General features: G+C 65.7%; 102 protein-coding genes and 1 pseudogene (2 of these 103 cut by a window edge). 68 read left to right on the top strand and 35 right to left on the bottom strand.

All coding sequences use genetic code 11. The features are described 5' to 3' along the window. The 6 genes from HL671_RS15185 to HL671_RS15160 all read left to right on the top strand — a co-directional run. Nucleotides 1–310, top strand: the 3' portion of a protein-coding gene (locus HL671_RS15185) for an SDR family oxidoreductase (protein WP_012042831.1). The gene continues 539 nt to the left of window position 1, outside the view; only the last 310 of its 849 coding nucleotides appear in the window; its start codon lies off the left edge, out of view; its stop codon occupies nt 308–310. A 424-nt stretch (nt 311–734) separates the two neighbouring features. Beyond that, nucleotides 735–1883, top strand: a complete 1149-nt coding sequence (locus HL671_RS15180) for a PepSY-associated TM helix domain-containing protein (RefSeq protein ID WP_172236856.1) — start codon at nt 735–737, stop codon at nt 1881–1883. Then, nucleotides 1880–2110, top strand: coding sequence for a hypothetical protein (locus HL671_RS15175; protein WP_049795350.1), 231 nt, complete (start codon nt 1880–1882; stop codon nt 2108–2110). Before HL671_RS15180 ends, HL671_RS15175 begins: the two co-directional genes overlap by 4 nt. A 409-nt stretch (nt 2111–2519) precedes the next feature. Beyond that, complete coding sequence (locus HL671_RS15170) at nt 2520–4880, top strand: TonB-dependent receptor (protein WP_041750595.1); 2361 nt, start codon at nt 2520–2522, stop codon at nt 4878–4880. 375 nt (nt 4881–5255) lie between these two features. After that, nucleotides 5256–5600: a hypothetical protein gene (locus HL671_RS15165; protein WP_012042835.1), complete on the top strand. Its 345-nt coding sequence runs from the start codon at nt 5256–5258 to the stop codon at nt 5598–5600. Nucleotides 5601–5820: 220 nt separating this feature from the next. After that, a complete protein-coding gene (locus tag HL671_RS15160) occupies nt 5821–6057 on the top strand; it encodes a hypothetical protein (protein ID WP_172236855.1) in 237 nt (78 codons plus the stop codon). A gap of 21 nt (nt 6058–6078) precedes the next feature. Here the strand turns inward: HL671_RS15160 and HL671_RS15155 are convergent, their stop codons facing one another. Then, nucleotides 6079–6429 carry a RidA family protein gene (locus HL671_RS15155; protein ID WP_012042837.1) on the bottom strand — a complete coding sequence of 117 codons (351 nt, stop codon included), beginning with the start codon at nt 6427–6429 and terminating at the stop codon, nt 6079–6081. A 301-nt stretch (nt 6430–6730) separates the two neighbouring features. Here HL671_RS15155 and HL671_RS15150 point away from each other — a divergent pair, with 301 nt between their 5' ends. The 5 genes from HL671_RS15150 (at nt 6731) to HL671_RS15130 (ending at nt 11933) form a co-directional block, all read left to right on the top strand. Beyond that, complete coding sequence (locus HL671_RS15150) at nt 6731–7708, top strand: ABC transporter substrate-binding protein (protein ID WP_172236854.1); 978 nt, start codon at nt 6731–6733, stop codon at nt 7706–7708. A gap of 32 nt (nt 7709–7740) precedes the next feature. Further along, nucleotides 7741–9447 (top strand): dihydroxy-acid dehydratase, encoded by a 1707-nt coding sequence (ilvD, locus tag HL671_RS15145; RefSeq protein ID WP_172236853.1) that lies wholly within the window; start codon nt 7741–7743, stop codon nt 9445–9447. Nucleotides 9448–9550: 103 nt separating this feature from the next. Next, nucleotides 9551–10396 carry an ABC transporter ATP-binding protein gene (locus HL671_RS15140; protein WP_012042840.1) on the top strand — a complete coding sequence of 282 codons (846 nt, stop codon included), beginning with the start codon at nt 9551–9553 and terminating at the stop codon, nt 10394–10396. Then, nucleotides 10393–11169: an ABC transporter permease gene (locus HL671_RS15135; protein ID WP_012042841.1), complete on the top strand. Its 777-nt coding sequence runs from the start codon at nt 10393–10395 to the stop codon at nt 11167–11169. The genes HL671_RS15140 and HL671_RS15135 overlap by 4 nt, the downstream gene beginning before the upstream one ends. Further along, entirely contained in the window at nt 11166–11933 is a 768-nt protein-coding gene (locus HL671_RS15130; protein WP_012042842.1) for an ABC transporter permease, read from the top strand. Before HL671_RS15135 ends, HL671_RS15130 begins: the two co-directional genes overlap by 4 nt. A 13-nt stretch (nt 11934–11946) precedes the next feature. Here HL671_RS15130 and HL671_RS15125 read toward each other — a convergent pair whose 3' ends face one another. Both HL671_RS15125 and HL671_RS15120 read right to left on the bottom strand, forming a co-directional pair. After that, the gene (locus HL671_RS15125) at nt 11947–12891 is read right to left on the bottom strand and encodes a 3-hydroxybutyryl-CoA dehydrogenase (protein ID WP_012042843.1); all 945 of its coding nucleotides are present in this window, start codon (nt 12889–12891) and stop codon (nt 11947–11949) included. A 38-nt stretch (nt 12892–12929) separates the two neighbouring features. After that, complete coding sequence (locus HL671_RS15120) at nt 12930–14024, bottom strand: NAD/NADP-dependent octopine/nopaline dehydrogenase family protein (RefSeq protein WP_172236852.1); 1095 nt, start codon at nt 14022–14024, stop codon at nt 12930–12932. Nucleotides 14025–14309: 285 nt separating this feature from the next. On the opposite strand from HL671_RS15120, the gene HL671_RS15115 reads away from it, so the two are divergent. From HL671_RS15115 to HL671_RS15100, 4 genes are all read left to right on the top strand, one after another. Then, nucleotides 14310–15071: an SDR family NAD(P)-dependent oxidoreductase gene (locus HL671_RS15115; protein WP_172236851.1), complete on the top strand. Its 762-nt coding sequence runs from the start codon at nt 14310–14312 to the stop codon at nt 15069–15071. 36 nt (nt 15072–15107) lie between these two features. Then, nucleotides 15108–15944 (top strand): enoyl-CoA hydratase family protein, encoded by an 837-nt coding sequence (locus tag HL671_RS15110; protein WP_172236850.1) that lies wholly within the window; start codon nt 15108–15110, stop codon nt 15942–15944. A gap of 85 nt (nt 15945–16029) precedes the next feature. Continuing rightward, nucleotides 16030–18378: a bifunctional salicylyl-CoA 5-hydroxylase/oxidoreductase gene (locus HL671_RS15105; protein WP_172236849.1), complete on the top strand. Its 2349-nt coding sequence runs from the start codon at nt 16030–16032 to the stop codon at nt 18376–18378. A gap of 54 nt (nt 18379–18432) precedes the next feature. Then, entirely contained in the window at nt 18433–19680 is a 1248-nt protein-coding gene (locus tag HL671_RS15100; RefSeq protein ID WP_012042848.1) for a flavin-dependent oxidoreductase, read from the top strand. A gap of 123 nt (nt 19681–19803) precedes the next feature. On the opposite strand, the gene HL671_RS15095 is transcribed toward HL671_RS15100, so the two are convergent. Beyond that, entirely contained in the window at nt 19804–20262 is a 459-nt protein-coding gene (locus HL671_RS15095; RefSeq protein ID WP_012042849.1) for a cupin domain-containing protein, read from the bottom strand. A 20-nt stretch (nt 20263–20282) separates the two neighbouring features. Beyond that, nucleotides 20283–21455 (bottom strand): ABC transporter substrate-binding protein, encoded by a 1173-nt coding sequence (locus tag HL671_RS15090; RefSeq protein ID WP_172236848.1) that lies wholly within the window; start codon nt 21453–21455, stop codon nt 20283–20285. Between the two features lie 293 nt (nt 21456–21748). On the opposite strand from HL671_RS15090, the gene HL671_RS15085 reads away from it, so the two are divergent. The 4 genes from HL671_RS15085 (at nt 21749) to HL671_RS15070 (ending at nt 25559) form a co-directional block, all read left to right on the top strand. Further along, nucleotides 21749–22243, top strand: a complete 495-nt coding sequence (locus HL671_RS15085) for a MarR family winged helix-turn-helix transcriptional regulator (protein WP_012042851.1) — start codon at nt 21749–21751, stop codon at nt 22241–22243. Between the two features lie 177 nt (nt 22244–22420). Beyond that, nucleotides 22421–24124 carry a benzoate-CoA ligase family protein gene (locus HL671_RS15080; protein ID WP_172236847.1) on the top strand — a complete coding sequence of 568 codons (1704 nt, stop codon included), beginning with the start codon at nt 22421–22423 and terminating at the stop codon, nt 24122–24124. A 21-nt stretch (nt 24125–24145) separates the two neighbouring features. Next, the gene (locus HL671_RS15075) at nt 24146–24592 is read left to right on the top strand and encodes a RidA family protein (protein WP_012042853.1); all 447 of its coding nucleotides are present in this window, start codon (nt 24146–24148) and stop codon (nt 24590–24592) included. Nucleotides 24593–25283: 691 nt separating this feature from the next. Further along, nucleotides 25284–25559, top strand: coding sequence for a hypothetical protein (locus HL671_RS15070; RefSeq protein ID WP_172236846.1), 276 nt, complete (start codon nt 25284–25286; stop codon nt 25557–25559). A 149-nt stretch (nt 25560–25708) separates the two neighbouring features. On the opposite strand, the gene HL671_RS15065 is transcribed toward HL671_RS15070, so the two are convergent. Continuing rightward, entirely contained in the window at nt 25709–27085 is a 1377-nt protein-coding gene (locus tag HL671_RS15065; RefSeq protein WP_172236845.1) for a vWA domain-containing protein, read from the bottom strand. A gap of 5 nt (nt 27086–27090) precedes the next feature. Further along, entirely contained in the window at nt 27091–28050 is a 960-nt protein-coding gene (locus HL671_RS15060) for an AAA family ATPase (protein ID WP_172236844.1), read from the bottom strand. 262 nt (nt 28051–28312) lie between these two features. Between HL671_RS15060 and HL671_RS15055 the strand changes: the two genes are divergently transcribed. The 12 genes from HL671_RS15055 to HL671_RS15000 all read left to right on the top strand — a co-directional run bounded on the left by HL671_RS15055 (nt 28313) and on the right by HL671_RS15000 (nt 40099). Beyond that, the gene (locus HL671_RS15055; protein WP_012042857.1) at nt 28313–28726 is read left to right on the top strand and encodes a TspO/MBR family protein; all 414 of its coding nucleotides are present in this window, start codon (nt 28313–28315) and stop codon (nt 28724–28726) included. 248 nt (nt 28727–28974) lie between these two features. Then, on the top strand, nt 28975–29874 hold the full coding sequence (locus tag HL671_RS15050) for a LysR family transcriptional regulator (RefSeq protein WP_172236843.1): 900 nt from the start codon (nt 28975–28977) through the stop codon (nt 29872–29874). A 307-nt stretch (nt 29875–30181) separates the two neighbouring features. Next, entirely contained in the window at nt 30182–31558 is a 1377-nt protein-coding gene (locus tag HL671_RS15045) for an MFS transporter (RefSeq protein WP_012042859.1), read from the top strand. 60 nt (nt 31559–31618) lie between these two features. After that, nucleotides 31619–32644 carry an amidohydrolase family protein gene (locus HL671_RS15040; RefSeq protein WP_172236842.1) on the top strand — a complete coding sequence of 342 codons (1026 nt, stop codon included), beginning with the start codon at nt 31619–31621 and terminating at the stop codon, nt 32642–32644. 15 nt (nt 32645–32659) lie between these two features. Then, complete coding sequence (gene ligK / locus HL671_RS15035) at nt 32660–33355, top strand: 4-carboxy-4-hydroxy-2-oxoadipate aldolase/oxaloacetate decarboxylase (RefSeq protein WP_172236841.1); 696 nt, start codon at nt 32660–32662, stop codon at nt 33353–33355. A gap of 6 nt (nt 33356–33361) precedes the next feature. Next, nucleotides 33362–34300 carry an NAD(P)-dependent oxidoreductase gene (locus HL671_RS15030; protein ID WP_012042862.1) on the top strand — a complete coding sequence of 313 codons (939 nt, stop codon included), beginning with the start codon at nt 33362–33364 and terminating at the stop codon, nt 34298–34300. An 8-nt stretch (nt 34301–34308) separates the two neighbouring features. Then, complete coding sequence (locus tag HL671_RS15025) at nt 34309–35223, top strand: amidohydrolase family protein (RefSeq protein WP_172236840.1); 915 nt, start codon at nt 34309–34311, stop codon at nt 35221–35223. Between the two features lie 12 nt (nt 35224–35235). Beyond that, complete coding sequence (gene ligA / locus HL671_RS15020) at nt 35236–35625, top strand: protocatechuate 4,5-dioxygenase subunit alpha (protein WP_012042864.1); 390 nt, start codon at nt 35236–35238, stop codon at nt 35623–35625. Further along, nucleotides 35626–36489, top strand: coding sequence for a class III extradiol dioxygenase subunit beta (locus HL671_RS15015; RefSeq protein ID WP_012042865.1), 864 nt, complete (start codon nt 35626–35628; stop codon nt 36487–36489). A 1-nt stretch (nt 36490) separates the two neighbouring features. Continuing rightward, the gene (locus tag HL671_RS15010; protein WP_012042866.1) at nt 36491–37450 is read left to right on the top strand and encodes a Gfo/Idh/MocA family oxidoreductase; all 960 of its coding nucleotides are present in this window, start codon (nt 36491–36493) and stop codon (nt 37448–37450) included. Between the two features lie 116 nt (nt 37451–37566). Continuing rightward, nucleotides 37567–39063, top strand: coding sequence for an AMP nucleosidase (locus HL671_RS15005; RefSeq protein ID WP_085972604.1), 1497 nt, complete (start codon nt 37567–37569; stop codon nt 39061–39063). 58 nt (nt 39064–39121) lie between these two features. Beyond that, entirely contained in the window at nt 39122–40099 is a 978-nt protein-coding gene (locus HL671_RS15000; protein ID WP_246579511.1) for an MBL fold metallo-hydrolase, read from the top strand. An 89-nt stretch (nt 40100–40188) separates the two neighbouring features. Here HL671_RS15000 and HL671_RS14995 read toward each other — a convergent pair whose 3' ends face one another. After that, nucleotides 40189–40512 (bottom strand): winged helix-turn-helix transcriptional regulator, encoded by a 324-nt coding sequence (locus HL671_RS14995; protein ID WP_041751412.1) that lies wholly within the window; start codon nt 40510–40512, stop codon nt 40189–40191. Nucleotides 40513–40693: 181 nt separating this feature from the next. Here HL671_RS14995 and HL671_RS14990 point away from each other — a divergent pair, with 181 nt between their 5' ends. Further along, nucleotides 40694–41812, top strand: a complete 1119-nt coding sequence (locus HL671_RS14990; protein ID WP_172236839.1) for an NADH:flavin oxidoreductase — start codon at nt 40694–40696, stop codon at nt 41810–41812. A 402-nt stretch (nt 41813–42214) separates the two neighbouring features. On the opposite strand, the gene HL671_RS14985 is transcribed toward HL671_RS14990, so the two are convergent. Next, nucleotides 42215–43378 (bottom strand): cytochrome P450, encoded by a 1164-nt coding sequence (locus tag HL671_RS14985; protein WP_172236838.1) that lies wholly within the window; start codon nt 43376–43378, stop codon nt 42215–42217. Between the two features lie 134 nt (nt 43379–43512). Between HL671_RS14985 and HL671_RS14980 the strand changes: the two genes are divergently transcribed. The 10 genes from HL671_RS14980 (at nt 43513) to HL671_RS14935 (ending at nt 55689) form a co-directional block, all read left to right on the top strand. Continuing rightward, on the top strand, nt 43513–44430 hold the full coding sequence (locus HL671_RS14980) for a helix-turn-helix domain-containing protein (RefSeq protein ID WP_012042872.1): 918 nt from the start codon (nt 43513–43515) through the stop codon (nt 44428–44430). Nucleotides 44431–44592: 162 nt separating this feature from the next. After that, on the top strand, nt 44593–45765 hold the full coding sequence (gene pobA / locus HL671_RS14975) for a 4-hydroxybenzoate 3-monooxygenase (RefSeq protein WP_172236837.1): 1173 nt from the start codon (nt 44593–44595) through the stop codon (nt 45763–45765). Between the two features lie 95 nt (nt 45766–45860). Next, nucleotides 45861–47528 carry a tannase/feruloyl esterase family alpha/beta hydrolase gene (locus tag HL671_RS14970; protein WP_172236836.1) on the top strand — a complete coding sequence of 556 codons (1668 nt, stop codon included), beginning with the start codon at nt 45861–45863 and terminating at the stop codon, nt 47526–47528. Nucleotides 47529–47826: 298 nt separating this feature from the next. After that, nucleotides 47827–48855, top strand: a complete 1029-nt coding sequence (locus HL671_RS14965; protein ID WP_012042875.1) for a LacI family DNA-binding transcriptional regulator — start codon at nt 47827–47829, stop codon at nt 48853–48855. A 121-nt stretch (nt 48856–48976) separates the two neighbouring features. Continuing rightward, nucleotides 48977–50434, top strand: coding sequence for a xylulokinase (xylB, locus tag HL671_RS14960; RefSeq protein ID WP_012042876.1), 1458 nt, complete (start codon nt 48977–48979; stop codon nt 50432–50434). Beyond that, complete coding sequence (gene xylA / locus HL671_RS14955; RefSeq protein ID WP_012042877.1) at nt 50431–51753, top strand: xylose isomerase; 1323 nt, start codon at nt 50431–50433, stop codon at nt 51751–51753. Before xylB ends, xylA begins: the two co-directional genes overlap by 4 nt. A gap of 16 nt (nt 51754–51769) precedes the next feature. Further along, nucleotides 51770–52555, top strand: coding sequence for an ATP-binding cassette domain-containing protein (locus HL671_RS14950; protein ID WP_012042878.1), 786 nt, complete (start codon nt 51770–51772; stop codon nt 52553–52555). Continuing rightward, entirely contained in the window at nt 52555–53652 is a 1098-nt protein-coding gene (locus HL671_RS14945; RefSeq protein ID WP_012042879.1) for an ABC transporter permease, read from the top strand. The genes HL671_RS14950 and HL671_RS14945 overlap by 1 nt, the downstream gene beginning before the upstream one ends. A gap of 87 nt (nt 53653–53739) precedes the next feature. Continuing rightward, on the top strand, nt 53740–54675 hold the full coding sequence (locus tag HL671_RS14940; RefSeq protein WP_012042880.1) for a sugar-binding protein: 936 nt from the start codon (nt 53740–53742) through the stop codon (nt 54673–54675). A 141-nt stretch (nt 54676–54816) separates the two neighbouring features. Then, nucleotides 54817–55689: a bifunctional helix-turn-helix transcriptional regulator/GNAT family N-acetyltransferase gene (locus HL671_RS14935; protein ID WP_012042881.1), complete on the top strand. Its 873-nt coding sequence runs from the start codon at nt 54817–54819 to the stop codon at nt 55687–55689. Between the two features lie 42 nt (nt 55690–55731). On the opposite strand, the gene fabA is transcribed toward HL671_RS14935, so the two are convergent. Then, the gene (gene fabA / locus HL671_RS14930; RefSeq protein ID WP_172236835.1) at nt 55732–56262 is read right to left on the bottom strand and encodes a bifunctional 3-hydroxydecanoyl-ACP dehydratase/trans-2-decenoyl-ACP isomerase; all 531 of its coding nucleotides are present in this window, start codon (nt 56260–56262) and stop codon (nt 55732–55734) included. Between the two features lie 841 nt (nt 56263–57103). Here fabA and HL671_RS14925 point away from each other — a divergent pair. Continuing rightward, a complete protein-coding gene (locus HL671_RS14925) occupies nt 57104–58651 on the top strand; it encodes a L,D-transpeptidase (RefSeq protein WP_172236834.1) in 1548 nt (515 codons plus the stop codon). 171 nt (nt 58652–58822) lie between these two features. On the opposite strand, the gene HL671_RS14920 is transcribed toward HL671_RS14925, so the two are convergent. Further along, nucleotides 58823–59500, bottom strand: coding sequence for a kinetochore Spc7 family protein (locus tag HL671_RS14920; RefSeq protein ID WP_172236833.1), 678 nt, complete (start codon nt 59498–59500; stop codon nt 58823–58825). Between the two features lie 286 nt (nt 59501–59786). Between HL671_RS14920 and HL671_RS14915 the strand changes: the two genes are divergently transcribed. Next, nucleotides 59787–60692, top strand: a complete 906-nt coding sequence (locus tag HL671_RS14915) for a PaaI family thioesterase (protein ID WP_172236832.1) — start codon at nt 59787–59789, stop codon at nt 60690–60692. A gap of 36 nt (nt 60693–60728) precedes the next feature. Here the strand turns inward: HL671_RS14915 and HL671_RS14910 are convergent, their stop codons facing one another. Next, nucleotides 60729–62261: an alpha/beta hydrolase gene (locus tag HL671_RS14910; RefSeq protein WP_172236831.1), complete on the bottom strand. Its 1533-nt coding sequence runs from the start codon at nt 62259–62261 to the stop codon at nt 60729–60731. A gap of 173 nt (nt 62262–62434) precedes the next feature. On the opposite strand from HL671_RS14910, the gene HL671_RS14905 reads away from it, so the two are divergent. From HL671_RS14905 to HL671_RS14890, 4 genes are all read left to right on the top strand, one after another. Further along, complete coding sequence (locus tag HL671_RS14905) at nt 62435–63154, top strand: RibD family protein (protein ID WP_012042889.1); 720 nt, start codon at nt 62435–62437, stop codon at nt 63152–63154. After that, a complete protein-coding gene (locus HL671_RS14900; protein WP_172236830.1) occupies nt 63147–64430 on the top strand; it encodes a flavin monoamine oxidase family protein in 1284 nt (427 codons plus the stop codon). Before HL671_RS14905 ends, HL671_RS14900 begins: the two co-directional genes overlap by 8 nt. Nucleotides 64431–64753: 323 nt before the next feature. Further along, nucleotides 64754–66799, top strand: coding sequence for an alkaline phosphatase family protein (locus HL671_RS14895; RefSeq protein WP_244424414.1), 2046 nt, complete (start codon nt 64754–64756; stop codon nt 66797–66799). Nucleotides 66800–66944: 145 nt separating this feature from the next. After that, complete coding sequence (locus HL671_RS14890) at nt 66945–67331, top strand: VOC family protein (RefSeq protein ID WP_012042892.1); 387 nt, start codon at nt 66945–66947, stop codon at nt 67329–67331. A 25-nt stretch (nt 67332–67356) separates the two neighbouring features. Here HL671_RS14890 and HL671_RS14885 read toward each other — a convergent pair whose 3' ends face one another. Further along, nucleotides 67357–68289 carry a LysR family transcriptional regulator gene (locus HL671_RS14885; RefSeq protein ID WP_012042893.1) on the bottom strand — a complete coding sequence of 311 codons (933 nt, stop codon included), beginning with the start codon at nt 68287–68289 and terminating at the stop codon, nt 67357–67359. 121 nt (nt 68290–68410) lie between these two features. Here HL671_RS14885 and HL671_RS14880 point away from each other — a divergent pair, with 121 nt between their 5' ends. Then, nucleotides 68411–68764, top strand: a complete 354-nt coding sequence (locus tag HL671_RS14880; protein ID WP_012042894.1) for a protocatechuate 4,5-dioxygenase subunit alpha — start codon at nt 68411–68413, stop codon at nt 68762–68764. 5 nt (nt 68765–68769) lie between these two features. After that, a complete protein-coding gene (locus HL671_RS14875) occupies nt 68770–69606 on the top strand; it encodes a class III extradiol dioxygenase family protein (protein ID WP_012042895.1) in 837 nt (278 codons plus the stop codon). Between the two features lie 255 nt (nt 69607–69861). Here the strand turns inward: HL671_RS14875 and HL671_RS14870 are convergent, their stop codons facing one another. The 5 genes from HL671_RS14870 to HL671_RS14850 all read right to left on the bottom strand — a co-directional run bounded on the left by HL671_RS14870 (nt 69862) and on the right by HL671_RS14850 (nt 76837). Beyond that, the gene (locus HL671_RS14870) at nt 69862–70188 is read right to left on the bottom strand and encodes a DUF3861 domain-containing protein (protein WP_172236829.1); all 327 of its coding nucleotides are present in this window, start codon (nt 70186–70188) and stop codon (nt 69862–69864) included. Nucleotides 70189–70222: 34 nt separating this feature from the next. Then, nucleotides 70223–70933: a PadR family transcriptional regulator gene (locus tag HL671_RS14865; protein ID WP_172236828.1), complete on the bottom strand. Its 711-nt coding sequence runs from the start codon at nt 70931–70933 to the stop codon at nt 70223–70225. Nucleotides 70934–71050: 117 nt separating this feature from the next. Further along, nucleotides 71051–74131, bottom strand: a complete 3081-nt coding sequence (locus tag HL671_RS14860; protein WP_172236827.1) for an efflux RND transporter permease subunit — start codon at nt 74129–74131, stop codon at nt 71051–71053. A gap of 28 nt (nt 74132–74159) precedes the next feature. Further along, a complete protein-coding gene (locus HL671_RS14855) occupies nt 74160–75275 on the bottom strand; it encodes an efflux RND transporter periplasmic adaptor subunit (protein WP_012042899.1) in 1116 nt (371 codons plus the stop codon). Next, complete coding sequence (locus HL671_RS14850; RefSeq protein ID WP_012042900.1) at nt 75275–76837, bottom strand: efflux transporter outer membrane subunit; 1563 nt, start codon at nt 76835–76837, stop codon at nt 75275–75277. The genes HL671_RS14855 and HL671_RS14850 overlap by 1 nt, the downstream gene beginning before the upstream one ends. 51 nt (nt 76838–76888) lie before the next feature. On the opposite strand from HL671_RS14850, the gene HL671_RS14845 reads away from it, so the two are divergent. Continuing rightward, on the top strand, nt 76889–77662 hold the full coding sequence (locus tag HL671_RS14845; RefSeq protein WP_172236826.1) for a TetR/AcrR family transcriptional regulator: 774 nt from the start codon (nt 76889–76891) through the stop codon (nt 77660–77662). A gap of 3 nt (nt 77663–77665) precedes the next feature. Here the strand turns inward: HL671_RS14845 and HL671_RS14840 are convergent, their stop codons facing one another. The 4 genes and pseudogenes from HL671_RS14840 to HL671_RS14820 form a co-directional block, all read right to left on the bottom strand. Beyond that, entirely contained in the window at nt 77666–78586 is a 921-nt protein-coding gene (locus HL671_RS14840; RefSeq protein WP_172236825.1) for a PepSY-associated TM helix domain-containing protein, read from the bottom strand. Nucleotides 78587–78914: 328 nt separating this feature from the next. Next, the gene (dctA, locus tag HL671_RS14830) at nt 78915–80300 is read right to left on the bottom strand and encodes a C4-dicarboxylate transporter DctA (RefSeq protein ID WP_012042903.1); all 1386 of its coding nucleotides are present in this window, start codon (nt 80298–80300) and stop codon (nt 78915–78917) included. Nucleotides 80301–80340: 40 nt separating this feature from the next. After that, on the bottom strand, nt 80341–81312 hold the full coding sequence (locus HL671_RS14825; protein WP_172236823.1) for an amidohydrolase family protein: 972 nt from the start codon (nt 81310–81312) through the stop codon (nt 80341–80343). Between the two features lie 94 nt (nt 81313–81406). Next, nucleotides 81407–82855 (bottom strand): annotated as a pseudogene (locus HL671_RS14820) (MmgE/PrpD family protein). A 471-nt stretch (nt 82856–83326) separates the two neighbouring features. On the opposite strand from HL671_RS14820, the gene HL671_RS14815 reads away from it, so the two are divergent. The 6 genes from HL671_RS14815 (at nt 83327) to cyoD (ending at nt 90033) form a co-directional block, all read left to right on the top strand. Continuing rightward, a complete protein-coding gene (locus HL671_RS14815; protein ID WP_172236822.1) occupies nt 83327–84559 on the top strand; it encodes an acetyl-CoA C-acetyltransferase in 1233 nt (410 codons plus the stop codon). A gap of 295 nt (nt 84560–84854) precedes the next feature. Then, the gene (locus HL671_RS14810; RefSeq protein WP_210263904.1) at nt 84855–86651 is read left to right on the top strand and encodes a chloride channel protein; all 1797 of its coding nucleotides are present in this window, start codon (nt 84855–84857) and stop codon (nt 86649–86651) included. A gap of 90 nt (nt 86652–86741) precedes the next feature. Next, nucleotides 86742–88073, top strand: a complete 1332-nt coding sequence (locus HL671_RS14805) for a PQQ-dependent sugar dehydrogenase (RefSeq protein WP_246579510.1) — start codon at nt 86742–86744, stop codon at nt 88071–88073. Nucleotides 88074–88144: 71 nt separating this feature from the next. After that, nucleotides 88145–88978, top strand: coding sequence for a COX aromatic rich motif-containing protein (locus HL671_RS14800; protein ID WP_172236821.1), 834 nt, complete (start codon nt 88145–88147; stop codon nt 88976–88978). 24 nt (nt 88979–89002) lie between these two features. Further along, nucleotides 89003–89644: a cytochrome (ubi)quinol oxidase subunit III gene (locus HL671_RS14795; RefSeq protein WP_012042910.1), complete on the top strand. Its 642-nt coding sequence runs from the start codon at nt 89003–89005 to the stop codon at nt 89642–89644. Continuing rightward, a complete protein-coding gene (cyoD, locus tag HL671_RS14790; protein WP_172236820.1) occupies nt 89641–90033 on the top strand; it encodes a cytochrome o ubiquinol oxidase subunit IV in 393 nt (130 codons plus the stop codon). The genes HL671_RS14795 and cyoD overlap by 4 nt, the downstream gene beginning before the upstream one ends. A 175-nt stretch (nt 90034–90208) precedes the next feature. Here cyoD and HL671_RS14785 read toward each other — a convergent pair whose 3' ends face one another. Further along, nucleotides 90209–90976, bottom strand: a complete 768-nt coding sequence (locus HL671_RS14785) for a thermonuclease family protein (RefSeq protein ID WP_374050104.1) — start codon at nt 90974–90976, stop codon at nt 90209–90211. Between the two features lie 153 nt (nt 90977–91129). On the opposite strand from HL671_RS14785, the gene HL671_RS14780 reads away from it, so the two are divergent. From HL671_RS14780 to HL671_RS14770, 3 genes are all read left to right on the top strand, one after another. Further along, nucleotides 91130–92167 (top strand): S1C family serine protease, encoded by a 1038-nt coding sequence (locus HL671_RS14780; protein WP_172236818.1) that lies wholly within the window; start codon nt 91130–91132, stop codon nt 92165–92167. Between the two features lie 362 nt (nt 92168–92529). After that, on the top strand, nt 92530–93216 hold the full coding sequence (locus HL671_RS14775; protein ID WP_172236817.1) for a cysteine hydrolase family protein: 687 nt from the start codon (nt 92530–92532) through the stop codon (nt 93214–93216). Nucleotides 93217–93299: 83 nt separating this feature from the next. Then, nucleotides 93300–94955 carry a hypothetical protein gene (locus tag HL671_RS14770; protein WP_012042915.1) on the top strand — a complete coding sequence of 552 codons (1656 nt, stop codon included), beginning with the start codon at nt 93300–93302 and terminating at the stop codon, nt 94953–94955. A gap of 53 nt (nt 94956–95008) precedes the next feature. Here the strand turns inward: HL671_RS14770 and HL671_RS14765 are convergent, their stop codons facing one another. The 3 genes from HL671_RS14765 to HL671_RS14755 form a co-directional block, all read right to left on the bottom strand. Next, a complete protein-coding gene (locus tag HL671_RS14765; RefSeq protein ID WP_172236896.1) occupies nt 95009–95500 on the bottom strand; it encodes a TlpA disulfide reductase family protein in 492 nt (163 codons plus the stop codon). 103 nt (nt 95501–95603) lie between these two features. Beyond that, entirely contained in the window at nt 95604–96068 is a 465-nt protein-coding gene (locus tag HL671_RS14760; RefSeq protein WP_012042917.1) for a DsrE family protein, read from the bottom strand. Between the two features lie 63 nt (nt 96069–96131). Further along, nucleotides 96132–96569, bottom strand: coding sequence for a DoxX family protein (locus HL671_RS14755; protein ID WP_012042918.1), 438 nt, complete (start codon nt 96567–96569; stop codon nt 96132–96134). Between the two features lie 101 nt (nt 96570–96670). Here HL671_RS14755 and HL671_RS14750 point away from each other — a divergent pair, with 101 nt between their 5' ends. Further along, nucleotides 96671–97630 carry a LysR family transcriptional regulator gene (locus HL671_RS14750; RefSeq protein ID WP_172236816.1) on the top strand — a complete coding sequence of 320 codons (960 nt, stop codon included), beginning with the start codon at nt 96671–96673 and terminating at the stop codon, nt 97628–97630. 224 nt (nt 97631–97854) lie between these two features. Here HL671_RS14750 and soxA read toward each other — a convergent pair whose 3' ends face one another. The 8 genes from soxA to HL671_RS14710 form a co-directional block, all read right to left on the bottom strand. Then, nucleotides 97855–98631: a sulfur oxidation c-type cytochrome SoxA gene (gene soxA, locus HL671_RS14745; protein ID WP_374050105.1), complete on the bottom strand. Its 777-nt coding sequence runs from the start codon at nt 98629–98631 to the stop codon at nt 97855–97857. Further along, nucleotides 98631–98951 carry a thiosulfate oxidation carrier complex protein SoxZ gene (soxZ, locus tag HL671_RS14740; protein ID WP_172236814.1) on the bottom strand — a complete coding sequence of 107 codons (321 nt, stop codon included), beginning with the start codon at nt 98949–98951 and terminating at the stop codon, nt 98631–98633. The genes soxA and soxZ overlap by 1 nt, the downstream gene beginning before the upstream one ends. After that, entirely contained in the window at nt 98951–99439 is a 489-nt protein-coding gene (locus HL671_RS14735) for a SoxY-related AACIE arm protein (RefSeq protein ID WP_172236813.1), read from the bottom strand. The genes soxZ and HL671_RS14735 overlap by 1 nt, the downstream gene beginning before the upstream one ends. A 6-nt stretch (nt 99440–99445) precedes the next feature. Continuing rightward, on the bottom strand, nt 99446–99892 hold the full coding sequence (soxX, locus tag HL671_RS14730; protein ID WP_172236812.1) for a sulfur oxidation c-type cytochrome SoxX: 447 nt from the start codon (nt 99890–99892) through the stop codon (nt 99446–99448). Beyond that, on the bottom strand, nt 99876–101153 hold the full coding sequence (locus HL671_RS14725; RefSeq protein WP_172236811.1) for an NAD(P)/FAD-dependent oxidoreductase: 1278 nt from the start codon (nt 101151–101153) through the stop codon (nt 99876–99878). The genes soxX and HL671_RS14725 overlap by 17 nt, the downstream gene beginning before the upstream one ends. 55 nt (nt 101154–101208) lie before the next feature. Further along, entirely contained in the window at nt 101209–103392 is a 2184-nt protein-coding gene (locus HL671_RS14720) for a xanthine dehydrogenase family protein molybdopterin-binding subunit (protein ID WP_041751418.1), read from the bottom strand. 10 nt (nt 103393–103402) lie between these two features. Next, entirely contained in the window at nt 103403–103852 is a 450-nt protein-coding gene (locus HL671_RS14715) for a (2Fe-2S)-binding protein (protein ID WP_012042926.1), read from the bottom strand. Between the two features lie 140 nt (nt 103853–103992). After that, nucleotides 103993–105387: an MFS transporter gene (locus HL671_RS14710; RefSeq protein ID WP_012042927.1), complete on the bottom strand. Its 1395-nt coding sequence runs from the start codon at nt 105385–105387 to the stop codon at nt 103993–103995. A gap of 514 nt (nt 105388–105901) precedes the next feature. Here HL671_RS14710 and HL671_RS14705 point away from each other — a divergent pair. Both HL671_RS14705 and HL671_RS14700 read left to right on the top strand, forming a co-directional pair. Beyond that, complete coding sequence (locus HL671_RS14705; protein WP_172236810.1) at nt 105902–106345, top strand: CBS domain-containing protein; 444 nt, start codon at nt 105902–105904, stop codon at nt 106343–106345. 795 nt (nt 106346–107140) lie between these two features. Beyond that, nucleotides 107141–108271 carry a sterol desaturase family protein gene (locus HL671_RS14700; protein ID WP_172236809.1) on the top strand — a complete coding sequence of 377 codons (1131 nt, stop codon included), beginning with the start codon at nt 107141–107143 and terminating at the stop codon, nt 108269–108271. A gap of 45 nt (nt 108272–108316) precedes the next feature. Here the strand turns inward: HL671_RS14700 and HL671_RS14695 are convergent, their stop codons facing one another. After that, complete coding sequence (locus tag HL671_RS14695) at nt 108317–108952, bottom strand: GntR family transcriptional regulator (protein WP_172236808.1); 636 nt, start codon at nt 108950–108952, stop codon at nt 108317–108319. A 122-nt stretch (nt 108953–109074) separates the two neighbouring features. Between HL671_RS14695 and bioB the strand changes: the two genes are divergently transcribed. From bioB to HL671_RS14670, 5 genes are all read left to right on the top strand, one after another. Beyond that, complete coding sequence (gene bioB / locus HL671_RS14690; RefSeq protein ID WP_172236807.1) at nt 109075–110127, top strand: biotin synthase BioB; 1053 nt, start codon at nt 109075–109077, stop codon at nt 110125–110127. Nucleotides 110128–110218: 91 nt separating this feature from the next. After that, a complete protein-coding gene (locus HL671_RS14685; RefSeq protein WP_172236806.1) occupies nt 110219–111385 on the top strand; it encodes an 8-amino-7-oxononanoate synthase in 1167 nt (388 codons plus the stop codon). Beyond that, nucleotides 111367–111999: a dethiobiotin synthase gene (gene bioD, locus HL671_RS14680; protein WP_172236805.1), complete on the top strand. Its 633-nt coding sequence runs from the start codon at nt 111367–111369 to the stop codon at nt 111997–111999. Before HL671_RS14685 ends, bioD begins: the two co-directional genes overlap by 19 nt. Further along, nucleotides 111996–113261, top strand: coding sequence for an adenosylmethionine--8-amino-7-oxononanoate transaminase (locus HL671_RS14675; RefSeq protein ID WP_172236804.1), 1266 nt, complete (start codon nt 111996–111998; stop codon nt 113259–113261). Before bioD ends, HL671_RS14675 begins: the two co-directional genes overlap by 4 nt. Nucleotides 113262–113424: 163 nt before the next feature. Beyond that, nucleotides 113425–114527, top strand: partial view of an alkyl/aryl-sulfatase gene (locus tag HL671_RS14670; protein WP_172236895.1) — the 5' portion only. Its footprint extends 763 nt past the window's final position; only the first 1103 of its 1866 coding nucleotides appear in the window; it begins with the start codon at nt 113425–113427; the stop codon falls past the right edge of the window.

Here is a 114527-nt window from a genome sequence, read left to right as displayed (position 1 = left end):
CGGAAAGGGTCATGAAGGCAAAGTCTACGAATTGGCCGGCGACACAGCTCACACCCTGGGAGATATCGCCGCAGAGGCCGCAAGCCAAAGCGGACAGCCTCTGGTCTATCGAAATCTGACCCAGGCCGAGCACGCCAGCTTCTACGAGAGCGTCGGATTGCCGCCTCCGGTGGCTGCCATGCTCGCTGAGGTGGAGGCGAAGGGCGTCGCCGCCGGTGTCCTGCACGACGACAGCCGAACGCTCTCGCGCCTGATCGGACGGCCGACATTGTCGTTGCAGCAGGCTGTGATCGAGGCCTTCGGAAGCTGAGCTGCAGCGCCTGGCAATATTCGGCCGCATCGCCGCCACGTCGACGCTCGATCTGCGGCTGCGCGACGATCCGACATGCCGCGGGCCGTGCTCTACCTTAAAGATATTCCAGCATCGGCCCCGTCGAATTCGTTTGATGCAGGGAGGACGATCGGCAAGATACGGATCTCGTTGCCGCGCGCGATAGATGTCGCCGCTACCGCTGCTTTTGCCCGACGGGTCATTGGGACTCGATGTCATGGTACGCCGGAGCGTGGTGAAGCTCACGCGCTCATCAGGGGACCGCTCGCATTGTATTTGGCTCTTTCCGGCTCGATTGTATTTGAGCGAAGTCGAGATCGAAGCAGCGAGATGTGGTTGCGACAGCGGCAGCGAGGAGTGGCTGTCGGGTGCAGGTCGCGACGTTGGAAGGTGGTGGTGAAGCATGGTGAGTGCGCGAGCGACCCGGGTATGGCTGCAGATTCATACGTGGACTTCGCTGATCAGCATGGTCTTTCTGCTCATGCTTTGCCTGACCGGGCTGCCGCTGATCTTCCATCATGAGATCGACGAATTGCTGGAACACCCGATCGCGGCGCCGCCGATGCCGGCGGATACGCCCGCGTTGTCTCTCGACCGCTTGATCGAATCGGCGCGCAACCAATTGCCCAGCCAGCATGCGCTTTTTGTCACGCTCAAGGAGGCGGAGCCGCTGGTCACGGTCGCGATGTCAGCCACCGCGATTCCCGTTCCCGGCCAGTTTCATCGCATCACCGTCGATGCGCGCACGGGCGCCGTGCTCGGCGAAGAACCGCCGCACCAGGGCGTGATGGATATCATCCTGCAGATCCATCGCGACATGTTCGCAGGGCTGCCGGGCGAGTTGTTCCTCGGCTTGATGGGGCTCGTGTTCGTCGCCTCCATCGTGTCGGGGATTGTCGTGTATTGGCCCTTCATGCGTCGTCTTGAGTTTGGCACGATCCGCGACCGCTCGTCGCGCGTCAAATGGCTCGACATGCACAATCTGCTCGGCATCGTCACGGTTAGCTGGGCACTCGCGGTCGGGCTGACCGGAACGATCAATACGCTTGCCGTGCCGCTGTCAGATCTGTGGCGAGCGCAGACCATGCCGGCGCTGCTTGCTCCTTATCAGGGTAAGCCGATCGCGGCGTCGGCTGCGGTCGATGCCGCCGTGACGGCGGTCCGTCAGGCGTTTCCGGATCGGCGGGTCAGTTCCGTGACGATGCCCACGACGGCGCGTTTCGGCAGTCCACAGCATCTGATCGTCTGGACCAAGGGCAAGACGGCGCTCACGGCGCGCATGTTCCAGCCCGTCATGGTCGACGCGCAGGATCCGACCAAGCTGACGGCGCCGCCGGTCGCCTGGTATCTTTACGCGCTGCAGCTGTCGCGTCCGCTGCATTTCGGTGATTACGGCGGCCTGCCGCTGAAGATCATCTGGGCTCTGCTCGATATCATCACCATCATCGTGCTGAGTAGCGGCCTGTATCTGTGGATCGCCAAACGATGGGGCAGCAGGAAGAAGTCTGCTGTCGTTGTTGGTTCGACAGCCCCGGTCGTGGTTTCGCCATGAAAGGTCCGATCAGCAGTGCGATCGCGTCGGATCGTGACGAGCGGCGCTCGGCGTGGCAGGTCTTCCGGGCGCCGCTGATGATCGGCCTTGTCAGCGCGGCCGGGTTGGCATTCGGGCTGTTCGGTGACGGTCTCTGGGACAGCCTGTGTTGGCTGGGCCTGTCAGTCCCGATTCTGCTGTCGTTGATCCATGGTGTGCCGTGGAAGCGGAGCGCCAAGCAGGCCTGACGCGCGCGGGAGACGGCGACGTTCGGAGGTCACGCGCGACTGTGAACCACTCCGAAGGCTTCAAATATGAGGTCTGGTTGACATCGGAGCCGATGCCGCTGTGGCGGGATCGTGGTCGTGTCGTTGCCGTTTGTAAAAAGGCGCGCAAACTGACCAAATGCTGTTAGTTAAAGTCGGACAACGCGGTGCGTTGGCCTCGACGAAACGTAGGAGATGTTGCGCTTCTTTAGAAAGCTTCAACGAAAATCGGGCGCCGAATTTCTGCTGCGCTGGCAAAAACTTGATGCCTGGATCTTGTCAAACCTGTCGTTCGTTAGATGGGTTCTATGATCGGCGACGCCATCCCCGAATACCCGTGTGTTAGGAGCGCCAAGGACCAGTGTGGAACTTGGTAGTACGGGGTGTCAAAATGGCTTGTCGCGATACGGGCGCAAATGCCCGACGTTTGATCTTGTTGGCTGCTGTAAGCACAATTGCGTTGACGTTAGATCCGGGCGGAGTACGGCCGCTCTTTGCTCAAACCCAATTGCCGGACGTGACGGTGGACGCGCCCAAGCAGAAGCCGCGACAATCTGTCCAGCGCGCGCAAGCATCGCCGAGCCGGGCCGTCCAGCGCCGCGCCGAGACCCGTAATCGCCCGCCGCCGACGACGGCTCCGGTCCCTTATGTCACCCCCTCGACCGGAACGATCGGCGCGCCGCCGGCGCCTTATGCCGGCGGGCAGGTGGCGAGCGGAGGCGGACTTGGGCTGCTCGGCAATCGCGGGGTGATGAACACGCCGTTCAATCAGACGAGCTTCACCGCGCAGTTGATGCAGAACCAGCAGGCGCGCACGATCCGCGACGTCCTGATCAACGATCCGTCGGTGCGGGTGACCCAGGCGGCCGGTGGCGGGGCCGACGGTCTCTTCATCCGCGGCTTCTTCTACGACAGCGGCGACTATGCGCTGAACGGCCTCGCTGGCATCGCGCCCTATTATTCGACAGGGGCGAACTTCATCGAACGCGTCGAGCTGTTGAAGGGGCCGAGCGCGCTTCTCAACGGTATGACGGTGGGCGGAACCGGCGCGTCCAGCGGCGGCGCGGTCGGCGGCAGCGTCAACCTGATCACCAAGCACGCGCCCGATGTCGATATCACGCAGCTGACGGGAACCTATGCCTCCAAGTCGCAATTCGGCGAGCAGATCGACGTCAGCCGCCGTTATGGCGAGCACAAGGAGTGGGGCGTCAGGCTGAACAGCTCCTATTCGAACGGCAACACGCCCTGGAACCGGCAGACTGACGAGCTGGGCAACGTGGCGCTTGGGCTCGACTACCGCGGCGAGAACGCGCGTCTGGCTGTCGACATCGGATACCAGGCCGACAATCTGAAGCCACCGCTTCGCTTCTTTGGCGTTGGTGCCGTCACCCAGATCCCAGACCCGCCAAAGGCCGGGCTGAATTTCCAGGTGCCATGGGCGTATTACGCGCCGACCGATTTCTTCACCACCGTGAAGGGCGAGGTCGATCTCAGCGATCGCATCACGGCCTACGCCTCGTTCGGGTACCACGATAGCAATATCAACTATTCCTATCCGTCGCCGACCCTCAACTCCAACGCCGGCGCCTTATCGGCGGTCCCAGGGCAGGGCAAGGAGACCTACGAGACATTTGCTGGCGAAGCCGGCGTTCGGGTCAAGGTCGATACCGGACCGGTCAACCACGCCATCAATGTTGGCTATTCGATTGTTGATCGCACCTATAATCAGCGCGTCCTCTGGCCGGTCAGCAGGCCGGGCGCGGCGACAGCCGCGGCGGCGGGGGCGATCTCGACCAGCTGGAATCTCTACACTGAGCCGGTAAACGCACCTGCGCCAAATTACAATTACGTGCGTCTCAACCAGATGACCGGGGTCGATCTGTGGAGCGTCGGCGTATCTGACACCATGTCGCTGTTCAACGACCGTCTTCAGTTCGTCGTAGGCGCTCGGCGTCAGACGGCAGGCACGGAGGTGACGGATTATGTGGCGGCGGCAAACAGCAGGCCCTTCAAGGATGCGTCGGTCTGGACGCCGGCCTATGCCGTGATCGTCAAGCCGGTCGATCGCGTCTCGCTTTATGCCAATTACGTCGAGGGATTGCAGACACCGGTCATCGTTCCCGGAACGTTTGCCAACGGCGGAACTGTATTCCCGCCGACGTCGACCAAGCAGACCGAGACCGGCATCAAGGTCGACTTCGGTCGCATTACGACGACCGCCAGTCTGTTTGACATCAGTCAACGTAACGCCATCACGGTCGTCAGCGGGAGCAGCTCGACGCAACAACTCGATGGCATGCAGCGAAATCGGGGCGCAGAGTTCAACATATTTGGCGAGATCACGCCGGAGTTCCGCGTGCTGGGCGGCGTGACCTATATCCACGCGGTTCAGGAGAAGACGACCAACGGGACCTATGACGGAAAGCGCGCCATCGGTGTTCCGCAACTGGCGGTGAATCTCGGGGCCGAATGGGATACGCCGTTCGTGCGCGACCTGACTTTGACGGGGCGGGTGATCTACACAAGTGCGCAATACGTCAATCAGGCGAATACGTTGTCGCTGCCGGACTGGACCCGGGTCGATCTGGGCGCCCGCTATACGTTCACCTCGCCGTGGAACGGCAAGCCGATCGTGGTGCGGGCCAGCGTCGAGAACGTATTCAACAAGGCCTATTGGGCGTCTGCCTATAGCGGCGTGATCACACTGGGGGCACCACGGACATATCTCGTCTCCACGACCTTCAACTTCTGAGGGATCGATCCGGCGAAAGAGCAATGATCCGCCGCGCGCCGGATGCGCGGCGGGGTCTTGCTTGTTGGGCATCATGCGAACTGAGTTTTTGTGGCGTGATGTCAAGTCGTGAACGATGCGGCTCGGCTGTGCCGACGTGAATTCAGCTTGATGTTGGTCTCTCGCGATTGCGGCCCGCTGGCGCCCCCTGACTGATGCGCAGGGGCGGCCGGACAAGCCGAACGTCGGCCTGCAACCTTCATCCAAGCGGAGTTCGTCATCGGCGTTCGCCGAGGAGAGGCGGTCGCATGATCATCGGTGAACGTCGTGATGGCTCATGCCGGCGGCCCACAGGCCTGTCTCGGCGGGCACGCACGGCGGGTTTGGGAATGGAAGATGGGTAAGCCGGAGCTGCCTGAGAAGATTATAGATTTATTGCTTGCTAGCGATTACGCACAGCTCGTCGGCCGTACTCCGTCGGAGCGGCTCGACTACATCGTCGACATTGCATCGCTTCACACGCGTGATGAGCTGTCGCGCCGATTCGAGCTTGCTCGGGTCCATGTTCGACAGGTCGAGAGGTGGCTTGGGTTCCATGGTCGACGACTGCGGCTGCCGCATGAGAGCATCGATGTCGTGATGTGCGGCTTGGAGTTTCGAAAGCGCCGCATCCGCGGGTCACGGGTTGCGTCGAAGCGGCGTCGGACCGCTGTCAAGGCGTTTCCGAAGAAGGCTGATTGAAGAGTCGTTGGCCTCCGTATCTGCTGCGGCGAGGTGTCGCGATGATCTGTCACAGGGCTAAGGCCGCGCCGGCGCTCGCGTGGCTCCTCATACGAGGTTGGCCGCGATGTCCGGAGCGGAGCTTGCCACGCCGAACCCAGATTATGCGGTCTTGACTTTGGAGTGGTTTTGGTGGGCCGGCGACCAGGAACGAATGCGCGACCATGCTTGTTGAGAGGGCATGACAGGCAGAGACACGCGCGACCTGCGCTCCGGCGCCTACGACTCCGTCAGCAAGGACGGTCTGCCGCAGCCGCAACAGGTCAAGGGCGACACGACGCCCCGCCAACGGGAGCAGTGGGGCGCCGATGTGCGCGCCGAGCCGCTTCCGGGCACCGAGCCGGTGCTGCCGGAAGGGCTCACGCGCGAGCGGCGCGATCCGCTCAATCGCAACACCGGCCGCCGCGGCACCGACTGATGCCGTGGCCGCCGCAGCGGCTTACTTGGCCGCGATCACCATGATCTCGACCGTGTATTGCGGCGCCGCGAGCTTGGCCTCGACGGTGGCGCGCGCCGGGGTGTTGCCGGCCGACACCCAGCCATCCCAGACCGCGTTCATCTCGCCGAACGTCTTGATGTCGGTGAGGTAGATGGTCGCGGACAGCAATTTCGACTTGTCGGTGCCGGCCTTGGCGAGATGACCGTCGATGATCGAGAGGATCTCCTCGGTCTGTTTGGTGACGCTCTCGCCGGCCGTCTTCTGCGCCACGACACCCGCGAGATAGACGGTATTGCCGTGAACGACCACCTGGCTCATGCGCGGGCCGGTTTCAAAACGCTGGATCGACATCGAGAGAACTCCTGGAAGGATCAATTCGGGGGCCTCTCCCTAGCGCGTGCGGCGCGGCAGCGCCAGTCGGCTGAACGGCCGGAATCGCCGGCCTTGTTCGTTCGGCGGCGCGCGACCTTGCGTTGCCGGAGCCGGCGCGGCACACGGAGCGCGGCAGTCCTGACGGTGCGGCCTTGTCGCGCTGCGAAGCAGATCTTGCTCACGGGGCAGGCAAGGCAAGGGCGTTTTCCGCGCTTGCACCGATATTTGAGACATGAAACATTCTCCGCGAGGTTCCTTGATGGATTGGCGGAGGGGCGTGATGCGGAAACAGGTGATGCTGGCGGTGCTGGCAAGTTTGGCGCTGGCGACGAGTGCGGGGCCGGCATTTGCTCAACAGACGATCCGCGTCGGCTGGACCATTCCGGCGGAGGAATCGAAGTATTGGATGATGAAGCGTCCCACCGAGTTTCCCGACCTCGGCAAGACCTACACCATCGAGTGGACCCAGTTCCAGGGAACGGCACCGATGACCCAGGCGCTGGCTGCCGGTGCGCTCGACTGCGCGACACAGGCGCCGCTGTCGCTGTCGAATGGTGTGGTCGGTGGCGGCCTCAAGGCCTACATCGTCGCCCAGCATGTCTACGAGAAGCCGGGCGGCTTCTCGGTGTATTGGGCGGTCAAGGATGATTCGCCGATCAAGACCATCGCCGACCTCAAAGGTAAGACGGTCGGCATCTCCGTGATCGGCGGCGGCACGCAGGGGCCGTTCAATCTGCTGTTGAAGCAGGCCGGGCTCGATCCCGCCAAGGACATCAAGCTGGTCGAGGTCGGCTTCGCCGTGGCCGAGGATGCGCTGCGCCAGGGCCGTGTCGATGCGGTCAACATGAACCAGCCGTTCGCGGCGCGCGCCGAGGCCAAGGGGGGCACGCGGAAGCTGTTCCAGCTCTCGGAGGCGATGCCGAACATCGTCCATATCCTCGAAGCCTGCCGCGCCGACTTTGTCGACAAGAACCCGGATCTGGTGAAGGCCTATGTCCGCGACATCACCGCAGGCATGAAGAAGGCGCTCGCCAATCGCGACGAGACCTTGAAGGTCGTCTCCGAAGTGATGAAGGTGCCGGTGCCGGTGATCGAGACCTACCTCCTGAAGGACAATGATTTCGGCCGTGATCCCGTGGCCGCGCCGAACTTCCCTGCGATCCAGAAGATGCTCGACATTTACGCCGAGACCGGCATGCTGCCGAAACTCGACGTCGCCCAGTTCAAACATCCCACGATCGTCGCGCCGATCCAGTAAGGAGCGAGCGCTTTGGGCGGAGGTCGTCGTCGATGAGGAAGCTGCGCTCGCGCGTCACGGTGGAGGGGCTCGATCGTGCCCCGCACCGCGCCTTCATGCGCGCGATGGGGCTGGATGATGCCGACATCGCCAAGCCGATGATCGGCATCGTCAGCCAGAAGGGCGAGCAGACGCCCTGCAACATGACGCACGACTTCCAGGTCGACGCCGCCAAGACGGGCGTCTCCGAAGCCGGTGGGACGCCGCGCGAATTCGCCACCATCTCGGTGTCGGACGGCATCAGCATGAACCATGAGGGAATGAAGTTCTCTCTGTTCTCGCGCGAACTGATCGCGGATTCGATCGAGGCCGTGGTCCATGGTCTCGCTTATGACGCGCTGATCGGCTTTGGCGGCTGCGACAAGACCCTGCCGGGCGTCATGATGGGCATTGTTCGTTGCAACGTGCCGTCGATCTTCATTTATGGCGGCAGCGCTCTGCCTGGCAAGTTCCAGGGCAAGACGCTCACGGTGCTCGATTCGTATGAAGCGGTCGGCAGCTACATGACCGGCGAGATCGATGTCGCGACGCTCGAGGGCATCGAGCGGTCGTGCCTGCCCACCATCGGCGCCTGCGCCGGGCAGTTCACCGCCAACACCATGGGCATGCTGTCCGAGGCGATGGGCCTGTCGATGCCCAACGTCTCGATGATCCCCGGCGTCTATGCCGAGCGCGCCCATGTCGCGCGGCAGGCCGGCCGGCTGATCATGCAGATGCTGGCTCGTGGTAGGCCGCTGCCACGCGATATCGTGACCCGCAAGGCCCTGGAGAACGGTGCGGCGATCGTCGCCGCCACCGGCGGCTCGACCAATGCCGCGCTGCATCTGCCGGCGATCGCCAACGAAGCCGGCATCCGTTTCACGCTCGACGATGTCGGCGAGGTCTTCGCCCGCACGCCGCTGATCGGCAATCTCCGGCCGGGCGGGAAGTACACCGCCAAGGACGTCTATGACATCGGCGGCGCGGCCGTTGTGATCCGCGCGCTGATCGAGAGCGGCCATATCGACGGCTCCTGCATGACGGTGACCGGCCGCACGCTTGCCGAGGACTATGGGGCCGCCAATGCGCCCGATGGCGAGATCGTGTTTCATCCGGCCAGCCCGATCATGGCGGATGGCGGCGTCGCCGTGCTCAAGGGCAATCTGGCGCCTGACGGCGCGGTCATCAAGGTGGCCGGCCTGAAGAACCTCGTATTCGAGGGGCGGGCCCGCGTATTCGAGGATGAGGAAGCCTGCGTCGCCGCCGTCCGCGCGCGCAACTATCAGGCGGGCGAGGTACTGATCATCCGCAACGAGGGGCCGGTCGGCGGTCCCGGCATGCGCGAAATGCTCGGTGTGACCGCACTGATCTACGGTCAGGGCATGGGCGAGAAGGTGGCGCTGATCACTGACGGCCGCTTCTCCGGAGCGACGCGCGGCATGTGCATCGGCTATGTCTCGCCGGAAGCCTTCGTCGGCGGTCCGTTGGCGCTGCTGCGCGACGGCGATCCGATTCGCATCGATGCAAAAGCGCGCACGCTCGACGTCCTGCTCGACGACGCCGAGCTCGCGGCCCGTCGCGCCGCGTGGTCGCAGCGGCCGCCACGGCATCGCGCCGGCGCGCTGGCGAAATATGCCAAGCTCGTCGGCCAGGCACCGCTCGGCGCCGTGACGCATGAAGGACCCGCGGACTGGCCGTGGTTCGATCAGGAGCAGCAATGAGTCGCGCGAGACGACGATTGGCAGGTTTCTTGCTAATCTGGCGGTCTGTCATGCCTGACATCACGGAGCGTTTGAGCGTGCTGCACCGAAAAGAGAAGCGGACATGGGCGTGACCCCGATTCGACCCGGCGAGCTCGCGGGCGTTCCGCTCGGTCGTCGTCCGGCCGAGCCGATCATCGAGATCGACCACGTGTCGCAGGTGTTCAAGACGTCGTCGCGCCGCGACCATACCGCACTGTCGAACATCTCGCTGTCAGTCGAGGAGGGCGCCTTCGTCTCCATCCTCGGCCCCTCCGGCTGCGGTAAATCCACCTTGCTCTATATCGTCGGTGGCTTCGTCAGCCCGACCAGCGGCACGGCCAAAATGAAGGGCAAGCCGATCACCGGCCCTGGCACCGATCGTGGGCCTGTGTTCCAGGAATTTGCGCTGTTTCCGTGGAAAAGCGTGCTCGGCAACGTGATGTATGGTCCGCTGCAGCAGGGCATGAATTCCGCGAAGGCGGAGGCCCGCGCGCTTGAGCTGATTGCCATGGTCGGGCTGACCGGGTTCGAGAAGTTCTATCCGAAGGAGCTCTCCGGCGGCATGAAGCAGCGCGTCGCGCTGGCGCGCACGCTCGCTTATGGTCCTGAAGTGCTGCTGATGGATGAGCCCTTCGGGGCGCTGGATGCGCATACGCGGACGCGCCTGCAAAATGATCTGCTCGAGATCTGGGAGCGGGATCGCAAGACGGTGCTGTTCGTCACGCATTCGGTCGAGGAGGCGGTGTTCCTGTCCGATAAGGTCGTGATGATGTCGCGTTCGCCCGGCCGCATCCGCGAGGTGATCGACATCGACCTGCCGCGGCCGCGCCGCCGCGAGGAGCTGCTGCTGGATCCGCGCTATCAGAACTACATCGTCGAGATCGAGCGCATGTTCGACGATTCCGGCGACAACGAGCTGCCGTCATGAAGGGCGCTCTGAAGCATTTGTCGCCGGCGCTGGCCTGCTGCGGCCTGCTGCTGACCTGGCAACTGGCCTCGCTCGGGTTGAAGAATGACAGCTTTCCGACGGCTCTCGACTCGCTGCGCGCGATCCCGCCGATCCTCACTGACAAGGAAGCGCTGATCAACATCCTGGCCTCGCTCCGGCGGATGGCGATCGGCTTCGCGCTGGCGCTCGCGTTCTCGATTCCGCTCGGGCTGCTGATGGGGCGGAGCAGGGCGACCGCTGCCTTCTTCAATCCACTCCTGATGCTGGTCTACCCGGTGCCGAAAGCGGCGCTGATGCCGATCATCATGCTGTGGCTCGGCGTCGGCGACGTCTCCAAGACGTTGGTGATCTTTCTCGGCGTCAGCCTTCCCGTCATCTATCACAGCTTCGAGGGCGCCAAGGCGGTGGAAGAGAAGATGCTGTGGTCGGGCGCGGCCATGGGCCTGTCGGCCGGCGAACGCCTGCTGCGCATCGTGCTGCCTGCCGCGCTGCCGGAGATCCTGACCGGGTGCCGCACCGGCCTCGTGCTGGCACTGATCACGATGGTCACGAGCGAGATGATCGCGCGGCAATCCGGCGCCGGCAACATCCTGTTCAATGCGCTCGACATGGGCCAGTACGACACGGTGTTTGCGATGATCATCATCATCGGCGCGATGGGCATCTGCCTGGACGCGGTGTTCGAGACGATCCGGAGATGGCTGGTGCGCTGGTCGGAACCGCAATTCGACATGCCCTTGAGCTTCTCATGATCACGACGCGCACGACCAACGAATGGCTGCTCGGCGCTGCGCCGATCGTGCTGGTCCTGCTGCTGTGGCAGGGCCTCGTCTCGTTCGGCTACGCGCCGGCTACGCTGCTGCCGCCGCCGGTGCAGGTGTTCCTGCGCATGGGGCAGCAGCTCGCCAGTGCCACATTTCAGCAGGATATCGCGGCCACGCTGTTTCGGTTGTTCGCCGGCTTTGCCATCGCGGTGGTGCTCGGCGTGTCCATCGGCATTGCCGCGGCGGTCAGCCCGCCGGTCAATGCCGTGGTCAGGCCGATCGTGCGCGTGCTGGCGCCGCTGCCGAAGGTCGCGCTGTATCCGGCCTTCCTGCTGCTGCTCGGCTTCAACCACGAATCCAAGATCATGCTGGTGGCGGCGGACGCGCTGTTCCCGATCCTGCTGTCGACCTACTACGGCGCGACCATCGTCGAACAGAAGTTGATCTGGTCGGCGCTCGCGGCTGGCACGCCGCCGCGCGACGTGTTGTGGAAGGTGGTGCTGCCGGCGGCGATGCCCTCCATCTTGACCGGCTGTCGCATCGGCCTCGTCATCTCGTGCATCGTGGTGTTCCTGGCCGAGATGATCACCTCTACCGATGGGCTGGGCCATGTGCTGGTCACGGCGGCGCGGACCTTCCAGGCGGTCGACATGTTCGTGCCGTTGATCACCATCTCGCTGCTGGGGCTCATCCTCAATGGCCTGTTGCAGGGGCTGCGTGCCTACCTGCTGCGCGGCTTTCCCTCGGTTTGATCAGTCCGCGCGCTCAATCGACCACCGGCGGACGCGCCAGCTTGTGGTGACGGAGCATGTCGACCAGCGCGCCGAGCCGCTGCTCGCGATAGGCCGCGACGTCCAGGCCGGAATAGTCGAGGAAGCCGGCACCGCTGCGCAGGCCGATGCGGCCCTCGGCCATGTTCTTCTCGATCACTTCGGGTGCGCGGTAGCGGTCGCTGTGCAGCGCTCCTTCGAGATAGCGGCTGGCGTAATAGAGAATGTCGCCGCCACCCCAGTCGATGAATTCGAGCAGGCCGAGCACCGCGAAGCGGAAGCCAAAGCCATAGCGGATCGCCTTGTCGATCTCCTCGGCACTCGCGACGCCTTCGCCGACCATCCGCGCGGCCTCGTTCATCGCGAGCGCCTGAATGCGCGGCACGATGAATCCCGGCGTGGCGGCACAGACCACCGGCACTTTGCCGATCCCCTCGAGCAGCGTCTTCAAGCGTTCAGTGACTTCGGGACCCGTCGCAAGGCCCGGCGAGATCTCCACCAGCGGGATCAGATAGGCCGGATTGAGCCAGTGCGCATTGAGGAAGCGCTCCGGCCGTTCCACGGCGCCCGAGAGATCGTCGACCAGGATGGTCGACGTCGTCGACGCGATGATCACGTCGGATGCGACCGCGCGTGAGGCTGCAGCCAGCACCTCGCGCTTGAGATCGACGATCTCCGGGACGCCCTCGAACACCAGCATCGTGTGCGCCAGGACGCCGTCACGGGTGTCGGCTGGAGCGACGGCGACCTTGCGCATCAGCTTCGCGGCATCCGTGGCCTGCAGCAATCCCAGCCGTGTGAGCGTGGCGAACGTGGCCTCGATCTCGCCGAGCGCCTCGCGCTGCAGCCGCGCGAACTCGTCCGGCGTCCGCTGCTTGATGTCGATCATCGTGACCGGATGGCCGGCATAGGCGAAGGCGACCGCAATGCCGCGGCCCATGCGGCCTGCACCGAGACAGGCAACGTGACCGCGCGGGCTCATGCCGCATATCCTTCAGCCAACAGCGCTTGCAACGCGGCGCGATCGAGACCGCCGAGGCCGAGGCTTGCGAGCGTCCGCCCCATCGCCATGAAGTCCTCGCCGCAGATCGCGCCGCCGATGGCGAGAAAGGCGCGGGCGAGCGGCGTGGGCATGCCGGCCAGTTCGGCGGCCGAGATCAGCAACGACAGGCCGAGCCGCAGATCTTCCCGCATATAGCGGTGCTGCGTGAGCACCAGCTGCTCGCGCCAATCACCGGAATCCGTCAGCCGGTCATGCGAGCCGCGGCCATACATCCAGATCTCGCCCTCCTTGGCATAGTGGTGCGCCAGCGGAAAATGCGGCGCGCCATAACCGAGTGCCTCGCGCACCGCGATCCGTTCGTGATCGAGCGCGTCGGTCACGCGACGGATCGAGGGCTGCGTGCCTTCCTTGTGGATGTCCCAGCGCTCGAAATGTTCGATCGGCCCGGCATTCATCACGATCAGCGGCGGATGAATGATGCACCCCGCATTCATCAGCGCGCCCGACAGCGCGTCGCCGCATGGCTCGATGACGCCGGGAAAGGCGCCGCCGATGATCGCGAGCGCGTGCTCCGCCGTCTTGAGCGGGAACACGCCGACCGGGAGCCGCTTGGCCCGGATCGTGATCGCGACCTCGAACAGGTCGTGCTTGCGCGTCAGCCAAGGCAGGGTGCCGGTCTCGGCGTAGCTGACGACGGACTTGTTGCCAGCATCGCGCGCGGCCGCCGCGAAGATCATGGTGCCGAACGTGGCCGGCGGCAGGAACACGACCTGGCCATCCACGAGGTGCGGCGCGAGCTGGCGCGCAATGTCGGCTTGCGCGAAAGCCGGCGCGGGGCAGAGGATGAGCTCAGCCCCCGCAACGGCCGCGCTGATGTCGGTCGTGACCAGGGCGAGCCTGGCCTCGTGTCGGCCGTTGACGTCCTTGACGATGATCGTCGATCCCGCCGCTCTGTGCTGGGCGACCAGCTCCGCATCACGGCGCCACAGCCGCACCTCGTGACCACCGAGGGCGAAATCGCCTGCGGCCGCAAAGGAGCCATTGCCGCCCCCCAGCACTGCAATCTTCAAGATCGAGTCTCCCTGTCCAAACCGCAACTCGCAGATACGCCTGCCGCCGGAGCGCGTTCGACGCCGGTCTTCCAGCCGGCAGAACCCTCGTCGTCGAACCCGCGACACGCAGGTGGGGGCATCGGACAGTGCGCGCCGAGCAGCAAAGCTGTTCTTAGCAGATGCAGGAACGCTAGCCGGGGAGGCAGGGGAGTCAAGCCGCATCAGGCGCGTTGTTGCAAAAATTTGAAGGTTAAAATAAATTGCGTGGTGAGGCCTGCCACTGACATCGGAGGAGACGCGCGCATGTCCGGACTTCCCCACGCCGCACATGCCGTTGTGACCGGCGGTGGACGCGGCATCGGCCGCGAGATCGCGCGGGCGCTCAAGCAGGCCGGCGCAATTGTCACGATCGTCGGCCGCAACGGCGCGACGCTCGATGAAGCGGTCGGGGCTGGATGTGCCGATCACACGGCGGTCGCCGACGTTGCCGATCAGGCTGCACTGAGTGCAGCGGTTGCCGTGGCTGCGGCACGTCAGCCGATCGACATCCTCGTTGCAAATGCGGGCAGCGCAGAATCAGCGCCATTCCTGAAGTCGGACGCCGCGTTGTTCCGCCGCATGATGGACATCAACTTCATGGGCGTCGTGCATGCCGCGCAGGCGGTGCTGCCCGCCATGAAGAGCAGACCCTACGGCCGCATCGTCGCAGTGGCGTCCACGGCAGGCTTGAAGGGATATCCTTATGTCAGCGCCTACACCGCGGCCAAGCACGCGGTGGTCGGTCTCACGCGCTCGCTGGCGCTGGAATTGGCTGCCACGCGGGTGACCGTGAACGCCGTCTGTCCTGGTTTCACCGACACGGATCTCGTCGCGGAGAGCGTCGACAACATCATGAAGAAGACCGGTCGCAGCCGCGAGCAGGCGATCGCTGAGCTCGCCAAGCACAATCCGCAAGGGCGGCTCATCATGCCGCAGGAAGTCGCCGACGCCGTCGTGTGGCTGTGCGGTGCCGGCGCCGGCGCCATCACAGGGCAGGCGATCGCTGTCGCAGGCGGCGAAGTATGATCGGCAACACCCGACGACAACAGGAAGGAATCAATCATGTCGAAACCGGCCAATCCCGTCACCCTGCCGTTGGCGGACTACCAGCCCCGTCACTTCCTGCTGGCGGTGAAGGACCGCGTCGCGACGGTCACGTTGAACCGGCCCGAGCGCAAGAATCCGCTGACATTCGACAGCTATCGTGAGCTGACCGACTTCTTCCGCGCCTGCGCCTTCGATGACGACGTCAAGGCCGTGGTCGTCACCGGTGCAGGCGGCAATTTCTCCTCCGGTGGCGACGTGTTCGAGATCATCGGGCCGTTGGTGAAGATGGATACCAAGGGCCTGACGGCCTTCACCCGGATGACCGGCGATCTCGTCAAGGCGATGCGCGCCTGTCCGCAGCCTGTCCTCGCCGCCGTCGAGGGCATCTGCGCCGGCGCCGGGGCAATCGTCGCGATGGCCTCCGATATCCGGCTCGCCGCGACCGGCGCCAAGGTGGCGTTCCTGTTCAACAAGGTCGGTCTCGCCGGCTGCGACATGGGGGCCTGCGCGATCCTGCCGCGCATCATCGGACAGTCCCGCGCCTCGGAGCTGCTTTATACCGGCCGCTTCATGAGCGCCGAGGAAGGCGAGCGCTGGGGCTTCTTCAGCCGCATCGTCGCGCCAGGCGATGTGCTGGCGCAGACGGTCACCTTGGCGACCGAGATTGCGAACGGCCCGACCTTCGCCAACACGATGACCAAGCGCATGCTGGCGATGGAATGGGCGATGTCGGTGGAGGAGGCGATCGAGGCCGAGGCAGTTGCCCAGGCCTTGTGCATGACCACCGAGGATTTCACGCGCGCCTTCGAGGCTTTCGCCGCCAAATCCAAGCCGGTGTTTCAGGGGAATTGACCGGGCAAGGAACCGGAGGGGCTTGCCAGGAGATATTTTAGGGTTAAAATAATTTCATTGGCTCGGCTCTCGTGCGGAGGCGTTCATGAAGATCGCGATCATCGGTGGCGGACCCGCGGGTCTCTATGCGGCAATCTTGCTCAAGAAGCAGCGGCCGAGCGCCGACATCGCGGTCTACGAACGCAACCGCCCCGACGATACGTTCGGCTTCGGCGTGGTGTTTTCCGACGCTACGCTCGACAATTTCGAGAAATACGACCTGCCGAGCTACCAGCGCATCACCCAGGAGTTCGCCTATTGGGACGATATCGCGGTGCACTTCCGCGGCACGGTGCACCGGGTCGGGGGCAACGGGTTCTGTGGCTGCTCGCGCCGCACGCTGCTGATGATCCTGCAGGAACGGGCTCGTGAACTTGGCGTCACCCTGCAATTCGAGGTCGACATCGACAGCGAGGCGCTGTTTGCGGGTGCCGATCTGATTCTGCTCTCCGACGGCATCAACAGCCGCTTTCGCGAGAAGCACGTCGAGCATTTCCAGCCCGAGGTCGACCTGCGCGCCAACAAGTTTGCCTGGATGGGATCGACCAAGCCGCTCGACGCCTTCACCTTCATCTTCCAGGAGACCGAATGGGGGCCGTTCATCGCGCACGCCTATCAGTATGAGGCGGGGCATTCGACCTGGATCTTCGAGACGGATCCGGCGACATTCGAGCGGGCCGGCCTCACCGGCTTGGACGAGCGGCAATCCGCGGATCGTATGAAGGAGATCTTCGGCTGGTTCCTCGGCGATCATCCGCTGCTGATCAACCGCTCGATGTGGCGAAACTTCCCGATGATCCGCAACAAGCGCTGGGTCAAGGACAACATGGTCCTGCTCGGCGATGCCAAGTCGACGGCACATTTCTCGATCGGCTCGGGGACCAAGCTGGCGATGGAGGACGCGATCGCGCTCGCCGATGCGATGGCGCGCGCGCCCAGCATCGCTGCCGCGCTCGAGCTTTACGAGAATGGCCGTCGCGAGGAAGTCGAGAAGATCCAGCACGCCGCGGACGTCTCGCTGGTGTGGTTCGAGCATGTCGATCGCTTCTGGGACTTCGATCCGGTGCAGTTCGCGTTTGGCGTGATGACGCGCTCGAAGGCCATCACCTACGACAATCTGACGCTGCGGGCGCCGGACTTCGTCGCCGAGGTCGACAAAGCCTTTGCGCGGCAGGTTCGTGCCAAGGGCTTTGACGTCGATGTCGACAAGCCGGTCGCGCCGATGTTCCAGCCGCTCAAGCTGCGCGAGATGACGGTGGCCAATCGCGCGGTGCTGTCGCCGATGTGCATGTACTCGGCCGAGGAAGGCATTCCCGGCGATTTTCACCTCGTGCATTACGGCTCGCGCGCGATCGGCGGCGCCGGCCTGCTGTTCACCGAAATGACCTGCGTCAGCCGCGATGCGCGTATCACGCCCGGCTGCGCCGGTCTGTGGAACGACGCGCAGGAGGCGGCCTGGACGCGCATCGTCGATTTCGTCCACGCCAACTCGCAAGCCAAGTTCGCGCTGCAGCTCGGCCATGCCGGCCGCAAGGGCGCGACCAAGCTGATGTGGGACGGCATGGACCGTCCGCTGGAGCAGGGCGGCTGGGAGGTCGTGTCGGCGTCGCCCTTGCCATATTTCCCCGATAGCCAGGTGCCGCGCGAGCTCGACCGCGCGTCGATGGATGCGATCAAGGCCGACTTTGTCGCCGCGGCCGAGCGTGGCCACGCTTGCGGCTTCGACATGCTCGAGCTGCATTGCGCCCACGGCTATCTGCTCGCGAGCTTCATCTCGCCGCTGACCAACAGGCGCACCGACGACTATGGCGGCTCGCTGGAGAACCGCTTGCGCTTTCCGCTGGAGGTGTTCGCGGCGATGCGCGCGGCGTGGCCGGCGCACAAGCCGATGTCGGTGCGCATCTCCGCCACCGACTGGGCCGAGGGCGGGATCACCGGAGACGACGCGGTGCTGATCGCCCGCGCGTTCGGCGAGGCAGGCGTCGATCTCGTCGACGTTTCGACGGGGCAGACCGTGCGCGAGGCGAAGCCGATCTACGGCCGCATGTTCCAGACGCCGTTCTCCGATCAGGTTCGCAACGAGGCGCATGTCGCGACCATGTGCGTGGGTAACATCACCTCGGCCGATCAGGTCAACACCATCCTCGCCGCCGGCCGCGCCGATCTCGTCGCGCTCGGCCGCCCGCATCTGGTCGACCCCGCTTTCACGATGAAGGCCGCCGCCTGGTATGGCGCTGACATGTTCTGCCCGCCGCAATATCTGCCGGGCAAGGAGCAGATTTTTCGCAACAGCGTGCGCGACCGGCTGGATTTCGAGGAGCTGAAGATTAAGGCTAAGCCGAAAACGCGGGCGGAGCTGCGGGCCGAGGCTGCGAAGCCGCTTGCGGCGGAGTAAGCCTCCATGCGACGCTGCTGCCCCATGCGTTCCGTGCGAGTGGAGTAGAGAGCGATGAAGGCGATCATCGTTGGCGGCGGTATCGGTGGACTGACCACGGCCCTGATGCTGCGGGCGCGTGGCATCGACTGCGAGCTGTTCGAGCAGGCGGATGCGATCCGCGAGCTTGGCGTGGGCATCAACACCCTGCCGCATGCCATTCGCGAGCTGGCCCAACTCGGGCTGCTCGACCGGCTCGATGAGGTCGCGATCCGGACCTATGAGCTGTTTTATCTGACCCGGCGCGGCCAGGAGGTCTGGCACGAGACCCGCGGCGTCGAGGCCGGCCACGACGTGCCGCAATTCTCGATCCATCGCGGCCGGCTGCAGAGCGTGATCCATCAGGCGGTGATGCAGCGGCTTGGGCCGGACAAGGTGCACACCGGCTGCCGGCTCGGCGCGTTCACGCAGGACGAGGGCGGGGTCACCGCCTATTTCTTCGACCGCAGCGGCGCCCATGTCCACACCGTCCGTGGCGACGTGCTGATCGGCGCCGACGGCATTCATTCCAAGGTCCGGCAGACGCTGTTCCCCAATGAGGGCGCGCCGTGCTGGAACGGCCTGATGCTGTGGCGTGGCGCCACCGACTGGCCGGTGTTCCTGACCGGCCGCTCGATGATCATTGCCGGCGGCCTCAACGCCAAGGCGGTGATCTATCCGATCGCCGAGGGCTCGAGCCCCGCGACCCGCCTCACCAACTGGGCCGTGCTGGTGCGCATCGGCGATGCCAATACCACCCCGCCACGGCGCGAGGATTGGTCGCGGCTCGGCAAGGCCGACGAACTGATGCCGCATGTCAACGGCTTCTCCATTCCCCAGGTCGACTTCGCCGCGATGGTGCGGGCGACGCCGGAGTTCTGGGAATACCCATGCTGCGACCGCGACCCGCTGCCCTATTGGTCGAGCGGCCGCGTCACGCTGCTGGGCGACGCTGCGCATCCGATGTATCCGGTCGGCTCCAACGGCGCCTCGCAGGCGATTCTCGATGCCCGCGCGCTCGCCGATGCCTTGGCCCGCTCCGAGCATCCGCGCCAGGCGCTGATGGCCTATGAGCAGAAGCGGCTGCCGATGACGGCCGACATCGTGGCATCCAACCGCCGTGGCGGGCCGGAAGGCGTCATCGACGCGGTCGAGCAACTCGCGCCGCAGGGCTTCACCGACATCAACACGATCCTCAACTACGAGGCCCGTGAGGCCATTGTGCGCGGCTATGCGAGCCGGGCCGGCTTTGCTGCGCGGATGGTGACGCGGCAGGCGTCGTAGCCGGGCCCATATACAACACCGTCGTTGGGGCTGCCCCTTGCCCCGCCCCTCTCCCCGTAAGGACGGGGAGAGGGAGTGCACCGCATTCTCAGCGACAGTTCGGAAATCAACGCCTTGGCCGAACTAAGCTCCCGGAGGTGGCGGCAGGAAGTGGATGTTGTGCTCGGCGGCGAGCTTGACCACATCGTCCGGGTTCTGTTCGCGCATGTTGTGGATCGCCCAGAACAGCTCGTAGAGCCGTCGCGTCGGCGACACCCAGAACAGCGTCTTCGCGGTCTGCTGCGACTTGTTGAAAATGCCGTGCGGCTTGCCCATCGGCAGCCGCACCGTGTCGCCGGCGGTCGCATATTCCTCGGCGCCGTCGAGGAAGAAATCGAGCCGGCCTTCGAGGATGTAGAGGTACTCATCCTGGTCGGGATGGATGTGCGGCGGCACGAAGGTGCCGACCGGGAAGGTTGCGTGCCAGGAGAAGCTGTGCTCGGTGCGGTTCTTCGGCACATAGATCTGGCCGAGGATGTTCCAGGAGATGCCCTGGATGCCCTCATTGGCGCGGGTAATGCCGGCGATTTCCGGATGATTCATGGTGGTTTCGCTCCCTGTTGTTACTTGGCCGCGCAGTCCTTGGCGTAGCGGTCGGCGTAGTTCTCGAACACCTTCTGTACGATCTCGGTCTGGAACTTGCCGTCAGGACGCTTGGCGACCTTGGTCAGATAGAAGTCCTGGATCGGATAGCCATTGGTGTTGAACTTGAAGCTGCCGCGCAGCGAGGTGAAGTCGGCCTTCTTCAGTGCCGCCGCCACCGCGTCCTTGTTGGCGAGGTCGCCGCCGACCGCCTTCACGGCGCTCTCGATCAGCAGCGCCGCATCATAGGCCTGCATCGCGTAGGTTCCCGGCACGCTGTTGTAGGCGGCTTCATAGCCGGCGACGAACTTCTTGCTCTGCGGATTGTCGAGATTGGGAGCCCAGTCGGCGCCGCCGAACATGCCCACTGCCGCATCCTGCTGCGCGGGCAGCGTGGATTCGTCGACCGTGAAGGCCGACAGCACCGGAATGGTGTCCGCAAGGCCAGCCTGCTTGAACTGCTTGACCAGGTTCACGCCCATGCCGCCCGGCATGAAGGTGAACACCGCGTCCGGCTTCTGCGAGGAGATCTTGGAGAGCTCGGGCTGGAAGTCGAGCGTGTTGAGCGGGACATAGGATTCCTCGACGATCTCGCCCTTGTAGTCGAGCTTGAAGCCGGCGACGGAATCGCGCCCGGCCTGATAGTTCGGCACCAGCAGATACATCCGCTTGTAGCCGCGGTCCTGCGCGACCTTGCCGAGGATCGCATGGACCTGGTCGTTCTGATACGACGTGACGTAGAAGAACGGGCTGCACTCCTTGCCGGCATAGGAGGAGGGGCCGGCATTCGGGCTGATCAGGAAGGTCTTGTTCTCGGTGACCGGCCGGTGGATCGCCTGCAGCATGTTGGAGAAGATCGGGCCGACGACGAAGTCGACCTTGTCGCGCTCGAGCAGGCCCTTGACCTTGGTGATCGCGGCGTCCGGCTTGAGCTCGTCATCGGCGACGATCACTTCGACGTCCTTGCCGCCCATCTTGCCGCCGAGGTCCTTGATCGCGAGATTGAAGCCGTCGCGGACTTGGCCGCCAAGCGCGGCTGCCGGTCCGGACAGGGTGACGATGACGCCGATCTTGATCTTGTCGGCGGCCAGCGCCGGCTGCGCCAACAGGCTCGCGGCCAGGCCCAGCCCCGCCAGCTTCGAACTCACTTTCATGACAACTCCCCCGGATTCTGAAATTCAGGACGATGCGTTGTGCACCTGACCAGACGGCAAGTCCGGCTCAAGCCTAGTCTGATGCCGCCCCCGGCCGCAAGCGAGCTGCTCGTGCTGCGGGGTGGTTCAGGCGCGCATGCAAGCGCCGCGCCAATTGCTTGAAGGTTAAAGGAATTGTCGTGCCTCGCGCGGTGCCGTGGCGATGGTACGTTTTTCCTTGCTCCGGGAAGGCCCGAAAGGTCAAACTCCCAAGTCTCGCCCGTTTGGGCTGAACGTCCGCATGTGATTCCGTCATGACTCTTGATTCCGAGACTAAGGCCGTCGAGCTGCCCGAGGACCATGCCGAGGAGTTGCGGCTGTGGCTGCGGCTCCTCACCTGCACCACGCTGATCGAGGGTGAGATCCGCACCCGGCTGCGCGAGCGTTTCGACGTCACGCTGCCGCGGTTCGACCTGATGGCTCAGCTCGACAAGGCCCCTGACGGCATGACCTTGTCGGACGTCTCCAAGCGCATGATGGTGTCGAACGGCAATGTGACCGGGCTGGTCGAGCGCCTGGTCGATTCCGGTCATCTCGATCGCCGGACCTCCGAGACCGACCGGCGCGTCCAGGTGATCCGGCTGACCAAGCTCGGCCGCGCGGAATTCCGCAAGATGGCGGCCGAGCATGAAACCTGGATCGCCGATCTGTTCAGCGAGCTGACGCCCAAGGATGTGCGTGAGCTGATGCGCCTGCTCGCCAAGACCAAGGGATCGGCGCAGAACGCCGTGCAGCGCCGGCAGACTTGAGGCTCGGGCAGCGCTGTTGCTTGGCCGCGCCGCCGCGCCGGGCGGCAAACGCTCAAACAATTTGCGGGCAGTGCACAATCTTCAACTCTCCTCCGCTCTTGCGTCCAAATGTTTTAAGTCTAAAATGTTTAGGACTGAAACGTGCCGGGTGTCCTTTCCTTCAGACAGGAGCGTGAGATGGCCTCTGCCGCCAGTGCTCAGATCCACGACGAGGCTCAACTTCCGGACGGAACGAAGGCGCATAGCGCCCACGTCGACACGTTCGCGCAGGACCATCTGCCGCCGCGCGAGCTGTGGCCCGACTTCGTTTTCAGCCGGCCGGAATACCAGTATCCGCCGCGCCTGAACTGCGTGACCCATTTCGTCGACCGCTGGGTCGAGGAGGGGCGGGGCGACGCGCCATGCATCATCAGCGCGGAGGTGAGCTACACCTATCGCGAGCTTCAGGCGCTGGTGAACAGGATCGCCAACGTGCTCGTCGGCAGGCTCGGCCTCGTGCCCGGCGGCCGCGTGCTGCTGCGCTCTGCCAACAATCCGATGATGGTGGCGACCTATCTCGCCGTCATCAAGGCGGGTGGGATCGTCGTCGCCACCATGCCCCTGCTGCGTGCGAAAGAGCTGTCCTACCCGATCCAGAAGGCGCAGATCGCCCTGGCGCTTTGCGACGGCAAACTTTCGGATGAGATGGAAAAGACCCGCGCGGTCGCGCCCGCGCTGCAAAAGGTGGTGTATTGGGGCAGCGGCCAGCCCGATGGCTTGGAGGCCTTGATCGCGGATGCCAGCCCCGACTTCAAGGCGGTCGATACGGCCTCCGACGATCTCTGCCTGATCGCCTTCACCTCGGGGACGACTGGTGATCCCAAGGGCACCATGCATTTCCACCGCGACATGCTCGCGGTGTGCGATGGCTATGCCCGCAACGTGCTGCGTGCCAACCAGAGCGACCGCTTCATCGGCACGGCGCCGCTGGCTTTCACCTTCGGCTTCGGCGGCGTGCTGTTTCCGATGCATATCGGCGCATCCTATGTCGTGCTCGAAAAGACCTCGCCCGACGATCTCCTCGCCGCCATTGAGCGCTACAAGGCCACGATCTGCTTCACGGCGCCCACGGCCTATCGGGCCATGCTCGCCAAGCTTGCGGGGCGCGACATCTCCTCGCTGCGCAAATGCGTCTCGGCCGGCGAGACGCTGCCAAAGCCGACCTTCGACGCCTGGCTCAAGGCCACCGGGCTGAAGCTGATGGATGGCATCGGCTCGACCGAAATGCTGCACATCTTCATCAGCGCCGTCGAGGACGAGATCCGGCCCGGGGCGACCGGCAAGCCGGTGCCGGGTTATGAGGCGAAGATCGTCGATGACGAGGGCCGTGACGTGCCGCCGGGGACGATGGGACGCCTCGCGGTGCGCGGGCCGACCGGCTGCCGCTATCTCGCCGACGAGCGCCAGCGCAAATACGTCCAGAACGGCTGGAACGTCACCGGCGACACCTATGTCATGGATGACGACGGCTACTTCTGGTACCAGTCGCGGTCGGATGACATGATCGTCTCGTCCGGCTACAACATCGCCGGCACGGACGTCGAGGCGGCGCTGCTGACCCACCCGTCGGTGGCCGAATGCGGAGTGGTCGGTGCGCCGGACGAGGCCCGCGGCATGATCGTGAAAGCCTATGTCGTGCTGGCGCCGGGCGTGGCGGGCACCCCCGCGCTGGTCGCCGAGCTTCAGGAGCATGTGAAACGCGAGATCGCGCCCTACAAATATCCGCGGGCGATCGAATTCGTGACGCAGTTGCCGAAGACCGAGACCGGCAAGCTCAAGCGGTTTGCCTTGCGGCAGATTGCGCAAGCCGCAACCTCGCCGTCGTCCGGCACTGCCGCGTAGGATAGACAAGGAGAGACGTTTGTGAGCACGACCAAAGCGCCCATCGCGGCCGTGGCGAGGCAGGACGAAAGCGAGGGTCTGCGCGTGCTGCAGCCGGGCGGCTGGCCGATGCCGAAAGGCTACGCCAACGGCATCAGCGCCGAGGGCCGGATCGTGGTCACGGGCGGCGTGATCGGCTGGGACGAACACGAGAAGCTCGCCGACGGCTTCCTGGCGCAGGTGCGCCAGACGCTGCAGAACATCGCGGCCATCCTGGCCGAAGGCCAGGCGCGGCCCGAGCATCTCGTTCGGCTGACCTGGTACGTGGTCGACATGGATGAGTATCTCGGCAATCTGAAGGAACTCGGCAGGATCTATCGCGAGATCTTCGGCAGCCACTATCCGGCGATGGCACTGGTGCAGGTGGTGCGGCTGGTCGAGAAGGCGGCGCGTGTCGAGATCGAGGCCACCGCGGTGGTGCCGCGCTGAGCGTGGGATCCGAACGCGAAGGCTGGCTGAGATCTCAGGATGTGACATCGCGTTCTCGCGGCGCCGCTGCGTCCGAGCCTTGCTGATCGATCACCCCCGGCAAGATCGAGGGCGCAGGAAAGGCCGGGTGTCCACCACACCCGCGGCCCCCGTGCGATCAAAAATGCACGGGGCAGGAACCACAGGTGGGCCGAACATTCCGGCCTTCCCTGCGCGATGGTTTGACGGCTTATACGTGGTCTCCCTGGTGCGCCGGGCTTGTTGGTCACCATTGCGCGCGCCATGCGCATGCATGGCTGCGCGCGTGACACCAGCATCGGGGTGTCAGGACATCACGACTTCACCGTACGCCACAGCACCACTCGTCCGCGCAACAAGCGCATGATGCAACGGCGTCCACCGCAGCCTGCCTCACGTCACGTGACGACGCGTACGCCCCTTTCGTCGAGCCAGGTTGGGCGCAACCATCGTCGAGATTTGCCCGACGGTACAAGGCCTGATTGCTGCGACATGGTAACGCGACGGGCAATCACACAGGGATCACAGTTCTCGCGCCGTGCGCGGTCACGGACCGCACAAATGTGGACGGGTGACGCGCTTGCTGCCGAAGGAAGGGCTTAGGATGGCCATGTCGCAGACACGAACCTGTTCGAGCGTGGCGGCGCAGTGGCGATGAGAGCAGGGGGCCTAGGTGGACTGGAAACTATTCCTCACAACGGCGCTGGCGGCCGGCATCGGCGCTGCCGCCGGCGCATTCGCGTTGGTGAGTGCCGGTGGCGGCGGCATCGAGCATCAGGCCGACGCCAAGATGCTGGAGATCGGCGTCGCTATCCTGCGCGAGCCGGCGCGGGTCGATGATGATCCGATGCGGTCATGGGCGGTGAAAGTGGTGGAGAAGAAGTCGGGTGTGAGCTTCACCGATCAGCAGCGCGCGGCGTTGTTGAAGCGGGCGGCGGGGGGACGGTAGCGCGGCGGGACGATAAGAGCGGACTACGCGCTGCTCCATCGCTATTGCGGCGAGCCCGAGGACAGGCTCCGCGACGACGCAGTTCAGATTCTTTGCTTCGGCCCTGGATTGCGGCGCTGCGCTCGCAATGACGGGGTGAGAGCGGGGGCTTACTGATAGGCCGAGACGATGTCGCTGACGGCACGCTCGAGCTGTTGCGCGGTGGCGCAGGGTCGGACGACGTTGCAGAAGGTCTGGTAGCGCGGCATTTCGGAGTCGCCCCAGCCCCAGGTCATGCGGCCCTCGGGATTGAGCCAGACCACGCGCTTGGCGCGTTCGGCGATGGCTTTCAGGATGTCGGCGCGCGGGTCGAGCTTGTTGCTGCGGGCGTCGCCGAGCACGATCACGGTGGTCTGCGGGGTCACCGCGGCCATGAACTGTTTCTCGAAATCCACCAGCGAGGAGCCATAGTCGGACGAGCCGAAGCCGACCTTGTGCATGATCTCGGCCATCGCCTCCTCGGCGGATTTCTGCTCCAGGATCTCGCTGACCTCGATCAGGTGGCCGGAGAAGGCAAAGGAGCGGACGTCGCTGACGACGTCGTGCAGGCTGTGGATCAAGAGCAGGAAGAAGTCGGACACGCGAGCGACCGAGCCGGAGACGTCGCACAGCGCCACGATCTTCGGGCGATCGCGATGCCGGCGTTTCCACGCGGTGAGGAAGGGCACGCTGCCCCAGGCTGCGTTGCGGCGCAGCGTGCGGCGGACGTCGAGATGGCCGCGGCGCTGGCGCTTGCGCGGCTTGCTGTAGCGCTCGCGCAGCCGGCGGGCGATCTGCCGGATCAGCGCCCGCATCTCCGCGACCTGGCGCGGCTCGATGCGCGACAGCTGCGCGTTGCGCAGGATCTCGTGACGCAGGTTCTCGGTTTCCTCGCGGCCGTACAAAGCGAGCGCTTGCGCGACCGCATCGCGCACGGTGTCGCGCAGGCCGTCGAGCGCGGCCTGCAGCCGCTCGGCCTGGGCCGGGTTGCTGTCGTTTAGCGCATCCAGATCGTCGCGCAGCCGCTGGATGCCCATCGTTTCCAGCATGCGGCTCGAGAACAAGCCGCGCTGGGTGAAATAGCGGATCTCGGACAGGCCGACGGCGCTGGAGGCGTTGGCGATGGCGGCCGAGATGTCGGCGCTGTTCTGCGCCAGCAGCATCTGGGCGAGAGGGCCGAGCTCGGCATTCGCTTCGTCTTGGACCGACTGGTCTGATGGCTGCGCTGTCTGGGCCTCGCTGGACGCCGCGTCCTGCTGCGCCTCGTCGTCCTTGGCCTCGGGCTGCGCCGGGTCGACATGGGCGAAGAACAGGTCGAAGCAGGCGCCGAGCGCCTTCTTCTCGTCCTCGCTCTTGGCCAAGGTCAGCAGCAGGCTGTCACGCAGCACCGTGCGGTCGGACAGGCCGATGCTTGCGACCGCGCGCATGGCGTCGATGCTCTCCGCCGGCGAGACATGTACGCCGGCGCCGCGCGCCGCCCGGAAGAACCGATGCAGGTTCTCCTGCATGGTACCTACCCGAAGATGTTCTGGCGCTGCGCCTTGGCGACGAAGGTCGTCACCTGGGGCAGCGCCACCTCAATGTCGGACTCGTATTTCAAGAGCACGTTGAGCGTGTCCTTCACCAGGTCATGGCCGAGCTCGGCCGCCTGCAACAGCACCAGCACCCGCGCCCAGTCGATCGTCTCGCTGACCGAGGGCTGCTTCTTCAGGTCGAGCGAGCGGATGTCGTGGATGAAGGCTACGAGCTGGCGGCGCAGCGTCTGCGAGATGCCAGGCACGCGGCTCTCGACGATGCGCTCCTCCAGCCGCTGCTCGGGGAAGCCGATATGCAGATGCAGGCAGCGCCGCTTCAGCGCGTCGCCGAGATTGCGTTCGGAATTGGAGGTGAGGATCACGGTCGGCGGCCTGGCGGCGGCGATGCTGCCGAGCTCGGGGATGGTGACCTGGAAGTCGGAGAGGATTTCCAGCAGCAGCGATTCGAACTCGGCGTCGGACTTGTCGATCTCATCGATGAGGAGCACGCAGCCCTCGGGCTCGAGCAGGGCCTGAAGCAGCGGCCGCGGCTCGACGAACTCCTTGGAGAAGAACACGTCGCCGAAATCATGCAGCTGGCTGAGCGCCGCATGCAGGGTCTGGGCGCCACCGAGCACCTCGCCGAGTTTGTCCTTCAGGATCTGGGTGTAGAGCAGCTGCTTGGCGTATTTCCACTCGTACAGCGCCTTGGCCTCGTCGAGCCCCTCGTAGCATTGCAGCCGGATCATCTTCAGGCCGCGCCAGGCGGCGATCGCCTTGGCGAGCTCAGTCTTGCCGACGCCGGCCGGGCCTTCGACCAGGATCGGCTTGTCGATCGCCTGCGACAGGTAGACCGCGGTGGCGATCTGGCGGCTGGCGATATAGCCCTGCGCGGCGAGGCCGGCTTCGACGGCCGCGATCGCGGCGATGGCTGAAGAGGGGGCCGGGGAAGCAGCCACTGACGAAACTCCGTTCCTGCTCTCAGGACCCCGGCGCAGATTTGGTCGGCGTTCCGGTCCCTGGACGTAAGCGTCAGGCGAAAACCCTGACTTTTCCTCGCATTGTGTTATGTCCTGGCTACGCGCACCGGGCAGCCCTGTCCAGTGCGCGCGTGGGTGTCTCGGCCGCATGGCAGCCGATCGCCAGCGGACGGACCCTTCGAATCACGCCGAGCGGAATATGAACCGATCCATCCTGCATTTCCTCGTCCTCCTGGCGCTCGTGGTCGGAGGCGGCTGGATCATCGGCGCCTCCAACCTGCCGGGAGCCTGGTACGGCTCGCTGAACAAGCCCTGGTTCACCCCGCCGGGCTGGCTGTTTCCGATCGCCTGGACGGTGCTCTACATCATGATCGCGGTGGCCGGCTGGCGTACCTATGAGCGGGTGGTCAGCGGTGCCGTGATGCAGGTGTGGTGGGGCCAGCTGGTGTTGAACTTCGCCTGGTCGCCGGTGTTCTTCACCGCGCATCTGATGTGGCCGGCCTTCGTGATCATCGCCAGCATGTTCGTGCTGATCGTGACCTTCATCGTGATGCAATGGCGCAAGGACCGGATCGCGGCGCTGCTGTTCGTGCCCTATGCGTGCTGGGTGGGATTTGCGTCGGTGCTGAATTTTGCGGTGAACGTGCTGAATTGAGATGGGGCTGACCTGATGGGGCGAGGTTGGACACGATCGGGCACGGCGCGGCTCCACGCTCGGCTGTCGTCCCTGCGAACGCAGGGACCCATAGCCGCCAGCCCAAATTGTCGACAAAGAAGGGCGACGCAGAGCCTTTTTCAATCGTCGGCTTTCCGCGGTATGGGTCCCTGCGTTCGCAGGGACGACAATGGGGGGTGGGGTAGGTGGCCGGGCCGCCTCACGCCTGATGCTCGAGGCCCCCACCCATGAACCTCAAGCAGCTCGAATATTTCGTGCAGGTGGCCGAGCTCGGCTCGTTCAGCAAGGCGGCGAGCGTGCTCGACGTGGCACAGCCGGCGCTGTCGCGGCAGGTGCGGGCGCTGGAATCGGAGCTGAAGCAGCAGCTGTTCGCGCGCAATGGCCGCGGGGTCGAACTGACCGAAGCGGGAAAGCGGCTGCTCGATCACAGCGTCGGCGTGCTGCAGCTGGTGGCGCATGCACGCGAGGATCTCGGCGCCAGCCGTGATGCGCCGGTCGGCCGCGTCACCATCGGCCTGCCGCCGAGCATCGCGCGGCAATTGACGCTGCCGCTGATCGACCGCTTCCGGAAAGAGTATCCGGCGGCGCGACTGGCCGTCGTCGAAGGATTGTCGACGCATGTGGTGGAGTGGGTCACCACCGGACGCATCGATGTCGGCATGGTCTACAATCCCGAGGCCCAGGCCGGCATAGAGATCACGCCGGTGCTGCAGGAGCCGCTCGCGCTGGTGAGCCATGCGCCCAAGGGCAAGCGCCGCACCACCGCGCCGCTGCCGATGGCCGAGCTGTCGCGCTACAGCCTGATCATGCCCGAGCGCGTGCATGCGATGCGCAGATTGCTGGAGACCCAGGCTGCGCTGGCCGGGATCAAGCTCGACATCGCCTGGGAGGTGTCGAGCGTGCCCTCGATCATCGACCTCGTCTGCGCCGGCTACGGCCACGCCGTGCTGACGCCGAGCGGCGTCGCCGCCTCGGGCCGCGCCAGCGAGCTCGCCATTCGCCCCCTGACCGAGCCCGCCCCGACCAGCGTGCTGTGCTTCGTCACCTCGGCGCACAAGCGGCCGACGCCGCTGGCGCGGCAGACGATCAAGCTGGCGACCGCGCTGATCAGGAAGCTGCCGCGCTGAATCACTGGTGATCTCGTTTCGGGCAGTGCCACCCTCCCCTCCAGGGGAGGGTGGAGCCCGCGGCGCCTATGTCTCGCAAAAACAAATGGCCAAAGCTTTCCAGACCCATTCTAAAATCAGCATGGCTCATTTGATATCTTATGCCGATTTGGAATAGCTGATAGAAGTCCCCCGGCGCTGGTGTGCCCTGGCGCGCTCGGTCACATAGCCGGTCAAGCCGCCGAAGCAGCAGGGCGATCGCGCGTGCCGCGCGCCCTCGTGGACCTCGGTTGACGAGCCAGAAACAGCACCCAGGGAAGCAGAAGCGATGCCAACGACCGGCCGTGTCGACGTCCAGGCCTTTCTCGACGATCACCCGTTCTCCGCCTTTCAATGGCTGATCTTCGCCCTCGGCTTCAGCATCGTGCTGCTCGACGGCTTCGACACCGCGGCGATCGGCTTCATCGCGCCCTCGCTGTTGAAGGAGTGGGGCATCGAGAAGTCGGCGCTCGGACCCGTGCTGAGCGCGGCGCTGTTCGGGCTTGCCGCCGGCGCGCTGCTCGCCGGTCCCGTGGCGGACCGGCTCGGCCGCAAGCTGGTGCTGGTCGGCTCGGTCTTGGTCTTCGGCGTCGCCTGTCTCGTCTCGGCCTTCGCGACCAACCTGACGGAACTCACCGTACTGCGCTTCGTCACCGGCCTCGGCCTCGGTGCGGCCATGCCCAACGCCGTGACGCTGCTCAGCGAGTACTGCCCGGGCCGGCTGCGCGCCACCATGACCAACCTGATGTTCTGCGGCTTTCCGCTGGGCGCGGCCTGCGGCGGCTTCCTCGCCGCCTGGATGATCCCGCAATGGGGCTGGCGCAGCGTGCTGGTGCTCGGCGGCGTCACGCCGCTGGTGCTGACCGTGCTGCTGATCGCGATCCTGCCGGAATCCGTGCATTACCTGCTGTCGCGCGGCGCCAGTGTCGAGCGTGTCCGCAAGGTGATGCGCCGGATCTCGCAGGCCGCGAACGATATCGGCCAGTTCGTGATGCTGGAGCCGGAGCATGCCGAGACGACGCGGCGCGTCAATGCGACCGGCATCGGCATGGTGCTGTCGCCGGTGCTGCGCATCGGCTCGCTGATGCTGTGGATCACCTATTTCATGGGGCTCGTGATCTTCTATTCGCTGATCAACTGGATGCCGATCCTGTTCAAGGATGTCGGGCTGAACCCGCAGACGGCGACGTTGATCTCGGCGCTGTTCCCGCTCGGCGGCGTCGGCGCGGTGTTCTTCGGCTTCCTGATGGACCGCTTCAACGCCAACCGCATCGTCGCGGTCGGCTATGCGCTGACCGCCGTGACGATCTTCCTGATCGGCCAGGCGGCCGGCAATATGGGCTTCCTGGTGGTGATCGTGTTCGTCGCCGGCGTCGTCATGAACACGGCGCAGTCGTCGCTGCCGGCGCTGGCGGCCGCCTTCTATCCGACCCAGGGCCGGGCCACCGGTGTCGCCTGGATGATGGGCATCGGCCGTTTCGGCGGTATTGCCGGCTCCTTCCTGGTCGCCGAATTGACCGCGAGGCATCTGACTTTCAGCGAGATTTTCACCGTGATCGCAGTTCCCGGCTTGATCGCGGCGCTCGCCCTTGTGGTAAAGCAGGTCGTGGGACCGGGAGGCCGCGCCAGCGGCAAGGATGTCGGCGCCCCCGTGGCGGCGCATTGAGCGGATCGTTGCTGAGCCGACCGTCGCTGGCTCGCGAGAAAATCTGAGGGAGAGACTGACGTGATCATCGACGTGCACGGCCATTACACGACGGCTCCGAAGGCGCTGGAAGAGTGGCGCAACCGGCAGATCGCGGGCATCAAGGACGCTTCCGTGATGCCGAAGGCCTCCGAGCTCAAGATCAGCGACGACGAGCTGCGCGAGAGCATCGAGGCCAACCAGCTCAAGAAGATGAAGGAGCGCGGCAGCGACCTCACCATCTTCTCGCCGCGCGCGAGCTTCATGGCGCACCACATCGGCGACTTCCAGGTGTCCTCGACCTGGGCCGCGATTTGCAACGAGCTGTGCTACCGCGTCAGCAAGCTGTTCCCGGACCATTTCATCGGCGCCGCGATGCTGCCGCAGTCGCCCGGCGTCGACCCCAAGACCTGCCTTCCCGAGCTGGAGAAGTGCGTCAAGGAGTACGGCTTCGTCGGAATCAACCTGAATCCGGATCCGTCGGGCGGTCACTGGACCTCGCCGCCGCTGTCCGACCGGCATTGGTATCCGATTTATGAGAAGATGGTCGAGCTGGACATCCCCGCGATGATCCACGTCTCGACCAGCTGCAACGCCTGTTTCCACACCACGGGCGCGCATTATCTCAATGCCGACACCACGGCGTTCATGCAGTGCCTGACCTCGGACCTGTTCAAGGACTTCCCGACCTTGAAGTTCCTGATCCCGCATGGCGGCGGCGCGGTGCCTTATCATTGGGGCCGGTTCCGTGGCCTCGCCCAGGAGCTCAAGAAGCCGCTGTTGAAGGATCATCTGCTCAACAACATCTTCTTCGATACCTGCGTCTATCACCAGCCCGGCATCGATCTGCTGACCGGCGTGATCCCGGTCGACAACATCCTGTTCGCGTCGGAGATGATCGGCGCCGTCCGCGGCATCGATCCGGAGACCGGCTTCTACTACGACGACACCAAGCGCTATATCGAGGCCGCCAAGCTGACCCCCGAGCAGCGCCACCAGATCTATGAAGGCAATGCGCGGCGCGTGTTCCCGCGGCTCGACGCCGCGTTGAAGGCCCAGGGCAAGTGATTTAGGACCATCGCGATGAGCACATCCATGAACAATCTCGGCATCGTCAAGACGAAGATCACCCGCGCCGACAGGGCGGCGGTCGAGAAGCTGTCCAAGTTCGGCGTCGCCACCATCCACGAGGCGATGGGCCGCGTCGGCCTGATGCAGTGCTACATGCGCCCGATCTACCCCACGGCGAAAATGTGCGGCACCGCGGTCACCGTGCTGCTGCAGCCCGGCGACAATTGGATGCTGCATGTCGCGGCTGAGCAGATCCAGCCCGGCGACGTCGTCGTCGCGGCCTGCACGGTCGAGAACACCGACGGCTTCTTCGGCGACCTGCTCGCCACCAGTTTTCGCGCCCGCGGCGCCCAGGGACTTGTGATCGACGGCGGCGTGCGTGACGTCGCCGACCTCACCGAGATGCAGTTCCCGGTATTCTCGCGCGCGATCTCGGCGCGCGGCACTGTCAAGGCGACGCTCGGCTCGGTCAACATCCCGATCGTCTGCGCCGGGGCGGCTGTCAATCCGGGCGACGTGATCGTCGCCGATGTCGACGGCATCGTCGTGGTGCCGGCCGCGGTCGCCCATCAGGCGGCCGATGCCGCCGCTGCGCGCGAGGCCAACGAGGCCGACAAGCGCGAGAAGCTGGCGTCGGGCGTGCTCGGTCTCGACATGTACAAGATGCGCGAGCCCTTGGCGAAGGCCGGGCTCAAATACATCGATTGATCGAGCATGACGGCGGCGTCCAACCAAAATCCTTCGAACCGATGGCATGTCGGGCTGATCGGCTACGGCGAGGTCGGCAAGATCCTCGCCGAGGATCTGCGCAAGGACGGCGTGCGCGTCTCTGCCTATGACGTCAAGCTGGAGGACTCGCGTGGTGATGCGTTGCGCAGCCACGCCGACGGCATCGGCGTGACGCTGGCGGCCTCGCATGCCGAACTGGCGGCGCAGGCCGACTTCATCGTCTCCGCGGTCACCGCGAGCCAGGACGTGGCGGTCGCCGAGGCCTGCGCTGTGACCATCAAGCCGGGTGCCTGGTTCCTCGATTTCAACTCGGCCTCGCCCGGCGCCAAGCAGCGCGCCGCCGCGCTGATCGATGGGGGAGGCGGGCGCTATGTCGAGGGCGCCGTCATGACCTCGGTGCCGCCCTATCGCATCAAGGTGCCGCTGCTGCTCGGTGGCGCCGGGGCGCGCGAGCTGGCGCCGCTGCTCAACGAGCTCGGCTTCGCCGCCAAGGCGGCCAGCGACAAGCTCGGCGTGGCCTCGGCGACCAAGATGTGCCGCAGCATCATGATCAAGGGCCTCGAGGCGATGGTGATCGAGAGCTTCACCACTGCGCGCGCCTACGGCGTCGAGGATGCGGTGATCGCCTCGCTGCAGGAGACGTTTCCCGGCATCGACTGGGAGAAGCAGGGCGCCTATTTCTTTCAGCGCGTGATCGAGCATGGCCGCCGCCGCGCCGAGGAGGTGCGGGAGGTCGCCGAGACCGTGCGTGATATCGGGCTGACGCCCTGGTCGGCGGAGGGGACCGCCGAGCGCCAGGCCTGGGTCGCCGATCTCGCCGATGACGGCCTGTTCGGTGCGCGTGGCACGAAAGAATTCGCGCGCAGCCCGGACTGGCGCACCGAGGCCGATCGCATTCTCAACAAGATCAAGTCCAAGGAGTAGGGAACCTCATGGAGTTCCAGAAGACCCCGGGATGGCTCGACTGGTACGACGGCCCGTCGAAGCCGCGCTTCAAGGTGCCGGCCGGATCCGTCGATGCGCATTGCCACGTGTTCGGCCCCGGCGCCGAATTTCCCTATGCGCCCGAGCGGAAGTACACACCCTGCGATGCGTCCAAGCACCAGCTCTACGCGCTGCGCGACCATCTCGGCTTCGCCCGTAATGTCGTGGTGCAGGCGACCTGCCACGGCGCCGACAATCGCGCCATGGTCGATGCGCTCGTGCATTCCAACGGCAAGGCCCGCGGTGTCGCCACGGTGAAGCGCAGCGTCACCGACGCCGAGTTGCAGGCGATGCACGACGCCGGCGTGCGCGGCGTCCGCTTCAACTTCGTCAAGCGCCTGGTCGACTTCACGCCCAAGGACGAGCTGATCGAGATCGCCAACCGCATCAGCAAGCTCGGCTGGCATGTCGTGATCTATTTCGAGGCGGTCGACCTGCCGGAACTGTGGGACTTCTTCACCTCGCTGCCGACCACCGTGGTCGTCGACCACATGGGCCGCCCCGATGTCACCAAGCCGGTCGACGGTCCGGAGTTCGAGCTGTTCGTGAAGTTCATGCGCGAGCACCCAAACGTCTGGTCCAAGGTGAGTTGCCCGGAGCGTCTCTCGGTCAAGGGACCGCCGGCGCTGAATGGCGAGCAGAACGCCTATCGCGACGTGGTGCCGTTTGCGAAGCGCATCGTCGAGACCTTCCCCGATCGCGTGCTGTGGGGCACCGACTGGCCGCATCCGAACCTGAAGGACCACATGCCGGATGACGGCCTGCTGGTCGATTTCATTCCGCATATCGCCGTCACCGCGGAGCTGCAGCACAAGCTCCTGGTCGACAACCCGATGCGGCTTTACTGGCCCGAAGAATCCTGAAGGAGGGAAGCGATGTCGCTCGACAAACCCTATACCGACGTTCCCGGCACGACCATCTTCGACGCGGACATGTCGCGGATGGGCTATCACCTCAACCAGTTCTGCATGTCACTGATGAAGGCGGAGAACCGCGCCCGCTTCAAGGCCAATGAGCGCGCCTATCTCGACGAATGGCCGATGAGCGAGGAGCAGAAGCAGGCGGTGCTCGATCGTGACCTGAACCGCTGCATTGCGCTTGGCGGCAACATCTACTTCCTCGCCAAGATCGGTGCGACCGATGGCAAGAGCTTTCAGCAGATGGCCGGCAGCATGACCGGCATGACCGAAGAACAATACCGCGACATGATGGTGAAGGGCGGCCGCTCGCCTGAGGGCAACCGCTACACCGGGGAGAAGAAGTAAATGGCCAAGATCTCCGCAAGCGTTTTCACCTCGCACGTTCCGGCGATCGGCGCGGCGCTCGACCTCGGCAAGACCGGCGAGGATTATTGGAAGCCGGTGTTCGCAGGCTACGACTTCGCCAAGCAGTGGGAAAAGGAGCAGAAGCCGGACGTCGTGTTCCTGGTCTTCAACGACCACGCGACCGCCTTCAGCCTGGAAATGATCCCGACCTTTGCGATCGGCACCGCCGCCGAGTATCAGCCGGCCGACGAGGGCTGGGGCCCGCGCCCCGTGCCGAAGGTGATCGGCCACCCGCGGCTCGCCGCGCATATCGCGCAGTCGGTGATCCAGGACGATTTCGATCTCACCATCGTCAACAAGATGGACGTCGACCACGGCCTCACCGTGCCGCTCAGCCTGATCTTCGGTCAGGTCGATGCGTGGCCGTGCCCGGTGATCCCGTTCGCCGTCAACGTCGTGCAATATCCGGTGCCGTCGGGCCGCCGCTGCTTCATGCTGGGCAAGGCGATCCGCAAGGCGATCGAGAGCTATGACGAGCCGCTCAACGTGCAGATCTGGGGCACCGGCGGCATGAGCCACCAGCTGCAGGGCCCGCGCGCGGGCCTGATCAATCGCGAATGGGACAATATGTTCCTGGATAAGCTCATCAACGATCCCGAAGGGCTCTCCAAGGTGCCGCATATCGACTACGTGCGCGAGGCCGGCAGCGAGGGCATCGAACTCGTGATGTGGCTGATCGCACGCGGCGCCATGAGCGACGTCAACGAGACCAAGAAGGGCAACGCGCCGACCGTGCGTCACCGCTTCTACCATGTGCCGGCCAGCAACACTGCGGTCGGCCATCTGATCCTGGAGAACAACTGATATGAGCAAGACCATCAAGGTCGCGCTTGCCGGCGCCGGCGCCTTCGGCATCAAGCATCTCGACGGCATCAAGAACATCGATGGCGTCGAGGTGGTGTCGCTGGTGGGGCGCCGCTTCGACCAGACCAAGGAAGTCGCCGACAAATACGGCATCAAGCACGTCTCGACCGAACTCGCCGACAGCCTGAAGCTGCCGGAGGTCGACGCCGTGATCCTCTGCACGCCGACGCAGATGCATGCGGCGCAGGCAATCGACTGCCTCAAGGCCGGCAAGCACGTCCAGGTCGAGATCCCGCTCGCGGATTCGCTGAAGGACGCGCAGCAGGTCGTCGAGCTGCAGAAGGAGACCAAGCTGGTCGCGATGTGCGGCCACACAAGGCGCTTCAACCCCAGCCATCAGTTCGTGCACAAGAAGATCAAGGCCGGCGAGTTCCACATCCAGCAGATGGACGTGCAGACCTACTTCTTCCGCCGCACCAACATGAATGCGCTGGGCCAGCCGCGCAGCTGGACCGATCATCTGCTGTGGCACCACGCCGCCCATACCGTCGACCTGTTCGCCTATCAGGCGGGCTCGCCGATTGTGAAGGCCAACGCGATCCAGGGACCGATCCACCCGACGCTGGGCATCGCCATGGACATGTCGATCCAGCTCAAGGCCGCCAACGGCGCGATCTGCACCCTGTCGCTGTCGTTCAACAATGACGGCCCGCTCGGCACCTTCTTCCGCTACATCGGCGACACCGGCACCTACATCGCCCGCTACGACGATCTGGTGAACGGCAAGGAGGAGAAGATCGACGTCTCCAAGGTCGACGTCTCCATGAACGGCATCGAGCTGCAGGACCGCGAGTTCTTCGCCGCGATCAAGGAGGGCCGCGAGCCCAACGCTTCGGTCGCCCAGGTGCTGCCCTGCTACCAGGTGCTGCACGATCTCGACGTGCAGCTCGCCAAGGGCTGACACGTTCGCCCTCCTCGCGCCACTGCGCGGGGAGGGTGCCTCCGGCGGGGGCTTGAAGAATCGCCGGCGAGCGTTGCGCCGGAGCGGCGGCTTCGCTTACCATCGGCTTCCGCAAGATGAGGCCGCCTTTGACCGTGCAATCGCCGCAACCCTTACCGACCGAGACCTTTACCGACGCCGCCGCCGCTGTGGCCCGCCTCGAAGAGATCTATGAGCGCAACACGGCGTATTTGCGCGGCCATTTCGAGGCCTATGCCAATGGCGTGGTGCCGGCGATGCGGATCCGGGCGACATATCCGTTCGTGCGCCTGACCACCGCGAGCCATGCCCGGCTGGACTCGCGGCTCGCCTACGGCTTCGTCGCGGGGCCTGGCGTGCACGAAACCAGCGTGACGCGGCCGGACCTGTTCCGCTCCTATCTCACCGAGCAGATCCGCCTCCTGATCGAAAATCACGGCGTGCCGGTCGAGATCGGCGAATCCGCCGAGCCGATCCCGGTGCATTTCGCCTATCGGCGCGACATCAACATCGAGACGGCGCTGCCGCATCACGAGAGCCCGCTGGTGACGCGTTCCCTGCGCGACGTGTTCGACGCGCCGGACCTCTCGACGATGGACGATGCAATCGCCGACGGCACGCTCGAGCTGAAGCCGGGCATGCCGGAGCCGCTGTCGCTGTTTCGCGCCGCGCGCGTCGACTACTCGCTGCGCCGGCTCTATCACTATACGGGCACGGATCCCGACCATTTCCAGAACTTCGTGATCTTCACCAACTACCAGTTCTACGTCGATGCGTTCGCCGATTGGTGCCGGCAGCAGCTGGTGGCCGGGCAGGGGGCAGCCGAGGCCTTCGTCGAGCCGGGCAACGTCATCACCCGTAATGCGCGTCTCGGTGGCGGCACGACGGGCTCCGCGCCGGCGCGCACGCCACAGATGCCGGCGCTTCACCTTGTCGAGCCCGGACATCAGGGCATCACTTTGATCAACATCGGCACCGGGCCGTCCAACGCGCGCAACGTCACCGACCACATCGCGGTGCTGCGGCCGCATGCCTGGCTGATGGTCGGCCATTGCGCAGGCCTGCGCAACACGCAGCGGCTCGGCGACTATGTGCTGGCGCACGGCTATGTCCGCGAGGATCACGTGCTTGACCAGGAGCTGCCGCCCTGGGTGCCGATCCCGGCGCTCGCCGAGGTGCAGGTCGCGCTCGAGGAGGCCGTGGAGACGGTCACCGGCTATTCCGGCTTCGAGCTGAAGCGGGTGATGCGCACCGGCACGGTGGCCAGCGTCGACAATCGCAACTGGGAGATCTCCGGTCCGGCCGTGATCCGGCGGCTGTCGCAGTCGCGCGCGATCGCGCTCGACATGGAATCGGCCACGATCGCCGCCAATGGCTATCGCTTCCGCGTGCCCTACGGCACCTTGCTCTGCGTCTCCGACAAGCCGCTGCATGGCGAGATCAAGCTCGCGGGCATGGCCAGCGACTTCTATCGCCAGCGCGTCGGCCAGCATCTCCAGATCGGCCTCAAGGCGCTGGAGCTCTTGAAGCACCAGGAGTCGGAGCGGCTGCATTCGCGGAAGCTGCGCAGCTTCGCGGAAGTGGCGTTTCAGTAGCGGTTTGGACTCGGCCAAGACGACGAACAACAAGACCAACAAGAAAAGGAGAGAGATAATGCGAATCGGGCCGACACTCTTGACGGTGGCCATGCTCGTGTCCGGACAGGCTGCGAGCGCCGAAACGATGAAGGTGACATTGCTCGGAACGGGAACGCCGACGCCGCGCGTGAGCAGCTTCAGCGCGTCGACATTGATCGAGGCCGGCCCTGAAAAGCTGCTGTTCGACTTTGGCCGCGGCTCGACGATCAGGCTGTTTCAGAAACGGGTCGCTCTCGGCTCCATCACCGCGCATTTCATCACTCATTTGCACTCCGATCATCTCGTCGGGCTGCCGGACATGTGGCTGAGCGGCTGGATCGGAACGCCCTGGGCGTCGCGCAAGTCTCCCATGATCGTCTTTGGTCCCATGGGAACGGTGGCGATGACCGAGAATTTGACCAAGGCGTTTGCCGAGGACATTCGGATTCGCGAGGACGACGAACATCTCCCTCCGGAGGGCGTCGCCTTCGTGGTCAAGGATATCGAGCCGGGACCGGTCTACGACAAGAACGGCGTCAAGGTGACGGCGATCGAGGTCAATCACGGTGAGAAGATCAAGCCATCCTTCGGTTACGTGATCGAGTATGACGGCAAGAAGGTGGTGCTCTCCGGCGATACCAAATACGACGAGCGGGTCGCCAACGCGGCGAAAGGCGCCGATCTCCTCGTTCACGAGGTTGCCGTGATCGAGCCGGAGCTGTCGAAGAGCTATCCGTCCTATCGCGACATCGAAGCGCACCACTCCTCGCCTGAGGAGGCGGGCAAGATCTTCTCGATCGCCGGCCCGAAGCTCGCGGTCTACTCGCACATCGTCTTCGCGACGTTGAAGCCCGTGCAGGACGTTCCCGAGGACATGCTGATTGCGCGGACGAGAACGACGTATCGCGGCCCGTTCGTGGTCGGTCACGACCTCGATTCGTTTACGATCGGAGACGATGTGCAGGGTGCGGATGCCAAGAATCAGCCGATCCAACCGCTGCGTTCCGACCAGTAGGCTGCTGGCATCAACAAGCTGAGGGCAGCTCCGGTGCCGCTGGTTCTTCAACCGCCGCCGGGGTCCACGGCGGGCACTGCCGTACGATATCAGCGCGCCCAGCGTTGATCGAACGCCTGACGCGCCTGCTCGACCTCGGGCATCTTGGCGATGGTCCAGGCGTAGAGCGCGCGGAACGGCGGCTGCAGGGTGCGGCCGAGCGGCGTGATCTCGTATTGAACCGCCACGGGCGAGTCCGCGATCACCTCGCGCGAGACGAGGCCGTTACGCTCGAGACGGCGCAGGCACTGCGTCAGCGCCTTCTGGGTGACGCCTTCGAGCTGTTTCTTGATGGCGTTGAAGCGCAGCGGGCCGGAATCGAGCACGGCCAGCACCATCATCGACCATTTGTCGGCGATCTGGTCGATCAGCACCCGGCTCGGGCATTCCGACGAGAAGTGCTGCGGCTTGCAGCGCGGCGGGGTGGTTTCTGCATTCGGCGCGGCCGTCACGGCAGTGGTTTCCTCGGATATACCTGAGCGACTTCAGGTGCCTGATTGACTTCAGGTTTACGAAGTATACTGGAGCGGTTCCGAACGCAATGGAGCCTTCTGAATGTCCGATCTCGATACCAGCGTGCTGTTTCGTCCCTTCCGTCTGAAGACGCTGGAGCTGAAGAACCGCATCGTCATGGCGCCGATGACGCGCAACGCGGCGCCGAATGGCATTCCCGGCGAGGCCAACGTCGCCTATTACCGCCGCCGCGCTGAAGGCGGCGTGGGGCTGATCCTGACCGAGGGCACGGTGGTCAACCGCCCGGCCTCCAAGAACGAGCCCAACATTCCCTTCTTCCACGGTGATGCTGCGCTGGCCGGCTGGCAGAGCGTGGCGAGCGCCGTGCACGCCGCCGGTGGCCGCATCGCGCCGCAGATCTGGCACACCGGCTCGACCAAGGGCATGAGCCGCTGGGAGCCGGATGCGCCGGTGGAGAGCCCGTCGGGCCTGGTCGCGCCGGACAAGCCGCGCGGCAAGGTGATGACCGAGAACGACATCGCCGACACCGTCGCGGCGTTCGCGCAGGCCGCGGCTGACGCCAAGCGCACCGGCTTCGACACCGTCGAGATCCATGGCGCGCACGGCTATCTGATCGACCAGTTCTTCTGGGCCGGCACCAACAAGCGCGAGGACCGCTATGGCGGCGCTACCATCAAGGAGCGCTCGCGCTTTGCCGGCGAGATCGTCGCCGCCATCCGCAAGGCGGTCGGCCCGGACTTCCCGATCATCCTGCGCGTCAGCCAATGGAAGCAGCAGGACTACGCGGCGCGTCTCGCCGAGACGCCGGCCCTGATGGGCGACTGGCTGCAGCCGCTGGTCGATGCCGGCGTCGACATCCTGCACTGCTCTCAGCGGCGCTTCTGGGAACCGGAATTCCCGGAGATCGACGGCGAGAAGGGCCTGAACTTCGCCGGCTGGGCGAAGAAGATCACGGGCGCGGCCACCATCAGCGTCGGCTCTGTCGGCCTGTCCGGGGACTTCTTCTCGGCGTTTGCCGGCAAGCCGTCGACGACGGCCGATCTCGACGCATTGCTGGAGCGCATGGCCAAGGACGAATTCGATCTCATCGCGGTCGGCCGCGTGCTGATCAGCGATGCCGACTGGGTCGCCAAGATCAAGGCCGGCGACAAGTCCAGCCTCAAGGGCTTCAACGCCGCGGATCTCGGTGCGCTGGTTTGAGCTGCATCCTTGCTGATTGATATTGTCTATTCGTGTCCTCCTCTCGCAGCGTGGATGACCTTCACTGCTAGTGGAACTCGATGAGTGGAGACTTGCTCGGTGCCCCCTCTCCCCTTGCGGGAGAGGGGGCCGGAGATGCGAAGCATCGGAGGCGGGTGAGGGGTCTCCATCCGCACGGGAGCTCGCGGAGAGAGACCCCTCACCCGGCTAGGATTTCGCTGCGCTCATGCGATCCACCCTCTCCCACAAGGGGAGAGGGTGCACCGTCCTTGCCGCTCGATTGTTCGTTCCCTCTCTCTCTTGCTTTGTTTCTTGCCGTCCCTCGTCATCTGTCGTGGGCGATAGTTTGTAGATGCGGAGACGAAACGACTGTCATCGTGCAGTCTCCGATCCCTCTCCCAACTAATGCACCGTCAGCTCCAGATACATCGGGCTGCGGAAGGTCGATGACGGCATCCAGGGCAGCTGCTCCTGGGTCCGGCGATACTCCGGCACGACCTTGTGAAGTTCGTCGAAGGCGATCTTGATCGCCATGCGCGCGATCGCGCTGCCGAGGCAGGCGTGCACGCCGCCGCCGAAGCCGAAATGGCCGCGCGGCTTGCGCGTGATGTCGTAGACATCGGGATTGGGAAACTGCCGTTCGTCGCGATTGGCGGAGCCGTAAGCGAGGCAGACGAAGTCGCCTTCGCGCATGGTCTGGCCATGCAGGGTGACGTCCTTCTGCAGGCAGCGGCGGAAGCGCTGGGCCGAGGTGTTGAAGCGCAGCGACTCTTCCACCGCGTCGGCCAGGAGATCGGGATTGGCGACCACGGCCCGGCGCGCGTCAGGGTGATCGGCAAGATTGTAGGCGAGCATGCTCATGAAGCCGCCGAGCGACTCGATGCCAGCCATGATCAAGGTCGTCGTCGTCAGCAGCACCTCGCGCTCGTCGAGCCTGTCGCCATCGATCTCGGCCATGCTGAAATGCGAGATCAGATCGTTCTGCGGCCGCGCGCGGCGCTCGGCGATGACGCTCGCCGCATAGTCCTGCATCCAATTATAGGCGGCGATGTGCTGCGGACCCTTGGCGCGGCTCACCGGATCGCTCTGCACCATCAGCACCGCCTTGTCGCGCACCGTCTGCTCGTCGCCGAGCGGCAGGCCAAGCGCGGCGAACAGCACGCGCACGGTGAATTTCGAGGAGAACGCCTCGATGAAGTCGAAGCGCTCCTGGCCGCGCAGCGCCTCGGCACTGGCGCGTGCGATGTCGCGGATCGGGCCGGACAGGCTTTCCAGATTGCGCTTCATGAAAGCGTGCTGAACCAGGCCGCGCAGCCGGTCATGACGCGGCGGATCGGTGGTGCCGAGCGTGGCGCCAGCGCGGTTCGGCAGCTCGGTCATCAGGTTGCCCTTGGCCGAGGAATAAGTCTGCCAGTTGGTGCCGGCCGCCGCGACATCGGCGTAGCGCGACAGGATCCACATCTGCGCTTGCTGGCTCCAGAAGCAGGGATGCGCGTCGCGCAAGGTCTTGTAGAACGGGAACGGGTCGGCATCGACCGCAGCCGAATACGGGTCGAACGTGAACATCTCGGGGCCTCCTCTCCATTGAGTGTGGTCGTTGTTGTTCTTGTCACGAACCTATCCGAGCCACGGGCGCCGCGTGAGACACGAACGGCGGTCAAGACTTGTACTTTTCCGACATTCGGGTTTAGCTCCCGATCATGCCGCGCTTTCGCACCAAGCCGTCGATCCCTGCCTTTGCGCTGTATGGCGAGGCCTCCGCCGCGCAGCCGGACATGCTGCATATCGAGCCGATCCAGGTGCGCAGCCGGCTCTATCGCTGGGAGATCGAGGCCCACACCCATCAGGGTCTGCACCAGATCCTCTGGGTCGGCTCCGGCCCCGCCGAGATCGCCTTGGACGAAAGCCGCGAGCGTTGCACCGGCCCGGTCGCGGTGATCATCCCGCCCGGCGTGGTCCACGCCTTCCGCTTCTCGCGCGAGACCGACGGCTTCGTCCTCACGTTCAATCCGCGCGCCGTGGTCGAGGGCGATGTGCCGGCGACGGGCGAGGCGCTGCGCGATCTGTTTGCAACGCCGCAAATCCTGCATCTCGAGCCCAAGGCCGTCGCGACGGGCCGCATCGGCGCGCTGCTCGTCGACCTCGCCGATGAGTTCGCTGCCGCGGATTCCGCAGCCTCGCCGGTGCCGCATTGGCTTGGGCGCTCGATCGTTTGGCGACTGGCGCAGCAGAGCGCGCGGCAGTCGCAGGGCGCGCGGCGCGGCAGCGGGCATGCGGCGCTGTTCACCCGGTTCATCGTGCTGGTCGAGGCGCACCACCGCGACCACTGGTCGGTGGCGCGCTATGCCGACGAGCTCGGCATGACGCCGGAGCGGCTGAACCGTCTGACGCGGGCCGAAACCGGCCAGTCCGCGCTGGACATCGTGCATGCGCGGCTCGCCCGCGAGGCCTGCCGGCGGCTCACTTATATTGCAGCGCCGGTGTCCAAGCTGGCGTTCGAGCTCGGCTTCAAGGACCCGGCCTATTTCTGCCGCTTCTTCAAGCGTCATACGGGGGCCAGTCCGCGCGACTACCGCCGCGCGATGGGCGTTTCGACCGAGGCCGGGGCGGCCGGCTGATCCGGCCGGGTCTGGATACCGCTGCGCCGTTCCGGCGCGATGCCGGAAAAGTGCAAGAGAATGCTGCGTCCATCCAAGTGGACGAGCGCAATCCTTGCTAAATTCCGCGACTGAAAAGCAAACCCAAAAATCGGCCCTTCGCGAATCCGGGAGAGATGCCTCATGAAAGTCCAAGTCTGTATCATCGGCGGCGGCCCCTCGGGCCTGATGCTGTCGCAGCTCCTGCACCTGCAGGGGATCGATACGATCATCCTCGAAAAGTCCAGCCGCGACTACGTGCTGTCGCGCATCCGTGCCGGCGTGCTCGAGCACGGTTTCGCCAAGCTGATGCGCGAAGCGCAGTGCGGCGAGCGCATGGACCGCGAGGGCGAGATCCATCACGGTTTCTACATCGCCCATAACGGCAAACTCGACCGCGTCGACCTGCACAAGTATTCCGGCGGCAATTCGGTGATGGTCTACGGCCAGACCGAACTGACCCGTGATCTCTATGAGGCGCGCGACAGGCTTGGCGGCAAGGTCGTGCACAATGCCCACGACGTGACCCCGCACGACATCGCCTCCGACGCGCCTTACGTGACCTACCGAAGCGGCGACGAGCTGATCCGCGTCGACTGCGACTACATCATCGGCGCCGACGGCTTTCACGGTGTCAGCCGCAAGTCGATCCCGCAGGACAAGATCAAGGAATATGAGCGGGTCTATCCGTTCGGCTGGCTCGGCGTGCTCTCCCGCACCAAGCCGGTGTCGCCGGAACTGATCTACGCCAAGCACGAGCGCGGCTTCGCTTTGTGCTCGCTGCGCTCCCAGGTGCTGAGCCGCTACTACATCCAGGTGCCGCTCACCGACAAGGTCGAGGATTGGAGCGACGACGCGTTCTGGGAGGAGCTGAAGCTGCGGCTGCCGGCGGAGATCGCGGCCAAGCTGATCACCGGGCCGTCGATCGAGAAGAGCATCGCGCCGCTGCGCAGCTTCGTCGCCGAGCCGATGCGCTACGGCCGGATGTTCCTCGCCGGCGATGCTGCGCACATCGTGCCGCCGACCGGCGCGCGCGGGCTGAACTCGGCTGCGTCCGACATCTATTATCTCTACCACGCGCTGGTCGATCACTACAAAAAGGGCGACGACCGCGGTATCGACGGCTATTCGCAGCGCGCCTTGGCGCGGATCTGGAAGGCGCAGCGCTTCTCCTGGTGGATGACGACCCTGCTGCATCGTTTCCCCGATCGCCTGCCCTATGAAGACAAGCTGCAGGACACCGAGTTCGCCTATCTGTTCTCCTCCGAGGCCGCGCAGCGGTCGCTCGCAGAGAACTATGTCGGGCTGCCGTTCTAGACATCGCTCTGCTAGAACACGACCAGTGAATCCGCGCCGCGACGGCGCGGATTCGAGATCCCGGCTCAACGGGACGGACAGGTGAGGAAACAGATATGACGACATTCACGAGCTGGCCGCGTGCGAGCGCGCTCGCCGGCCTGTTGACGCTGACGACGATCGGTTCCGCGGGCGCTGCGGCCCTGGTCGGCGACGCCACGGCGACCTGCAGCGGCTTGGCAAGTCTCTCCGATGGCGCGATGCGGATCGACAGCGCCGCCATGCAGGCGCCGTCGCAACTGACCGTGGCGGAGAAGGCCGGATCGCCGGCGGCGCGGGTTGCGCCCGCAAATCCGGCGTTCTGCAAGGTGCTCGGCCATATCGCGCCGAGGGATCCGGCGGCACCGCCGATCAAATTCGAGGTCAATCTGCCGACCGACTGGAACGGGCGCGCGTTGCAATACGGCGGCGGCGGCTTCAACGGCGTGCTGATCACCGGTCTCGGCCTGCCGCCGGCCTATCCGTTCGACAAGGCCTCGCCGCTCGCGCGCGGCTTCGTCACCTACGGCACCGACTCCGGCCACGAATCCAAGCAAGGCGAGCCGCCGCAGACCTTTGCGCTCAACGACGAGGCGTTCGAGAATTTCGCCCATGTCGCCTACAAGAAGGTGCGCGATGCGGCGGTCGGCATCGTCAAGCGCGCCTATGGCAAGGCGCCCGACAAGATGTACTTCATGGGTTCGTCGGAGGGCGGCCGCGAGGCGCTGACCATGGCGCAGCGCTACCCGGACGATTTCGACGGCATCTTCGCCCGCGTGCCGGTCATCAACTGGGTCGGGCTGCAGCATGCCGGCACGCGCGGCGGGCTGGTGACGATGGGCGAGGGCTGGATCAGCCCGGCGCAGGTCAAGCTGGTGGCGGACGCGGTGCGCAAGACCTGCGACAAGGCTGATGGCGCCGAGGATGGCCTTGTCGCGGATGCCGTCGGCTGCAAGGCAAGCTTCAAGCCCGAGAGCCTGCGCTGTCCCGACGGCAACAGCGGCGATGCCTGCCTGAGCGATGCGCAGGTGAAGGCGATCGCGACCTTGCATGCACCTTACACATTCTCGTTTCCGCTGGCCAACGGCCTCGATGACTATCCGGGATGGGGTATCTCCGGCGAGGACACCGAGGGCTTCGCCTCGGCCGGCGGCTGGATCTCGTGGTGGCTCGGCAAGGCGGCGCCGACGCAGCCGCCGACACAAGCGAACGGCATCGCCTGGGTGTTCGGCGCCGGCGGCACGCAATATGTGTTTGCCAGGGATCCCAAGCTCGACGTCACCAGATATCGCCCGGAGGATTACAAGGACCGCCTGCTGCAGGTCTCGCAGCTGATGGACTCCACCAATCCGGATTTGAGCCGCTTCCGCGCGCGGGGCGGCCGGCTCGTGATCCTCGAGCACATGGCCGACTACGCGCAGAGCCCTTACGCCGGCATCCGCTATTTCGAGGCGGTCGAGCGCAAGCTCGGCAAGGCCGAGACGGCGGAGTTCGCGCGGCTCTACACGGCGCCGGGCGTCGATCATGTCGGCAATGGTGCGCCGGCCAATGTCGACATGCTGAGTGTGCTGGTCGACTGGGTCGAGAGCGGCAAGGCGCCGGGCGATCTGGAAGTCGTCGAGCAGACGATCGAAGCGCCCGCGTTCACCGTCACACGCAGCCTGCCGCTGTGCCGCTGGCCCTCCTGGCCGCGCTACAAGACGGGCCCGGTCGCGCAGGCCGCGAGCTTCAGCTGCACGCCGTAGTCGTTTGAGGAGGGACGAGGGCCTTCGGATAATGCAGGCTCTCTCCTCCGTCATCGCATCTCTCCGTCGTCGTTGCGGGCGCAGCGATGCGTGGTGAGACGGAATGTTCGCGCGACAAACCGCTCTGCCGTCCCGGTCTTGCGCCGGGACCCATAATCCCAGAGAGCGGTGTGGGGCACGCTGTCAGCAGGCTGGATATCGGGGCCATCCGCTTGCGGCCCATGATGGTCTCACCTCAGAAATGAGTTGCGTACCTCAAAAACCGCGCTAAGGTTTCTTCAACCATACGGGGAGGAGCATGAACGCGCCGCTGACATTGCGGGACATCGCGCGGCAGGCGGGCGTCAGCCTCGCCACGGTCGATCGCGTGCTCCACAACCGGCCGGGGGTACGACCGGATACGGTTCAGCGCGTCAAGGATGCGATGGCGCGGAGCGCGTTCCAGCCCCATGCGGCGGCGTCGGAGCTCGCAAGGGCACGCTCGCGGCGCTTTGCCTTTGTGATGCCGGCCGGCATCAACCTGTTCATGCAGCAGATCGAGGCGCATCTCGGCGAGCTGGGGACCTGGATGGCCGCACGCCGGCTATCGGTCGACATTGTCACCACCGATGTGTTTGATCCAGGCGTCCTGGCCGGCAAGCTTGAAGATCTGGTTGGCCGCGTCGATGGCGTCGCCGTGGTCGCGCTCGATCATCCGAGCGTGCGCGCCGCCATCAACGACCTTGTCGAGGCCGGCGCCAAGGTGGTGACGCTGGTGTCGGATGTGCCCTCGTCGCGGCGGCACCATTATGTCGGGATCGACAACATCGCCGCCGGCCGCAGCGCCGGCGCGCTGGTGGGGCGCTTCGTCGGCGGCAGGACGGGACGGCTGGCGATCATGGCTGGCTCGCAAGGCCTGCGCGACCATGCCGAACGCATCTTCGGCTTCACCCAAGTCATCGCTGCCGAGCATCGGCAACTTGAGGTTTTGCCCGTGCTTGAGGGGCATGATGAGGATGATCGCTCAGAACACCTCATGGGCCAGCTGCTGGCCCGGCATGGCGACATTGTCGGTCTGTACAATGTCGGTGCCGGCACAGCCGGCGTTGCCAAGGCGCTGACCGAGGCCGGCCGCGCCGGCAATATCGTGTTCGTCGGCCATGACGTGACCGCGGTGACGCGCAAGCTGCTGCTGAACGGCGTGATGGATGCGGTCATCTCGCAGAACCCGGGGCACGAGGCGCGGTCGGCGGTGCGCGTGCTGCTGGCGTTGGCGCGGGGCGAGCCGCTGCTGAGTGAACAGGAAACGATCCGCATCGACATCGTGATGCGGGACAATCTGCCCTGAGCCGGCCGCCGCTGCTGGCGCGGCGTCGGTGAGCACTGGGCAGAAAGAAAAGAGGGAACGCTGGTTTCGAAGCGACGCAGATCGCTCACGACCGGTGCCGTGTGTGGGAGGAGTGAGACTCGTGTTTCTCGGACTGGATGTCGGCACATCCGGCGTGAAGGCCGTGCTGGAGGACGAGGCGGGCGCGCTGGTCGCGACGGCGTCGCGTCCGCTGACGCTGTCGCATCCGAAGCCGCTGTGGTCCGAGCAGAATCCGGATGATTGGGTGGCGGCAAGCGTCGGCGCGGTCGATGACCTCGCCCGGCTTCATCCGCGCGAGACCGCATCCGTCAGCGGCATCGGCCTGTCCGGCCAGATGCACGGCGCGACGCTGCTCGGCCGCGACGGGCGTCCGTTGCGGCCGGCGATCCTGTGGAATGACGGCCGCTCGCAAACCGAATGCGCCGAGCTCGAGCGCCGCTGTCCGGAGCTGCACGCCATCGCCGGCAATCTTGCGATGCCCGGCTTCACCGCGCCGAAGCTTGCCTGGGTCGCCAAGCACGAACCGGCGATCTTCGCCGAGGTGGCTAAGGTGCTGCTGCCGAAGGCCTATGTTCGCTACCGGCTGTCCGGAGAGATGGTCGAAGACATGTCCGACGCGGCCGGCACGCTGTGGCTCGACGTCGGGGCGCGGCGCTGGTCGGAGGCGTTGCTCGCGGCGACGGGGCTCGATCTCAGCCACATGCCGCGGCTGGTCGAAGGCAACGCGCCGAGCGCGGTGTTGTCGCCCGACTTGGCGCAGCGCTGGGGCATGGCAAACAATGTCGTCATCGCCGGCGGCGCCGGCGACAATGCCGCGAGCGCGATCGGCCTCGGCGCCATCACACCGGGTGATGCGTTCCTGTCGCTGGGCACGTCGGGCGTGTTGTTCCGCGTCACAGACCGGTTCGCGCCGGCGCCAAAGGCGGCCGTGCATGCGTTCTGTCACGCGCTCGGCGGTCTGTGGCACCAGATGGGCGTGATGCTGTCGGCGGCGGCGTCGCTGGCGTGGCTGGCGCGCATCCTCGAGACGCCCGAGGCTGCGTTGCTCGCCCCGCTGGGGGCCACGGTCGAGCGGCCGAGCCCGGTGCAGTTCCTGCCTTATCTCGACGGCGAGCGCACGCCGCATAATGATGCCCATGCCGATGGCGCCTTTGTCGGCCTGCGCAGCGCGGCCGGCCGCGGCGATCTCGTGCAGGCGGTGCTGGAGGGCGTCGCCTTCGCCGCACGCGACATGCTCGCCGCGCTCGGCCGCAGCGCCCAGCCGATCACTGAGCTCGACCTGGTCGGCGGCGGCTCGCGCTCCGTGGTGTGGGCGCAGATCATGGCTGATGTGCTTGGCGTCCGCGTGCATCGCGTCGAGGAGGGCGAGGTCGGCGCCGCAATCGGCGCCGCGCGGCTCGGCCGCCTTGCCGCGACCGGCGCTGCGCCGGCCGATGTCTGTCGCAAGCCGCGGCGGCTGCAGAGTTTCGAACCTCGCCCGGCACAGCGCGCCGCCTATGACGATGCCTATGCGCATTGGCGCAAGCTCTATCCCGCTCTCAAGGAGTGCACCTCGTGAACGTCCAGCCTCCCTTCTTCCAGACCGGTGCGACCGTTGCTTATGGCGGCGCCGACGCCCGCAGCCCGCTGGCGTTCCGCTGGTACGACAAGGATCGCATCGTCAGGGGCAGGCGGATGGAGGACCATCTGCGCTTTGCCGTCTGCTACTGGCACTCGTTCTGCTGGCCCGGCAGCGATCCGTTCGGCGGCGAAACGTTCCTGCGGTCCTGGCAGCATGGCGACGACGCCATGGCCATGGCGCGCGCGAAAGCCGATGTCGCGTTCGAACTGTTCCGCCTGCTCGACGTGCCGTTCTTCACCTTCCACGACGTCGACGCGGCGCCGGAAGGCGCGACGCTGAAGGAGTCCGTCGCCAACCTCAACGCGATCGCCGATCTGTTCGAGCAGAAGATGGCCGCGGCCAAGGTGCGGCTGCTGTGGGGCACGGCCAATCTGTTCTCGCACCGCCGCTACATGGCGGGCGCCGCGACCAATCCCGATCCGGACGTCTTCACCTATGCGGCGGGACAGGTGCGCGCCGCGCTCGAGGTGACGCATCGGCTCGGCGGCGCCAACTACGTGTTGTGGGGCGGCCGCGAAGGCTACGAGACCTTGCTCAACACCGACCTCAAGCGCGAGCTCGACCAGCTCGGCCGCTTCGTCTCGCTGGTCGTCGAGCACAAGCACAAGATCGGCTTCAAGGGGCCGCTCTTGATCGAGCCGAAGCCGAAGGAGCCGACCAAGCATCAGTATGATTTCGATGTCGCCACCTGCTACGGCTTCCTGCAGCGCTATGACCTGCTGAACGACGTCAAGCTCAACATCGAGCAGAACCATGCCATCCTCGCCGGCCATTCGTTCCAGCATGAGGTCGCGCTGGCGCAGGCGCTCGGCGTGTTCGGCTCGCTCGACATCAATCGCGGCGACGATCTGCTCGGCTGGGACACCGACCAGTTTGCGATGAATGTGCCGGAGCTGGCGCTGGTGTTTCACGAGCTCCTCAAGGGCGGCGGCTTCACCACCGGCGGGCTGAATTTCGACGCCAAGATCCGGCGGCAGTCGATCGACCCGGATGATCTGCTGCACGCCCATGTCGGCTCGATGGATGCATGCGCGCGCGCGCTGCTCGCCGCCGATGAGATGCTCGCGGCTGGCGCGCTGACCGCGCCGCTCACGGCGCGCTATGCAGGCTGGGACGGCGAGGAGGGGCAGGCGATCCTCGCCGGCCGCCGCTCGCTCGCCGACCTCGCCGACAGTGCCCTCACGTCCGGGCTCGATCCGCAACCGCGTTCGGGCCGGCAGGAATATCTGGAAAGCGTGGTGAACCGTTATGTCTGATGACAATAGCCTGCGCATGTCGGTGAATGAAGGGGGCGGAGCGGCGATCAGCCCGGCCGCTCAGCCGGTCCTTGAGCTCAAGGGCGTCGGGAAGCAATTCGGCGCGATCCGCGCGCTGCAAGGCGTGGATCTTTCGATCGGCGCCGGCGAGGTGGTCGGCCTGATGGGCGACAATGGCGCCGGCAAATCGACCCTGGTGCGGATCATCGCCGGCAATTTCCCGCCGAGCCAGGGCTCGATCCATTTCTGCGGCCGCGAGGTGCATTTCCATCGGCCGATGGATTCGCGCAGCGTCGGCATCGAGGTCGTCTACCAGGACCTCGCGCTCGCCAACAATCTGACCGCCGCTGCCAACGTCTTCCTCGGCCGTGAGCTGAAGCGCAATTTTGGCCCGCTGGTGCTGCTCGATCACAAGGGCATGGAGGCGCGCGCGCTGGAACTGTTCCGCGAGCTGCGCTCCGAGACGCGGCCGCATGACCTCGTCAAGGACATGTCGGGGGGGCAGCGCCAGGCGGTCGCGATCGCGCGCACCCGGCTCTCCAACGCCAAGCTCGTGATGATGGATGAGCCGACCGCCGCGATCTCGGTGCGCCAGGTCGAGCAGGTGCTGAGCCTGATCCACCGGCTGAAGGAGCAGGGGATCGCCGTGATCCTGATCTCGCACCGCATGCCCGACATCTTTGCGGTGTGCGATCGCGTCGTGGTGATGCGGCGCGGCGAGAAGAAGGCCGACAAGCCGGTCGGCGACACCAGCCCGGACGAAGTCACCGCCCTGATCACCGGCGCCAAGGAGACTGCGTGATGTCTGTCCCGTCGGAGACGCCCGTGGCGAGCAGCGAGGTCACTTTCACCAATGTCGGCGCTATCAGATGGTGGCATCGCGGCCTGTTCGCGTCGCAGACAGCCTATGTGACCCTGGCGCTGATCGCGCTCATCATCCTGATGAGCTTCGCGAGTCCCTATTTCCTGACCGAGGGGAATCTGCAGAACGTCGCCAAGAACTTTTCCTTCATCGCCATCGCCACGCTCGGCATCACCTTCGTGATCATCACCGGCGGCATCGACCTGTCCGTCGGCTCACTGATGTGCTTCGCGGCGATGATCACCTCGATGGTGATGACGACGCTGTCGACCCCCGGCGCGCCGCTGTCGTCGCTGTTCGTGCATCTGGCCGCCGACGGCAAGACCGTGGTCGCCAATGTACCCGGCCTGATCCTGGTCGTGTCGGTGCTCGCGGGCCTCGTAGTGTCGGTGCTCGTCGGCCTCGTCAACGGCATGTGCATCGCCATCCTCGGCCTGTCGCCATTCGTGACCACACTCGGCATGCTGTCGATCGTGCGCGGCCTCTGCTACGTGATCTCCAACGGCAGGGGCAGCTTTCCCGGCGGTCCGGACGCCGAGTATTTCTACGCGCTCACCCAAGGCGACTTGTGGGGCCTGCCGGCGCCGTTCATCTATCTGGTCATGCTCGCGCTGGTGATGGCCGTGGTGCTGCATCACAGCGCGTTCGGCCGCCACGTGTTCGCGATCGGCGGCAACGAGAAGGCCGCGGAGCTCACCGGCATCTCGGTGACGCGGGTCAAGATTGAGGTCTATGTGATCGGCGCGCTCGCCGCCGGGCTGCAGGGCATCATCATCTCCGGCTGGCTCGGCTCGGCGCCGGCCAACATGGCGACATCCTACGAGCTCAACGTGATCGCGGCCGCGGTGATCGGCGGCGCCAATCTGGCCGGCGGCATCGGTGGTCCGCTCGGTGCGATCGTCGGCTGCGTGCTGCTCGAAGTGATCCGCAACGGGCTGGTGCTGGCGCAGGTCAACTCCTATTGGCAGCAGACGCTGGTCGGCGTGATCATCATCGCCGCGGTGCTGGTCGACCGCATTCGCGCGCGGCTGATGTGACGAGATACTGTCCGGGATGTGACTGATCACGTCTATCCGCGCCCGGCACAGACAATCAGCAGGGATAGACATGGAGGAGGGAAGCTCATGAAGAAGTTGCTGTATGCGGTCGCGTCGCTCGCGATCATGCTGGCCCCGGCGCAGGCCGAGACCAAGTATCGTTTCGCCGTCGTGCCGAAGGCGATGAACAATCCGTTCTTCGACGTCGCGCGCGACGGTTGCCTGAAGCGCGCCAAGGAGCTCGGCAATGTCGAGTGCATCTACAAGGGGCCGATCGAGCACGAGCCGGCCACGCAGGCGCAGATCATCCAGGACTTCATCACCCAGAAGGTCGACGGCCTCGCGATCTCGGTCGCCGATGTCGCGGCGATGTCCAAGTCGATCGACGCGGCGACCGCGGCGGGCATTCCCGTCATCACGTTCGACGCGGATGCACCCGGCTCGAAGCGCCTCGCTTATATCGGCACCAACAACAAGGATTTCGGCCTCGCCCTCGGCAAGCAGCTGCTGCAGCTCAAGCCTGAAGGCGGCAAATACGCCGTCGTCTCGGGCGGCCCGGGCGCCAAGAATCTTGCCGAGCGCGTCGACGGCGTGCGTGAGGCGCTGAAGGGCTCGAAGTGGACGGAAGTGGCGGGCTCGCCGACCTTCTGCAACGACGATCCAGCGCTCGCCGTGCAGCAGATGGCCGATCTGCGCACCGCGACGCCCGACCTCGCCGCGATCGTGCCGGTCGGTGGCTGGCCGATGTTCGCGCCCGAGGGCTACAAGGCGTTCGTCAACAAGAACCGCAAGGACATCGACGCCGGCAAGCTGACGCTGGTCGTCGCTGATACGCTCAAGATGCAGCTCGAACTGCTGCGCGACGGTTATTCCAACGCACTCACCGGCCAGCGCCCGTTCGAGATGGGCGAGAAGGCGATGGATACGCTGCTGGCGATCAAGAAGGGCGAGAAGGTGCCGGAGGTGATCTATACCGGCCTCGACCTCGTCACCAAGGACAACGTCGCCAAGCTTCTGAACTAAGTTCCTCCCGGGGAAACCTGGCGGTCTGGCATCCGGCCCTGGCCGGCGGCCGGACCGCCTTTTTTGTTGACGGGGCTGCCGCGGTGAGCGCCAGCGGCCGCGTGCTTGACAGTAACTGATATCTGACTTAGGTCAGATATCATGCTCGATCCGATCTCCCGCGTCCGCCGCTTCAACCGCGCCGTCACATCGGAGGTCGGCGCGCTCGACACCTCCTTCCTGGGCCGCGGACGGCCGCTCGGCGCGGCGCGCGTGCTCAACGCCATCGGCCATGGCCGCAGCGACGTCGCTGAGCTGCGCGATTATCTCGCGCTCGATTCCGGCCTGATGAGTCGGCTGCTGCGCAGCCTGGAGGAGGAGGGGCTGGTGACGACCAAGCCGCATCCGGAGGATGCGCGCCGTCGCATCGCCAAGCTCACCGCGGCCGGCCGGCGCGAGTTCGAGGCCTATGAGACGCTGTCGAATGCGCAAGCGGAGTCGATGCTGGCGCGCCACAGCCAGCCCGAGGCGCTGCTGGCCGCGATGGACATGGTCGCCGCCGCGCTCGGCCGCAGCCGCATCAGCATCGACCTGCTCGACCCGCGGTCGGAGCCGGCGCGTTATTGCCTCGGCGAATATTACGCCGAACTGTCGCGCCGGTTTGCGCGGGGGTATGACGTGGCGCTGTCGCGCGATCCCGACGCCACCGACATGATAGCGCCGCGGGGCGCGTTCTTCGTGGCGCTGTCGGACGGGCTGCCGCTCGGCTGCGTCGGGCTGAAGGGCGCCGGCGGCCCGCTCGCCGAGATCAAGCGGCTGTGGGTCGCGCCCGCCGCGCGCGGCCTCGGCCTTGCCCGCCGCCTGATGGACGCCGCGGAGACCGCCGCGCGCCAGCTTTCGATCACGACGCTGCGGCTCGACACCAACAGCGCGCTCGGCGAGGCGATGCAGCTCTATCGCCGCACCGGCTGGACCGAGATCGAGCGCTTCAACGACGATCCGTATCCAGACCTGTTTTTCGAGAAGCGTCTGTGAGCTGCGTTCGGCAGTGTGATGCGTCGGGTGGTTGGAGCTCTCTCAACCTGCCGCTCCAACCAGCGCGACCTTCATGTCGCGGGCCTCATAGACGCAGCTGTCATTCGCCAGCACGCGGCCATCGGCGATGCCGAGCACCAGCCGGCCCCGCTTCACCTGGCGCATGTCGACCTCGTAGCGCACGCAGCTGACATCGGGCGTGATGGCGCCTCGGAAGCGGACCTCGCCGACGCCGGTGGCGCGGCCCTTGCCGGGGGAGCCCGACCAGCCGAGCCAATAGCCGACCATCTGCCACATCGCATCGAGGCCGAGGCAGCCCGGCATGACCGGATCGCCGCGAAACAGACAGTCGAAGAACCAGAGCTTGGGCGTGATGTCCAATTCGCCGACGACGTGACCCTTGCGGTAGCGACCGCCGTCGAGGCTGAGCGCGGTGATCCGGTCCATCATCAGCATCGGCGGCGCCGGCAGTTGGGCGTTGCCGGGTCCGAAATAGCCGCCTTCGCTGGATCGGAGCAGGTCTTCCTTGGAATAGGACGGCTGCGGCGTATGGAAATCGTGGGGGTTGGGCACGGCGCTATCTCCGTTCAGAAGCGTGGTGTCGAAGAGCGGGCCATCATCCGTCTTGCTCCCCGTGACCCGGAACATGGAACGCTGGTGCTCGCCGTTCAAGTGCGCGGTGCCGGCAGCCGACGCTGATTTCGGGGGGCACGGACGCAGCCTTCTCAACGGATTCATAACGCTGCGATGAATATGAAATGAGCGGCTGAAAGTGCTGGCGCCGCCATCTTCATCTTCGCCATGCAGCGGGAGGACCGTCCGGGATGACCGAGGATGAACGGCCAAAGGCGGGTCTGAAGATACAAACCTATCGGGCGCCATCCCCCGCGCGCGACGGATCTCCGCCGCCCGCGCGTCGACAGATGCGCAGTCGTGAGGAGCTCGCGCCGCTGACTGAGCAGATTGCGACGCGTGCCGATCTCATGGACGAGGCTTCGGGACACGATGGGATGCGAGGACGAGGATCGTGCGGGCCAGATGATCGCGGAGATGACGGCTTATGCCCAAAGCCTCGACGCCACGGTGACCCATGTCGAGGGACCGCGGTTGACGCTTATGCAGCCTCTCGCCGGCGAGCAGTGCGACAATGATTCGCGCTGACCGGAACCGCCGGATGATGCAGGCCGTCCATGCTCTCGATGTGTCCACCGGGCGCGAACATTTTCGACTTCGATGCGTTCTGTCATGCTTCTGCCACGGTCCGGCTTGGCGGGCGCCTCAATGGAATGCGTCGGAGCGGGATCTGCGGAGCGATCTCCGCCTTACTTCACCCCAAGACGTGGTCGAGCGTATAAATCTTGCCGCGCCGATCGAAGACGGCGCGGGCCGAAACAGCAGCATATCGGGACAGAGCATGGTGACACGATCCTCGGCAGCTCAGACCACCGCAGCAAGACGCGTTCCGGGATCGGTGTTGAGCGTTGTGGCAACCCTGGCCGCGCTGGCGCTGTCTGGTCCGGCCGCGACCGCGCGGCAGGCGCGGCCTGCGCCGGTGACCGAGGCGACGGCGCCGCGGGCGCATGGCGAGCCGATCATGGCGATCGTGTCGATCAAGGCCCAGAAAGTGACGTTCTACGACGCGGAGGGCTGGATCTGGCGCGCACCGGTCTCGACCGGCGTGACCGGACGTGAAACGCCCGCCGGCGTGTTCGCCATCATCGAAAAGGACAAGGACCACCATTCGACGCTGTATGACGATGCCTGGATGCCGAACATGCAGCGCATCACGTGGAACGGCGTTGCGCTGCATGGCGGGCCGCTGCCCGGTTATGCCGCCTCGCATGGCTGTGTGCGGATGCCCTATGGCTTCGCGGAGAAGCTGTTCGACCGGACCTGGATCGGCATGCGGGTGATCATCGCGCCGGGCGACGTGGCGCCGGTCGAGTTCTCCCATCCGGCCTTGTTCGTGCCGCAGGCCGCGGCGCTCGCCGCCGTGCCATCGCGCGCTGCGACACTCGGCCGCGAGGCAGAGGACGCGGCCAGGAGCGCCGACGAGACCAAGACGGCGGCCACCGCCGCCGAGCGGGACGCCAAATCGCTGAAGGCGTCGCTGCGCAAATTGGAGCAGGCCAAGGCCCGCACCGAGGCTGACCTCAAGATGATCGACCGCAAGCTGGCTGCCGCCAAGACCGAGGAGGCCAAGGCCCAGCTCGCGGAGGCCAGGCAGAAGCTGGCGACGCAGGCCAGCGACGCCGCGACGCAGCTCGACGCCGCCAAGGCGGACGCGGCGGCCAAGCTCGCCGCCGTCGCGAGCACGAAGGAGGCGGCCAAGGTCGCCGCGGCGCGGAAGGCCGACGCCACCAAGGCGGCGACCGATGCGCAACTCGCGACCGAGCCGGTGTCGGTCTATATCAGCCGCTCCACGCAGATGGTCTATGTCAGGCGCAACACGCACAAGCCGGCGCGCGACGGTGGCGGGGAGGTGTTCGACACCTCGATCGAGGCGCCGGTGGAGATCCGCGATCCGGAACGGCCGATCGGCACGCACATCTTCACGGCGGTGGCGCAGGGCAATGCGGGCCTGCGCTGGACGGCGGTGACGATCGACGATGGCGACGACGCCAAGGACGCGCTCGACCGGATCACCATTCCGAAACAGGTCCTGGACCGGATCGCGCCGACGGCGGTGCCGCGCTCGTCGATCATCGTCTCTGACGAGCCTTTGTCGAGCGAAACCAACTATCGGACCGAGTTCGTTGCCGTCTTGAGCAATCAGCCGCAGGGCGGCTTCGTCACGCGCAAGCCGACCACCAATGTCGATGTCGTTGCGAGCGGCGATGAATATGACGACGGTTTCGGCAATGTCTTTCAGCGCAGCTGGGACGGCCAGCCTATCACGCAGCCGCGCCGGCGCGGACCGCCTCCGACCTATTTCCGGCCGGTGCAGCCAGGCTGGTGGTAACCCGCCTGGTGCTCACCGCAGCGCAAGACGCGGCCAGGTTCGCGGCTCTTCGATAGCAGAATGGGACAGATCATGATGCGGCCGCGGGGCGGCGCATCATGATCTTGTCTGCTCGTTCACGCACGATCGTCTCGAAAGACCGATGTCCGGTCTGCGGATCGTGCGTCGGGATCAGTTGCGGCTGGCAGGTGCCGCGGCCGGCCACTGGGCGAGAAGCGGCTGCATCGGCTGCGGCTCGGTCTCGGGGGCGCGCGCAATCCGCTTGACGCGATGCTTGTGGACGCGGCCGATCGAGCCGGTCGCCTCGCGCAGGGTCTCGATGCGCGCGATCTGCTGACGAATTTGACCGGTGCTCGTGCGGAGCTGTTCGATGCCGATTTCGCTGTTGGCGGCGGCGGCGCGCAGTCCGCTCAGCTCGGTCGACGCGTCCTCTTGCGCGGTGCGCAGACGAATGGTCTGGCGCTTCAGCAAGGCAATGTCGGATTCGATCTTGTCGGCCGTGTCGCGGCGGATCGCCTCGGTCACGTCAGCCGCCGTGCGCAAGCTCGCAAGGCCCGTTTCGGCACTGGTCAGGGTCGCGCGCAGCTGGACGATCTCTCCGGAGGTGTCGTTCTGCCGTTCGCGCAACTGCGCCGTCTCGGCTTTCAGCTGGGTGAGCTCGGAGCTCAGCGCCGCGACACGGGTCTCCAGCGAGGGCGATCCGTCCATCGCGAAGGACAAGCTCTTGGCTCCGCCGGTGCTCCACCATATCGCACCGGCGCTGGCGGCGAGGGCCAGGCTCATGACGATTCGTAGAGAGGCAGCGCCGCGGCTCGGCGGGACGTCCGATGTCTTGATGGGCTTGCGCATGGGCAGGTCTCCGGGATTTGATTGAGACCATTATGCTCATAGCAAGGTTGCCAATGTTCTAAGTCCGCGCGGCCTGTGAAACTTTTCATCTACGTAGATTACCGGGGCGCGGCAATCAGCATCACAAGATCCTGTCAGGGACGGTCAATGACATGACGAATATCAGCGCAACCTTCTGCGGTGCGGCCGAGCTGACTGCCGCGCCCGCTACGCGATGGACGCTGGTCGTCCGTCGGTATCGGAAAACACTTCGCCCTGTCGGCGGATCATGCTCTAAACTCGCGCCATGACCGACACGCAGCCGTCCACCGCACCACCCTCCTTCGACGCACTCGCCGAGGCAATCAGGCATCGTCGCTCGGTCTACGGCCATCTCAGCGGGCTCAGGATGGATCGCTACGCCCCCGGTGAGGCCTGGTCGACGTTGCCCTATCGGCCGGTGTTCGTCGGCGACAGCGACACCGGCGTGATCCATGGCGGCGTCGTCACCGCGATGCTCGATGAAAGCTGTGGCATGGCGGTGCAGCTTGCGCTCGACGGCACGCGGGCTATTGCGACCCTCGATCTGCGCATCGACTATCAGAAGCCGGCGACGCCCGGCCTCGACATCAAGGCGCATGCGGTGTGCTTCCGCGTCACGCGCTCGATCGCCTTCGTGCGTGCGACGGCCTATCAGGAGCAGGAGAGTGAGCCTGTCGCGACCGCGACCGCCTGCTTCATGGTCGACGCCAACCGCACCAACATGCTCGTCGACCGGCCGGTCTTCGCCGGTGAACCGGCGCCGCTCGAAGCTCCCGAGGATGGCGGCGGACTGTTTGCGTCCAGCCCGTTCGCGCGCTGTCTCGGGATCCGCGCCGGGGAGGGCGACACGCTGGTGATGCCGTTCTCGCAGCGGATTATCGGCAATCCGGTGCTGCCCGCAATCCATGGCGGCATGACCGGCGCATTCCTGGAAACCACGGCGATCATCACGGTCATGCGCGAGCTCGGTGTGTCCGCGCCGCCGAAGCCGATCGGTCTGACCATCAACTATCTCAGGTCGGGCCGCGCGCTCGACAGCATGGCCTCCGCCTCGATCGTCAAGCAGGGCCGCCGCGTCGTCGCCTTCGAGGCCCGCGCCTGGCAGGACGACGCAACCAAGCCGATCGCCACCGCCTTCGGCCATTTCATGCTGCGGCAGGAGCAGGACTGACGGAGCAGGGTCCTGCATCAGCGATCGGATCGCCGCTCAACCCGCCACGAACATCGGGAACGTCACCCCGAGCGCCCATGCCAGGATCAGGCCGAGGCCGATGCCTTCGGCCAAGGGCGACCCTGTCCTGCGGCCGACGCAGCCGCCGATCACCCCGAACACGATGAAGAACAGCACGATCACGGGGATGATGATCAGCAGGAAGAACAGCCGCCGGACATCGAGCGCCACCGCGCCGCCGAGCGAGGCGAGGAATGCGGCGCGGATCCAGAGCGTGCGCCACAGCGCGGCGTGGCCGCCCTGATTGGCGATACTGTCGGCTAGCATATAGGGCACGGCGCCCACCGCGATCGCCGCGATGATCGGCAGGCGGGCCGCGATCGGCATGAAGGAGGCGACATAGCGGTCGAGCGCGGTGCCGAATCCGACGATGCCATAGGCGGCCAGCGTCAGCGCCCCGAGCCAGGCGATGGGGCCGAACCGAACGCCTTGCAGCCGAAGCAGCGCCAGCGACAGCGCGCCATAGACGAGCAGATGCGCGGCCAGATAGTCCGCGACCAGCACCGGCAAAAACCGGGTGTCGACAAATCTCAGCGCGATCGGCGTCACGACCGCGGGCACCAGGGTGGCGATGGCGAGGCTGCGCAGCGGAACCACAAGCGGAGCCGCATCGCCCTTCGGCAGCAGCGCGGCCAAGGGCCAGGCCAGCAGCACGAGGCCGGTGAGCAGCAGCGCGATCGAGCCGCCGGTCGCGGTCACCGGACCGCTGCTGGTGCGGCCGAACACCCGGTCGAGCCAGCCGCGCGCCTCGTGAAGAGCGGCCGAGGAATAGAGCACGCTGACATGCTCGACGCCCGGCGCCACGACGGCCCGGCGCCCGCCTGCACCCGCGGGATCGCCGACCGTGTCGCCCTCCTGCGCGGCGGGATCGGCGAGCTTGAGATTGCGCAGGCCGTCCTGGCGCAGCGAAGCCTCCCATTCGCCGGTGATGATCAGTAAATTGCGCGGCGCGCTCGCCGTGACTGCTTCGGAAAACATCGAGATCGCGACCGTCGCGCCGATCCGGGGATCGGCGCTGGCCTGGCGCACGATGATGTCGGAGGCCATCGAATGGCCGAGCAGCGCCACCCGGCCATCGGCACCTGGCAACGACAAGGCGACGTCGGTGACGCGGCCGATCTCGCTCATCAGCTTGCTGGTCGTGCCGTCGACGCGCGTGACGTCACCGGACATCGGCGTGGGATTGCGGCCGTGGCCCTCGAAATCGAATGCGACGGCAACATAACCTGCATGCGCCAAAGTCAGCGCATAGGCCTCCATGAATTGGCGTGAGCCGGCGAAGCCGTGGGCGATGACCACCACCGGCGAGGCCGCGGCGCCGTCGCGCCGATACACGGTGAGGGGCGTCGTCCCGGCCTGCAGCCGGGTGATCGTCAGACCGGCGCGTGCAGCTTCGAGCTGCCAGATCCCGGCGAGACAGAGCGCGAGGCCGGCGAGCGCCGCGATCAGCAAGGCTGCACCGCGCATACCTATGCCATTTCGCCGTTTCGGCGCGATCCCGCGTGCCATGACTTGCTCCGTCTTCCATCAAGTCTAGCGCAGGGCTATGCGGCGTGACAGCGCCTGGCGGACGCCAGCGTTCCAGGTCGCCGCAGCGCATTCGAACGAAACCCGACCCGCTTCGTTGACAACGCCGCGGGAGCGATATTCGGTGGCTCCCATCCGCGACGACAGGAGGATGCATGAAACCGGACGTCATCTGCCTGATGGCCTCGAGCGTCGATGGCCGGACTTTGCCGAGCCGCTGGCGACCAAAGGGCTCGGGTGATCTGTTCGAGCAGGTCCATGAGCAACTCGGCGGCGATGCCTGGCTGATCGGACGCGTCACCGGCCAGGAATTCGCCAAGGGCGCGGCCTATCCGGCAATGACGTCGGAGCGCTTTCCGCGCGAGAATTGGATCGTCCGGCGCGACGCCCGGGCCTATGGCGTCGTGCTCGATGCGCAAGGCAAGATCTGCTGGGGACGCGCCGACATCGGCGGTGATCCGATCGTGGTCGTGCTCACCGAGGCGGTGTCGGATGCGCATCTTGCGGGCCTACGCAGCGAGGGCGTGTCGTACATCTTCGCCGGCCGGTCGCAGCTCGACCTTGCTGTGGTGCTCGACGTTCTCGCGCGCGAGCTCGGTGTGAAGCGGTTGCTGCTCGAAGGCGGCGGTGGCGCCAATGGCGCGTTCCTGCGCGCCGGGCTCGTCGACGAGTTCAACCTCGTTCTGTGTCCGGCCATCGACGGCGCCAAGGGCGCGCCCAGCGTGTTCGACTCGCCCGAGAGCGAGTCGGATCAGCGCGCGCCGATCACGTCCATGACGCTGGAGAGCAGCACGGCCCTTGCGGGCGGCGCGCTGTGGCTGCGCTACAAGATCACCAACGGCCCGTCCGCGCCGGCTCAGGCCAGCCATGGCTGAGAGAAGAGATCATATCATCGTCGTCGGGGCCGGCGCTGCGGGCCTGATCGCGGCGCGCGAGCTCGTCTCCGCCGGCCGGAAAGTAACCGTCCTCGAAGCCCGCGATCGTTGCGGCGGCCGTATCCATCCGCTCGCCGAAAGCTCCTTCGGCTACAGAGCGGATGCCGGCGCTGAATTCATCCATGGCGAGGCGCCGGTGACCTATCAGCTGCTGGCCGAGGCCGGGCTGACAGCGCAGCCCGTCGACGGCGCGCGCTGGCATGTCGAGAACGGGACCTTCTCCTCCGACGATCCGTCCGACCGGGAGATGACGAGGCTGCACGAGGTGCTCGCCAGGCTCGATCACGATCTCACCGTGACCGCGCTGCTTGAGCGCCATTTCGCCGGCGCGCAGTTTGCCAGCCTGCGCAAATCCGTGCTCGGCATGGTGCAAGGCTACGACGCCGCCGACCCCGATCGCGCCAGCGTGTTCGCATTGCGCGACGAGTGGATGGGCGGCCACCGTGGCGGCCAGGCCCGCGTCGTCGGCGGTTACGGGGCGCTGGTCGATGATCTCGAAGCCGCGTGCCGCGGGCGTGGCGTCACGTTCGCGTTCGAATCCGTGGTGGCGGCGGTCGAGAGTGCAGAGGGCATTGCGATCGTGCATTGCGCCGACGGACGCACGTTTCGCGGCGATGCGGTCATTCTGACCGTGCCGCTGCCGCTGCTGCGGACCATCGCGCTGCCGGCGGCGATGCACGGGCAGGTGGCGGCTGCCGCCGACATCGGGTTTGGCAACGTGATCAAGCTGCTGCTGCGCTTCGAGCGGCGCTGGTGGATGGCGATTCCGGCGCGCGATCTGTCGGACATGCTATTCCTGTTGTCCGATGCCGCGGTGCCGGTGTGGTGGACGCAGCACCCGAGCGATCGTGACGTGCTGACCGGCTGGCTGGCTGGGCCGCCGACGCATGCGTTCGCGGCGCTCGACGAGCATGCGCTGATCGAGGCCGGACTTGCAGCACTTGCCGATATCTTCGCGAAGCCCGTGAGCCTTCTCAGGCGGGATCTCACGGCGGCGCATGTGACCGATTGGGCAAAGGACCCGTTTGCGCGCGGCGCCTATTCCTATGCGACGCTCGCCACGCGGACCGCACAGGACGTGCTGACACGTTGGGATGGCGGGCCGGTGCTGATCTCCGGTGAGGCGCTCTATCGCGGGCGCGATATGGGCACCGTCGAAGCGGCTCTGGCGAGCGGGCGACAGACGGCGCGAACGATCCTGAAGATAGATACATAATGTCGCGCGGGCCGTTTGTCGCGCGACCGTCACATGTGTCGTGCGGACGTCACATGCGCGTCAGCCAGGACCGATAAGCGGTACCCCCGTTAAGAATGAGCGCGCGAAGGTTGCGCGACCTGGGGGGCCATCACATGCATTCGAAGAGTTGTCTCCGAGCGCTGTCGGGCGCTGCGCTCGCGGCTTTGCTTGCGGCGATTTCGACGCCAGCGTGGACGGCAGATCATGACGCACATGGTGATCGCGCATTCCATGATCATGACGGCGATCGCGACCGTGACGATGACCGTGATCACGACCGGCAGGGCCGGAGATCGCCACGTGTGGTGCTGATCTCGCTCGACGGCGCGAAGCCCGACTTCATCGAGAAGTTCATCGCGGAGGGCGTTCTGCCGCGCGACGGCGGGCTGGCGCGGCTGAGCCGCCGCGGGGCCGTGGCCAAGCAGAACATCACGGCGTCACCCTCGCTGACGGCGGTGTCGCATATCGAGATCGCGACGGGATCCACGGCGGTCCACAACGACATTCCCTCGAATACGTTCCAGGCGATTGCGGCTCCGATCACGTCCAGCATCAGCGGCTTCGCCGCGCCGATCGGCGGCTACCGCCTGAGCCCGCTCGGGCCGAGCCCGCAGCCGACCGCGCAGCCGCTGTGGGTGCAATTGCGTCAGCACGGCAAGAAGGTGGTCACCGCGACCTGGCCGGGCGGCGACGGCGCCGACATCTCCATCAACAGCACGGTGGTGCAGCAGGCCGAGCCGACCCGCGTCACCGACTACACGGTGCCGTTCGGCGCGTTCGGCGGTCTCTCGGCCCAGGGCTTCTCGCTGTCGCGCAGCGATTTCGTGTCGGATCCGGCGGTTGTCGCAGCATTGCAGTCGGCCGGACATTCCTCCTACAGCCCTGTGCTGGTCACCGCTCAGCCGATCGAGACCTTCTCCTGCGCGTCGGCCGCGCCCGCGACTTGTACGGCGGCAGCGACGCTCGACCTTAAATATGCGATCCGTGTTGCCGCGATCGACACCACCAATGACGGCAAGGTGAACTACGACACATTGGTGTTCTTCGATGTGACGCGCGGCATCGCCGCGGGTCCGTTCCAGGCTCCTTCCACGGGACCGGCCTTCGCCAGGCTGGGCGGCGAGAATGCGCCGTTCTTCTTCGAAGGCAGCGGCGCCAAGGTCGGCACGGCCTATTTCGTCTCGGCGCTGGCTCCGGATCTGTCGGTGGTGCGGTTCGCCCGTTACGGCGCCAACTACATCCCGCGCAATGCCCCAGTTCTGGCCGATGTCGAAGATATCAACACTAATATCGGTTTCTGGCGTCCGCAGGCCGATTTCCGCATTCCCGAGCGGCTGAGCCCCGGCTTCACCAGCTTCCCCGATGTCGAGATCGAGGCAATGTTCGAGGATATGGTGAAGACCTTCGTGCGCTATCAGGCGGCGATCGGCGAGCGCGCGATCCGCAAGCACCGCGATGCTGACCTCGTCATGATCTATATCGAGCAGCCGGACGGCTCCGAGCACCAGTTCCTGCTGACCGATCGTCGCCAGGGTACCAACCCGAAGGACCCGCACTCGATCGGTGCCAACCAGGATGCAGCCAAGGTCGCGCGCTACGCGTCCTATATTCGTGCGGCGTATCAAGCGGCCGACAACGCGGTGAAGCGCATTGCCGACACGGCCGGCCGCGATAGCAACGTCATCGTGGTGTCCGATCACGGCTTCGCCCCGTTCCACACATCGGTGAGCATGCTCAACATCCTCCGCAATGCCGGCATCGATACGTCGAAGCTCGCGATCCGCACCTCGGGGCCTGCCGTCAACATTTATGTCAACCTGCAGAATCGCGAGGCGGGCGGCACCGTCGATCCGGCGAGCTACAACGCGCTGGTGACGCAGGTCGCCAATGCCGTCAAGAACGCGGTCGATCCCAATCCGAAGTTCAACACGTCGCTCAAGGACGGACGTCTGTTCACGGTGGTCGAGAGCCGGCCGCTGCAATGCGACGCTGGCACGGGGCTGTGCACCAGCAAGGCCATCGGCCAGGATTTCGGTGACGTCTTTGCGCTGATGGCTCCGGGCTACAATTTCGACGGCATCCAGAGCCCCGGCGTGGCCCGCCTCGGTGACGCCGCGTTCAACGCGACCACGACCGTGCTGTCGATGCCGAACTTCTATGGCGCCCACGGCCACGATCCTCTGCTGTCGGAGATGAGTGCGACGTTCATCGCGGCCGGGCCCGACATCCGCGAGGGCGCGACCATCCGGCGCATGCGCAACATCGACGTGGCGCCGACCATCATGAGGATCCTGGGTGTCAAGCCGCAGCAGGTCGATGGCGAGGTCCTGCACCACATTCTGCGCTGAATGGTGCGCAGCGTCGGTGCGGGGCGCATGGGCCCCGCACCGGCCACGGTCCTGCGCCGGCGCCGCCCGGGGCACGGCGTTGCGACCGCGTTGAAGCCGTCCTATCGTCGACCGGTCATCACCTGATCACGACAGGAGGATCGTCATGCTCGATCACGTCGGCTTTCCCGTCTCGGACTTTGCCCGCAGCAAGGCCTTCTATGCGGCCGCGCTGGCCCCGCTCGGTTATGTGCTGATGATGGAGATCTCCGACGCGCAGACCGGCGGGCACGGCGATCATGCCGGATTCGGCGATGGCCGCCCGGATTTCTGGATCGGCACTGGCGGCACGGCCGCAACGGCGACGCATATTGCCTTCCACGCCAAGGATCGCGCCACGGTCGACGCCTTCTACCGCGCGGCCATCGCAGCAGGCGGCCGTGACAATGGCGCGCCGGGGCTGCGGCCGCATTATCACGCCCATTATTACGGCGCGTTCGTGCGCGATCCCGACGGCAACAATGTCGAGGCGGTCTGTCACATGCCGGCGTGAGACCGACGGCTCGCGCGGCCGTCGGTCACACCGTGACCGGCATGTGCTCGGCGGCCGCGGCGAGGCTCGGCGCGACCACGATCTCGAGCTGCTGACGCAGCCAGCGGTGCATCGGATCGTCGTGGTGGCGCAGATGCCAGACCATGTACATCGGCATTGCCGGGCAGGGGACCGGCACCGGTGCCACCGCGAGACCGCGGAGCATATAGGCGCGCAGCAGGCTCGGCAGCGTCGCGATCATGCGGCTGCCGCGCAGGAACGGGCCGACGCCGCCGAAGCCCGGCACTTGTGCGACGAAGCGCCGGACAATGCCGCGCTCGGCAAACACCTCGTCAATGTCGAGTCGGCGCCGCGGCTCATACAGCACCGTGACATGGTCGCTCGCCAGATAGTCCTCGAGAGATTGCGGCGGCTCGCGCTGGCTGGAATCGTAGAACACGCGGTAGCTGTCCTCGAACAGCCGCTTCTGCAGGATGTCGCTGCCCTCGGGTGGGCGGGGGGTGATGATCAGCTGACAATGTTCCTCGCGCAGCATGTCGGGCGTGGGGGCGCCGGAGGGGATGACGCGAAGGCTCAAGCCGGGCGCCTGGGCGCGGGCGTAGCGGAGCAGGGACGGCAGCAGCAGGTCGCGCTGCAGGTCGTTGGCGGCGATCGTCACCTGCGCCGAGACCTGCGCCGGATCGAACGCTGCGGCATGCGAGAAGCTGCGGAGATCGTCGAGCAAAGCGCGCGCCCGCAGCGCCAGCAATTGCGCATGAGCGGTCGGCACGATACCACGGCCGGATTTGACGAATAGCGGATCGCCGGTGATCGCGCGCAGCTTGTCGAGCAGGTGGCTGACCGCCGATTGCGTCACGCCGAGCCGCTGCGCGGCGCGCGTCACCGAGCCCTCCTCGATGACGGCGAGCAGCAGCTGCAGCAGGTGGCCGTCGAGGTCCAAATGATCGAATTGGCTCATGGATCGGATCGGGCGCGCGGCCTTTATTGATGCTGTCGAAGCGCGATACTGGCGGCACGACGCCGGCCGCCTTTGATCCAGATCAAGCGCGGGCGGCCGAAACATCACAGGGGAGGTCAAGATGTCCGCCACGTCAGCCCGGCAGCCCGTGCCCGGCACCACCATCTTCGACGGCGAGCAGGCCCGCAAAGGCTACGCGCTCAACAAGATGTGCTACTCGTTCAATGACGCGGCCAACCGCAAGGCCTTCGTCGCCGACGAAGACGCCTATTGCACCAAGTTCGGCCTCAACGCGCAGCAGCGCGCGGCGATCAAGCACCGCAACGTGCTGGAGCTGATCGAAGCCGGCGGCAACGCCTATTACCTCGCCAAGTTCGCCGGCATTTTCGGCCTGGACATGCAGGATATCGGCGCGCAGCAGACCGGACTCACCAAGGATCAGTTCAAGGCCAAGCTTCTGGCGGCCAGGGGGTAATCATCATGGCAAAGATCGTCGGCGCAATCACCACCTCCCACGTTCCGGCCATCGGCGGCGCGATCGCCAAGGGGCTGCAGCAGGATCCCTATTGGAAGCCGTTCTTCGATGGCTTCCCGCATGTGCGCGAGTGGCTCGCCAAGGTGAAGCCGGATGTCGTGGTGCTGGTCTATAACGACCACGGGCTCAATTTCTTCCTCGACAAGATGCCGACCTTCGCGGTCGGCGCCTGCGACAGCTACAGCAATGCCGACGAAGGCTGGGGCATTCCGCAGACCGCGCCGTTCAAGGGCGACAGCGAATTATCCTGGCACCTGATCGAGCATCTGGTGAAGGAGGATTTCGATCTCACCACCTGCCAGGAGATGGTGGTCGATCACGCTTTCACTCTGCCGATGGCGTTGTGCTGGCCGGACCAGAAATGGCCAGTGCGCGTGGTGCCGGTCGTCGTCAACACAGTGCAGGCGCCGCTGCCCTCGGCCGCGCGCTGCTACAAGCTCGGTCAGGCGCTGGCGCGCGCCATCGAATCCTGGCCGAAGGACGAGCGGGTGGTCGTCATGGGCACCGGCGGCCTGTCGCACCAGCTGGACGGCGAGCGCGCCGGCTTCATCAACAAGGATTTCGACGAGACGTTCATGGCCAGCATGGTCGACGATCCCGCCTGGGCGACGAAGTACTCGACCACTGAGCTGGTGGAGCTGTCGGGCACGCAGGGCGTCGAACTCCTGAACTGGATGGTCGCGCGCGGCGCCCTGCCGGAGAAGGTGCGCAAGGAGCATTCCAACTACCACATTCCGATCTCCAATACGGCCACCGGGCTGATGGTGCTGGAGCCGGTGTAGCCTCGTCCTGGACGGCGACGATCGGGCGCTGTGCCGCCGACTTTCATGGCGCAGCACCGCTCCCGGATCGCCGCTTTGCCGCCGCGATGCGACGGCAAAGCGGGTGCGGGACGACAGCGGAACGTGCTGCGCGGACGCGCCTCGTTTCCGCTGTCATTCCGGCGACCGACGCGAACCATGCCGCGATACAGTCGGCAAGGTTGCGGCCAGTGGCCGCTCAGGTCACAGCGATTGACCGCGGCGGTTCGCCGCGAGCTACGCTTGCGCCTGCTGCGCCGGGGCCTCCTGGATCTCCTGGGTCTTGGCGCCCGATTTCAACTTTGTCATGAACGCCTTGAACGCCGGGCCGAACTCGGCGAACAGCGGTTCGCCGCGATGGTTCAGCATCACGCCGCCGAGCAGCTTCAGCCCGGTGACGAACGCCTTGCTCTCGTTCTGGTCGAACAAGCCGCGGCGCTGGACGCGCGCGACGATCTCGTTGAGATCGTCATGGTTGGTGAAGGTGAAGTCGTAGCTGCGGCCGGCGCTGCCGTCGGCGCTTGGGGTGATGTCGGTCACTTCGATGGCGTAGGCGTGGGGCATCGGTTGCCTCCTTGTGCAAGAGGGGGGGGACTGATCAGGTTGAGGTGCCCTCGTCATCGCCCTGGATCTCGGCGATGGCGCGGGTGAGAATGTCGCTGACGCGGTTGGCTTCCGCATCGCTCCAGCCGGGGCGGTGCATCTTGAGCGCCATCTTCAGCGTCTGCACCGCCTGCAGCACCGGCTCGGGCGGGCGCATGCCGCCCATCGTGCGCGCCATGATCCGCATCCGGTTGAGCAGGCCCTCGATCGCGGCGGCGTCGTCCTTCAATGCCTGGCGTCCGGCGTCGGTGATCGCGAACAGCTTCTTGCCGCCCTCCGACGCTGCCGCTTCGATCTGGCCCATGTCCTCGAGCAGGCTGAGGATCGGATAGACCGACCCCGGGCTCGGCGAATAGGCGCCGCCGACCAACTGCTCGACGGCCTTGATCAGCTCATAGCCATGGCGCGGCTTCTCGCCGATCAGCCACAGCAGCAGGCTGCGCAGGTCGCCGGGCCCGAAGAAGCGACCGCCGCCGCCCCGCCCGAACTCGTCGCGACCGCCGCGGCGGCCGTCGCGCTCGAACAGCCCATGTCCGCGGTGCCGGCCGAAGCCTGGGCCGCGTTCTCCAAGCCGAACCTCCTCGCAGCTTTCGTCAGAACGATGCTGGCCGTGGCGATGGCCTGGGTGGTGGCCGCGATGGCCCCAGCCGCGGACCTCGCGGTCGTCGTCAAAACCCGGGCGGCCGAATGTCCAATGATGTCTCATACGATATGATCTCCATTTCGTACGAACGATATATCGTTATGTCGTATCGTTTGTCAATGCGCCGGTGTCGAGTTTGCGAAGCCGGCGCCAAGTGTCTGATAAAGAAAATGTTTTCCCTCACGAGACGGCGGCGGGCGCCTCCTTGCTGTGCGCTGTCGCCTCGACCGTTGTGCCGCGATGGGCAATCAGCGCATAGGCGACGGGGACCACGAACAGCGTGAACAGGGTGCCGATCGAGAGGCCGGTGGCGATGACCAGGCCCATGTTGAAGCGCGACACCGCGCCGGCGCCGCTCGCGGTGATCAGCGGGATCACGCCGAGCACCATCGCCGCGGTCGTCATCAGGATCGGCCGCAGCCGGATCGTCGCGGCTTCGATGATCGCCTCGGTGCGGTCCTTGCCCTGTTCACGCAGCTCATTGGCGACCTCCACCATCAGGATGCCGTGCTTGCTGACCAGGCCCATCAGGGTGACGAGGCCGACCTGGGTGTAGATGTTGATGCTGGCGCCGCCGATGCCGAGGCTGATGAAGATCAGCGCGCCGGCCAGCGACATCGGCACCGAGACCAGGATGATGATGGGATCGACGAAGCTGTTGAAGAGGGCGGCGAGCGCCAGGAAGATGATGATCAGCGCGAAGACGAAGGTGGTGACGAAGCCGCCGGATTCCTGTTCGAGCTGCCGCGAGGCGCCGCCATAATCGATCGAATAGCCCGATGGCAGGGACTTCCCGAGCTCCTTCAGCGTCGCCAGCGCGTCTCCCATCGAGACACCCGGCATCGCGACGCCGGAGATGGTCGCGGCGTTGATCTGCTGGAAGTGGTTAAGCGACTCCGGGATTGTCTTGTGCTCGAGATGGGCGACCGTCGCAAGCGGCACCATGGTGCTGCTGCCGGCGCGGATCGAATAATCCAGGAGTTGCGCGTCGGTCAGGCGGTCGTTCTGCCGCACCTGGGGGATCACCTTGTAGGAGCGGCCCTCGAGGCTGAAATAATCGAGATAATTGCCGCCCAGCATGGTGGCGAGCGCGCCGCCGAGATCGCTCATCTTGAGGCCGAGATCGGCGGCCTTGTCGCGGTCGAACACGACGGTGGTCTGCGGCTTGTCGATCTTGAGGTCGCTGTCGAGGAAGATGAACTTGCCGCTGGCGAGCGCCTTGTTCATGAGGTCGCGCGACACATCATTGAGCTGGTTGAAGGTGCCGGTGCTGCCGATCACGAACTGGATCGGCAGGCCGTTGCTGCCCGGCAGCGGCGACGGCTGGAAGGCGACCGAGCGCGCGCCGGCGATGCCATTCAGCATCTGCTGGAATTCAGGCTGCAAGGTCTTCGTCGTTGCCTTGCGCTGATCCCAGGGCTTGAGCACCCAGCCGCCGATCACCTGCGTGGAGGCGTCGATCTGGAACACCGTGCGTGTCTCCGGCCGATCCGCGATCAGGTCATGCAATTGCTGCGCATAGAACTGTCGCTGCTCCAGCGTGGCCGAAGGCGCCGAATTGGTCAGCGTCAGCACCACGCCCTGGTCCTCGTCCGGTGCGAGCTCGCTGGTGGAGCTGACATAGAGCCAGGGGATCATCGCGAGCAGCAGAAACGCGAACACCACGACGACAGGCTTGGTCGAGAACACGCTTTCGAGGCAGCGGCGATAGGCATGCGCGAGCCGCTCGAGCACGTGGTCGATCGCGCGCACCAGCCGCGCCTCCAGCGTGGTCGAACCGCGCTCGGTCCGCCGCAGCAGCCAGGCGCAGTTCATCGGCGACAAGGTCAGCGCGATCACCGCCGAGACGGTGACGGCGCCGGCCAGCGTAAAGGCGAACTCGGTGAACAGCGCGCCGGTGAGGCCGCCCTGGAAGCCGACGGGCACATAGACCGCGATCAGCACCACGGTCATCGCGATGATCGGGCTCGCCAGGGCCCGCCCCGACTGGATCGCCGCCTCGACCGGCGACACGCCCTCGTCGATCAGGCGATGCACGGCCTCGACGACGATGATGGCATCGTCGACGACGAGGCCGATGGCGAGCACCAGGGCCAGCAAGGTGAGCAGGTTGATGGAGAAGCCCATCAGGAGCATCAGGCCGAAGGTGCCGATCAGCGACAGGGGAATGGCGATGACCGGGATCAGGACCGAGCGCCACGAGCCCAGGAACATGAACACGACCACGATGACGATGCCGATCGCCTCCACCAGGGTGTGCTCGACCTCGTCGATCGAGGAGTTCACGAAGTCGGTGGAATCGTAGATGATCTCGCTGCGGATGCCGTTGGGCAACTGCTGCTGCAGATCCGGGAAGACGGCCTTCACGCCATTGATCACGTCGAGCAGATTGGCCGTCGGCGCCACCTGAATGCCGATATAGACCGCGGTCTTGCCGTTGAAGCGTGTCGCCGTGTCATAGTCGTCATTGCCGAGGGTGACGCTGGCGACGTCACGCAGGCGGATGATGGCGCCGTTCACCTGCTTCACGACCAGGTTGCGGTATTGCTCCAGCGAATGCAGGTTGGTCGCCGCGGCGAGGTCGACCTGCACCAGCCGGCCCTTGGTCGTGCCGAGACCGGAAATGTAGTCATTGCCGGACAAGGCGGTCGACACGTCCGTCGCGGTCAGGCCGTAGGCGGCGAGCTTGTCGGGATCGAGCCAGGCGCGGAGCGCGAACTTCTTGGCGCCGATCAGCTCGGCGGTCTGCACCCCCGAGACCGCCTGGAGCTTCGGCTGCACCACGCGGGTCAGATAGTCCGTGATCTGGTTGGGCGCGAGCACGTCGCTGGCGAAGCCGATATACATCGCATCGATGGTCTGGCCCACCTTGAGGGTCAAGGTCGGCTGCTGCGTGCCGGTCGGCAGCTGATTCAACACCGAGTTCACCTTGGCGTTGATCTCGGTCATCGCCTTGCCGGAATCGTAATTGAGCCGCAGGTTGACCGTGATGGTGCTGCTGCCGGTGACGCTGGTCGAGGTCATGTAGTCGATGCCGTTGGCCTGGGCGATCGCATTCTCGAGCGGCGTCGTGATGAAGCCCGCGATGATGTCGGAATCGGCGCCGGCATAGGCGGTGCTCACCGTGACGATCGCGTTCTGGGTGCGCGGATATTGCAGGATCGAGAGCGTCGTCATCGAGCGCAGGCCGAGGACGAGGATCAGGGCGCTGACCACGAGCGCCAGTACCGGCCGGCGGATGAAGATGTCTGTGAAACGCATGGATGTTCTCTGAACGAGGGCGCGGGGCTTACTGGTCGACGATGTTCGGCGCCGCCTCGGCGACAGGAACGTGCGAATTGTCGATCTTCACCGGGCTGCCATTGCGCAGCTTGAGCTGGCCTGCGATCACCACCGTCTCGCCGGGCTTGACGCCGTCGGTGATGGCGACGCGGTCGCCCTTGGCCGGCTTGCTTTTGATGAACATCTGCCGCGCCTTGCCCTGGCCGTCCTTGAGATCGTCGACGATGTAAACGAGATCGCCATAGGGATTGCTGACGACAGCCGTCAGCGGCACATTCACGAGTTGCTCGGGGTTGCCGGTCGCGATCTCGACCTTGGCGAACATGCCCGGCAGCAGCCGGGCCTGATTGTTGCGCAAGGTGGCGCGGACCTGGACGTTGCGGCTGGTGGAATCGACCTTGGCGTTGATCGCCGAAATCTGGCCGGTGAAGCGCTCGCCCGGAAAGGCATCGACGGCGACGCCGACATCCTGGCCGATCCGGATCTCCGCGAGCGATTGTTGCGGCAAATAGAAATCGACGAAGATCGGATCAAGGCTCTGCAATGTCACGATCGTGGTGCCGGCTCCGAGATACTGGCCGAGATCGACGGCGCGGATGCCGAGTCGGCCGGCAAACGGCGCCTTCAGCGTCTTCTGCTCGACGATCGCCTTCTGCTGAGTCACCAGCGCCTGGGCGTTCTTCAGATTGGCGCGGTCGCTGTCGAGCGTCGCCTGGCTGACGGCGTTGAACTTGATCTGCTCCTCGTCGCGCTTGACCACGATGGCATAGTTCTCGGCCGTTGCCTGCAGCGATTGCAGCTTGGCGACGTCGTCGGTGGCGACCAGCTGCAGCAGCGGCTGGCCCGCCTCGACGCTGTCGCCGGAATTGAACTGGATGCTCTGCACGATGCCGGCGACCTGCAGCGCCAGGTCGGCGCCGTTGACGGCACGCAGCGAGCCGACCGCGGTGAGATTGGTGCGCCAGGGCGCGGTCTCCGCGGTGACCGTCGAGACCGTCTGCGGCGGGTTCGCCATGGCGCCGATCGCCTTGGCGATCATGATGCCCTTGAAGGTCTGAAAGCCGTAGAGACCGCCAAACAGAACAGCCATGGCGGCCAGCATGATGGTCATGCGCTTCTTCATCACATTGCTTCCTGGGTCGTCCGATTGGGGCCGGCGAAATAGCCGGGGTTGGCGCGGGGCAGCGCCGCTGGTGTCTCGTCCTGGCGATGCCACCAGCCGCCGCCGAGCGCCTGGAACAGCGCCGCGGTGTCGGTGAAGCGGGTGGCCTGCGACTTGATGCGGGAGACCCGCGCGTTGAGATAGGATTGCTGCGCGTTGATGACGTTGGCGTAGGGCACGGCGCCGCTCTTGAACTGTTCGATCGCCATGTTGAGGCTGTCGGCGGTCGCCTTCTCGGCGGCGGCCTGCGCCTTCAGCGCCTCGGCGTCGTATTGGATGGCGCGCAAGGAGTCGGCGACGTTCTGAAATGCGGTGATGACCGTACTCTTGTAGAGCGACAGGTCCTGCTCGAACGTCGCAACGTCGGCCTCCTTGGTGTGGTAGAGCGCGCCGCCGTCGATCAGCTTCTGGCTGACGCTCGCGGCGGCCTCCCATACCAGCGTGGTCGGCGAGAACAGCCGCTCCGGTCCGCTCGCGCCATAGCTGCCCGACAGCGTGACCTGCGGCAGCAGATTGGCAATGCCGACGCCGACCGTCGCGGTGGCCTGATGCAAGGTCGCCTCGGCCTGCCGGATGTCGGGCCGTTGGCGGACCAAGGAGGAGGGCAGCGAGACCGGCAGCTTGCGCGGCAGTCGGAGCTCGGCAAGGCTGACATGCTCGCCGCGATCCTGATGCGGCAGCCGGCCGAGATAGGCCATCAGCTGATTGCGCTGCTGCGCCAGCTGCTTCTGCAGCGGGGCGAGCGTTGCCTTGGCCTGCGCCAGCGTCGCCTCTTGCGACAGCACGTCCGATTTGGAGATGGCGCCGACGTCGAACTGGCGCTGGATCCGCTCGAGCTGATCGGTCTCCGCCTTGATGATCTCCTCGGTCGCGGCGATCTGATCGCGCAGCGAGGCGTCGGTGATCGCAGCGGTCACGACATTGGCGGTCAGCGAGAGATAGGTCGCTTCCATCCTGAACGCCTGGTAGTCCGCCTGCGCCTGCAGCGCCTCGACCTGGCGGCGGGTGCCGCCCCACAGATCGAGCGCATAGCTGACGCTGACGGAGGCACCATAGAGTGTGTAGAGCGAGGTCTGGCCCGGCCATTGTCCGGACTGCGTGGTCGAGGCCTGCGTGCGCTCGGCCGATCCGCTCGCGCTTACCTGTGGAAACAGCGATCCCTGCTGCGACAGCGCGTTCTCGCGCGCGGCCCGCAGCGCATATTGCGCAGCTTCAATGTCCGGATGGTTGCGAATCGCCTCCTCGACAAAGGCGTTGATCTGCCGGGAATGAAACAGCGCCCACCAGGTGCCGGGCAGGTCGCTCCCGGCGGCAAAACTTTGCGCATTGCCGCCCGGCGTCGCCGCACTTCCGGTCGGAGCGAGCCGGCGCTCGGACGTGTAGCCGGTCGCGGGCGGCGCGTCAGGCGGCATGAAGTCCGGCCCGACGGCGCAGGACGCGAGCAGCACGCTGCAGCCGACGAGGCCCAGCGGCGTCGCCGCCGTGCCGCGTCTCGAGAGGATCCGTCGCGTCGTCGGAAACATTCGGACATCATTTGTCATAAAACTAAACCGTTTAGTTCTTCTTGAGGAACCATGCTGTGCATGTCATGCTTGAGTCAAGTCACGTTGATGCTAGGAGGGAGGATGACATCCTCTTCGAATCCAGGTCTATCCCGCGTTGTTACGGACGCCGGCCGTACAGAACGGAAGCACACGCAGATCGTCGACAGTGCACGGACTCTATTTTTGGAGAGCGGCTTCGATACCACCAGCGTCGATGCGATCGCACGCCATGCGGGAGTGTCGAAGGCAACGCTCTATGCTCATTTCACCGACAAGGATGCATTGCTCCTCGCGCTTGTCGAGGAAGATTGCGAACGCCGGCGCGATCCGCTGTGGATGCCGCATGATCGGACGATCGATCTCGAACGCGATCTGCGTGAGATCGGGCAGCGATTCCTGTCGATATTTCTGGACGATCAAGCGCTGGCGATGCATCGGCTGATCATGTCCTGCGCCGCGCGCTATCCGGCGATCGCCGAAGCCTTCATGCGGGCGGGGCCCGACCGATGCGACGCCGAGGTCGCAGCTTTTCTGCGCGCGGCAAAGGCCGAGGGATTGATCGATGTCCCCAATGTCAGGCTGGCCGCAACGCAGTTTCTCATGCTGATCCAGGGCCGGCTGCCATTGACGTGGGCGCTGTCGCTGCAGGCGCCGAGCGCGGCGGAGTCCCGCGCCCAGCTCGAAGGGGGGATCAAGGTGTTCATTGCCGCCTACGGCCGCAAGGCGGGACCAACCAGACAGGCGAGGCCGGTGACGAAGACGGCTTCGAAGCGCGCGCGCGCGCCAGCGTCCCGGCGTCCCTGATCGTCAGGAGCTCTGGGACGTCGCCACGACGGGCTTTGCCGGAAACGCTCGGGCCCGGTTCGGCCGCCGCAGCCGGCGCTGCGTCCAGATCAGCACGCCCGTGACCAGCAACGCCAGCAGCACGACCGAGATCAGCACGTTGGCCAGGCTGCCGATGGTCGACCAATTGCCCTCGTGGAGCAGGCGCGGCCAGTTGCGCGGCAGCGCGGAGAGACCGTCGGGCGTGATCGCATAGGCGCGCAACTCGTCGCCCTCGATGATTCGCGCCAGCAGCCGTCCGCCGCGATTCCCGATGGAATTCACCTGCGCAAGATCGTGATCTCGGGCGACGACGTTGATGGCATCAGCCAGCGACAGGCGAGCGGGCGCCGGTGCTGGCGTGCTGCCCGCGAAGGTCAGGCCAAGCTCGAGGCAGATCCCGGTCAACGGGCTGAGCAGGATCAAGGGCAGCGTGAACCAGGCCGCGCCCTTGTGCCAGCCGGACAGCGTGTTGCGCAGCCGAGGTAGCCCCATCAGGATGCCGATGACCATGATCGTGACCATCGCGATGGTGGAGATCAGGGTGAGACCGGGGATGCCGATCAGGTGCTCATGGGTCATCCGCGCCCATTGGAAGGTGCCGGCCAGGGCTGGCCGGTCTGTCACGGCGCCGCTCGCGAGATCGATCTCTGTGCCCGGACGGCCGAGCAGCGTGATGTGCTGCACCGCCGGGTTGATCGACAGGCCGCGCGCCTTGCCGTCGGGATCATATTGCTTGACCAGCGCGACCACGCGTGCGGCATCGATGCCGCCGGGCTTGACCGCCGCAACCTGCGTCACCGGTTCGAAGGAAAGAATCAATCCCGTCACGATGATCACCAGCAAGGGCAGGGCGAAGACCAGGCTGATCCAGCGGTGGAGTTTGAGCAGCAGCAGCTTGTTCATGACCGTCTCCGAATGATCGTCACGCATGAAGCGCGATGCGGCGCGACAATGGTCCGCAGGCGTTTGCCTCCCGTATGTTTCCGATCGTTTCCTGCCGGACGGCGTACATGGTGCCGAGGGCCGTGTTGCGCTTTCATTAGCTGAGCCGTCCGGCGCGATGAAAGAGCGCAACTATTAATTTTAAGTCATGCGCGCTTTGATCGATGTCATTGCGGCGTTGGCATGGCTGTCATTGCTACAAGGATTCGGTGCCTGCGAGACCGGGGTGCCGGCGGCTGCGCGCAGCGCCGTGTCGTGGACAGACATTCCGTCGTGATGTCCGGAGCGGTCACTCTGCTTGGTCGCGGCGACGCCGAGGCGAGGAAGCCGCAGAGTCTCCGCGCTCGCCTGCCGCGCTGTGCGGACCGTCCGGCGCGTCGACGGCATCGCCATCCAGCACCTGCGTGAGACGTGTCGTATCGAGGGCATTCTCCCACCGCGCGATGACGATGGTCGCCACCGCATTGCCGATCAGGTTGGTCGGCGTGAGCCCCTGAGACATCAGCCGATGGATGCCGAGCACCAGCGCGACGCTGGCCACGGGAATCGTCCCGGTGGCCGCGAGGGTTGCCGCCAGCACGACGAAGGCCGCGCCGGCGATTCCCGCGGCGCCCTTCGAGGTCACCAGCAGGATCAGCAGCAGCCCGATCTGGTGGCCGATGTCGAGATGGGTGTTGGTGGCCTGCGCCAGGAAGACGGCGGCGGTGGCGAGGTAGAGGCAGGTGCCGTCGAGGTTGAAGGAATAGCCGGTCGGAATGACAAGGCCGACGATGCTGCGCTCGCAACCGGCAGCTTCCAGCTTCTCCAGCATGCGCGGCAGCACGGTCTCTGACGAGGTGGTTGCGATGCAGACCAGAACCTCGTCGCGGATGTAGCGGATCAGCTTCCACAGGCTGAAGCCGGTGAGGGCGGCGATCGGGCCGAGCACCGCGGCGATGAAGATTAGGCAGGTCACGTAGAAGCTGCCGAGCAGCAGGCCGAGCTTGGCGAGCGAGCCCAAGCCGAACTTGCCGACGGTGAAGGCGATGGCGCCGAAGGCGCCGAGCGGCGCGGCCCACATCACGATCCTGACCACGCCGAAGATCATCTGCCCGCCGACCTCGATCACGTCGGTCACGGGCTTGGCGCGCTCGCCGAGCCAGATCAGCGCGAAGCCGCACATCACCGAGATGAACAGCACCTGCAGGATGTTGCCCTCGGCGAAGGCGCCGACAAAGGTTTGCGGGATGATGTTGAGCAGGAACGGCACCAGGCCCACCGCCGCGGTCTGCTTGACATAGGGCTCGATGGTGGCGGCGTTGATGGTCGCCGGGTCGATGTTCATGCCGACGCCGGGCTGGAACAGGTTGACGGCGGCGAGACCGATGATCAGCGCCAAGGTCGTGATCACCTCGAAATAGACCAGCGCCTTGATCGCGACGCGGCCGACCTTGGCCATGTCGGCCATGTGGGCGATGCCGTTGACCACGGTGCAGAAGATGATCGGCGCGATCAGCATCCGGATCGCCTTGATGAAGGCGTCGCCCAGCGGCTGCATCTGGGCGCCGAGATCCGGCTTCACGGCGCCGAGCAGGATGCCGGCGGCCATCGCGACCATGACCTGGACCCACAGCTCCTTCCACCAGGCGCGGCGGGAGCCTGCCTTGCTGTCGGCAGTCAGGGTCGTGGTGGTCATGATCGGTCCTGTCGGTTGGCCTTGCGCCGGTGCTGGTGATTCAGCTCTTCGCGGCGAACTTGAACAGCCGTTCGGGATTGCTGACAAGCAGCTTCTGCTGGATCGCAGGGGCCGGGGCGTAGAGTGGGATCAGATCGACCAGATCACCGTCATTGGGCATGATCTTGACGTTCGGATGTGGCCAGTCGGTGCCCCAGATGACGCGGTCGGGCGCATTGTCGATCAGCTTTCGGGCGAACGGGACCGCGTCGTGGAACGGCGGGCCGGAGGCCGAGGCGCGCTCGGGACCGGTGATCTTGACCCAGCACTTCTCGTCGCTGGCCTGCAGGTTGAGCAGCGCCTTGAACTCGGCGTCGTCGATGCCCTTGGCGGCGCTGATCGTGCCCATGTGGTCGATCACATAGGTGACGGGGAGCGCCTTCAGGACCGGCACGAATTCCTGGATCGTGCCGGCCTCGAGGTAGATGTCGACATGCCAGCCGATCGCCGCGACGCGATCGACCAGGGTGCGGAACACCGTCATGTCGCCGACCCCGCCGAGCCGACGCAGGAAGGCGAAACGGCAGGCGCAGATGCCGGCCTTGCCGAGCGCTGCGAGGTCGGCATCGGACATCGCGGCGTTGATGTTGGCGACGCCCTTGTACTTGCCGTTGCTCTGCGCAATCGCGTCGGTGACGACGCGGTTGTCGGTGCCATGAACGGTCGCATTGACGATGACGGCGCGCTCGATCCCGATCTTGGCATGAAGCGCCCGAAACATCTCCAGTGGCGCCTCCGGTGGGGTGTAGGGGCGGGTCGGCGAGAACGGGTAGGTCGCTGCCGGGCCGAAAATGTGAGTGTGGGTGTCGACGCTGCCCGGCGGCGCCTTGAAGTTCGGCGTCTTGGTCGCCGGATCCGGCCCGGGAATGCTGGGGATCTTGGTCTCATCAGCCCGCAGGCTCGCCGGGGCTGCGCCGAGCGCGGTTGCCGTGCCCAGTCCCGCCATGGTGGCCAGCAGATCTCGTCGTCGCATCGTGGGTCTCCTTCAAATGGCCGTCGTGACCGGCAGCGTCACCTGCCGGGTCACAGCATGTCTAATCGCCGGAATCGGCGGGCAGCCGATCCGCTCAGGCCGCCTTGCGGCCGGCCGCGACGATGTCGCCGGCGCTGGCCAGGGTTTCGACAGTCCAGCAGCGCTCCATCACGGTCGCGATCTGCTGCGGGGGAATGATGCCTTCGGCGAGATCCTTGAACTTGCGCTCGAGATCGGCATCGCTCATCGGCCGCTCCAGGCTGCCGATCGCATGCTCGATCCGCTTGGTCAGCACGCGGCCATCGGTGAGCGTGATCGACATCTCGACCTGTTCCGGCTTGATCGCCGCATCGATCACCGGATTGACCTTGCGGCGCAGCTCGATGATCGCGCCATCGCGCACCGCGCGGTCGGAAAACTGCTTCTCGCCCCCAGCGCCTTCGATCAGGGCCACAGCGACCGCGTGGTAGACGCTGAACTTGCCCTCCAGCCCTTCCTTCGGAGTCTTCTTGCCGGTCAGTTAGAGCACCAAAGGATTGACCTTCATGTCGATCGACTTGACCTGCGCTGCGGTCAGGCTGTTCTCGTTGCGCAGCTGGATCGCGGCATCGATCGCGGGATGAAGCACGATCCCGCAGGCAAACGGCTTGTAGGTGTTGAGCGCGGCCTCATAGCGCTGGCCGAGCTCGCCGGTGATCTCGCGGTAGTCCTGCTTGGTGCTGATCGTGTTGGCCCAGCCGCGCTTGGCCTCGATCATCCCATCGGAGCTGGTGTAGTTCTTCGACGCGAGGATCGCCGCGAACAGGCCGTCGGCGGTGGCGCGGCCGGGATTGAAGCTCTTGTTCATCGAGCCGAAGGATTCGCGCAGGCCCACCGGCTGCGAGGCGGCGAGCCCGAGCGCCCACACCATCTGCTGTTCGCTCAGGCCCATCAGCCGGCCCGCGGCGGCGGCCGCGCCGAACACGCCGGCGGTCCCGGTGATGTGCCAGCCGACATCGTAATGATTGGGATACACCGCGTTGCCGATCCGGCATTCGGTCTCGACCCCGAGCACGAGCGCATTGAGCAGGTCGCGGCCATTGACCGGCTTCATCTCTGCAAGAGCCAGGATGGCCGAGATCACCGGCCCGCCGGGATGAATGATCGTCTTCAGGTGGGTGTCGTCGTAATCGAAGATGTGGCTGGAGACGCCATTGATGAAGGCCGCGTTCATGATGTCGAGCCGCTCGGCTCGGCCGAACAGGCTGGCCTGCGGCGGGCCGGAAAACGGCGCCAGCGCCGCGACCGCGATGTCCACCGTCTCGTGGTGCGACCCGCCAATGGCGACGCCGACATAGTTCAGGAGCGTGCGGACGCCTGCCTTGCGGACATTCTCCGGCAGGTCCTCGTAGCGCGCGCTGACGAGATAATGGGCGAGGATCTTCGTGACGTCCTTGCTGTCGGACTTGGCCGCATCTGCCGCCGTTGCCGGCACGCGGCAGAGGGGCGCCAGCGACAGGCCTGCGGCCCCCGCCATGAGTTGGCGGCGTGACATCGTGATCATGATGACGTCCTCCCGATCCGGCGCCTTGTCGCGTCCGTGTTGCGCTTGGCCCTGGCGCGATCCTGATCCGGTTCGCCACTGGCATGCCACGATCCTGCACTCGTCCAGACTTTACAAGGAGCCTTGGGTGAACGGTCAGTTCGCTTGATTGGACAATGCGCTGTGGCCTGCGCGGCGATGTTGCGGATGCGGTGGTTCGAGGGGCGCTGCAAGACAAGTGGCCATGGCAGGATCGTCTTCAACGCGCCTGTGAGAAGGGCAGTCCATCACGGCGCTGCGGTGAATTGTTCGTGTGACGGAAAAGCGAGTAACGTCAACGGTATGCCGTGCGTTCTGATCATGCGCTGACAGCTCGAAGTGCCGTTGTGGACACCGCCGGCGGAATGCTATGCGACAGCAAAGGCGGTGTTGGCGGCGCGGCGCTGCGGCCTGACGGCCGACCTGAGAACAACAACGGGCAAAGGAAACACCATGGTCGACGCGCTCATCATCGACGCCTGCAGGACACCGCGCGGCATCGGCAAGGCCGGCAAGGGGGCGCTGGCCGGGCTGCATCCGCAGCATCTCGGCGCCACCGTGCTGCGCGCCTTGGCGGATCGCACCGGCATCAACACCGCCGATGTCGACGATATCATCTGGGGCTGCTCGTCGCAGCGCGGCCCGCAGAGCGGCGATCTCGGCCGCATGTCGGCGCTCGATGCCGGCTATGACATCCGCGCCTCCGGCGTCACGCTCGACCGCTTCTGCGGCTCCGGCATCACCAGCGTCAATATCGCGGCCGCTTCGATCATGGCGGGGCAAGAGGATCTCGTCGTGGCCGGCGGCTGCGAGATGATGTCGATGGAAGGACGGCGCGGCGAGGGTCCGCTGATGATGGATGCCGGCAATCTGCATCTGCGCGCGCTGCATCCGCAGTCGCATCAAGGCGTGTGCGCCGACGCCATCGCGACCATGGAAGGCATCACCCGCGCCGATGTCGATGCGCTCGGGCTGGAGAGCCAGAAGCGCGCCGCGGCCGCGATCGCCGGCGGGCACTTCAAGAAGAGCCTGGTGCCGGTGCATCGCGACGACGGCAGCCTCGCGCTCGACCATGAGGAATATCCGCGGCCGCAGACCACCGCCGAGGCGCTGGCCGGGCTGAAGCCGGCGTTTCCGGCGATTGCCGATTACGCGCTCGACGACAAGGGCACGACCTATCGCGGCCTGATCCTGCAGCGCTATCCCGGCCTCGAGATCGAGTTCATGCATCACGCCGGCAATTCGTCGGGCGTGGTCGACGGCGCCGCCGCGCTGCTGCTGGCCTCGCCGGCTTATGCCAAGGCGCATGGGCTCAAGCCCCGCGCGCGCGTGGTGGCGATGGCCAATATGGGCGACGATCCGACCTTGATGCTGAACGCGCCGGTGCCGGCGACGCGCAAGGTGCTGGCCAAGGCCGGGCTCACGCTCGATGACATCGACCTGTTCGAGATCAACGAGGCGTTCGCGGTCGTTGCCGAGAAGTACATCCGCGACCTCAAGCTCGACCGCGCCAAGGTCAACGTCAATGGCGGTTCGATCGCGCTGGGGCACCCGATCGGGGCCACAGGCTCGATTCTGATCGGCACCCTGCTCGACGAGCTGGAGCGGCGCGACCTCAAGCGCGGCCTGGTCACGATGTGCGCGGCCGGCGGCATGGCGCCGGCGATCATCATCGAGCGCGTCTGAGGCGTTCGTCTATCGCCTGATACCGGTCGTTGCGTCAGCCGCGGACCCCCGCAGCGGGCGCTGTCGTTCGGGTGCGAGGAACAGGCGACCGGATTGGCCGGAAGCCCGCCGGAAACGGCAAAGCCAGTTTTGCGACGTTCCCGCGTCGATTTCGTTGATGCTGTCGCTGCTCCCCGCAGGCCGCGGCGGTTCCACTTTCCGGACCAGTCAACCACGTTTCGACTAGAAAGGAATTCGCGCTTGTTCCGCAATTTGCGGCGGGTTATTGCCACCGAGAGGCCTCATCTTAGAAGAAATGGCTCTCGTGCTCTCCACGCTGTCGCATATCATCGATCGCAAGGCTTCGAACCGGGTGGTCACGCGGCTGCGGGCGCTGCTGCGCAGCAACGAGTTCTACCTGATACCGCTGGCGCTGGTGATCGGCGTTGCCACCGGCGCGATCGTGACGGTGATGAGCCTGATCGCGCAGGTCGCCCATGTGCTGATCTACGGCATCCCGATCGACGTGCGGCTCAGCGCCAATGCCTGGGTCAATCCCATCATCGCTTTGATTGCGCCGGCTTGCGGTGGCCTCATCCTCGGGGTGATGGAATGGCTGCGGCGGCGTTGGAAGATCGCGGCCGCTGTGGACCCGGTCGAGGCCAATGCCCTGCGCGGCGGCCGGCTGTCGATGCGCGACAGCATCGTGGTGAGCAGCCAGACGCTGGTCTCCAACGGCTCCGGCGCCTCGGTCGGCCTCGAGGCCGGCTACACCCAGATCGGTGCCGGCGTGGCCTCGCTGCTCGGCCAATATCTCACGCTTCGCCGCAACGATCTCCGCCTGATCGTCGGCTGCGGCGCGGCCGCCGCCATCGCCGCAGCCTTCGGCGCGCCGATCACCGGCGCGTTCTATGCGTGCGAACTGATCGTCGGGGTGTATTCGGTGGCCAGCGCCGCGCCGATCCTGGCGGCCTCGCTGGCCGGGGCGTTGACGTCGCAATATCTCACCGGTGCGCCGTATTCGCTCGAGATCCAAAAGGTCGGCGCGGTCGGCTTCGAGCAATATATCGCGCTGTTCGTGCTCGCGCTGCTGGTCGCCGGCATCGGCATCGTGGTGATGCGTGCCTCGCCGGCGGTCGAGCGGCTGTTCGTCCGCATTCCGGTGTGGCTGCGTCCCGCGATCGGCGGTGTCTGCGTCGGAGCGATGGCGATCGTCACGCCGCAGGTGCTGGCGGCCGGTCACGGCGCGATGCTGCTCGACCTGCATCGCGAGATGGCGGTCGGCATGATCGCCACCATCATCGTGCTGAAGCTCGCGGCCTGCCTGATCTCGCTGGCGTCGGGCTTCCGCGGCGGCCTGTTCTTCGCCTCGCTGTTCATCGGCAGCCTGCTCGGCAAGCTGTTCGCAGGCCTGCTCGCGATGGTCGGACTGGGCGTCGCGCTGGATCCCCTCGTCGCGATGCTCACGGGCATGGCGACGCTCGGCGTCGCCATCGTCGGCGGGCCGCTGACGATGTCCTTCCTGGTGCTGGAGATGACGCGCAGCGTCGACGTCACCGCGGTGGTGCTGGCCGCCTGCATCGTGACCTCGGTGTGCGTGCGCGTGCTGTTCGGGCACTCGTTCTCGACCTGGCGCCTGCATCTGCGCGGTGAGACCATCCGCAGCGCCAATGATGTCGGCTGGCTGCGCAATCTCACCGTCGAGCGGCTGATGCGCTCCGACGTCGGCAAGGTGCCGACCACCACCTCGATCGCCGCCTGCCGGCGCGAATTCGCGCTCGGCACCCGCCAGGCGGTCGTGGTCGTCAACAACAGCGACGATTATTGCGGGCTGGTGTCGCTGCCCGATCTGTTCTCGGGCGAACTGGATTCGATCGCGGACGACATCCAGGTGGTGGAGCTCGCCAAATATTTCGATGTCGCGCTGTTGCCCGAAATGAACGTCAAGACGGCGATGAAGATCTTTGACGATTCCGGCGCCGAGGTGCTCGCGGTGCTGGAGTCGGAGAACAGCCGCAAGGTGATCGGCTTCCTCACCGAGTCCTTCGCGCGCCGCCGCTATGTCGAGGAAATCGATCAGGCGACGCGCGGTGTGCTCGGCGCGCTGTCGTAATCGCGTCACATCGCCGCGACACGGAATCTTCTCGCCGGGAACAGAGTAGGCTGCCGGCCGCTTGAGACGCGGGCGACGCGCGAGGATTGCATGACGATTTGGACGAGAATGACGGTTGCGGCGACTGTCGCTGCGCTGGCGACGACATCCGCAGCAGCCGAACCTGCAGTGCTGAAAGGCCGGGACGCCTTCGGCAGCTGGCAGGGCGACGCGCCCGGCACGATCCGGCTGATCCGTCCCGAGGATCTGCCGAAGCCCGGCGCCACCGCATCCGCCGCCAATGTCTCGCGCGTGGTGCAGCGGCCGGCCTCGGTCCTGCCCAAGGTCGTCGACGGCTTCAAGATCGCGCTGTTCGCGGACGGGCTGAGCGGCCCGCGCATCATCCGCACCGCGCCCAATGGCGACATCTTCGTTGCCGAGACCCGGGCAGGGCGCATCCGCGTGCTGCGTCCGAGCGAGGACGGCAGCAAGGTTGCGTCAAGTGAGATGTTCGCCGAGCGGCTCGGCCATCCGTTCGGCATCGCTTTCTATCCGAGCGTCGATCCGCAATGGGTCTATGTGGCGAGCACCGACCGCGTGCTGCGCTTTCCCTATCGGTCCGGCGACATGAAGCCGGCGGGCGCAATGCAGGTCGTCGTCGCCGACCTGCCCGCGGGCTATGGCCATTCGACGCGCGATCTCGTCTTCACCCCGGACGGCCAGCGCATGCTGGTCTCGGTCGGGTCGGCCGGCAATGTCGGCGAAGCTCTTGGCGAGCCGGATGGCGGCCTCGCCGCCTGGATCAAGGCGAATCCGCCGGGCGCTGCGTGGGGCGCCGAGACCGAACGTGCCGGCGTGCTGGCGTTCGATCCCGACGGCAAGAACCGCAGCCTGTTCGCCACCGGGATCCGCAATTGCGTCGGCCTGGCGATCCAGCCTGGATCGGGCACGCCCTGGTGCTCCACCAATGAGCGCGATGGGCTCGGCGACGATCTGGTGCCGGATTATGTCACACGGGTGAAGGAGGGCGGGTTCTATGGCTGGCCCTGGTACTATGTCGGCGACAACGAGGACCCGCGGCACGCCGGCGAGCGTCCTGACCTGAAGGGGCAGGTCACGATTCCCGACGTGCTGCTGCAGGCACATTCCGCCTCGCTCGGCCTCACCTTCTATGACGCAGCCCTGTTCCCGCCGGAGTATCGCGGCGATGCCTTCGCCGCGGAGCACGGCTCCTGGAACCGCTCCAAGCGCACCGGTTACAAGGTGATCCGGGTGAGGCTGAAGGACGGCGTGCCCACCGGCGAATATGAGGATTTCGTCACCGGCTTCGTCGTCAACGACCGCGAGGTCTGGGGCCGGCCGGTCGGCGTCGCCGTGGCGCGCGACGGCAGTTTGCTGATCTCCGAGGACGGCAACGGCACGATCTGGCGCGTCAGCCGCTGAGCGGTTGTCGCGGCGCAGGAACCTCCCGACCCAGCATGGGTTGTGAGCGGGGTTGAACGCCGGATGACCGCATGAACATCTTCGATCCGAAAGGACCGATCGCCGCCGCGCAGCAGACGATCCTGATCGACTCCGTCATCATCATGCTGGCGATCATCGTGCCGACCTCGATCGCCGTGCTCGCCTTCGCGTTCTGGTTCCGCAGCTCCAACACGAGGGCGACGTACCGACCGGATTTCGCTTATTCCGGCGCGGTCGAACTCGTGGTGTGGTCGATCCCGGCGCTCACCGTGATCCTGCTCGGCGGCGTCGCCTGGATCGGCTCGCACGATCTCGATCCTGCCAAGCCCGTCGCCGGCACCGGCGTTCCGATCCGCATCCAGGCGGTCTCGCTCGACTGGAAATGGCTGTTCCTCTATCCCGACCAGCGTATCGCGACAGTCAACAGCCTCACGGTTCCGATCGGCGCGCCGCTGCGCTTCGAGCTGACCTCGGGCAGCGTCATGACGGCGTTCTTCATCCCGCAGCTCGGCGGCATGATCTACACCATGAACGGCATGGTGACGCAGCTGAACCTGCGCGGCGATCACGTCGGGACCTACAAGGGCCTCGCCTCGCAGTTCAGCGGCGATGGCTTTCCGGACATGATGTTCGACACCAATGTTGTGTCGCAGGTCGACTTCTCCAATTGGGCAGCCAACGCCGCCAAGAGCGACCAGGTGCTCGACGAGGCGAGCTACGAGCAGCTCGCAGCGCAGTCGGTCGAGACGACGCCGAAGACCTACCGGCTCGCCGATCCCGAACTGTTCGGCAAGATCGCCAGCCAGCACATTCCACCAGCGCCCGGACCTCAGCTGAGCGAGAACAAGTCGCGGCCGGAACGCGGAGCATCCCATGCACACTGATTGGTTCGTCGTCGGAGTGTGGCGATGTCGGTAAGCGCTGTCGAGCAGGCCCCGGCCTATGCCGATCCGCATCACCTGCGGGCGGCCGAGCACGACGGGCCCGCGCCGAAGCGGATCGTGACCGGCTACGGCTTCTGGATCTTCCTGTTGTCAGACATCGTGATGTTCTCGTGTTTCTTCGCGAGCTTCGCGGTGCTGTCGAAAGCCACGGCCGGCGGGCCCGGCGGCGCGGAGCTGTTCGACATCCGCAACGTTGCGATCGAGACCGCGCTGCTGCTGGTGTCGAGCTTCGCCTGCGGCATGGCGAGCATCGCCGCCGAGCGCCACAGCGCGCTCTGGTTCCAGGTCGCAATGGCTGCGACGGGCCTGCTCGGGGCCGGCTTCCTGCTGCTCGAGGCCCGGGAATTCACCGATCTCGTTGGGCGCGGCGACGGGCCGAGCCGCAGTGCCTTCCTGTCGGCCTTCTTCACCCTCGTGGGCTGCCACGGGCTGCATGTCGGCGCCGGCCTTCTCTGGCTGCTGACGATGATGGCGCAGGTGATGACGAAGGGATTCCGCGCCGACATCGAGCGCCGCATCCTGTGCTTCGCGCTGTTCTGGCACGCGCTCGACATCATCTGGGTCGCGGTGTTCTCCGTGGTCTATCTGCTCGGGAGTGCGACATGACCGATCAGGTCCAAGAGTTCGACGGTCGCGGCGATCTTGCGCCGGGCGAGCAGCAGCATGGCGATCTGCGTTCCCGCATCTTGTTCCACGTGGCGGGTCTCGGCCTTGCGGTGCTGCTGACCGCGGCCTCGTTCTTCATCGCCGGGACCAACCTGGTCTGGCAGCCCTCGATTCCGGTGGCGCTGATCGTGCTGGCGATCGCCCAGATGGGCGTGCATCTCGTGTTTTTCCTGCACATCACGACCGGGCCCGACAACACCAACAACGTGCTGGCGCTCGCCTTCGGGCTGATCATCGTCTTCCTTGTGGTCGGCGGCTCGCTGTGGATCATGTCGAACCTCAACCACAACATGATGCCGATGGATCCGCTGATGCAGATGCAGCATTGAGCATCGCCGCTGATATCGCCGAGTCGTTGCTGAGCCCCTGCATTGCTTCGCTTGCGCTCGCAATGACGGTCGTGGCGGGCACTGAACGCCACACATGCGGTCATCGCGAGTGCAAGCGAAGCGATCCAGGGGCCACACGAAACCCTCTGGATTATGTGGCGTCAGTGCGCCGACTTCACTTCTTCGGCACCCGGCAATTGAAGGCGCGGCGGAAGCCGGAGGCGCGGGCGTCATCCTCTGAGCAGAACCAGCGATCCGGTTCGGTCGTCGCCGGATAGCTCGGACAGCCCTGCAGATGATAGATGCCGATATTGCCGGTGACGCGGGCGCGCACCGCGAACTTGCCCTTGATGCTGCAGCCGGGCGGCGCGCTCGGGGCGTCCGGGAACAACACGTCGCGGATCTCGCGGTCGCGATCGCTGCGGCAGGAGGCGCCGAGCAGGGAGCCGTCCTTCTTATCGGTGCGAAACTCGCCGGGGGCGACAAAACAGCCCTTCCAGATCCCGCGCAGCGCCTCCTTGGCGGCGGCGATATCGTCCTTGGCGCGATATTTGACCGCCGGGTCGGCGCTCACGGCGTAGCCGGCCCGTGCCATCTGCTGGTTGAGGCTGAGCTTGTCGCCGTCGACGGTGCAGAGGCCGAGCCTGCGGCTCTTGAGCGGCTTGTCCGGGCCGAGATCGTCGCAGCGCACCGCGCGGCCGGCGATCAGTCTGGTCAACTGTTCGCGCGCCTCGACACCGCAGCTCCAGGGGTCGGCGTGGTCGTCGATGCAGAGCTGATCGACCTCCGGCGCGTCGATGCCGTCCAGTCGATACACGGTCTCACCGAGCTGGAGGGTGTCGCCGCTGCGGACCGCGGCGGTCGCGGCCAGCGACGCGCTCGCCATGCCCGCTCCGATCACGATCGCCCCGCACAATGACAACAGCCGGTCTCGCAGCCGCATGCTTCCTCCCGCAATCAAATGCATCAAATACCCTGCCGAACTCCTACCACATCGCGCATGAGTCTCGCCAAGGGCCGCGGGAACAGCTCCGCCGGCTGTGATCTTGCGCCGGAGCGGCCTGCTACCCATCTGACGTTACAAAGGAATTACACCATGCTGGATTTCACTTCCGATGTCGCCGGCGACGCACTGTCGCCGGCGCAAGCGTCTGGTGCTGCCCCCGCCGATGATCGGGCGCTGCTCGACGCCTATTCCAATGCTGTCATCGACGTCACCGAGCGCGTCGGCCCGGCCGTCGTCCGCGTCGAGACCGGCCCGAAGGTCGGCTCCCGCGGCGAGCGCGGCGGCCTCGGCTCCGGCATCGTGATCTCGCCGGATGGTCTCGTGCTGACCAACAGCCATGTGGTCGGCAGCTCCAAGACCATCCGGTTGCGCGATGTCGAGGGTGTCGTCACCGACGCCCAGGTGCTCGGTGTCGATCCCGACACCGACCTCGCGCTGCTGCGCGCGAACCATGCGCGCGATTTGCGTTACGCCGCGCTCGGCAACTCCAAGAGCCTGCGGCGCGGCCAACTCGTGGTCGCGATCGGCAATCCGCTCGGCTTCGAGTCGACGGTGACCGCCGGCGTCGTCTCGGCGCTGGGCCGCTCGATCCGCTCGGTCTCGGGCCGGATGATCGAGGACGTTATCCAGACCGATGCCGCGCTCAACCCCGGCAATTCGGGTGGGGCGCTGGTGTCGTCGGCCGCCGAGGTGATCGGCATCAACACCGCCATCATCCAAGGCGCGCAGGGCATCTGCTTTGCGGTTGCCAGCAACACCGCGCAATTCGTGCTGTCGGAGATCATCCGCCACGGCTATGTCCGCCGCGCCTATGTCGGCGTCTCCGGACAGACCGCGCCGGTGCCGCGGCGCCACGCCGTGCTGGCCGGCGTCGAGAACAAGATGGGCGCGTTGTTGATGCAGATCGAGCCGGACGGGCCGGCCGCGCGTGCCGGGCTGTTGCCGGGCGATGTCGTGATCAGGCTCGACGGTGTCGACATCAACGGCGTCGACGACCTGATCCGCGTGCTCGACCGCGACCGCATCGGCCGCACCGTGGCGATGGACGTGCTGCGGCTGGGACGGCTGCGCGGCATCGACATTCATCCCGTCGAGCGCAAGCCGGCGTCGCGGCAGCCGGCGGCGTAGCGGCGTGAGGCGATAGGCTGGCGCCAAGCACAACGCGGTCGTCCCGGCGAACGCCGGGACGCACCCCAGGGAGCCGTGCGAGGCGGGCGGGCCGTCAAGCACGCCACGATCACCACGCGTGTTTCGCTTGGCTCGCAGAGCAGCAAAGCGGTGACCGTTGCATGCAATGGCCGCTCACAAAATAAGCTGATCGCTTGAGAGTGACGGCTGCCCAGCAATCAGGCAGCGTCAGGTCGCCGTTCCAACCCATTGAATGAGTTATGACTTCGTAGTCGGTGGTGCTCATACGGTAATTGTACACAATGGCATAGCGCTTGCTTCGATGGTTGCGAGACATTCTCGCGGGGAGGCAAGCGGCTGACATGGCGAACTTATCTGCAGCGGCAACCGCCACGATCACAGCCGAGCCCGAGCCGATCAGCCTCGATCTGTCGAGGACCGCGCTGGTCATCATCGACATGCAGCGCGACTTCATGGAGCCGGGTGGCTTCGGCGAGACGCTCGGCAATGACGTGTCGCAGCTGGCGCGGGCGGTTGCACCGATTGCCAACGTGCTGGCGGCGGCGCGCAAGACCGGCATGCTGGTTATTCACACCCGCGAGGGCCACGAGCCGGATCTGTCCGACGCGCCGCCGGCCAAGATCGAACGCGGTGCACCGTCCTTGCGGATCGGCGATCCCGGACCGATGGGGCGCATCCTCATTCGCGGCGAGGCCGGGCACGACATCATTCCCGCGCTCTATCCGATCGATGGCGAGGTGGTGATCGACAAGCCGGGCAAGGGCGCGTTCTACGCGACCGAAATGGGCGACGTGCTGCAGCATCACGGCATTGAAAATCTGCTGGTGTGTGGTGTCACCACGGAGGTCTGCGTCAACACCACCGTGCGTGAGGCCAATGACCGCGGCTATCGCTGCGTCGTCATCTCCGATGGCTGCGCTTCCTACTTCCCCGAATTCCACGAGATGGGCCTGAAGATGATCAAGGCCCAGGGCGGCATTTTCGGCTGGGTCGCGGAGTCAGCGGCCGTGCTGCAGGCGATCGGCTGAGCCGCAGAGGAGACACGAGAGACACGGGTCGCGAGAGATGAGCTCGAAAATGTAGGCGTTCAACTCAACAGGGGAGCAAGGCGATGAGCGGAAGCGGGACGGCAAGCTCGACAAGTGCGGATTTCAAGCCGGTGCTGTGGACACCCGGCGACTGGAACGCGTTCTTCGGTTTCGGCACCAACATCCTCGTCAACATGCTCGTCCTCACCGGGCTGTTGCGCTTCGTGCTGAAGATGCCGGACAGCCTGGTGTTCGGCCGCATCCTGCCGGCGCTCGGTCTGATGATGTGCCTGTCGACCTTCTACTACGCGTTTCTCGCCTATCGCCTGGCGCAGAAGACGGGGCGGACCGATGTCTGCGCGCTGCCGTCCGGTGTCAGCGTCCCGCATATGTTCATCGTCACCTTCGTGATCATGCTGCCGATCACGCTCAAGACCGGCGATCCGCTGAAGGGCTGGTCCGCCGGGCTCGTCTGGGTGTTCTTCCAGAGCTTCATCCTGATGATCGGCGGCTTCGTCGCGCCGTACATCCGCAAGATCACGCCGCGGGCGGCGCTGCTCGGCACGCTCGCCGGCGTCTCGGTCACCTTCATCTCGATGCGGCCGGCGCTCGAGATGTACATGACGCCGCAGATCGGCCTCGTCTGCTTCGCGATCATTCTCGTCAGCTGGTTCGGCGGTGTGAAATATCCGAAGGGGCTGCCTGCAGGTCTCGTGGCGATCGCCGTCGGCATGATCATCGGCTGGGGCTCGAACCTGTTCGGCCTCGGTCTCGGCGGCCTCAGCGTCAAGGGCGTCGGCGATGCCTTTGCGAGCTTCGGCTTCTCGGTGCCGCTGCCGGCGTTCGGCACGGTGTTCTCCGGCTTCGAATATCTCGGCATCATCCTGGTCACCGCGATCCCGTTCGGCATCTACGACCTCGTCGAGGCCATGGACAATGTCGAGAGCGCGGAAGCCGCCGGCGACGAATATCCGACGACACGCGTGCTGACCGCCGACGGCATCGTCAGCCTGATCGGCTGCATGATGGGCAACCCGTTCATCAACGCCGTTTATATCGGCCATCCCGGCTGGAAGGCGATGGGCGGCCGCATCGGCTATTCGGCGGCGACCGGCCTGATGGTGATCGTGCTATCCTGGCTCGGCATCATCTCGGTGCTGCTGGCGCTGGTGCCGGTGGTCGCGATTTCGCCGATCCTGCTCTATATCGGCATGTTGATCGGCGCGCAGGCGTTCCAGACCACGCCGGTCAAGCACGCGCCGGCAATCGTGCTCGCCTTCACGCCGCATCTCGCCGCCTGGGCCAAGCTGCAGATCGACACCATGCTGGCTTCCACCGTGACGGCGGCGCAGAGCATCGGCGGTCTCGCAGCCGACAAGGTCGATGCGGTCAAGACCGCCGCGATTGCCGCGCTGCCGCAGCAGGGCGTTCTGTATCACGGCTTGGAAGTGATGGGCGGCGGCTCGATCCTCGCCGGCCTCGTGCTCGGCGCGATCGGCGTGTTCGTGATCGAGCGCGACTTCACCAAGGCGGCGGCCTTCGCCTTGGCCGGTGCCGTGATGACCTATTTCGGCTTCATGCATGGCGAGGCGGTCGGCATCGGCGGCGGCTTCGGTGTCACGCCGGCGGTGGCGCTGGCCTATGCCGTGGTCGCAGGCGGGCTGTTCGCGCTGGGGCGGCTCGGCACGTCCGAGAGCTACGTGGCGCATGCCGACATGCATGCGGCGCCAGCAGAATAGGTATCTTTTCAAAGAGAACGACAGCCGGCGGCATGGCCGCCGGTTATGATTTTTCACGCGCCCGGCAGATCGAGATAATAGCGCAGCAGCGCCTGGCCCGGCTCGGACAGCCATTCGGCCGCCCCGGTGACATAGCCTTCGATCAATCCCGTCGTGCCGATCAGATAGGTGATCGGCATCGCCGGCGTCGCGAAAAGCGAGGCATCGGCATTGGCCGGATTGGTCGCTTGCGCATGCGGATCGGCGAAGGAGGCGCGGGGCATCGCGATCGCCTCGGCATAGCGGCGGATGCTCTTGATGTCGCGCCGGTCGGTGCAGATGGTCCAGACGTCGAGCGCCGGACTCCGCATCCGGTCCAGCCCGGCCAGCGTCGGCAGGTCGATCTTGCATGCCGCGCACCAGCTCGCCCAGAGATTGACCAGCGTGACATGGCCGGGCTTGGGCGCGAGAGTCACGTCCTTCCCGCTCATATCCTGCAGCTTCAAAGGCGGCGGCGCCTTGCGCGGCCGCTCGACGATGAACTGGGTGCGGCCGCTGCGGAACACCGGCGGGCTCGGGTCTTGCGCGCCGGCGCAGGCAGGCCTGCTTGTCAGCAGCAGGCTGGCCGCGGCCAGCAGCAGATCGCGCCGTGCGGGCGCGCTCAAAGCCTCAGCCATGGACGTAGGCCCAGCCTTTGCGCTGCAGTTCGACGACGCGGCCGATGCCGAACGGCACCAGCCTGGCGCCGTCGATCAGCTGGATCGTGAGGTTCTCCTTGCTCTCCGCGATCGACTTCGACGAGGCGCACATGCTGAAGCCGATATGCGGATACATCTGCCGCAGCGCCGCGAGCGGCTCCTTGAGCGGTGATTTGTCGGCGCGAAACACATCGATGCCGGTGCCGTTGGCGACGACCTCGATCGCGGGGGTCTGTCCGAGACTGGCGAAATGCCGCGTCAGATTGCCGGAATAGCTGATGGCATGACCCATCACATGGGGGTCGTTGCGGTCGATCAGCACGACAATGCCGGCGCGATGCTGGGCGACGGCCGGGACGGCGGGGGCTGGGGCGCCGAGGGCCGTTGCGCCAGCGAGAAAGCCGCGGCGCGACACGTCAGGGATCGGTTCGCTCATCATGGCTTCCTTCAAAGCACGGGATGCGCCGGCGCCGGATGACCAGCGCCGGCGATGCTCGGATCAGCCGCGCGGCGCGACCGGCGCCTTGCTGCTGCGGCCCCACAGCACGAACAGCGACAGCGCCAGCAGCAGGATGTTCAAGGGCGTGACCGCCGCTTCGCCGCGGGAGATGTGGAAGGCGAACGCGAACACCTGCAGCGTGGCGCAGCCGATCGCAGCCAGCACGGTCAGGCGCGGCATGATGCGAGTCAGCGACGGCAGCAGGATGCCGAGCCCGCCAGCCAGATCGATCAGGCCGATGGTGCGGACGAAGGCCACCGAATATTCGCCGGTCCACGGCATCATCTGGGCGAGTTCCTTGATCGGGGTGAAGACCTTGGTGACGCCGGCGAAGCAGAACAGGGCGAAGAGCAGGGTCTGGGCGACCCACAGGCTGATGCGCAGCGCCAGCGAGGGCTGGAGTGGGCTGAGATCGGTGGTCGATGCGGTGCTGGACATGGTCGGAGCTCCAAATGGAAAGGTGCCCGACATTGATAATTTCTTCTGGTTTGATCATTATGCTTTTCGTTAAGCCATCATTTCCTGAGGGTTGATGACAAGTGGATACGCTGGTCAGTATTCGGGTGTTCTGCCAGGTCGCGGAGCTCAAGAGCTTCGCGGCCGCCGCCGATCGCCTGGGGCTCTCGCCGGCGATGGCCTCCAAGCATGTCATGCAGCTGGAGCAGCGGCTCTCGACCCGGTTGCTCAACCGCACCAGCCGGCGGGTCGGCCTGACCGAGGCCGGCCAGGTCTATTTCGACCAGGTGCGGCCGATGCTGGAATCTCTCGACGAGGTCGAGGCCGTCGTCAGCAAGGCGACCGTGATCCCGCGCGGCACCCTGAAGGTCAGCGCGCCGGTATGGTTCGCCAATCCGCTGTTTGCCGGCACGCTCGCGGCGTACCGCGCGCGCTATCCGGACGTGGTGATCGATCTCGATCTCAGCGGACGCCTGGTCAATCTCGTCGACGAGGGATTTGATCTGGCGCTGCGCGTCTCCGCGGCACCGGGCGACGGGCTGATCGCGCGGCCGCTGACGCCAGTGCTGATGCAGCTCGTCGCCGCGCCGAGCTATCTCGCCGCGGCCGGGCGGCCGAAGGCGGTGGCCGATCTCAATGGCCATGCAATGCTGAAATACGCGTTGTATCCGCTCCGGACGATCACGTTGTCCAGTCCTGACGGCGAGGTCGCGCTGGCGTTCAAGGACGTGCTGATCAGCGGCAATGAGACGCTGCTGCATCACGCCGCCGTCGCCGGCATGGGCATGGCGGTGCTGCCGCGCTGGCTGATGGCCGACGATCTCGCCAGCGGCCGGCTCGAGACGGTGCTGCCGGACGCGATGACGATCAGGGCGCCACTGATGGCGGTCTATCCCAGCCGCAAATATCTCTCCGCCAAGGTCCGCACCTTCATCGACTTCATCGCCACCGATCCCCTGATGAAGCAGGCCTCGGAGGGACCGCCCCCGGTGATCGATGCGACAGCGGCGGGGGCGCGGAAGGGACGGAAGGCTGGGCCCTGATCTGGGGGGTGTGGAGGTCTCTCGTCCGACATGGCCGGGCTTGACCCGGCCATCCACACCGTTGTTCGGGAAAGAAAGACGTGGATGCCCGGGTCAAGCCCGGGCATGACGAGTAACTCATTAGTTAGGAGGCTCGCTCGAAGCGACGTCCTGCAAGCGAGGCGAGGTGCAGCGCTGCTCGGCTCTAAAACGACTCACATGATAGCTCGTGAGCTTTTGCCCGCTCACGGCCGCACCGCCGGGGCCTCCACCGCCATGCCGTGCGCCCGCGACATCAGATAGAGCTCCAGCGCGATCATGTCGGGGGCGTCGAAATCGTAGGCCTGGGCGCGGACGCCGGTCATGCAGCCGCGGAGGCGCCGCTGCAACGAGCCCATGCCTTGCCATTCCAGCCGATAGATCGGGTAGCCTGTCGGCTGTGCTTGCGTGATCGCGGAGCCCGCGAGATGCTTGTCCCAATTGTCGTCATGGCAATTGGTGCAGGCGAGATTGAGCTGGCCCTGCCGCTGCATGAACAGCGCGCGGCCGCGCGCGACCGACGGTGCCAGCCGCGGATCGTCACCGGCGGTGATCGGCATCCCGCGCGACTGCCTTGCGATCAGGGCCGTCAGCGCCAGCAATTCGCGGCTCTCGGGTGCGAACGGCTCAGCCTCCTGATGCTGCCTGCGGCAGAGATTGACGCGCTGGCCGAGATCGACAGGCGCGCCGCTCGCCGCATTGAAGGCGGGATAGCGCGCGGCGACGCCTTTCATGCTGACGTCGACGGCGCCGTGGCAATCGCTGCAGGATTTGCCGGCAGCGCCGGCCTTCGTGCGCCACAGCGTCTCGCCGTCGAGCACCGACAGCATCGCTGGATTGGCGGTGTCGTCGTCCTGCATCGCCTTCGTGTCGGCCGACATGAACTCATAGCCGGAGCGGCGCGCGGATTCTGCGATCTCGCCGGCCAGACCAGGTAGCGCTGCGCCAAGAAGCGCCAGGATAGCGAGGACAGCGCGCCGCATCATTCGACCGTGATCGCCGCCGAGGCGGTGGCGACAAAGCCATTGTCGCCGATCCACTCGAACTCGAAGCGGCCGCTCTCGCTCGCCGTGGTGAAGAACGACAGGAACGGATTGGCCGCGATGGCGGGGAACAGGTCGGCCCGGAAGATCTCGGCGCCGTTGAACCTGCAGGTGAAGCTAGTGATGATGTCGCGCGGCACGACCTCGCCGGCGGCGGTGTGGCGATAGCCCGGCTCCATCACATGGCTCATCAAGGTCTTGATCTCGATGACCGCGCCGCGCTTGGCCTTGGCGGGTACGTTGACGAGGGCGGCAGGCATCACGGCAGTTCCTCGGTGCAGGCGGCCAAGGTCACGATGACGTCGACGCTGACCGACCAGAACGAGCCGTCGGAGAGCTTTGCGATCGCCACCACCTTCTGGGTGTCAGCGAGCCGGATGCGCGTCGTCACCTGCGCGCGGCCGGCGCTCGGCGTCAGATGGAAGTTCGCGATGTTGGGCTGCGGGTTCTTCTCGTTGAAGATGTGGATGCTCTTGACGCAGTTGTCAGCCGTCATCGGGTGGTCGACGCTGACGGTCATCGGCACGGTGTTGCCGTTCTCGACCAGCGGGGGAATGTCGAGCCGGACCTTGCCGATTTGCACCTTGGCTTCGCCGACGAGATTGCGGATGGCGGATGTCAGCATCGCTGGCGTCGCCTGCGTGGGGCGGATCGTGATCAGCGGCAGCGCGCTGGCCGCGGCGGCGGTTCCCGCCAGCTGCAGCAGATGGCGACGCGACATGTGGAGCGGTTCGAACATGCTGTCCATATGGGCTCACTCGCGCAAGGTCGCGAGATAGGCGACGATGTCTTCGATCTGCTCCGCCGTCAGGATCGGCTTGTCGCGCCAGGCGGAACCGACGCGCGTCAGCCCGTCGACGCGGTAATAAGACGGCATGATCGTCTCGGGATTGATGCGGCTGGCATCGACCAGCCGCAGCCGGAGCTGCGCCGTGGTGGCGCGGTTGCCCGCGCCGGCGAGGCTCGGCGCGAGATCGCCCTGGAAGCGTGCTTCCGGAAACGGGCCGGAATGGCAGAGGATGCAGGTCGAACTGCGGGCGAGCACGAGCGCGCGGCCACGCGCGGCATCGCCGGGTTGGCCGGTGAGCGACTCGGGGATGCCGTCGCCGACGATCGTATACGGCTTCAGCTCCTGCGCGACCGCGGCTGCGGGCAGGGCGCAGATGATCATGGCGATGACCCGGCTAACCGAACGCATCATAGATCAGCGCCTTGAACCAGGCCGTCGCAGCGTCCGCCTCGGCGGCACGTGCACTGCGCGGCGCGTCGAGAGAGCTCGTCCTGCCGCCCTCCACTTCGGCGAACAGATCGCCCTTGGGCTGATAGACGCCGGATAGCGAGAACGCGGTGTTCGGCGCGACCAGACTGTAGCAGATGCCGGTCAGCGGCGGCGGCTCGGAAGAGCGTCCGGTCAGGTCGCGCACGACCACGGCCGCGCAGGCCTTGCCCTGGGCCTGCGCTGCACCGGCGGATTTCGGAATGCCGCCGCCAAGACAGGCATCGCCGATGACATGGACGTCCGGAAGAAGCTTCGAGGCGAAGGTCGCGGCATCGATCGGGCACCAGCCGGTGCGGTCGGCAGCCGCCGCCAGCGCCGCGATGCGACCGGCCTTCTGCGGCGGGATGATGTTGGCGACATCCGGATTGTAGTTGCCGAACTCGGTCACGACCGTGCGCGTGGCGATCTCGACGCCGGTGACGCGGCCACCCTGCGACAGCGGAATGCGCTCGATCATGCCCGCGTACAGCTCGTTCCACGCCTGCTCGAACAGCTTCTGTTGCGAAAAACTGTCCTTGGCGTCGAGGATCAGCACTTTCGACTTCGGCTTGTACGTCTTCAGATAATGCGCGATCAGGCTGGCGCGCTCATAAGGTGCCGGCGGACAGCGCGACGGATTGGCGGGAACGGCAATCGCGACTGTGCCGCCATCCGGCATCGCCTCGATCTGCTGCCGCAGCAGCAGCGTCTGTTCGCCCGCCTTGTAGGCGTGCGGCATGAGCGCGGAGGCGGCCTCGTCATAGCCCTGCAGCGCGGTGAAATCGATGTCGATGCCCGGCGCCAGCACGAGGCGGTCATAGGCCAGCGTCGCGCCGTCGACGAGCGTGACCTTGTGCGCGGGCGCATCGATCGCGGCGGCCGCCAGCAGCACGACGCGCACGCCTTCAGCGGCGATCTTGTCGTAGCCGAAATATTGAGCGCTGATCTCGCGCAGGCCGGCGATGACCTCGTTGCTCTGGGGGCACGAGGTGAAGGTCTTGTTGGCCTCGACCAGGGTGACCTCGAGCTTCGCATCGGCCTGGCGCAGCGCGCGGGCACAGCTGGCGCCGCCAAAGCCGCCGCCGATCACGATGACGCGCGCGGTTGTCTGCGCACGCAGCACGGTCGGCGCCGCGAGCAGGGCAGCGCTCGCCGCGATCAGGCCGCCGACCTCTCTGCGGGTGCGCTGCCGGGTGAATGTCATGGGTTCAGAATAGCACGGCGGCAGGCTTTGTTCCGAACGCCTGCCGCCCCGCTGATCATGCGAAGGTGATGTTCTGGTCGCGCAGCGGCACCGAGCGGATGCGTTTGCCGGTGGCGGCGAAATACGCATTCAGCACGGCCGGCGCAGCCACGCCGATAGTCGGTTCGCCGACGCCGCCCCAGAAGCCGCCGCTCGGTATCATGATCGCTTCGACCTTCGGCATCTCGGCGATTCGCATCGAGTTGTAGGTGTCGAAATTGGTCTGTTCGATGCGCCCATCTTTGACCGTGCAGCCGCCATAGAACAGCGCGGACAGGCCATACACGAACGAGCCCGCGATCTGCCGCTCCACCTGCGCCGGGTTGACGACATAGCCCGGGTCGGTCGAGGCGACGATGCGGTGGATCTTGATCTTGGTGCCGTCGATCACCGAGATCTCGGCGGCACCCGCGACGTAGCTGCCATAGCCGTGCAGTTGGGCCAGCCCGCGATAGACGCCCTCCGGCGCCGGCGAGCCCCAACCGATCTTCTCGGCCACCGCGTCGAGCACCGCGAGATGCTTCGGATTCTTGCTCATCAGCCTGCGGCGGAATTCCAGCGGGTCCTGGCCCACAGCATTGGCGAGTTCATCCATGAAGCATTCGAGATAGATCGCGTTCTGGTTCACATTGACGCCGCGCCAGAAGCCCGGATTGATGTGCGGGTTGCGCATGGAGTGCTCGATCAGCAGATTCGGCACGGAATAGCCGATCGTCGCCTCGCCCGACGGCGCCAGCCCCTGGAAGGTCGCCGGATCCTTGCCGTTGACCAGCGCGTCGGGGCGCAGGCTGAACAGGATCGACTGGCCGGATATGCGCATGTGCAGCGCGGTCAGATTGTTGTCGGCGTCGAAGCCGCCGGTGAGCTTGCACTGCGTGATCGGGTGATAGCGGCCATGGGTCATGTCCTCCTCGCGCGACCACAACAGCTTGACCGGCGTGCCCGGCATCGCTTTGGCGATCTGTACGGCCTGGCGGACATAGTCGGTCTGGCCGCGCCGGCCAAAGCCGCCGCCAAGGATCAGCTTGTGCACCTCGCATTTGTCGGCCGGCAGCCCCGAGGCTTCCAGCACTGCGGCGAACGCCGCCTCGCCATTCTGCGTGCCGCACCACACCTCGCAACGCTCCGGCGTGTAGAGCGCGGTCGCGTTCATCGGCTCCATCGTGGCGTGGTTCTGGTAGGGATAGTTGTAGGTTGCCTCCACCTTCTTCGCTGCGCTGGCGAGCGCCGCCTTGGCGTCGCCGTTCTCGTTGCCGACGAAGGCCGGGCCCGATTCCAAACCCTCGGCCAGCCATTTGGCGATCGAGGCCGAAGAGACCTTGGCGTTCTCGCCTTCGTCCCAGACGATCGGCAGCGCATCGAGCGCCGTCTTCGCGTGCCACCAGGTGTCGGCGACGACAGCGACTGCGGTGCCGTCGACCGCCACCACCTTCTTCACGCCCTTCATGCCGGCGATCTTGGCTTCATCATAGCTTTTCAGCTTGCCGCCGGTGACCGGACAATCCTTGATCGCGGCGTTGAGCATGCCCGGGAGCTTGATGTCGGCGCCGTAGATCATGGCGCCCGTCACCTTGTCGGCGGTGTCGAGGCGTTTCACGCCCTTGCCGATCAGGGTCCAGTCCTTCGGGTCCTTCAGCTTGACGTCGGCTGGCGGCGTCAACTTCGCCGCCGCTTCAGCCACCTTGCCGTAGGTCGTGGTCCGGCCCGACGCCTTGTGCGTGATGACGCTGTTCGCCGCGGTGCATTCGGCCACCGGCACTTTCCATTGGTCGGCGGCGGCCTGGATCAGCATCATGCGCGCGGCGGCGCCGCCCTTGCGGACATAGTCCTGCGACGAGCGGATGCCGCGGCTCCCGCCGGTGGAGAAGTCGCCCCAGACGCGCTTGCGGGCGACGTTCTGGCCCGGTGTCGGATATTCGGTGGTGACCTTGCTCCAGTCGCAGGCGAGTTCCTCGGCGACGAGCTGGGCGAGGCCGGTCAGCGAGCCCTGGCCCATCTCGGAGCGGGCGATGCGGATCACCACGGTGTCGTCGGGACGGATCACCACCCAGGCATTGACCTCTGGCGAACCATCCGCGGCGCGCACGACTTGCGGGCCGCCGAAGGGAAGATCGAGCCCGAGCGCGAGCCCGCCGCCGAGCGCGGCGGTGCCGATGATGAAGGAGCGGCGGTTGAGGCGCGGCGAGACGTGCTTGTTCATGCCGACCTCCTCAGGCGTTCGCGGCGGCATGGATCGCCTCGCGCACCTGCGCGAAGGTTCCACAGCGGCAGATGTTGGTGATGGCGTCGTTGATGTCCTGGTCGCTCGGCTTCGGATTGTCCTTCAGCAGCGCGGCCACCGCCATGATCATGCCGCTCTGGCAATAGCCGCATTGTGGAACATCGTTCTCCAGCCAGGCCTGCTGCACCTTGTGCAGGCCGCTCTCGCTGCCGAGGCCTTCGATCGTGGTGATCTGCTTGCCCGCGGCCTCGGAGACGGTGACGCCGCAGGACCGAACGGCCGCGCCATCGAGATGCACGGTGCAGGCGCCGCATTGTGCAATGCCGCAGCCATATTTGGTGCCGGTCAATCCGGCATTCTCGCGGATCGCCCACAGCAGCGGCGTGTCGGGCTCGACGTCGAGATCATAAACTTTGCCGTTAATCGTGAGGTTTGCCATCGCAGATCCCTTTCGTTCAACTCGCCAGTTGAACTGTGGGCCGCACTGTGCCGCGAACGTTTGCATCCTTCAAATCAAGAATATGCGTTTGCGGCGCGGAAGAATTGTGATGGCGCGGGGTTGTAGTTCGCTCGAACTCATCAGCCCCGCGGTGGCGCCACGGCAAGCCGCAGGAAGCTCATCACGCTGCCGAGCGCGGCGAAACCTGCACCGAGCGCCAAGGCCAGTGTCGCGCCTTCGCGCCCCGCCAGGCTGAAGCACAGTGCAGCCAGGGCCGCGCCCGTGGTCTGGCCGGTCAGCCGCGCGGTCGCGACGATGCCGCTGGCGCCGCCGCTGCGATGCGGCGGGGCGCTTGACATGATGGCCTTCATGTTCGGCGCCTGGAAGAAGCCGAACCCGATGCCGCAGATCAGCATGCGCCAGACGATGTTGGCGGTGCTCGGATTTTCCGGCAGCATAGCGAGCAGCGCCATGCCGGTTCCAAGCATCACGAGGCCGATGCCGCCGAGCAGGCCGGCGGGAAAGCGATCCGACAGCCGCCCGGCGATCGGCGCCATGATCGTCACCGCGAGTGGCCAGGGCGTCATGAAGAAACCGGTCTCGACCTGCGAGCGCTGCAGAATGTCCTCGAAATAGAACGGCAGCGACACGAAGCCGAGGCCCTGCACCGAGAACGAGCACACGGCCGTCGCGGCCGAGAGCGCGAACACGCCGCGGCGGAACAGGTCGATCGGCAGCATCGGCGCCGGGTGATCGGCCTGACGGCGGGTCAGGATGATGCCGAGCACCAGCGCGCCCACCAGTTCGGCCACGACCGCCGCTGGCGTCGCGCCATGCGCGGCGCTGCCGATGCCGGTGATGAAGAGGCCGAGGCAAAGTGCGGCGAAGCCGGCGCCGAGAAAGTCGAAGCTGTGCTCGGCGCGCGGCGTCCGCGGCAGCATCTTCATGCCGATCGCGATTGCAACCAGGCCGAACGGCAGGTTGATCGCGAACAACCACGGCCAGGAGCCGAGCGAAAGAATGGCGGAGGCGATGGTCGGGCCGAAGGTGAAGGAGATGCCGACCACGAGCGCGTTATGGCCGAGGCCGCGACCGAGCATCTTGCCGGGATAGACGAAGCGGACCAGCGCGGTGTTGACGCTCATGATGCCGCTGGCGCCGAGGCCCTGCAGGGCGCGCGCGATCACCAAGGTCGGCAGCGACCAGGCCAGCGCGCAGCCGACCGACGCCAGCGTGAACAGCAGCAGGCCGCCGAGATAGATGCGCTGATGGCCGACGATCTCGCCGAGCGCGCCGAGCGGCAGCAGGGTTGCGACCAGCGCGATCTGGTAGATGTTGACGACCCAGACCACCTCGGCCGGCGTGACGTGGAGATCGGCCGAGATCGACGGCAGTGCGATGTTGGCGATGGCGACGTCGAGCGAGGCCATCGACAGCGCGGTGAAGATCGCGGCGATCGCCCAGGGCCGCTGGCTGGAAGGCAGCCCGTCGGCGCCGTCGCCGGCGAGCTTCGAAGCATGGTGGCGGTTGGACATGGGGACCCTTTGGAGACCTTCGGTTCGCGGGCGCGTCGGATGAGCATGTACACGGGAGCGGGCGAGGGCCCCAGCCGTCGCGCGCGCATGGGCTTATGCGCGAGGCTGTGGGGGCAGGGCGACCGCGTCCGGCCAATCGTGCCCAAGCTCGCCGTGCCTTCGCCCTTGGACACACACACCGATATCTGGAACGCTGCTGCTGTCTTGCTCCGTCATTCCCGGGCATTCGCGCGACAAACGGCGTAGCCGTTTTGAAACAGCACCAGCGAACCCGGAATCCATAGCCACAGGGACGCGTGAGTGGCGTAGATGCCAACGGTGTGTGTGCCTCATACGGCGTCGTGGGGATGGGTTGTGCCCGGGAGGCCGACGGCATGTTCCTCGACACACCGCAGCGCACCATCGGTGACGAGCCTCGCCGGCGGCGGCGCAGTGCTGACGAGGCCAGCTATTTCGGCTACGCTTCCATGCAGACCGTCAAGGCGAGACAGACCAGGGAGTGCGAGAGAGATCGATGACCACAGTCAGAAACGCACTGGCCCAGAAGAGTGACGCCCTGATCCATGTTCGGTCCCGCGACATGGTCGTCGAAGCCTTGCAAAAGATGCGCGACAACCGGGTCCGGTCGGTGCTGGTCATCGACGACGGCGTGCTGGTCGGCATCGTGACCCAGGGCGATTGCGCCATCAAGGTGCTGCTGCCCGGGCTCGATGCGAAGCAGACGCAGGTGGGCCAGGTGATGACGGCCAACCCGGTGACGGTCAGGCTGGACCATCCGCTGGACGGCTGCATGGCCATGATGTCCCAGCGCGGCTTCCGACATCTGCCGGTGCTGGACGCAGGCAAGGTCGTCGGCGTGATCTCGATCGGCGACGTCGTCAAGAACATCATCCGGGATCTCGAGCACAATGTGGACGACCTGATGGGCTTCATCATGAAAGACGGCCCTGGGGGGTGACACACGACGGCGGTGACCCGTTCCGAAACGCATGGCTGCTTCGGACTCAAAGGCGACATCGTTAGCGCTCAGTAACGGCTGAACGAAAAATGTTCTGCCTTTGATTTTCGCTTCCTTGTTCGGAGCGGTGCAGAGTGCCGCGTGGACAATATCGGCAACGACCAGGAAGATGAGAACAAAGCTCGTATTCGCAGCGCTTCTGAGTTTCGCTGCGATCGTTCTGGGCCACGCGTACGTTCGTGGCTACCCACCCTTCAACTCTCAATTTGTGCAAACGTGTGATAGAGCAATCAAGGAGCGGCTGGTTGTTCCGTCCACCTATGAACGGATTAGCGTAGACGAGTTTCGGAAGACAATGACGTTCGATGAGTTCTTCAAGGACCCTCTACGGCCTAAGTCTGAAGCAGCCAGGAACGCCATGGTCCAAGTCGCACGAGTGCCGCCGGTTCAGTATGTCGCGCTCATCGATTACCAAGCTCAGGACCCCATTGGCGCCATCATTCGCGAAAGGGCAACATGCACTTTCAACTCACTAGATGGGAGCGACATGCCTGAACGTACGTATTGGGTGAAGATCGACGGCGAATATAATATGGCGTGGACTGCGAGGCAGCCGAACGCGGCCGCGCTCTTATCGCGCCTAAGACGGTGATTGATGGTCAGCTTATGGCCCAAGCAGACTTTGACTTCCGGCAATTTTAACTCTTATCGGCCATCTACATGCCCTAGCGTTGGATTTGAAAAACTCGCGCGCCCATGCTGACGCGCTCGAGAATCCGTGTGGGGAGGCCGTCAATGGCTCAGGAAACGTCGAGGCCGCGCATCGGGGAAGGGCGCATCGGCAGTTCACTCTGCGCCGCGATCGGCGTGCTCAGCGTCGCTGCTGTGCTGTGCCTGCGCTACCCGGCCTTTCTTACGACGCCTGAGCTGCGGGTCCATTACGACGTCGAACTGCTGCGCCTCACGCTGGCGATCGCCATGGTCATCGGGGCCTGGCTCGGGGTCGTCGGGATCGTGCTCGGCGGCCCGCGGCTGCAGGCTGCGATCGGCCTCAGCGCGCTGTTTCTCGCCACGCTGCTGGGTGGGCCCTACGTGCCGACACCGGATTTTCTCCAGCCGCGCTTTTATCTCGGCCTCGACTGGCTGGTGCTCGATCTCTTCTTCACCGGCGCAGCCTTCGTGCTGCTGGAGTGGATCTTCCCACGGGTGCGGCCGGAGCAAGGGCCGCTCAGTCCCGGCTGGAAACTCGATCTCGCTTATTTCGGCGTCAACCACCTGCTGATCGGCATCTTCCTGGTGGTCTCGACGCATTTTGCGCATGACGCTTTTGCCTGGGCGATCAGCCCATCCCTGCAGGCGCATGTCGTGGCCCTGCCGGCGATCGTCCGCTTCTTGCTGGTGATCCTGGCGGCCGATGCCGTCGAATACATCTCCCACCGCGCCTATCACGAGGTGCCGTGGTTGTGGCGAATCCATGCGGTGCATCATTCGCCCGAACACATGGACTGGCTGTCGGGATCACGCCTCCACTTTCTTGAGCCGTTGGCCACGCGTGCTCTGGTGCTGGTGCCGATCGTCCTGCTCGGCTTTCCGCAGGATACGATCTTCGCCTATCTCATTTTCATCTCCGTGCAATCGGTGCTGATCCATTCCAATATCAAGATGGATGTCGGCTGGCTGCGCTACGTGATCGTCACGCCGCAGTTCCATCACTGGCACCACGCGTCTGACGCCGAGGCCCTCGACAAGAACTACGCGGCCCACACGCCGCTGTTCGATATGCTGGGCGGAACCTGGCATCTGCCCAAGGACCGCTGGCCGGTCAACTACGGTACGGTGAAGCCGATCCCCGGCGGCATGCTCGGCCAGTTCATGCACCCCTTCGTTGGGCCGGTGAAGGAATTCCTCGAACATCGGGACCCTTGAAGCCGTCAAGGCGCCCAAGCCAACCGTCAGAACCTCTGTGCAGAGCTACGTGCCGCCCGGCCGCGCCAGCCGCTCGATGGTCTGGTTGTGGCGGGTCAGCAGTTCGCAGGCATGGCCGATCTGGCGGGCGCGCAGGGCCTGCAGGATCAGCCGGTGATCCTGGTTGGTGCGTGGACGCCAGCCGGCATTGCGCGCCATCGCGAGCACCAGCCGCGAATTGGCCAGCCGCAATCCGTCCAGGCTCGCCAGCAGCCGCGGCATGGCGCAAGGCGCGACCAGCGCGCGATGGAAGGCGCGGTTGGCAGTCTCGAACTCCTGGATGGTCTCGGCATTGTCCGCCTCGATCAGCGCAAGCTCGATCGCGGCGAGCTGCGTCGGCGCGTAGCGCGGGGCGGCGTTGCGCAGCGCCACCACCTCGAGCGCAACGCGCATCTCGACAATCTCCTTGGTCGACTTCGCGTCGAGCGGCGCCACCCGCACGCCGCGCCGCGGCGCTGCGACCACCAGATACAGCGCTTCGAGCTGTCGGAACGCCTCGCGCACCGGCACGTGGCTGGAGTTGAACTCGCGCGCAATGTGGTCCTGCCGCAGCGGGGCATCTGGCGGCAGCGCGCCGCTCACGATGCGCTCGGTGAGCACGTCGGCGATCCGATGGGCGGTGGTGAGATTCTCGTCCTGCATGGTGATAGATTATCTATCGAAAAACCGCGTGCCTCGGAAGGATCGATATTCTACGGTGCTCAAATACGCTTGATTATAGATTATCTAAAATAAAATCTATGATCTGTGGACGGGAGTTTGAGATGAGTGAAGTGCGCAGGCCATCGTCGTCGCAACCTGCAGCGGACGGCGCCATCCGTCACGACTGGACCAGAGAAGAAGCCGAAGCGCTGTACGCTCTGCCATTCCCGGATCTGATGTTCCGTGCACAGTCGGTGCACCGCCGGCACTTCGATCCGACCCGGCTGGAGACGGCGAGCCTGCTCAGCATCAAGACCGGCGGCTGTCCGGAGGATTGCGGCTACTGTTCCCAGAGCGCGCATTACGACACCGGCCTCAAGGCGACCAAGCTGATGGATCGCGACACCGTGGTCGCCACCGCACAGCGCGCCAAGGCGGCGGGGGCCGAGCGCTTCTGCATGGCCGCAGCCTGGCGCAGTCCGAAAGACCGTGATCTCGACCAGGTCTGCGACATGGTCAGCGCGGTGAAGGATCTGGGGATGGAGACCTGCGTCACCCTGGGCATGCTGACGCCGCCGCAGGCGCAGCGGCTGAAGCAGGCCGGGCTCGATTTCTACAACCACAATGTCGACACCTCGCCCGAATTCTACGACCGCATCATCACGACGCGGACCCTGCAGGATCGGATCGACACGCTCGCGCATGTGCGGGACGCCGGCATCAAGGTGTGCTGCGGCGGCATCATCGGCATGGGTGAGGCGGTCGATGACCGGCTCGGCATGATGGTGCTGCTGGCTAATCTTGGCGCGCATCCCGACAGCGTGCCGATCAACATGTGGAACGAGGTCAAGGGCGTGCCGGTCAACGACACCGCCGCGCGCCCGGATCCGATCGCGCTGGTGCGGTTGATCGCGGTGACGCGCATCATGATGCCGCAAAGCGTCGTGCGGCTGTCCGCCGGCCGGCAATATATGAGCGACGAATTGCAGAGCTTGTGTCTGCTCGCCGGCGCCAATTCGATCTTCATCGGCGATGTGCTGCTGACCACGGCCAATCCGCAGGCCGATCGCGATGCGGCGCTGCTCGCGCGCCTCGGTATGACCTCCGCATTGTCGGTGCGTCCGGCCGCAGCGACGGCCCCGAAGGAAACGGCAGACGGTTCGTTCGTCGCCTGAGCAAGGCCGTCATCCCTTGACCGGCCCGGCGCAGCGCCGGTGCCGACGACGTTGCCCTGACAAATGGCGTTTCGAAGAAGGGAGCTGATGCATGAATGCCGCTGCCGACAAGCTCGCCGGCTACGCCGAGCAGTTGCAGAGCCTCGCCGCCGACGATCGGCTGCGCCGGTTGAGCCCGAGATCCGGTCTCGATTTCTCCTCCAACGACTATCTTGGCCTGGCGCAGGCGCCGCGGATGAAGCGCGCGATTGCCGCCGCCATGGAGGCGGGCACGCCGGTCGGAGCCGGCGGTTCGCGCCTGCTGCGCGGCAATTGCGAGGAGCATGAGCGGCTGGAGGCGGCGGCCGCGCGCTTCTTCGGCGCTGACAGCGCGCTGTTCTTCGGATCGGGCTACGTCGCCAATTTCGCCGTGCTGACGACCCTGCCGCAAGCCGACGACCTGCTGGTGCTCGACGCGCTGGTGCATGCCAGCACGCATGAGGGCGCCCGCGCCGGCCGCGCCGAGATCTGTCAGTTCAAGCACAATGATCCACAATCCGCCGAGGACGCGATCCTGGCCTGGCGGAGGGATGGCGGTGTCGGCCGGCCTTGGATCGCTGTCGAAAGCCTCTACAGCATGGACGGCGATCTGGCTCCGCTCGACGATCTGATCGCGATCGCCGCGCGTCACGATGCGTTCCTGCTGATCGACGAGGCGCATGCGACCGGGGTGCATGGCGAGCAGGGGCGGGGTCTCGCGTCGGGCTTCGAGGGACGCGACAACATCGTGGTCGTTCATACCTGCGGCAAGGCGCTGGGCGCCGCCGGCGCCCTGGTCACGGCGAGCCGGGTGCTGCGCGATACGCTCGTCAACCGCTGCCGTCCCTTCATCTTCGCGACCGCGCCGTCGCCGCTGATGGCGGTCGCCGTGCTTGAAGCGCTTGCGATCCTGCAGGACGAGCCGCAACGGCTGCAGCAGCTCTCACGGCTTGTCGCCTTCTCCCATGGCGAGATCGCGCGCCGGTTCGGCGCCACCTGGTCGTCGTCCCAGATCATTCCCTACATCGTCGGCGACAATGCGCCGGCGATGCAACTGGCCTCGGCGCTGCAGGCGCGCGGCTTCGACATTCGCGGCATCCGTCCGCCGACCGTGCCGGCCGGCACGGCGCGGCTCCGGTTGTCGCTCACCTTGAACGTCGACGAGGCCGCGGTGGTGTCGTTGCTTGACGCACTCGCCGAGGAGACCGGGGCAGGACAGCGATGGCGCAGCGCATCGTAGTCACGGGCACCGACACCGGAATTGGCAAGACCGTGTTCGCCGCGGCGCTCACGGACCTGCTCGGGGCCTGCTACTGGAAGCCGGTGCAGGCGGGGCTTGCGGAGGAGACGGATTCGCGCCGCGTCCAGCGGCTCGCCGACCTGGCCGACGACCGTTTGCTCCCCGAAGCCTATCGCCTGGCCGCGCCAGCTTCGCCGCATCTCGCTGCACGTCTCGATGGCGTCAGCATCGACCCGCTGTGCTTGAACCCTCCTGACACCGGCGGCAGACCCCTGGTGATCGAGGGCGCCGGCGGCGTGATGGTGCCGCTCACCGCGGATACACTCTATCTCGACGTCTTCGCGCGATGGCAATGGCCGGTCGTGCTCTGCGCCCGCACCAGCCTCGGCACGATCAATCACTCGCTGTTGTCGCTGGCCGCGCTGCGCAGCCGCGGCATCGCGGTGCTCGGTGTCGCCTTCATCGGCGACGCCAATGCGGACAGTGAGGAGACGATCTGCCGGCTCGGCGCGGTGAAGCGGCTCGGTCGGCTGCCCTGGCTTCCGGAGCTGACCGCGCGATCCCTGCAGCACGCCGTGGCCGCTGAATTCCGGCGGGCGGATTTCGCGCCATGATGCGCAAGGCCGTCTCGCCGATCTGGCATCCCTTCACTCAGCATGCGCTGCAGCCGGAGATGACGCCGGTCGCGCGCGGCGACGGCGCGTATCTCATCACACGCGATGGCCGGCGCATCATCGATGCGATCGCCTCCTGGTGGGTGGTGACGCATGGCCATTGTCATCCGCCGATCGTGCACGCGATCCAGGAGCAGGCCGGGCAGCTGGATCAGGTCATCTTCGCCGGACATACCCACGAACCGGCCGAGCAGCTCGCGGCCGGCCTGCTCGATCTGGTCCCGCCAACGCTGGCGCATGTCTTCTTCTCGGACAGCGGCGCGACCAGCGTCGAGGTCGCGCTGAAAATGGCGCTCGGCTATTTCAGGAATATCGGCGAGCCGCGCACACGCATTGCCGTGATGCAGCATTCCTATCACGGCGATACGATCGGCACGATGTCGGTCGGTGCCCGCGGCGTGTTCAACGCAGCCTATGAGCCGCTGCTGTTCGATGTCGCCGTGGTGCCGTTTCCTGCCGAGGGATTCGAGCAGGCGACGCTCGACGCGCTTGCCGCGATCTGCGAACGCGACAGGCCGGCCGCCTTCATCGTGGAGCCGCTGGTGCTCGGTGCCGGCGGCATGCTGATGTATCCGGTAGCGCTGCTGCGCGAGATGCACCGCATCTGCAAGGCGTCCGGCGTGCTGTTCATCGCCGACGAGGTCATGACCGGATGGGGCCGGACCGGCACTTTATTCGCCTGCGAGCAGGCCGGCATCGCTCCCGATATCGCCTGCTACGCCAAGGGGCTGACCGGCGGGGCGATGCCGCTCGCGGTGACGCTGTGCAGCGCAGACATCTTCGAGGCGCATTATTCGACCGACCGCAGGCGTACCTTCTTCCATTCCAGCTCCTACACGGCCAATCCGATCGCCTGCGCTGCGGCATGTGCCAATCTCGCACTGTGGCGGCAGCCGGAGACGCACGCCCGGATCTCTGCCGTCGCTGCAGCACAGGAGCGCAGTGTCGCGCGCTTTCGAGAGGACGAGCGATTTTCGGATGTGCGGCGCTGCGGCACCATCACGGCGCTCGACCTTCATGCCGACGACGAGGGCTATCTCGCCGACATCGGACCGAAGCTGCAGGCGTTCTTTCGCGACAGCGACGTGCTGCTGCGGCCGCTCGGCCATACGATCTATGTGATGCCGCCTTACTGCGTCACCGCTGCCGATCTCGAGGCGATCTACGCCACGATCGATGCAGCGGTCGATCACGTGATCTGAAAGCCTTCCTCCGGCTGCGATTTGCGCTCCAGGGTTCCGCGCATTAGCATCCCGCAGACAGGTGGGTTGCGGGAGGACGGAAGCCATGAATGCCTCGATCGACGGTGATCGCTTCAACGAGCCAAAGGAGGCCACTTCGGCCGTGATCGCGGCGCAGAGCTCCATGCTCGACGCGTTGCCTTTTGCGGACACGGCTGATTTCGCGGACGCGGCGCGCGGCTTTCTCGGCACCATCGAGGATGCCAAGGTCACGACGGCGCAGGGGCGGACCGTCTGGAGCCTTGCGCCCTACAGCTTTCTGGATGCAGAGGACGCGCCGCCGACCGTCAATCCGAGCCTGTGGCGGCAGGCGAAGCTCAACATGCATCATGGCCTGTTCGAGGTCGTGCCCGGCGTCTACCAGGTGCGTGGGCTCGATATCGCCAACATGACGCTGATCGAGGGCGAGACGGGGGTGATCGTGGTCGACACGCTGACCTCGATCGAGGGCGCGCGGGCGGCGCTCGAGCTGTATTATCAGCATCGCGGGGTCCGGCCGGTCACGGCTGTGATGTTCACCCACACCCACACCGATCATTGGGGCGGCGCGCGCGGCGTGGTCGACGAGGATGCGGTCGCCAGTGGCCGGGTGCCGCTGATCGCGCCGAACCTGTTCATCGAGCATGCGGTGTCTGAGAACATCATCGCCGGTCCCGCGATGCTGCGCCGGGCGCAATATCAGTTCGGTCCGTTGCTGGCCAAGGGCGCGAAGGGGCATGTCGATTGCGGGCTCGGCAAGAGCATGGCGGCGGGATCCGTGGCGCTGCTGCGGCCGACCGACCTCATCATGGCGACGGGTGACACCAGGACCATCGACGGGCTCGTCTTCGAATTCCAGATGGCGCCGAACAGCGAGGCGCCGGCCGAGATGCATTTCTACGTGCCGCGCTACAGGCTGTTGAACCTCGCCGAGAACTGTACGCACAACTTCCACAATCTGCTGCCGTTTCGCGGCGCCGATGTGCGCGATGCGCTGGCCTGGTCGAAATATCTCGGCGAGGCGCTGCAATTGTGGGGCGGCAAGGCCGAGGCGATGTGCGGCCAGCATCATTGGCCGGTATGGGGTGCGGGCCGGGTCGACACCGTCATCCGCGAGCAGCGCGATCTCTACAAATTCGCGCATGATCAGACCGTGCGGCTGATGAATCACGGCCTGACCGCGAGCGAGATCGCCGAGACCATCGCGCTGCCGAAAAGCCTCGAAGGCGCGTGGCATGCGCGCGGCTA

It is taken from the genome of Bradyrhizobium denitrificans (genome assembly GCF_013179005.1).
GTDB lineage: Bacteria > Pseudomonadota > Alphaproteobacteria > Rhizobiales > Xanthobacteraceae > Bradyrhizobium > Bradyrhizobium denitrificans.
The sequence above is the reverse complement of the archived record's forward strand: the minus strand, read 5'-3'. Positions and strand labels throughout refer to the sequence as shown.

Excerpts from the sequence above, each read along its gene's own strand:
- HL671_RS14735 (WP_172236813.1), bottom strand. The coding sequence starts at position 99,439 with ATGGACAGCATGTTCGAACCGCTCCACATGTCGCGTCGCCATCTGCTG.
- HL671_RS14770 (WP_012042915.1), top strand. The coding sequence starts at position 93,300 with ATGAGCGGAAGCGGGACGGCAAGCTCGACAAGTGCGGATTTCAAGCCG.
- HL671_RS14695 (WP_172236808.1), bottom strand. The coding sequence starts at position 108,952 with ATGCAGGACGAGAATCTCACCACCGCCCATCGGATCGCCGACGTGCTC.
- HL671_RS14965 (WP_012042875.1), top strand. The coding sequence starts at position 47,827 with ATGAACGCGCCGCTGACATTGCGGGACATCGCGCGGCAGGCGGGCGTC.
- HL671_RS15115 (WP_172236851.1), top strand. The coding sequence starts at position 14,310 with ATGTCCGGACTTCCCCACGCCGCACATGCCGTTGTGACCGGCGGTGGA.
- HL671_RS14940 (WP_012042880.1), top strand. The coding sequence starts at position 53,740 with ATGAAGAAGTTGCTGTATGCGGTCGCGTCGCTCGCGATCATGCTGGCC.
- HL671_RS14945 (WP_012042879.1), top strand. The coding sequence starts at position 52,555 with ATGTCTGTCCCGTCGGAGACGCCCGTGGCGAGCAGCGAGGTCACTTTC.
- HL671_RS15155 (WP_012042837.1), bottom strand. The coding sequence starts at position 6,429 with ATGTCGATCCAGCGTTTTGAAACCGGCCCGCGCATGAGCCAGGTGGTC.
- HL671_RS15010 (WP_012042866.1), top strand. The coding sequence starts at position 36,491 with ATGAGCAAGACCATCAAGGTCGCGCTTGCCGGCGCCGGCGCCTTCGGC.
- HL671_RS14675 (WP_172236804.1), top strand. The coding sequence starts at position 111,996 with ATGATGCGCAAGGCCGTCTCGCCGATCTGGCATCCCTTCACTCAGCAT.
- soxA (WP_374050105.1), bottom strand. The coding sequence starts at position 98,631 with ATGCGGCGCGCTGTCCTCGCTATCCTGGCGCTTCTTGGCGCAGCGCTA.
- ligA (WP_012042864.1), top strand. The coding sequence starts at position 35,236 with ATGTCGCTCGACAAACCCTATACCGACGTTCCCGGCACGACCATCTTC.
- HL671_RS14855 (WP_012042899.1), bottom strand. The coding sequence starts at position 75,275 with ATGAAGAAGCGCATGACCATCATGCTGGCCGCCATGGCTGTTCTGTTT.
- HL671_RS15175 (WP_049795350.1), top strand. The coding sequence starts at position 1,880 with ATGAAAGGTCCGATCAGCAGTGCGATCGCGTCGGATCGTGACGAGCGG.
- HL671_RS14810 (WP_210263904.1), top strand. The coding sequence starts at position 84,855 with ATGGCTCTCGTGCTCTCCACGCTGTCGCATATCATCGATCGCAAGGCT.
- HL671_RS14900 (WP_172236830.1), top strand. The coding sequence starts at position 63,147 with ATGGCTGAGAGAAGAGATCATATCATCGTCGTCGGGGCCGGCGCTGCG.
- HL671_RS14825 (WP_172236823.1), bottom strand. The coding sequence starts at position 81,312 with ATGCGACGACGAGATCTGCTGGCCACCATGGCGGGACTGGGCACGGCA.
- HL671_RS15150 (WP_172236854.1), top strand. The coding sequence starts at position 6,731 with ATGCGGAAACAGGTGATGCTGGCGGTGCTGGCAAGTTTGGCGCTGGCG.
- HL671_RS15090 (WP_172236848.1), bottom strand. The coding sequence starts at position 21,455 with ATGAAAGTGAGTTCGAAGCTGGCGGGGCTGGGCCTGGCCGCGAGCCTG.
- HL671_RS14905 (WP_012042889.1), top strand. The coding sequence starts at position 62,435 with ATGAAACCGGACGTCATCTGCCTGATGGCCTCGAGCGTCGATGGCCGG.
- HL671_RS14785 (WP_374050104.1), bottom strand. The coding sequence starts at position 90,976 with ATGCGGCTGCGAGACCGGCTGTTGTCATTGTGCGGGGCGATCGTGATC.
- HL671_RS15105 (WP_172236849.1), top strand. The coding sequence starts at position 16,030 with ATGAAGATCGCGATCATCGGTGGCGGACCCGCGGGTCTCTATGCGGCA.
- HL671_RS15095 (WP_012042849.1), bottom strand. The coding sequence starts at position 20,262 with ATGAATCATCCGGAAATCGCCGGCATTACCCGCGCCAATGAGGGCATC.
- HL671_RS14925 (WP_172236834.1), top strand. The coding sequence starts at position 57,104 with ATGGTGACACGATCCTCGGCAGCTCAGACCACCGCAGCAAGACGCGTT.
- pobA (WP_172236837.1), top strand. The coding sequence starts at position 44,593 with ATGAAAGTCCAAGTCTGTATCATCGGCGGCGGCCCCTCGGGCCTGATG.
- HL671_RS14705 (WP_172236810.1), top strand. The coding sequence starts at position 105,902 with ATGACCACAGTCAGAAACGCACTGGCCCAGAAGAGTGACGCCCTGATC.
- soxX (WP_172236812.1), bottom strand. The coding sequence starts at position 99,892 with ATGATGCGTTCGGTTAGCCGGGTCATCGCCATGATCATCTGCGCCCTG.
- dctA (WP_012042903.1), bottom strand. The coding sequence starts at position 80,300 with ATGACCACCACGACCCTGACTGCCGACAGCAAGGCAGGCTCCCGCCGC.
- HL671_RS14760 (WP_012042917.1), bottom strand. The coding sequence starts at position 96,068 with ATGAGCGAACCGATCCCTGACGTGTCGCGCCGCGGCTTTCTCGCTGGC.
- HL671_RS14880 (WP_012042894.1), top strand. The coding sequence starts at position 68,411 with ATGTCCGCCACGTCAGCCCGGCAGCCCGTGCCCGGCACCACCATCTTC.
- soxZ (WP_172236814.1), bottom strand. The coding sequence starts at position 98,951 with ATGCCTGCCGCCCTCGTCAACGTACCCGCCAAGGCCAAGCGCGGCGCG.
- HL671_RS14780 (WP_172236818.1), top strand. The coding sequence starts at position 91,130 with ATGCTGGATTTCACTTCCGATGTCGCCGGCGACGCACTGTCGCCGGCG.
- HL671_RS14875 (WP_012042895.1), top strand. The coding sequence starts at position 68,770 with ATGGCAAAGATCGTCGGCGCAATCACCACCTCCCACGTTCCGGCCATC.
- HL671_RS14910 (WP_172236831.1), bottom strand. The coding sequence starts at position 62,261 with ATGGCACGCGGGATCGCGCCGAAACGGCGAAATGGCATAGGTATGCGC.
- HL671_RS14685 (WP_172236806.1), top strand. The coding sequence starts at position 110,219 with ATGAATGCCGCTGCCGACAAGCTCGCCGGCTACGCCGAGCAGTTGCAG.
- HL671_RS15135 (WP_012042841.1), top strand. The coding sequence starts at position 10,393 with ATGAAGGGCGCTCTGAAGCATTTGTCGCCGGCGCTGGCCTGCTGCGGC.
- HL671_RS14710 (WP_012042927.1), bottom strand. The coding sequence starts at position 105,387 with ATGTCCAACCGCCACCATGCTTCGAAGCTCGCCGGCGACGGCGCCGAC.
- HL671_RS14700 (WP_172236809.1), top strand. The coding sequence starts at position 107,141 with ATGGCTCAGGAAACGTCGAGGCCGCGCATCGGGGAAGGGCGCATCGGC.
- HL671_RS15050 (WP_172236843.1), top strand. The coding sequence starts at position 28,975 with ATGAACCTCAAGCAGCTCGAATATTTCGTGCAGGTGGCCGAGCTCGGC.
- HL671_RS14860 (WP_172236827.1), bottom strand. The coding sequence starts at position 74,131 with ATGCGTTTCACAGACATCTTCATCCGCCGGCCGGTACTGGCGCTCGTG.
- HL671_RS14970 (WP_172236836.1), top strand. The coding sequence starts at position 45,861 with ATGACGACATTCACGAGCTGGCCGCGTGCGAGCGCGCTCGCCGGCCTG.
- HL671_RS14935 (WP_012042881.1), top strand. The coding sequence starts at position 54,817 with ATGCTCGATCCGATCTCCCGCGTCCGCCGCTTCAACCGCGCCGTCACA.
- HL671_RS14890 (WP_012042892.1), top strand. The coding sequence starts at position 66,945 with ATGCTCGATCACGTCGGCTTTCCCGTCTCGGACTTTGCCCGCAGCAAG.
- HL671_RS14990 (WP_172236839.1), top strand. The coding sequence starts at position 40,694 with ATGTCCGATCTCGATACCAGCGTGCTGTTTCGTCCCTTCCGTCTGAAG.
- HL671_RS15045 (WP_012042859.1), top strand. The coding sequence starts at position 30,182 with ATGCCAACGACCGGCCGTGTCGACGTCCAGGCCTTTCTCGACGATCAC.
- HL671_RS14720 (WP_041751418.1), bottom strand. The coding sequence starts at position 103,392 with ATGAACAAGCACGTCTCGCCGCGCCTCAACCGCCGCTCCTTCATCATC.
- HL671_RS14985 (WP_172236838.1), bottom strand. The coding sequence starts at position 43,378 with ATGTTCACGTTCGACCCGTATTCGGCTGCGGTCGATGCCGACCCGTTC.
- HL671_RS15065 (WP_172236845.1), bottom strand. The coding sequence starts at position 27,085 with ATGCAGGAGAACCTGCATCGGTTCTTCCGGGCGGCGCGCGGCGCCGGC.
- HL671_RS15110 (WP_172236850.1), top strand. The coding sequence starts at position 15,108 with ATGTCGAAACCGGCCAATCCCGTCACCCTGCCGTTGGCGGACTACCAG.
- HL671_RS15015 (WP_012042865.1), top strand. The coding sequence starts at position 35,626 with ATGGCCAAGATCTCCGCAAGCGTTTTCACCTCGCACGTTCCGGCGATC.
- HL671_RS15080 (WP_172236847.1), top strand. The coding sequence starts at position 22,421 with ATGGCCTCTGCCGCCAGTGCTCAGATCCACGACGAGGCTCAACTTCCG.
- HL671_RS14980 (WP_012042872.1), top strand. The coding sequence starts at position 43,513 with ATGCCGCGCTTTCGCACCAAGCCGTCGATCCCTGCCTTTGCGCTGTAT.
- HL671_RS15170 (WP_041750595.1), top strand. The coding sequence starts at position 2,520 with ATGGCTTGTCGCGATACGGGCGCAAATGCCCGACGTTTGATCTTGTTG.
- HL671_RS15030 (WP_012042862.1), top strand. The coding sequence starts at position 33,362 with ATGACGGCGGCGTCCAACCAAAATCCTTCGAACCGATGGCATGTCGGG.
- HL671_RS15165 (WP_012042835.1), top strand. The coding sequence starts at position 5,256 with ATGGGTAAGCCGGAGCTGCCTGAGAAGATTATAGATTTATTGCTTGCT.
- HL671_RS15130 (WP_012042842.1), top strand. The coding sequence starts at position 11,166 with ATGATCACGACGCGCACGACCAACGAATGGCTGCTCGGCGCTGCGCCG.
- HL671_RS14850 (WP_012042900.1), bottom strand. The coding sequence starts at position 76,837 with ATGTTTCCGACGACGCGACGGATCCTCTCGAGACGCGGCACGGCGGCG.
- cyoD (WP_172236820.1), top strand. The coding sequence starts at position 89,641 with ATGACCGATCAGGTCCAAGAGTTCGACGGTCGCGGCGATCTTGCGCCG.
- ligK (WP_172236841.1), top strand. The coding sequence starts at position 32,660 with ATGAGCACATCCATGAACAATCTCGGCATCGTCAAGACGAAGATCACC.
- HL671_RS15140 (WP_012042840.1), top strand. The coding sequence starts at position 9,551 with ATGGGCGTGACCCCGATTCGACCCGGCGAGCTCGCGGGCGTTCCGCTC.
- HL671_RS14775 (WP_172236817.1), top strand. The coding sequence starts at position 92,530 with ATGGCGAACTTATCTGCAGCGGCAACCGCCACGATCACAGCCGAGCCC.
- HL671_RS14815 (WP_172236822.1), top strand. The coding sequence starts at position 83,327 with ATGGTCGACGCGCTCATCATCGACGCCTGCAGGACACCGCGCGGCATC.
- HL671_RS15085 (WP_012042851.1), top strand. The coding sequence starts at position 21,749 with ATGACTCTTGATTCCGAGACTAAGGCCGTCGAGCTGCCCGAGGACCAT.
- HL671_RS14840 (WP_172236825.1), bottom strand. The coding sequence starts at position 78,586 with ATGAACAAGCTGCTGCTGCTCAAACTCCACCGCTGGATCAGCCTGGTC.
- HL671_RS15025 (WP_172236840.1), top strand. The coding sequence starts at position 34,309 with ATGGAGTTCCAGAAGACCCCGGGATGGCTCGACTGGTACGACGGCCCG.
- bioD (WP_172236805.1), top strand. The coding sequence starts at position 111,367 with ATGGCGCAGCGCATCGTAGTCACGGGCACCGACACCGGAATTGGCAAG.
- HL671_RS14870 (WP_172236829.1), bottom strand. The coding sequence starts at position 70,188 with ATGCCCCACGCCTACGCCATCGAAGTGACCGACATCACCCCAAGCGCC.
- HL671_RS14755 (WP_012042918.1), bottom strand. The coding sequence starts at position 96,569 with ATGTCCAGCACCGCATCGACCACCGATCTCAGCCCACTCCAGCCCTCG.
- HL671_RS14885 (WP_012042893.1), bottom strand. The coding sequence starts at position 68,289 with ATGAGCCAATTCGATCATTTGGACCTCGACGGCCACCTGCTGCAGCTG.
- HL671_RS15180 (WP_172236856.1), top strand. The coding sequence starts at position 735 with ATGGTGAGTGCGCGAGCGACCCGGGTATGGCTGCAGATTCATACGTGG.
- HL671_RS15125 (WP_012042843.1), bottom strand. The coding sequence starts at position 12,891 with ATGGGCCGCGGCATTGCGGTCGCCTTCGCCTATGCCGGCCATCCGGTC.
- HL671_RS14725 (WP_172236811.1), bottom strand. The coding sequence starts at position 101,153 with ATGACATTCACCCGGCAGCGCACCCGCAGAGAGGTCGGCGGCCTGATC.
- HL671_RS15160 (WP_172236855.1), top strand. The coding sequence starts at position 5,821 with ATGACAGGCAGAGACACGCGCGACCTGCGCTCCGGCGCCTACGACTCC.
- HL671_RS14795 (WP_012042910.1), top strand. The coding sequence starts at position 89,003 with ATGTCGGTAAGCGCTGTCGAGCAGGCCCCGGCCTATGCCGATCCGCAT.
- HL671_RS14950 (WP_012042878.1), top strand. The coding sequence starts at position 51,770 with ATGTCGGTGAATGAAGGGGGCGGAGCGGCGATCAGCCCGGCCGCTCAG.
- HL671_RS15000 (WP_246579511.1), top strand. The coding sequence starts at position 39,122 with ATGCGAATCGGGCCGACACTCTTGACGGTGGCCATGCTCGTGTCCGGA.
- HL671_RS14865 (WP_172236828.1), bottom strand. The coding sequence starts at position 70,933 with ATGAGACATCATTGGACATTCGGCCGCCCGGGTTTTGACGACGACCGC.
- bioB (WP_172236807.1), top strand. The coding sequence starts at position 109,075 with ATGAGTGAAGTGCGCAGGCCATCGTCGTCGCAACCTGCAGCGGACGGC.
- HL671_RS15005 (WP_085972604.1), top strand. The coding sequence starts at position 37,567 with ATGAGGCCGCCTTTGACCGTGCAATCGCCGCAACCCTTACCGACCGAG.
- HL671_RS14915 (WP_172236832.1), top strand. The coding sequence starts at position 59,787 with ATGACCGACACGCAGCCGTCCACCGCACCACCCTCCTTCGACGCACTC.
- HL671_RS15100 (WP_012042848.1), top strand. The coding sequence starts at position 18,433 with ATGAAGGCGATCATCGTTGGCGGCGGTATCGGTGGACTGACCACGGCC.
- HL671_RS14845 (WP_172236826.1), top strand. The coding sequence starts at position 76,889 with ATGCTGTGCATGTCATGCTTGAGTCAAGTCACGTTGATGCTAGGAGGG.
- HL671_RS14920 (WP_172236833.1), bottom strand. The coding sequence starts at position 59,500 with ATGCGCAAGCCCATCAAGACATCGGACGTCCCGCCGAGCCGCGGCGCT.
- HL671_RS14805 (WP_246579510.1), top strand. The coding sequence starts at position 86,742 with ATGACGATTTGGACGAGAATGACGGTTGCGGCGACTGTCGCTGCGCTG.
- HL671_RS14800 (WP_172236821.1), top strand. The coding sequence starts at position 88,145 with ATGAACATCTTCGATCCGAAAGGACCGATCGCCGCCGCGCAGCAGACG.
- HL671_RS14715 (WP_012042926.1), bottom strand. The coding sequence starts at position 103,852 with ATGGCAAACCTCACGATTAACGGCAAAGTTTATGATCTCGACGTCGAG.
- ilvD (WP_172236853.1), top strand. The coding sequence starts at position 7,741 with ATGAGGAAGCTGCGCTCGCGCGTCACGGTGGAGGGGCTCGATCGTGCC.